The 113977-nt window shown below is 65.3% G+C and carries 103 protein-coding genes and 2 pseudogenes (2 of these 105 only partly in view); 50 read left to right on the top strand and 55 right to left on the bottom strand.

The features are described 5' to 3' along the window. The 13 genes from EA796_RS23035 to EA796_RS05970 form a co-directional block, all read right to left on the bottom strand. Positions 1-654, bottom strand: the 5' portion of a protein-coding gene (locus tag EA796_RS23035) for a DUF308 domain-containing protein (protein WP_147459030.1). Its footprint begins 498 nt before the window's first position; only the first 654 of its 1152 coding nucleotides appear in the window; its start codon is at positions 652-654; its stop codon lies beyond the left edge, outside the window. 168 nt (positions 655-822) lie between these two features. Beyond that, positions 823-1134: a hypothetical protein gene (locus tag EA796_RS23040; protein ID WP_147459031.1), complete on the bottom strand. Its 312-nt coding sequence runs from the start codon at positions 1132-1134 to the stop codon at positions 823-825. A 69-nt stretch (positions 1135-1203) separates the two neighbouring features. Then, complete coding sequence (locus EA796_RS23645; protein WP_122107909.1) at positions 1204-2025, bottom strand: abortive infection family protein; 822 nt, start codon at positions 2023-2025, stop codon at positions 1204-1206. A 218-nt stretch (positions 2026-2243) separates the two neighbouring features. Then, positions 2244-2519: a DUF971 domain-containing protein gene (locus tag EA796_RS05925; RefSeq protein WP_122107910.1), complete on the bottom strand. Its 276-nt coding sequence runs from the start codon at positions 2517-2519 to the stop codon at positions 2244-2246. Then, entirely contained in the window at positions 2516-3499 is a 984-nt protein-coding gene (locus EA796_RS05930) for a HEAT repeat domain-containing protein (RefSeq protein WP_122107911.1), read from the bottom strand. The genes EA796_RS05925 and EA796_RS05930 overlap by 4 nt, the downstream gene beginning before the upstream one ends. Beyond that, a complete protein-coding gene (locus EA796_RS05935) occupies positions 3496-4353 on the bottom strand; it encodes an ABC transporter ATP-binding protein (RefSeq protein ID WP_122107912.1) in 858 nt (285 codons plus the stop codon). Before EA796_RS05935 ends, EA796_RS05930 begins: the two co-directional genes overlap by 4 nt. Next, positions 4350-5132, bottom strand: coding sequence for an ABC transporter permease (locus tag EA796_RS05940; RefSeq protein ID WP_122107913.1), 783 nt, complete (start codon positions 5130-5132; stop codon positions 4350-4352). The genes EA796_RS05935 and EA796_RS05940 overlap by 4 nt, the downstream gene beginning before the upstream one ends. A 132-nt stretch (positions 5133-5264) precedes the next feature. Then, complete coding sequence (locus EA796_RS05945; RefSeq protein WP_122107914.1) at positions 5265-6671, bottom strand: ABC transporter substrate-binding protein; 1407 nt, start codon at positions 6669-6671, stop codon at positions 5265-5267. 180 nt (positions 6672-6851) lie between these two features. Beyond that, positions 6852-7097: a ferredoxin family protein gene (locus EA796_RS05950; protein WP_122107915.1), complete on the bottom strand. Its 246-nt coding sequence runs from the start codon at positions 7095-7097 to the stop codon at positions 6852-6854. Positions 7098-7228: 131 nt separating this feature from the next. Next, positions 7229-8947, bottom strand: a complete 1719-nt coding sequence (locus EA796_RS05955) for a fumarate reductase/succinate dehydrogenase flavoprotein subunit (protein ID WP_122107916.1) — start codon at positions 8945-8947, stop codon at positions 7229-7231. Next, positions 8944-9693: a GntR family transcriptional regulator gene (locus EA796_RS05960; protein WP_122107917.1), complete on the bottom strand. Its 750-nt coding sequence runs from the start codon at positions 9691-9693 to the stop codon at positions 8944-8946. The genes EA796_RS05955 and EA796_RS05960 overlap by 4 nt, the downstream gene beginning before the upstream one ends. Before the next feature lie 138 nt (positions 9694-9831). Next, entirely contained in the window at positions 9832-11022 is a 1191-nt protein-coding gene (locus EA796_RS05965) for a PLP-dependent aspartate aminotransferase family protein (protein ID WP_122107918.1), read from the bottom strand. 262 nt (positions 11023-11284) lie between these two features. Continuing rightward, the gene (locus tag EA796_RS05970; protein ID WP_122107919.1) at positions 11285-12067 is read right to left on the bottom strand and encodes a MetQ/NlpA family ABC transporter substrate-binding protein; all 783 of its coding nucleotides are present in this window, start codon (positions 12065-12067) and stop codon (positions 11285-11287) included. Between the two features lie 224 nt (positions 12068-12291). On the opposite strand from EA796_RS05970, the gene EA796_RS05975 reads away from it, so the two are divergent. From EA796_RS05975 to EA796_RS06000, 6 genes and pseudogenes are all read left to right on the top strand, one after another. Continuing rightward, positions 12292-13284 (top strand): D-cysteine desulfhydrase, encoded by a 993-nt coding sequence (locus EA796_RS05975; RefSeq protein ID WP_122107920.1) that lies wholly within the window; start codon positions 12292-12294, stop codon positions 13282-13284. Between the two features lie 83 nt (positions 13285-13367). Then, positions 13368-14165: a cystine ABC transporter substrate-binding protein gene (tcyJ, locus tag EA796_RS05980; RefSeq protein ID WP_122108012.1), complete on the top strand. Its 798-nt coding sequence runs from the start codon at positions 13368-13370 to the stop codon at positions 14163-14165. Further along, positions 14162-14830, top strand: a complete 669-nt coding sequence (tcyL, locus tag EA796_RS05985; RefSeq protein WP_021446268.1) for a cystine ABC transporter permease — start codon at positions 14162-14164, stop codon at positions 14828-14830. The genes tcyJ and tcyL overlap by 4 nt, the downstream gene beginning before the upstream one ends. Continuing rightward, on the top strand, positions 14830-15585 hold the full coding sequence (gene tcyN / locus EA796_RS05990) for an L-cystine ABC transporter ATP-binding protein TcyN (protein ID WP_122107921.1): 756 nt from the start codon (positions 14830-14832) through the stop codon (positions 15583-15585). Before tcyL ends, tcyN begins: the two co-directional genes overlap by 1 nt. Before the next feature lie 136 nt (positions 15586-15721). Further along, positions 15722-16555, top strand: a pseudogene (gene tauD / locus EA796_RS05995) (taurine dioxygenase). Between the two features lie 20 nt (positions 16556-16575). Next, complete coding sequence (locus tag EA796_RS06000) at positions 16576-16794, top strand: rhodanese-like domain-containing protein (protein WP_122107922.1); 219 nt, start codon at positions 16576-16578, stop codon at positions 16792-16794. Between the two features lie 20 nt (positions 16795-16814). On the opposite strand, the gene EA796_RS06005 is transcribed toward EA796_RS06000, so the two are convergent. Further along, the gene (locus tag EA796_RS06005) at positions 16815-17075 is read right to left on the bottom strand and encodes a DUF2790 domain-containing protein (RefSeq protein ID WP_021446271.1); all 261 of its coding nucleotides are present in this window, start codon (positions 17073-17075) and stop codon (positions 16815-16817) included. Positions 17076-17107: 32 nt separating this feature from the next. After that, positions 17108-17938 carry an oxidoreductase gene (locus EA796_RS06010; RefSeq protein ID WP_031304182.1) on the bottom strand — a complete coding sequence of 277 codons (831 nt, stop codon included), beginning with the start codon at positions 17936-17938 and terminating at the stop codon, positions 17108-17110. Between the two features lie 129 nt (positions 17939-18067). Here EA796_RS06010 and EA796_RS06015 point away from each other — a divergent pair, with 129 nt between their 5' ends. Continuing rightward, on the top strand, positions 18068-18967 hold the full coding sequence (locus tag EA796_RS06015) for a LysR family transcriptional regulator (RefSeq protein WP_122107923.1): 900 nt from the start codon (positions 18068-18070) through the stop codon (positions 18965-18967). Between the two features lie 156 nt (positions 18968-19123). After that, entirely contained in the window at positions 19124-20056 is a 933-nt protein-coding gene (locus EA796_RS06020; protein WP_122107924.1) for a LysR family transcriptional regulator, read from the top strand. Between the two features lie 11 nt (positions 20057-20067). Here EA796_RS06020 and EA796_RS06025 read toward each other — a convergent pair whose 3' ends face one another. Both EA796_RS06025 and EA796_RS06030 read right to left on the bottom strand, forming a co-directional pair. Next, complete coding sequence (locus EA796_RS06025) at positions 20068-21762, bottom strand: ABC transporter ATP-binding protein (protein ID WP_122107925.1); 1695 nt, start codon at positions 21760-21762, stop codon at positions 20068-20070. 259 nt (positions 21763-22021) lie between these two features. Further along, positions 22022-23368, bottom strand: a complete 1347-nt coding sequence (locus tag EA796_RS06030; RefSeq protein ID WP_122107926.1) for an MFS transporter — start codon at positions 23366-23368, stop codon at positions 22022-22024. A gap of 318 nt (positions 23369-23686) precedes the next feature. Here EA796_RS06030 and EA796_RS06035 point away from each other — a divergent pair, with 318 nt between their 5' ends. Further along, the gene (locus EA796_RS06035) at positions 23687-25120 is read left to right on the top strand and encodes an aldehyde dehydrogenase (protein WP_122107927.1); all 1434 of its coding nucleotides are present in this window, start codon (positions 23687-23689) and stop codon (positions 25118-25120) included. A gap of 179 nt (positions 25121-25299) precedes the next feature. Further along, on the top strand, positions 25300-25821 hold the full coding sequence (locus EA796_RS06040) for a DinB family protein (RefSeq protein WP_122107928.1): 522 nt from the start codon (positions 25300-25302) through the stop codon (positions 25819-25821). Here the strand turns inward: EA796_RS06040 and EA796_RS06045 are convergent. Beyond that, on the bottom strand, positions 25818-26729 hold the full coding sequence (locus tag EA796_RS06045; protein ID WP_122107929.1) for a LysR family transcriptional regulator: 912 nt from the start codon (positions 26727-26729) through the stop codon (positions 25818-25820). The genes EA796_RS06040 and EA796_RS06045 overlap by 4 nt on opposite strands. Before the next feature lie 322 nt (positions 26730-27051). Here EA796_RS06045 and gcvA point away from each other — a divergent pair, with 322 nt between their 5' ends. After that, entirely contained in the window at positions 27052-27960 is a 909-nt protein-coding gene (gene gcvA, locus EA796_RS06050; RefSeq protein ID WP_122107930.1) for a transcriptional regulator GcvA, read from the top strand. A 60-nt stretch (positions 27961-28020) separates the two neighbouring features. Here gcvA and EA796_RS06055 read toward each other — a convergent pair whose 3' ends face one another. Genes EA796_RS06055 through EA796_RS06080 form a run of 6 tightly spaced genes read right to left on the bottom strand, consistent with a single transcriptional unit; the run spans position 28021 to position 32711 of the window. Beyond that, positions 28021-29235, bottom strand: a complete 1215-nt coding sequence (locus tag EA796_RS06055) for a CaiB/BaiF CoA-transferase family protein (RefSeq protein WP_122107931.1) — start codon at positions 29233-29235, stop codon at positions 28021-28023. Continuing rightward, complete coding sequence (locus EA796_RS06060) at positions 29225-29620, bottom strand: PaaI family thioesterase (RefSeq protein ID WP_122107932.1); 396 nt, start codon at positions 29618-29620, stop codon at positions 29225-29227. Before EA796_RS06060 ends, EA796_RS06055 begins: the two co-directional genes overlap by 11 nt. Before the next feature lie 15 nt (positions 29621-29635). Further along, positions 29636-30442 (bottom strand): enoyl-CoA hydratase/isomerase family protein, encoded by an 807-nt coding sequence (locus tag EA796_RS06065; protein ID WP_122107933.1) that lies wholly within the window; start codon positions 30440-30442, stop codon positions 29636-29638. Between the two features lie 10 nt (positions 30443-30452). Continuing rightward, positions 30453-31217 (bottom strand): SDR family NAD(P)-dependent oxidoreductase, encoded by a 765-nt coding sequence (locus EA796_RS06070; protein ID WP_122107934.1) that lies wholly within the window; start codon positions 31215-31217, stop codon positions 30453-30455. A 1-nt stretch (position 31218) separates the two neighbouring features. Beyond that, complete coding sequence (locus EA796_RS06075; protein ID WP_122107935.1) at positions 31219-32364, bottom strand: thiolase family protein; 1146 nt, start codon at positions 32362-32364, stop codon at positions 31219-31221. After that, positions 32361-32711, bottom strand: a complete 351-nt coding sequence (locus EA796_RS06080; protein WP_122107936.1) for a Zn-ribbon domain-containing OB-fold protein — start codon at positions 32709-32711, stop codon at positions 32361-32363. Before EA796_RS06080 ends, EA796_RS06075 begins: the two co-directional genes overlap by 4 nt. Positions 32712-32952: 241 nt before the next feature. On the opposite strand from EA796_RS06080, the gene EA796_RS06085 reads away from it, so the two are divergent. Next, positions 32953-34101 (top strand): XdhC family protein, encoded by a 1149-nt coding sequence (locus EA796_RS06085; RefSeq protein ID WP_122107937.1) that lies wholly within the window; start codon positions 32953-32955, stop codon positions 34099-34101. 51 nt (positions 34102-34152) lie between these two features. Here the strand turns inward: EA796_RS06085 and EA796_RS06090 are convergent, their stop codons facing one another. The 4 genes from EA796_RS06090 to EA796_RS06105 all read right to left on the bottom strand — a co-directional run bounded on the left by EA796_RS06090 (position 34153) and on the right by EA796_RS06105 (position 38278). Continuing rightward, the gene (locus EA796_RS06090; protein WP_122107938.1) at positions 34153-36345 is read right to left on the bottom strand and encodes a molybdopterin cofactor-binding domain-containing protein; all 2193 of its coding nucleotides are present in this window, start codon (positions 36343-36345) and stop codon (positions 34153-34155) included. A 2-nt stretch (positions 36346-36347) separates the two neighbouring features. Next, entirely contained in the window at positions 36348-36824 is a 477-nt protein-coding gene (locus tag EA796_RS06095; protein ID WP_021446217.1) for a (2Fe-2S)-binding protein, read from the bottom strand. Positions 36825-36919: 95 nt separating this feature from the next. Continuing rightward, a complete protein-coding gene (locus EA796_RS06100) occupies positions 36920-37237 on the bottom strand; it encodes a c-type cytochrome (protein WP_122107939.1) in 318 nt (105 codons plus the stop codon). 96 nt (positions 37238-37333) lie between these two features. After that, positions 37334-38278, bottom strand: a complete 945-nt coding sequence (locus tag EA796_RS06105) for a LysR family transcriptional regulator (protein ID WP_122107940.1) — start codon at positions 38276-38278, stop codon at positions 37334-37336. Between the two features lie 653 nt (positions 38279-38931). Here EA796_RS06105 and EA796_RS06110 point away from each other — a divergent pair. Then, the gene (locus tag EA796_RS06110) at positions 38932-40185 is read left to right on the top strand and encodes an OprD family porin (protein WP_122107941.1); all 1254 of its coding nucleotides are present in this window, start codon (positions 38932-38934) and stop codon (positions 40183-40185) included. 62 nt (positions 40186-40247) lie between these two features. On the opposite strand, the gene EA796_RS06115 is transcribed toward EA796_RS06110, so the two are convergent. Both EA796_RS06115 and EA796_RS06120 read right to left on the bottom strand, forming a co-directional pair. Next, a complete protein-coding gene (locus EA796_RS06115) occupies positions 40248-41141 on the bottom strand; it encodes a chemotaxis protein CheV (protein ID WP_122107942.1) in 894 nt (297 codons plus the stop codon). A 56-nt stretch (positions 41142-41197) separates the two neighbouring features. Further along, entirely contained in the window at positions 41198-42220 is a 1023-nt protein-coding gene (locus EA796_RS06120; RefSeq protein WP_122107943.1) for a zinc-dependent alcohol dehydrogenase family protein, read from the bottom strand. Between the two features lie 229 nt (positions 42221-42449). Between EA796_RS06120 and EA796_RS06125 the strand changes: the two genes are divergently transcribed. The 4 genes from EA796_RS06125 (at position 42450) to EA796_RS06140 (ending at position 49439) form a co-directional block, all read left to right on the top strand. Then, entirely contained in the window at positions 42450-43364 is a 915-nt protein-coding gene (locus EA796_RS06125) for a LysR substrate-binding domain-containing protein (protein ID WP_021446223.1), read from the top strand. A gap of 186 nt (positions 43365-43550) precedes the next feature. Next, positions 43551-44789: a multidrug efflux RND transporter periplasmic adaptor subunit MexE gene (gene mexE, locus EA796_RS06130; RefSeq protein WP_122107944.1), complete on the top strand. Its 1239-nt coding sequence runs from the start codon at positions 43551-43553 to the stop codon at positions 44787-44789. A gap of 70 nt (positions 44790-44859) precedes the next feature. Further along, the gene (locus tag EA796_RS06135) at positions 44860-48042 is read left to right on the top strand and encodes an efflux RND transporter permease subunit (protein ID WP_122107945.1); all 3183 of its coding nucleotides are present in this window, start codon (positions 44860-44862) and stop codon (positions 48040-48042) included. Then, on the top strand, positions 48039-49439 hold the full coding sequence (locus tag EA796_RS06140; protein ID WP_122107946.1) for an efflux transporter outer membrane subunit: 1401 nt from the start codon (positions 48039-48041) through the stop codon (positions 49437-49439). Before EA796_RS06135 ends, EA796_RS06140 begins: the two co-directional genes overlap by 4 nt. 130 nt (positions 49440-49569) lie before the next feature. Here the strand turns inward: EA796_RS06140 and EA796_RS06145 are convergent, their stop codons facing one another. Beyond that, positions 49570-50076, bottom strand: coding sequence for a DUF1993 family protein (locus EA796_RS06145; protein ID WP_122107947.1), 507 nt, complete (start codon positions 50074-50076; stop codon positions 49570-49572). 67 nt (positions 50077-50143) lie between these two features. Here EA796_RS06145 and EA796_RS06150 point away from each other — a divergent pair, with 67 nt between their 5' ends. Next, a complete protein-coding gene (locus EA796_RS06150) occupies positions 50144-50503 on the top strand; it encodes an MmcQ/YjbR family DNA-binding protein (RefSeq protein ID WP_122107948.1) in 360 nt (119 codons plus the stop codon). On the opposite strand, the gene EA796_RS06155 is transcribed toward EA796_RS06150, so the two are convergent. Then, the gene (locus EA796_RS06155; RefSeq protein WP_122107949.1) at positions 50483-51181 is read right to left on the bottom strand and encodes a cold shock and DUF1294 domain-containing protein; all 699 of its coding nucleotides are present in this window, start codon (positions 51179-51181) and stop codon (positions 50483-50485) included. The two genes, EA796_RS06150 and EA796_RS06155, sit on opposite strands and share 21 nt — an antisense overlap. Then, the gene (locus EA796_RS06160) at positions 51178-52008 is read right to left on the bottom strand and encodes an undecaprenyl-diphosphate phosphatase (RefSeq protein ID WP_021443617.1); all 831 of its coding nucleotides are present in this window, start codon (positions 52006-52008) and stop codon (positions 51178-51180) included. Before EA796_RS06160 ends, EA796_RS06155 begins: the two co-directional genes overlap by 4 nt. A gap of 351 nt (positions 52009-52359) precedes the next feature. Here EA796_RS06160 and EA796_RS23650 point away from each other — a divergent pair. From EA796_RS23650 to EA796_RS06180, 5 genes and pseudogenes are all read left to right on the top strand, one after another. After that, positions 52360-53046, top strand: a pseudogene (locus EA796_RS23650) (cache domain-containing protein); the annotation flags it as partial. Between the two features lie 123 nt (positions 53047-53169). Next, the gene (locus EA796_RS23655; RefSeq protein WP_371921460.1) at positions 53170-53904 is read left to right on the top strand and encodes a methyl-accepting chemotaxis protein; all 735 of its coding nucleotides are present in this window, start codon (positions 53170-53172) and stop codon (positions 53902-53904) included. A 7-nt stretch (positions 53905-53911) separates the two neighbouring features. Continuing rightward, positions 53912-54526 carry a hypothetical protein gene (locus tag EA796_RS06170; RefSeq protein ID WP_021443619.1) on the top strand — a complete coding sequence of 205 codons (615 nt, stop codon included), beginning with the start codon at positions 53912-53914 and terminating at the stop codon, positions 54524-54526. A gap of 52 nt (positions 54527-54578) precedes the next feature. Then, entirely contained in the window at positions 54579-55148 is a 570-nt protein-coding gene (gene pnuC, locus EA796_RS06175) for a nicotinamide riboside transporter PnuC (protein WP_021443620.1), read from the top strand. Beyond that, positions 55145-55696: an AAA family ATPase gene (locus tag EA796_RS06180; protein ID WP_122108013.1), complete on the top strand. Its 552-nt coding sequence runs from the start codon at positions 55145-55147 to the stop codon at positions 55694-55696. The genes pnuC and EA796_RS06180 overlap by 4 nt, the downstream gene beginning before the upstream one ends. On the opposite strand, the gene EA796_RS06185 is transcribed toward EA796_RS06180, so the two are convergent. Further along, entirely contained in the window at positions 55664-56131 is a 468-nt protein-coding gene (locus tag EA796_RS06185; RefSeq protein WP_021443622.1) for a DUF3429 domain-containing protein, read from the bottom strand. The two genes, EA796_RS06180 and EA796_RS06185, sit on opposite strands and share 33 nt — an antisense overlap. 71 nt (positions 56132-56202) lie before the next feature. Continuing rightward, positions 56203-57453: a sigma-54 dependent transcriptional regulator gene (locus EA796_RS06190; protein WP_122107951.1), complete on the bottom strand. Its 1251-nt coding sequence runs from the start codon at positions 57451-57453 to the stop codon at positions 56203-56205. 227 nt (positions 57454-57680) lie between these two features. Between EA796_RS06190 and EA796_RS06195 the strand changes: the two genes are divergently transcribed. The 6 genes from EA796_RS06195 (at position 57681) to EA796_RS06220 (ending at position 63839) form a co-directional block, all read left to right on the top strand. Beyond that, positions 57681-59561, top strand: a complete 1881-nt coding sequence (locus EA796_RS06195; protein ID WP_122107952.1) for a di-heme-cytochrome C peroxidase — start codon at positions 57681-57683, stop codon at positions 59559-59561. A gap of 23 nt (positions 59562-59584) precedes the next feature. After that, a complete protein-coding gene (locus EA796_RS06200; protein ID WP_122107953.1) occupies positions 59585-60721 on the top strand; it encodes a catalase family protein in 1137 nt (378 codons plus the stop codon). Positions 60722-60971: 250 nt separating this feature from the next. Then, positions 60972-61241, top strand: coding sequence for a hypothetical protein (locus EA796_RS06205; RefSeq protein WP_021443626.1), 270 nt, complete (start codon positions 60972-60974; stop codon positions 61239-61241). Between the two features lie 126 nt (positions 61242-61367). Beyond that, complete coding sequence (locus EA796_RS06210; RefSeq protein WP_122107954.1) at positions 61368-62387, top strand: GlxA family transcriptional regulator; 1020 nt, start codon at positions 61368-61370, stop codon at positions 62385-62387. Beyond that, the gene (locus EA796_RS06215) at positions 62380-62619 is read left to right on the top strand and encodes a DUF1272 domain-containing protein (protein ID WP_122107955.1); all 240 of its coding nucleotides are present in this window, start codon (positions 62380-62382) and stop codon (positions 62617-62619) included. Before EA796_RS06210 ends, EA796_RS06215 begins: the two co-directional genes overlap by 8 nt. Positions 62620-62666: 47 nt before the next feature. After that, positions 62667-63839: an MFS transporter gene (locus tag EA796_RS06220; RefSeq protein WP_256679180.1), complete on the top strand. Its 1173-nt coding sequence runs from the start codon at positions 62667-62669 to the stop codon at positions 63837-63839. Between the two features lie 73 nt (positions 63840-63912). Here EA796_RS06220 and nfuA read toward each other — a convergent pair whose 3' ends face one another. After that, the gene (gene nfuA, locus EA796_RS06225; protein WP_021443630.1) at positions 63913-64497 is read right to left on the bottom strand and encodes a Fe-S biogenesis protein NfuA; all 585 of its coding nucleotides are present in this window, start codon (positions 64495-64497) and stop codon (positions 63913-63915) included. A 147-nt stretch (positions 64498-64644) separates the two neighbouring features. Continuing rightward, entirely contained in the window at positions 64645-66921 is a 2277-nt protein-coding gene (locus EA796_RS06230) for a fatty acid cis/trans isomerase (RefSeq protein WP_122107957.1), read from the bottom strand. 152 nt (positions 66922-67073) lie between these two features. On the opposite strand from EA796_RS06230, the gene metH reads away from it, so the two are divergent. Continuing rightward, entirely contained in the window at positions 67074-70784 is a 3711-nt protein-coding gene (metH, locus tag EA796_RS06235; protein WP_122107958.1) for a methionine synthase, read from the top strand. A 102-nt stretch (positions 70785-70886) separates the two neighbouring features. Here the strand turns inward: metH and EA796_RS06240 are convergent, their stop codons facing one another. Continuing rightward, complete coding sequence (locus EA796_RS06240; protein WP_122107959.1) at positions 70887-71177, bottom strand: DUF1883 domain-containing protein; 291 nt, start codon at positions 71175-71177, stop codon at positions 70887-70889. 178 nt (positions 71178-71355) lie between these two features. On the opposite strand from EA796_RS06240, the gene EA796_RS06245 reads away from it, so the two are divergent. The 3 genes from EA796_RS06245 to EA796_RS06255 all read left to right on the top strand — a co-directional run bounded on the left by EA796_RS06245 (position 71356) and on the right by EA796_RS06255 (position 74143). After that, positions 71356-71958 carry a hypothetical protein gene (locus EA796_RS06245; protein ID WP_122107960.1) on the top strand — a complete coding sequence of 201 codons (603 nt, stop codon included), beginning with the start codon at positions 71356-71358 and terminating at the stop codon, positions 71956-71958. 115 nt (positions 71959-72073) lie between these two features. After that, positions 72074-73099 carry a DUF5924 family protein gene (locus EA796_RS06250; protein WP_122107961.1) on the top strand — a complete coding sequence of 342 codons (1026 nt, stop codon included), beginning with the start codon at positions 72074-72076 and terminating at the stop codon, positions 73097-73099. A gap of 15 nt (positions 73100-73114) precedes the next feature. Continuing rightward, entirely contained in the window at positions 73115-74143 is a 1029-nt protein-coding gene (locus EA796_RS06255) for an RNA methyltransferase (RefSeq protein ID WP_122107962.1), read from the top strand. A gap of 61 nt (positions 74144-74204) precedes the next feature. Here EA796_RS06255 and EA796_RS06260 read toward each other — a convergent pair whose 3' ends face one another. The 3 genes from EA796_RS06260 to EA796_RS06270 all read right to left on the bottom strand — a co-directional run bounded on the left by EA796_RS06260 (position 74205) and on the right by EA796_RS06270 (position 79809). Beyond that, entirely contained in the window at positions 74205-75611 is a 1407-nt protein-coding gene (locus tag EA796_RS06260; protein WP_122107963.1) for an FAD-binding oxidoreductase, read from the bottom strand. Positions 75612-75708: 97 nt separating this feature from the next. Then, the gene (locus EA796_RS06265) at positions 75709-76560 is read right to left on the bottom strand and encodes a nuclear transport factor 2 family protein (RefSeq protein WP_122107964.1); all 852 of its coding nucleotides are present in this window, start codon (positions 76558-76560) and stop codon (positions 75709-75711) included. Positions 76561-76647: 87 nt separating this feature from the next. Then, positions 76648-79809, bottom strand: a complete 3162-nt coding sequence (locus EA796_RS06270; protein WP_256679174.1) for a DUF1631 family protein — start codon at positions 79807-79809, stop codon at positions 76648-76650. 266 nt (positions 79810-80075) lie between these two features. Here EA796_RS06270 and EA796_RS06275 point away from each other — a divergent pair, with 266 nt between their 5' ends. Then, on the top strand, positions 80076-80303 hold the full coding sequence (locus EA796_RS06275) for a DUF2970 domain-containing protein (protein ID WP_021443925.1): 228 nt from the start codon (positions 80076-80078) through the stop codon (positions 80301-80303). Here the strand turns inward: EA796_RS06275 and EA796_RS06280 are convergent, their stop codons facing one another. Further along, positions 80304-81338: an ABC transporter substrate-binding protein gene (locus tag EA796_RS06280; RefSeq protein ID WP_178082538.1), complete on the bottom strand. Its 1035-nt coding sequence runs from the start codon at positions 81336-81338 to the stop codon at positions 80304-80306. It abuts the gene before it with no gap. A 471-nt stretch (positions 81339-81809) separates the two neighbouring features. Here EA796_RS06280 and EA796_RS06285 point away from each other — a divergent pair, with 471 nt between their 5' ends. Both EA796_RS06285 and EA796_RS06290 read left to right on the top strand, forming a co-directional pair. Continuing rightward, positions 81810-83468: a nitrite/sulfite reductase gene (locus EA796_RS06285; RefSeq protein ID WP_021443928.1), complete on the top strand. Its 1659-nt coding sequence runs from the start codon at positions 81810-81812 to the stop codon at positions 83466-83468. Next, positions 83452-83949: a DUF934 domain-containing protein gene (locus EA796_RS06290; RefSeq protein ID WP_021443929.1), complete on the top strand. Its 498-nt coding sequence runs from the start codon at positions 83452-83454 to the stop codon at positions 83947-83949. Before EA796_RS06285 ends, EA796_RS06290 begins: the two co-directional genes overlap by 17 nt. A 135-nt stretch (positions 83950-84084) precedes the next feature. Here EA796_RS06290 and EA796_RS06295 read toward each other — a convergent pair whose 3' ends face one another. Further along, positions 84085-84669, bottom strand: a complete 585-nt coding sequence (locus EA796_RS06295) for a TetR/AcrR family transcriptional regulator (RefSeq protein ID WP_122107966.1) — start codon at positions 84667-84669, stop codon at positions 84085-84087. Between the two features lie 104 nt (positions 84670-84773). Here EA796_RS06295 and EA796_RS06300 point away from each other — a divergent pair, with 104 nt between their 5' ends. Next, complete coding sequence (locus EA796_RS06300) at positions 84774-85211, top strand: hotdog fold domain-containing protein (protein WP_021443931.1); 438 nt, start codon at positions 84774-84776, stop codon at positions 85209-85211. 33 nt (positions 85212-85244) lie between these two features. Here the strand turns inward: EA796_RS06300 and EA796_RS06305 are convergent, their stop codons facing one another. Both EA796_RS06305 and sohB read right to left on the bottom strand, forming a co-directional pair. Further along, positions 85245-86234 (bottom strand): YhdH/YhfP family quinone oxidoreductase, encoded by a 990-nt coding sequence (locus tag EA796_RS06305; protein ID WP_122107967.1) that lies wholly within the window; start codon positions 86232-86234, stop codon positions 85245-85247. A 36-nt stretch (positions 86235-86270) separates the two neighbouring features. Then, on the bottom strand, positions 86271-87290 hold the full coding sequence (gene sohB, locus EA796_RS06310; RefSeq protein WP_122107968.1) for a protease SohB: 1020 nt from the start codon (positions 87288-87290) through the stop codon (positions 86271-86273). Between the two features lie 199 nt (positions 87291-87489). Between sohB and EA796_RS06315 the strand changes: the two genes are divergently transcribed. From EA796_RS06315 to EA796_RS06330, 4 genes are all read left to right on the top strand, one after another. Then, complete coding sequence (locus EA796_RS06315; RefSeq protein ID WP_122107969.1) at positions 87490-88188, top strand: histidine phosphatase family protein; 699 nt, start codon at positions 87490-87492, stop codon at positions 88186-88188. A 57-nt stretch (positions 88189-88245) separates the two neighbouring features. Beyond that, a complete protein-coding gene (locus tag EA796_RS06320; RefSeq protein ID WP_003239871.1) occupies positions 88246-88557 on the top strand; it encodes an SCP2 sterol-binding domain-containing protein in 312 nt (103 codons plus the stop codon). A 207-nt stretch (positions 88558-88764) separates the two neighbouring features. Then, positions 88765-89832, top strand: a complete 1068-nt coding sequence (locus EA796_RS06325) for a phosphotransferase family protein (RefSeq protein WP_122107970.1) — start codon at positions 88765-88767, stop codon at positions 89830-89832. Positions 89833-89848: 16 nt separating this feature from the next. Beyond that, a complete protein-coding gene (locus EA796_RS06330) occupies positions 89849-90616 on the top strand; it encodes an SDR family oxidoreductase (protein ID WP_122107971.1) in 768 nt (255 codons plus the stop codon). A gap of 120 nt (positions 90617-90736) precedes the next feature. Here the strand turns inward: EA796_RS06330 and EA796_RS06335 are convergent, their stop codons facing one another. After that, positions 90737-91384: a hypothetical protein gene (locus EA796_RS06335; RefSeq protein WP_021443937.1), complete on the bottom strand. Its 648-nt coding sequence runs from the start codon at positions 91382-91384 to the stop codon at positions 90737-90739. Between the two features lie 101 nt (positions 91385-91485). On the opposite strand from EA796_RS06335, the gene EA796_RS06340 reads away from it, so the two are divergent. After that, positions 91486-92265 carry a TSUP family transporter gene (locus EA796_RS06340; protein WP_122107972.1) on the top strand — a complete coding sequence of 260 codons (780 nt, stop codon included), beginning with the start codon at positions 91486-91488 and terminating at the stop codon, positions 92263-92265. 91 nt (positions 92266-92356) lie between these two features. On the opposite strand, the gene nudC is transcribed toward EA796_RS06340, so the two are convergent. The 7 genes from nudC to EA796_RS06375 all read right to left on the bottom strand — a co-directional run bounded on the left by nudC (position 92357) and on the right by EA796_RS06375 (position 100368). Next, positions 92357-93181 (bottom strand): NAD(+) diphosphatase, encoded by an 825-nt coding sequence (gene nudC / locus EA796_RS06345; RefSeq protein ID WP_122107973.1) that lies wholly within the window; start codon positions 93179-93181, stop codon positions 92357-92359. Then, positions 93181-94860, bottom strand: coding sequence for a ferrous iron transporter B (locus EA796_RS06350; protein WP_122107974.1), 1680 nt, complete (start codon positions 94858-94860; stop codon positions 93181-93183). The genes nudC and EA796_RS06350 overlap by 1 nt, the downstream gene beginning before the upstream one ends. 46 nt (positions 94861-94906) lie before the next feature. Continuing rightward, entirely contained in the window at positions 94907-95719 is an 813-nt protein-coding gene (locus EA796_RS06355) for a crotonase/enoyl-CoA hydratase family protein (RefSeq protein WP_122108015.1), read from the bottom strand. Between the two features lie 200 nt (positions 95720-95919). Then, positions 95920-98163, bottom strand: coding sequence for an Orn/Lys/Arg decarboxylase N-terminal domain-containing protein (locus tag EA796_RS06360; RefSeq protein WP_122107975.1), 2244 nt, complete (start codon positions 98161-98163; stop codon positions 95920-95922). Positions 98164-98284: 121 nt separating this feature from the next. Beyond that, a complete protein-coding gene (dnaQ, locus tag EA796_RS06365; protein WP_122108016.1) occupies positions 98285-99022 on the bottom strand; it encodes a DNA polymerase III subunit epsilon in 738 nt (245 codons plus the stop codon). Between the two features lie 83 nt (positions 99023-99105). Continuing rightward, the gene (rnhA, locus tag EA796_RS06370) at positions 99106-99558 is read right to left on the bottom strand and encodes a ribonuclease HI (RefSeq protein WP_021443944.1); all 453 of its coding nucleotides are present in this window, start codon (positions 99556-99558) and stop codon (positions 99106-99108) included. A 51-nt stretch (positions 99559-99609) separates the two neighbouring features. Next, positions 99610-100368: a methyltransferase domain-containing protein gene (locus EA796_RS06375; RefSeq protein ID WP_122107976.1), complete on the bottom strand. Its 759-nt coding sequence runs from the start codon at positions 100366-100368 to the stop codon at positions 99610-99612. Positions 100369-100440: 72 nt separating this feature from the next. Between EA796_RS06375 and gloB the strand changes: the two genes are divergently transcribed. Further along, a complete protein-coding gene (gene gloB / locus EA796_RS06380; protein ID WP_122107977.1) occupies positions 100441-101214 on the top strand; it encodes a hydroxyacylglutathione hydrolase in 774 nt (257 codons plus the stop codon). 175 nt (positions 101215-101389) lie between these two features. Next, positions 101390-102955, top strand: coding sequence for a lytic transglycosylase domain-containing protein (locus EA796_RS06385; protein ID WP_122107978.1), 1566 nt, complete (start codon positions 101390-101392; stop codon positions 102953-102955). On the opposite strand, the gene EA796_RS06390 is transcribed toward EA796_RS06385, so the two are convergent. Beyond that, positions 102956-104377 carry an HDOD domain-containing protein gene (locus EA796_RS06390; RefSeq protein ID WP_371921458.1) on the bottom strand — a complete coding sequence of 474 codons (1422 nt, stop codon included), beginning with the start codon at positions 104375-104377 and terminating at the stop codon, positions 102956-102958. A gap of 168 nt (positions 104378-104545) precedes the next feature. Between EA796_RS06390 and EA796_RS06395 the strand changes: the two genes are divergently transcribed. From EA796_RS06395 to fabI, 6 genes are read left to right on the top strand one after another with little or no spacing between them, the layout of a single operon-like run. Then, the gene (locus tag EA796_RS06395; protein WP_122107980.1) at positions 104546-106375 is read left to right on the top strand and encodes an extracellular solute-binding protein; all 1830 of its coding nucleotides are present in this window, start codon (positions 104546-104548) and stop codon (positions 106373-106375) included. After that, entirely contained in the window at positions 106372-108219 is a 1848-nt protein-coding gene (locus tag EA796_RS06400; RefSeq protein ID WP_122107981.1) for an extracellular solute-binding protein, read from the top strand. Before EA796_RS06395 ends, EA796_RS06400 begins: the two co-directional genes overlap by 4 nt. Further along, a complete protein-coding gene (locus tag EA796_RS06405; protein ID WP_122107982.1) occupies positions 108219-109304 on the top strand; it encodes a microcin C ABC transporter permease YejB in 1086 nt (361 codons plus the stop codon). Before EA796_RS06400 ends, EA796_RS06405 begins: the two co-directional genes overlap by 1 nt. 2 nt (positions 109305-109306) lie before the next feature. Continuing rightward, entirely contained in the window at positions 109307-110326 is a 1020-nt protein-coding gene (locus tag EA796_RS06410) for an ABC transporter permease (RefSeq protein ID WP_021443952.1), read from the top strand. 1 nt (position 110327) lies between these two features. Continuing rightward, entirely contained in the window at positions 110328-111941 is a 1614-nt protein-coding gene (locus EA796_RS06415; protein WP_021443953.1) for an ABC transporter ATP-binding protein, read from the top strand. A 28-nt stretch (positions 111942-111969) separates the two neighbouring features. Further along, positions 111970-112764 (top strand): enoyl-ACP reductase FabI, encoded by a 795-nt coding sequence (gene fabI / locus EA796_RS06420; protein ID WP_021443954.1) that lies wholly within the window; start codon positions 111970-111972, stop codon positions 112762-112764. A gap of 130 nt (positions 112765-112894) precedes the next feature. Here fabI and EA796_RS06425 read toward each other — a convergent pair whose 3' ends face one another. Then, positions 112895-113977, bottom strand: partial view of a SurA N-terminal domain-containing protein gene (locus tag EA796_RS06425; RefSeq protein ID WP_122107983.1) — the 3' portion only. 765 nt of this gene lie beyond the right edge of the window; 1083 of the gene's 1848 nt are visible here — the last part of the coding sequence; the start codon falls outside the window, past its right edge; its stop codon occupies positions 112895-112897.

The following is a 113977-nucleotide window of genomic DNA, read 5'->3' on the forward strand; positions in this document are numbered from 1 at the left end:
TGCTGGAACACCGTAGCTCTGCATGATCACCAAGGTTGTTCGATCATGCGCATTGTTTTCAATTTGCAGTCGGGCCGGATGAGGCAGCCATTCTATTTTTTTCCACCACCGCCGTAGCTCATCCTCAACTAGTGCTTGCAACCATCGTCTATGGTGCTGCCCCAAATAACGGGGAGTTCCCTTTAGCGTCTGCTTCAAGAGTAGAGGGCAACTCAAGGAAAACCACACCCCAGCAATAAGATAAAGTAATCCAGCGATCAGTAGCCAGTTAAATACCTCCCCGTTCACTCCTTCACCTCTTAGCCCAGGTGCTGCTTGAAAAAAAGCACTGACTAAGCCACCAATAGCAGCAAATCGAATTCCTGTTGAGGTTGTAAGATGAGATAAGAACGTCCAGCTGGTTCTTTGCCGCAGCCAGTGATATCGCATCTCTTGCCTTGTGTTTCGGCGATTCTCGGGGGATGATTTATACATATCCTGAGGGGGAAACTCGTTAAAGAACCACGCCAAAGGGTTCTGCTCAAAAAATCTCTCAATGCGCATCTTTCTGCGATGACGCGCCACCATTTGGTAGTACTCTTTAGCTGTCTGAAGTGGTATTTCATCAGCGTGCTTATTTTTCCCACTCTTTAGTTCTTGATCTTGCTCAGGCATCTAACTGCCACTCCTTAAATACATCGAATATGAATAATCACTGGGATGCCATTGCCAGTCAGTCCCTGGCTTTCAAAGGTGGCGTTAGCCCCTTGCGCGGAAATTCTAGCCTGGACGGGCCAAAGCTGAGTAAACCTATGCTAGGAGTATGACGTCACCCTAGGGTCGCTAGAATCGACCCGCCATGTAAATATCCACTATTGACTGCAGTTCCAGATTGCGCCCTCGATAGGTTTGCTCTATTTGCTTATAGATTTCTACATTTGCGCCTGATAAAGAATAACCTACATCAAAGACCTCTTGCTTCAGAGCATTCCAGTCGTCAATTAGCTGCATATCAGGAAAAGGCTTTTGGCTCTCGGCATGTATTAAGTATCCGAGGGTGGAGGTCAGGAAATTTAATGTATCCTCCGTGCTTTCCAGTAGCTCCAGGCATTGGCGATGGTCCATTCCATGGGCTTCAGCTCCAGGCAGTAGCATAATACCCTCCGTCTTAATGATTAAGATGTGGTGTGCGCAGTTCTATCGGCACTAGTAATGTTACGGCGATTAGTTACTCAGCTCGAATTCCTCCAATAAATACAGGGCCGCCGCTCCGGCCAGGTTTACACAGAAACCTGCCTCGGCCTTTGTTGGTGGAGTGCTAATCGAAGTTGCACTGTGTGCATCGCCGTATTTATTTCTCATATCGCCAACGCTCCAAATAATTGAGCTCAAACTCTCAATTACTCTCTCGACATGCTTTCCCTTAGTCTCTAGCCCAAGAGCATCAATCGCTCTAAGGAGAAACATGAGGAAATTCCGCCACCGCAGAGCTTCAGTCCGAAATGGATTTCTTGATGACGTCGGCGAGAAAACCTCGTAGAGATCCTCTACGACCGCTGCGGGCAGAGCTCGAATAGCGACCGGGGGTTTTGGCCTCGCCGGTGAGACTTGGGAATAAAGGCGATCAAGCCTTAAGAGCCTGCTGTGAACTTTGCTGTATTCATTGGCTGACGAGGCGCTCAGGTGACTAACAGTATCCGCGACAAATGATCTCGCTGATCCCCATGCTTGATTGTTATTGACGCCGCGTAGGCTGCCATCATTCCTGAGGCTAGCTAGAAAGCTGCTTAGAGCTGATTCGAGCGCAGGCATATCTAGCTCGGAAAGCATTCGATCCAAAGCGCCGGATCCGAGCTGTCGATCAGTCACCTGGTAGAACCGTTCTACTGCGTATAGGTGATGCCCTCGGGTTGTGAGTCCCATATTGGCCTTAAGAACATCCGCCCAGACAGTTGCCCAGAACCGAGGGAGGCCTAGGTCATCCACCAGGAGCCAGCCCTTGATTGATTTTGGAGTAGATGGATTTCGAAGCTTGATGCATGCCATGGGGCGACGATGCTAGAGACGAAGAACCATCACTGGCAAGCCTGAAGTCGAGAAGCATGGGCCGCCATGCGGCTTAATAGGAGCGTAAATGCAACACTCTTGAAACGGCACTCACTTAACATAATATACATTATGCGAAGTATAGGGTTAAAACCCCTGAGCAGATCTGCTCACGATTTTAAGCAGATCCTAAGTGCTCTCTCTCGCCATCACCAGCCTCAGGATGTCAGCCCACGCAGGTAGTCCCAGGGATAGATGCCACGGTCGTGGCCATCGCTGAAGATCAGTTGTACGCCATAGCCCCGGGCGTTGATGGCCTGCACGCGGATGTCGCTCGGCGCTAGGTCGATGCGTCCGTGCAGGCGCGCAGCGCGGCACTGCGAGCATGGGCAGGCAGCGCGCAGACGCATGTGGGCAAGCTCGCTACGGCTGCCGTCCGGCCAGTCCAGCAGGAGCTGGCCAGCGGCGCTGCGCAGAGACGTTGGTGCGGTCACTGGCCTGCACCCTGCAACTGTGCGAGGGCGATGCGCACGGCCTTGCGTACCTCCGGGTCGCCGTCGTTTTCCGCAGCCTGCAGCGCCGGCACGGCGTTCGGATCGGCCAGCTCGCCGAGGGCCAGGGCCGCCTCCTTGCGCAGGTTGCTGATGCTGTGGCCGAGCAACTCCACCAGCGCCGGCAAGGCAGCAGCATGGCGCAACTTGCCCAGCGCTCGGGCGGCGCGCAGGCGCACCTGCCAGTAGCCATCGCCAAGCGCTTCGATCAGCGCCGCGCCGGCTTCGTTCAGACCGACCTTGCCGAGGGTGGTGGCGGCCTCCTCGCGCACCTGCCATTCGCGATCGTGCAAGGCTGCGCGCAAGGCCGGCAGCACGCTGGCATCGCGCGCCAGCCCCAGGGCGCCGGTGGCGGCGCGGCGCACTTCGGTATCGGCGTCGTCACTGGCCAGTCGCGCCAGGGCCGGCAACGCCTCATGCTGCTTGAGCCAGCCGAGAATGCCGACCGCCTCGCGACGGACGAAGGCGTCGCTGTCGTCCAGCGCCTTGAGCGCCTGCGGTGCAGCGTCGGCCAGGCGCAGCTCGCGCAATGCACGCAGGGCGCTGGCGCGGACGAAGGCATCGGCGTGTCTGGCCCAGGGCAGGATCACCCGTCCGGCTTCGACAGTTTTCAATTCGCTCAGGCTTTGTGCGGCGGCGCTGCGTACGCGCTCATCGGCATCGGCCAGCGCGGCGCACAGGGCAGAGACCACCTCGGGCTCCTCCCAGGCTTCGAGCAGGCGCGCCGCTTCGGCGCGCACGGCGGCGTCGGCATCCTCGCGCAGGGCGCGGGCGAGCCAGGGCAAGGCGTCCGGATCCTCCAGATCGGCCAGGTCGATCAGCGCGATGCGGCGAATGCCGGCGTCATCGGCGGCCAGACGCGGCAGCAGGTCGAGGATGTCGGGGTTGTCGGTGGCCAGGTCGGCAAGGTTCAGGTCGGTCATAGGGCTATTCGCAAGGGCGGATGGTCGGTGGTCGGCAGGCCCAGCGGCGTCAGGCGCGGCAGTTCGCGGCCGTCCTCGTGGCGCAGCAGTTCCAGGCAGTGGCGCTTGAGGTGGGTGAAGCCGGGGCTGGTGAGCAGGCTGGCATTGCGCGGGCGCGGGAATTCCAGGCGCAGGTCTTCGATGAAGCGCCCCGGGCGCGGGCTCATCACCAGAATGCGGTCGGCGAGGAACAATGCCTCGTCGATATCATGGGTAACAAACACCACAGTGGTGCGGATGCGTGTCCAGATATCCAGCAGCAGCTCCTGCATGCGTGCACGAGTCTGCGCATCCAAGGCGCCGAAGGGTTCGTCCATCAGCAGCAGGCGCGGCCGGTTGATCAGCACGCGGGCAATCTCGGCGCGTTGTTGCATGCCGCCGGACAGTTGATTGGGCCAACGCTGGGCGAAGTCCTGCAGGCCGACCAGGCGTAACATCTCCAGCGCCTGCTCGCGCCGTTGCGTCCTGCCGATGCCCTGCATCTTCAGGCCGAAGGCGACGTTGTCCAGCACGCTGCGCCAGGGCAGCAAGGTGTGGTGCTGGAACACCATGCCGCGCTGCGGCGATGGCCCGGCGACGGCATTGCCATCGACCAGCAGGCTGCCGCCGCTGAGCTGCAGGTGCCCGGCCAGGGCGCCGAGCAACGTCGACTTGCCGCAGCCGGAAGGCCCGAGAATGCAGACGAACTCGCCGGGTTCGATGGCAAAGTCCAGGCGTTGCACAGCCTCGAAGGCTTCACGGCCCTGGCCGAGACGGATGGACAGTTGCCGGCCGTCGATACGCCCCGGCGTTGGAGCCTGTTGGTAGACACTCATGCGCGCTTGCCTCCGCTCTGGTACCAGGGGGTGGCGAAGGCGCCGAGGCGCCGCACCAGGGTGCTGCTGGCCATGCCAAGCACGCCGATCAGCAGCATGCCGACGACGATGTCCGGGTAGTTCTGCAAGGTGTAGGACTCCCAGGTGTAGTAGCCGATGCCGAACTGGCCGGAGATCATCTCGGCGGTGACCAGGCAGAACCAGGAGGTGCCCATGCCGATGGCCAGGCCGGTGACGATGCTGGGCGCGGCGCCGGGCAGGATCACCTCACGCAGGATGGCCAGGCGCCCTGCCCCGAGGCTGCGCGCGGAGGCCACCAGGCGCGGGTCGACGCCTTCGACACCGTGGATGGTGTTGAGCAGAATGGGGAACAGCGCGCCGGTGAAGGTGATGAAAATCATCGACGCCTCCGACGAGGGAAACATCAGGATGGCCAGGGGAATCCAGGCCACGGCGGGAATCGGCCGCAGCACCTCCAGCGGTGGCAGCAGGCTGTCTTCGGCCCACTTCGAACGGCCGATGGCCAGCCCCAGCAGCACGCCAAAGGCGGCAGCGGCCAGGTAACCGGTAAACACCCGGCCCAGGCTGCTGCCGAGGTGGTCGGCGAGCTTGCTCGATTGCAGCAGGTGCCAGGCGGCATCCAGCACCGAGGCCGGCGTGGGCACGTAGGTGAAGGCGATCAGCCCCAGATCCAGGCGCTGGTTGGCAGCGACCTGCCAGAACAGCAGGCAGGCGGCCAGCGAGGCCAGGCGCAGGGGCCAGCGGTATAGCGGGTTCATGGCAATCTCCGTAGCCCGGATGAAATCCGGGAAGAACCGTGCTGCGTTGCCCCGGATTTCATCCGGGCTACGTCAGGCCCTCTGCCATCGCCCTCTCGCCGGATCGGAAGGCAGTGGACAGAGGGCCAGGTCTTAGCGGCTGGCCAGCAGTTTCTGGTTGACGCTGACGAAGTCCAGCGCTTCGCCGCCATTGGCCTGGGCGTAGGACTCGGCCTGCTGCTTGAGCAGGAAGGCCTTCAGCTGGCCCTTGCCGTCACGCACGAACCAGGCCTGGTTGGCCAGCAGCTTGATCCCGCTATCGGCGGCCTGGGCGTAGATGGCGCGGATGTCCTTGCCCTCCTCTTCCAGCACGGCCAGAGCCTGCAGGGCAGCCTCGGGCGATGCGTAGTGGCGCACCTTGTCCTCGCCGCGCACCCAGATCTGCGCCAGACGCTTGAAGTCGGTGATCGGCTTGCCGGTCAGGGCATCCCTGGCCTGTAGCGGCAATGGTGCGTAATTGCCCAGTTTCTTGTCGTAGTCCAGCCCGGATGCCTTGAAGGCCGCGCGAATGTACTGGTCGTCGATGAACTTGGCGGTATCCAGGCCCCGATCGGTGCGCTTGAGCAGCTTGAGGGTGTCGATGGAGGTGGCCACCGCCTGACGGTACTCGGGCTTCCAGCTCAGATCGCGGGTCTGCAGGCCCAGCGGGCCATGGAACAGGTAGTTCACCTCGGCCTCGATGCCGGTGACCTTCTCGATCAGTTCGCTGTATTTCTCCGGCTCGGCTGCCAGCAGTTGGTCGGCTTCGATTCCGGCGCGCAGGTAGGCGATGACGATCTCCGGGTACTTCTTCGCGTAATCGGCATCCACCAGGGCACCGTGGAAGGTCGGCGCCTCGGCCTGGGAGCCGTCGAAGATCTTGCGGGCGAAACCGCGGTTGGGGAACAACTCGGCGAAGGGCACGAAGTCGGCGTGCGCCTCGATGCGGTTGCTGCGCAGCGCCGAGCCGGCGATCTCCGGGGCCTGGGCGATGATGCGCACGTCCTTTTCCGGGTCCCAGCCCTGCGCCGCCACCGCGCGCAGCAGCATGCCATGGGCGGTGGAGGCAAACGGTACCGAAATGGTCTTGCCCTTGAGCTCGCTCAGCGACTGCACGCTGGACGAGGCCGGCACCACGATACCGTTGCCACTGCCCTTGATGCTGCCGGACAGCACGCTGATGAACAGGCTCTGCTTGCCGGCATCCAGATGAGCGACGCCGTTGAAGGAGCCGGGGAAGTCGGCCATGGCGCCGAAATCCAGCTTGCCGGCGACCATTTCGTTGGTCAGCGGCGCGCCGCTGGTGAAATTCTTCCACTCGATGACGTACTGGGCGTCCTTGTACTTGCCGTCTTTCGGCAGGTACTTGTCGAGCAGACCCAGCTCGCGAATGAGCAGGCCGCCAGCGGCGCAGTTGATGGTGGTGTCCTGGGTGCCGATGGCAATCCGGATGGCTTCGGCCGACGCCTGGGTGGCGGCGATTGCCAGCGCGAGGCCGGCCAGGGTGCTACGCAAGAGCATGGGTATTCTCCCCTCGAATCATTGAGTGTTGGAATCGTCTCCGCCAGCAGGTGGGCCGGTGGGAAACGAGGGGTATTGCATCAGGCGTCCGGTGGTTGGCCGGATGGCGGGTTTTGCTTGTTTGTATCCCGGATGGGATCCGGTAACGACGAGCTACGCAGGCTGCGCCGTATGCATGAGTCAACGCAGCAGGTAAGGAATCTCCACCTGCACCGCACCGGTCGGGCAGTCCTTCTCGCAGGGCATGCAGTACCAGCATTCGTCGAAGGCCATGTAGGCCTTCTGCGTGGCCGGGTTGATCGCCAGCAGGTCCATCGGGCAAACCTCGACGCATACGGTGCAGCCCTTGTCGGCGATGCACTTGTCTTCGTCGACGGTCACCGGCGCGCTGCTGCGAAAGAAAATTTCCTGGGGTTGATAGGCCATTTCACAGTTCCTCGGAGCCTCGTGGCTCTCGTTATGCGTTGCACGCAGTGGGCTCTCGTAGGGTGGGCTTCAGCCCACCGGGGGCCACGCCATTTGGTGGGCTGAAGCCCACCCTACGGTTCAATGCCTGGTCAGGCGGCCTCGGTCTTCACCCGCAACCGGTCGTAGGCGCTCTGTTCATCCGCATCCAGCGCGATCAGGTAGGGCTCGACCGGTTTCTTGAAACTGGTCATCTCGCCCTGCTCGTTCTTCTTCAGATGGGCATGGCAGAACCACTCGGCGTCATTGCGCTGCGGGTGGTCGACGCGGTGGTGGTACAGCCCCCAGCGGCTCTCGGTACGGAACAGCGAGGCACGTGCGGCCATCTCGGCGCAGTCGCGAATCACGCTGACCTCCAGTGCACGCATCAACTCGTGCGGGTTGTTGGCCTTGAGCTGATCCAGATCGCGCTCGATCTCGGCGAAGCGGGTCAGGCCGATCTCCATCTTCTTGGTCACCTTCGGCGGCTGCAGGTAGTCGTTAACCATGCGCCGCAGCTTGTATTCGACCTGCGCCGGTGGCAGACCATGTTCGCGCTCGAGCGGCGCGAACACCCTCGCCTGCTCACGCTCGACCTGCGCAGCATCGACCGGGGTGAAGTCGCGCCCTGCGATGTACTCAGCGGCGTTGACTCCGGCGAACCAGCCGTAGGTGAAGGCGCCGAGCATGTAGTTGTGCGGCACCGCAGCCATGTCGCCAGCGGCGTACAGGCCCTTGACCGAGGTCTCGGCCCTCTCGTTGACCCATACGCCCGAGGCGCTGTGGCCGGAGCAGAAGCCGATCTCGGAAATATGCATCTCGACCATCTGCGAGCGGTAGTCGGTGCCGCGGCCCGCGTGAAACTGGCCGCGACTCGGCCGCTCGTTGCTGTGCAGGATTTCCTCGATGGTCTGGATGGTTTCCTCGGCCAGGTGGTCGAGCTTGAGGAACACCGGGCCGTTGCCGCCTTCGAGTTCCTGGTGGAACTCCCACATCATCTGCCCGCTCCAGTAGTCGCACTCGATAAAGCGCTCGCCCTTGTTGTTGGCGGTGTAGCCGCCGAGCGGGCCGGTGACGTAGGCGCAGGCCGGGCCGTTGTAGTCCTTGATCAACGGGTTGATCTGAAAGCATTCGAGGTTCGCCAGCTCGGCCCCAGCGTGATAGGCCATGGCGTAACCGTCGCCGGCATTGGTCGGGTTCTCGTAGGTGCCCATCAGGTAGCCCGAAGCCGGCAGGCCCAGGCGCCCAGCGGCGCCGCAGGCGAGGATCACCGCCTTGGCACGGATCACGTGGAAGTCGGCGGTACGGCAGTCGAAACCCATTACACCGTTGACCGCGCCGTCGGTCAGCAGGCGGGTGGCGATGACACGGTTGGTAATCTCCACCCGCGCACGCTTGAGCTGGCGGTACAGAACCTTCTTGATGTCGTGCCCTTCCGGCATCGGCAACACATAGGCGCCCATGTGGTGCACCTTCTTCACCGCGTAGTCGCCGGTCTCGTCCTTCTCGAACTTCACGCCCCAGCGATCAAGCTGCTCGATGGTCTCGAAGCTCTTGCTGGCATAGGCGTAGACCGCAGCCTGGTTGACGATGCCGTCGTTGGCGACGGTGATTTCCTTGGTGTACTGCTCCGGCGTGGCGTGGCCGGGGATCACCGCATTGTTGAGGCCATCCATGCCCATGCTGATGGCGCCGCTGCGCTTGACGTTGGCCTTGTCCAGCAGCAGCACGCGCAGTTCACGATTGGCCTCCTTGGCCTTGATCGCGGCCATCGGGCCGGCGGTGCCACCGCCGATAACCACCAGGTCGTATTCGCGTTCGAGGGTGTTCATGCCGGGCGCTCCTTGTTGCGGTCGATGCGCAGGCGGTACTGGAAGGCGTCGCCGCGGTAATAGAGGTATTCGAAGTCCAGCGGCGTGCCGTCGACGGCGTGGGTCAGGCGCTCGATGCGCATGATCGGTGCGCCCTCCTCCACATCCAGCGCAAGGGTCAGATCGTCATCTGCGAGCACCGCATCGATGGCCAGATCAGCATGACCGAGGGCGATGCCGCAGTCGTTCTCGATGATCAAGAAGATGTCGCGCGCGACCAGATCGGCCCTCTCCAGCTTCTCGCCGATGGACCGAGGTACGTAGGTGACTTCCAGCGACACCGGCTCGCGGTTGACCAGCCGTACACGCTTGATCTCGGTCACCGGCGCGCCCTCTTCCAGCTGCAGGCGCTCGGCCACGCGGGCGCTGGCCGGCAGGTGTTTGAGGCTGGTCAGGCGGTTGATCACCTCGTAGCCCATCTGCGACATGGACTCGGCCAGGCCTTGCAGGGTGCTGACGTTCTGGAAGGCCTTGGGCTTGGCGACGAAGGTGCCCTTGCCGTGGATCTTGAAGATCAGCCCTTCCTTCTGCAGGTCGCCGAGGGCCTGGCGCACGGTGATGCGGCTGACGTCGAAAGCCTTGCCCAGCTCGCTCTCGGAGGGCATGCGGCTGTGCGGCGGATAGGTGCCGTCGAGGATGCGCGTGCGCAGCAGTTCCTTGAGCTGGCTGTACAGCGGTACGGGTGAAAGCGGTAGCAGTTGGGCCATGTTCCGTCTCGTTATCTCTACTTGTCATAACAAGTTGTAGCGAGAAGATAACGAGCATAACCACGAGCGGTGAAATACTTTTATTGCATAAGGTTATGCGAGGCTGCGCGCCCCCGTCATACCGGGGACGCGCACTGCTCAGAGGCGATCCAGCGCCTGGATGAAGTCGCCGATGATATCCTCGGCATCCTCGATGCCGACCGACACACGGATGGTGCCGTCGTGGATGTCGAGGCTGCTCAGCACCTCGGCCGACAACGCGCGGTGAGAGGTCTTGCCGGGGTGGGTGATGCTGCTGGCCACGCCTGCCAACGATGGAGCGAAGGCGGTGTACTGTAGCTCGTGGATCAGCCGGTCCACCTCCTCCAGGCCGCCCTTGAGGGTAAAGCTGAGCATCCCGGAATGGCCCTTGCGAAAGAGTTTCTGCGCCAGCGCATGATCCGGGTGCGACGCCAGGCCGGGGTAATACACCTTTGCCACCCGCGGGTGGCCCTGCAGCGCTTCGGCCAGGGCCAGAGCATTGCTGGAATGGGCGCGCATGCGCAGAGCCAGGGTCTTGGCACCGCGGAAAGTCAGCCAGGCCTCGAAGGGGCTGGCGCTGCCGCCGGCATTGATCTGGAAGCGCCGCGCCTGCGCCACCCACTCGCCGTCGCCGACCAGGATGCCGCCGGTGGCGTCACTATGGCCGTTGAGGTACTTGGTGGTGCTGTGCAGCACCAGGTCGGCGCCATCGGCCAGCGGTCGGTACAGCGCCGGTGACAGGAAGGTGTTGTCGACCAGCAGCTTGAGCCCATGGGCCTTGGTCAGACGAGCGAGCGCCGGGATGTCGCTAACGCGTACCAACGGGTTGGACGCGGTTTCGGTGTAGATCAGCTTGGTGCTGGGCGTGATCTCCGCCTCCACCGCGGCCAGGTCGTTGATGTCCACCAGCGTGGCGCTGATGCCGAAACGGCTGAGTTCGCGCTCGATCAGGCTCTGGGTAGTGCCATACAGTTCGCGACTGGCGATCAGGTGATCACCGGCACTGAGTCGGCCCAGTAGCGCGGCGCTGATCGAGGCCATGCCGGAGGCCGAGAACAGCGCCGCCTCGCCGCCTTCCAAGTCGCGAATCAGCTCTTCCAGCGCCCTGGTGTTGGGGTTGCCAAGGCGCGTGTACATGTAGTTGTCGGGGTTTCCGGCCAGAAAGTCGTCGACCTGCTCCAGCGAGTCATAGACGAACACCGATGTCTCGTAGATCGGCAGGGTCTTGGCACGGGTGACCATACGCTGATCGACCGCAACGCCACTGTGTACCGCGCGGGTGGACACCCCAGGCAGTCGTTCGCTCATATCAATCTCCATCAGGTGCTTTGCCGATATTGGCCGGCAGTGTGGTCACTATGGACAGTGGGCCACAAAAAAGGACGCCGAGTCGGCAAGGCCGGCTCGGCGTAAACGCGAACCCGTTTGCACAGGTTCACTACCGTGTTCAACGGTGGGCAGCTGGGACACAAAAAACTTCCGGGAGAAGTTTTTGACGTCGTGCAGCGAGAGCCCGCAGGGTGGCTGCCAGGGACGGCGAGCCACAAAAAGAGCCGCCGTGCGGGTTCGGTCAGAAGGCCGGCAGTACCGCGCCTTCATAACGCTTCTCGATAAAGGCCTTAACTTCGGGGCTGGTCAGGGCGGCGGACAGTTTCTTGATCGCTTCGCTGTCCTGGTTGTCCGGGCGAGTGACCAGATAATTGACGTAAGGCGAGTCGCTGCCCTCGATCACTAGCGCGTCGCGCTTGGGATTGAGCTTGGCCTCCAGCGCGTAGTTGGTGTTGATCAGCGCCAGGTCGACCTGATTCAGCACACGCGGCACGGTAGCGGCTTCCAGTTCGCGGAACTTGAAGTTGCGCGGGTTATCGGCGATATCGCGCGGCAACGCCTTAGCGCTGTTGGGATCCTTGAGGGTCAACAGGCCAGCCTTCTGCAGCAGGAGCAACGCACGACCGCTAGTGCTGACTTCGTTGGGAATGGCGATGGTGGCACCGTTCGGCAGTTCGTCGAGGGACTTGTACTTGGTCGAATAGGCGCCGAAGGGCTCGACGTGCACGCCCTGCACGATCACCAACTCGGTACCGCGCTGCGCATTGAAGGTGTCCAGGTAGGGTTTGGTCTGGAAGTAGTTGGCATCCAGGTTCTTCTGACTGACTTGCAGGTTGGGTTGAACGTAGTCGGTGAAGACCTTGATATCGAGATCCACGCCTTGCTTGGCCAGCTCGGGCTTAATCAGTTCGAGGATTTCGGCGTGCGGCACCGGGGTGGCAGCCACGCTCAGCTTTTCGCCAGCGTGAGCCAGAGAGGCGGTAAGGGCAGCAGCCAGAGCAGTCAACAGCAGGGTCTTCTTCATAGTTCCTTGTTCTCGGTCTGTGGCACCGGCTGGATCGGCAGTCCGGCGCGATTGGCATGCGCCCGGCGGATGTGACGGGCTGAGCGCGACAGTACGAAGAAATTTTTATTCCATAAAATAATTGTTAATTATTTTCTTATACCAAAAACAACCACTCACTTTTGCTTGTGAGCATCGCCATCACCCACCTAGAGTAGACAGCCTTCAATCTGCTGGAGGCTCCCATGCTCACTGCCGCCCTCGCCCGTTTTCCCCGTCTGGAACTCGTTCCCCAGGCCACCCCCCTGCAACGCCTGCCACGCCTGTCGCAACACCTGGGTCGAGATATCTGGATCAAGCGCGATGACCTTACCCCGCTGGCGCTCGGCGGCAACAAGGCGCGCAAGCTGGAGTATCTCGCCGCCGATGCGCAGGCCAAGGGTGCCGATGTGCTCGTAACTGCCGGTGCCATCCAGTCCAACCATGTACGGCAAACCGCCGCCGTCTCTGCACAATTAGGCCTGGGCTGCCTAGCCCTGCTGGAAAACCCCATCGACAGCCAGAGCGATGACTACCTGGGCAACGGCAATCGCCTGCTACTGGATCTCTTCGGCGCCGAGGTGGAGAACGTCGCCAGCCTGGACAACGCCGACCAGCTGCTGGAGGGCGCCTGCCAGCGCCTCAGCGCAGCCGGGCGCCTTCCATACCTGGTACCCATCGGCGGCTCCAATGCCCTGGGCGCGCTCGGTTACGTGCGCGGCGGGTTGGAACTGGCCGAGCAGATCGCCGCCAGTGGCCAGGATTTTGCTGCTGTGGTGCTGGCGTCCGGCAGTGCCGGCACCCATGCCGGGCTGGCCCTGGCGCTGGAAAGTGCGCGCCCGGGCACGCGCGTGATCGGCGTCACCGTCTCGCGCAGCGAAGCAGCCCAACGCCCCAAGGTGGAAAACCTGCTGCAACGTACGGCTGAGCTGCTGGCCGTAGATGTGCCAGAAGGGCTGAAACTGGAGCTGTGGGACAACTACTTCGCCCCGCGCTACGGCGAAGCGAATGCCGGCGGCCTGGCGGCGATCCGCTTGCTGGCGGGCCTGGAAGCGATATTGCTCGACCCTGTCTACACTGGCAAAGCCTTCGCTGGTTTGCTCGACGGGCTCAAGCGAGGCGCTTTGCCTGGCGTTGGGCCGTTGCTGTTCCTGCACACAGGCGGCTCGCCAGCTCTCTTCGCATACAAACAAAAATGAATACATAAATAATTTTTAATTATTTATGTGCATAAGGATTTCCCCCTAGAGTGGCGCCACCTTTCCATATGCATGAGGTCACCATGAAACTTTCCACCCTGCGTCGCCATTTCCTCTTCGGCAGCCTGGCCCTCGTGTTGGGTGCCAGCATCAGCGCCCCGAGTTTCGCCGCCGACCTACTCGATGAAATCAAGGCCCGTGGCGCCATCAAGGTCGGCTTGGAGGGCACCTACCCGCCCTTCAACTACCAGGACGAGAACGGCAAGCTGACTGGCTTCGAAGTGGAGCTGGCCGAAGCGCTGGCCAAGGAGCTGGGCGTCAAGGCCGAGTTCCAGCCGACCAAATGGGACGGCATCCTCGCCGCACTGGAATCCAAGCGCCTGGACGTGGTGATCAACCAGGTGACCATCTCCGACGAGCGCAAGAAGAAGTACGATTTCTCCACGCCCTACACCGTCTCAGGTATCCAGGCGCTGACCCGCAAAGCCGATGGCGACAGCATCAAAAACGCCCAGGATCTGGCCGGCAAGAAAGTCGGCGTAGGCCTCGGCACCAACTATGAACAGTGGCTCAAGGACAACGTGCCGCAGGCCGACATCCGCACCTACGATGACGATCCGACCAAGTTCCAGGATCTCAACGTCGGGCGCATCGACGTAATCCTGGTCGATCGCCTTGCCGCCTTCGAGATGGTGGAGAAAACCGGTGGCCGTCTGGCCGTGGCCGGCGACGCCTTCTCCCGCCAGGAGGCCGGTATCGCCCTGCGCAAGGGCAACCCCGCCCTGCTCGCTGCCATCGACCAGGCGCTGGCCAAGCTGAGTGCCGACGGCACCCTCAAGCAACTTTCCGAGAAATGGTTCAAGGCTGACGTGACCCGATGATCGAGTCCGCCCTGCAGCTGGCTCTGGAGTCCGCGCCCTTTCTGCTCAAGGGCGCCTACTACACCGTCGTACTCAGCCTGGGCGGCATGTTCTTCGGCCTGCTGCTGGGCTTCGTCCTGGCCCTGCTGCGCCTGTATGCCGTAGCCCCCTTGCGCTGGTTCTCGCGGCTGTACGTGTCCTTCTTCCGCGGCACGCCCCTGCTGGTGCAACTGTTTTTGATCTACTACGGCCTGCCGCAGTTGGGCATCCAGCTCGATCCCCTGCCGGCTGCGCTGATCGGCTTCTCGCTGAACATGGCTGCCTACACCTCGGAAATTCTCCGCGCCGCCATCGCCTCCATTGATCGGGGGCAGTGGGAAGCGGCCGCCAGCATCGGCATGAGCAAGGCGCAGACGCTGTACCGGGCGATTCTGCCGCAGGCGGCGCGCACGGCTTTGCCGCCTTTAGGCAATAGCTTCATTTCGCTGGTCAAGGACACCGCCCTGGCCGCCACCATCCAGGTGCCGGAGCTGTTCCGCCAGGCGCAGCTGATCACCGCACGCACCTTCGAGATTTTCACCATGTACTTGGCAGCCGCGCTCATCTATTGGGTGCTGGCGAGCATCCTCGCGCACTTCCAGGCGCGTCTGGAGGCCAGGGTCAACCGGCACGAGCAGGACAGCTGATGATTTCCGTGCGCAATCTGCGAAAAGCCTTCGGTAGCAACGAAGTACTCAAGGGCATCGACTTGGATGTGGCAGCTGGCGAGGTGGTCGCCATCATCGGCCCCAGCGGCTCGGGCAAGACCACCCTGCTGCGCTGCCTCAACCTCTTGGAGCAGCCCAGCGGCGGCCAGATCACCATTGGCGACATCCATATCGATGCGGATAAGCCGCTAAAGAGCCAACAGAAGCTGATCCGCCAGTTGCGCCAGCAGGCCGGCTTCGTGTTCCAGAGCTTCAACCTGTTCCCCCACCGCACCGCGCTGGAAAACGTCATCGAAGGCCCGGTGCAGGTGAAGAAGGAGTCGCGCGAAGAGGCACTGTCCCATGCTCGGGCTCTGCTCGCCAAGGTGGGTCTGAGCGGCAAGGAAGACGCCTACCCCAAGCGCCTCTCTGGCGGCCAGCAACAGCGCGTGGCCATCGCTCGCGCCCTGGCCATGCGCCCGCAGGTGATTCTATTCGACGAGCCCACCTCGGCCCTCGACCCGGAACTGGTGGGCGAAGTACTGACCACCATCCGCGACCTCGCCGAGGAAAAACGCACCATGGTCATCGTCACCCACGAAATGGCCTTCGCCCGTGACGTGGCGGACCGGGCGATCTTCATCGACCAGGGCCGGATCGTCGAACAGGGCCCGGCCAAGACCCTGTTCACCGCGCCCCAGCACGAACGTACGCGCCAGTTCCTCAGCAAGTTCCTGCTAGATCGTTCGCTGTAGTCACCACCGGTACCTCACCCATCATCGCTTTGCGATCTGCCGGTACGCACGGCGCCCTCTCCTGCTCGACCGCGCACACCTGTGAGAAGGCGCTTGAGCGGCGAGCTTTCTCAGGCACATTGAGCGAGAACCCGACATGACCCTGCACATCACCTCACTCAGCCCGGCACTCGGCGCCCAGGTCAGCGGCATCGACCTGCGTCAGCCCCTCACCACCAGCCTGCGCCAGTAAGTCGAAGACGCCCTGCTGCAATACCAGGTGCTGTTCTTCCGCGAGCAGCCCATCGAGCCGCAACAGCAGGCCGCCCTCGCCGCCCAGTTCGGCGACCTGCACATCCACCCGCTCTACCCCAACGTGCCCGAGCAGCCCGAAATCCTCGTGCTCGACACCGCCGTGACCGACGTGCGTGACAACGCCATCTGGCACACCGACGTCAGCTTTCTGCAAACCCCGGCCCTCGGCGCGATACTCGCCGCCAAGCACCTGCCGGCCTATGGCGACGACACCCTGTGGGCGAGCAGCAGCGCGGCCTATGACGCCCTGTCAGAGCCGCTAAAGCAGTTGCTCGACGGCCTCACCGCCACCCACGACTTCACCCGCTCCTTCCCCCTGGAGCGCTTCGGCAACACCCCCGAGGCCCTGGCGCATTACCACGAGGTGCAGCGCACCCACCCGCCCGTGGTGCACCCGGTGGTGCGCACCCACCCGGTTACCGGACGCAAGGGCCTGTTCGTCAACGACGGCTTCACCAACCGCATCAACGAACTGGAAGCCGCCGAAAGCGATGCCCTGCTGCGCTTTCTCTTCGCCCACGCCACCCGTCCGGAATTCACTATCCGCTGGCGCTGGCAGGAAAACGACGTGGCCTTCTGGGACAACCGCATCACCCAGCACTACGCCGTCGACGACTACCGCCCACAACGCAGGGTGATGCATCGCGCGACCATCCTGGGCGACAAACCCTATTGAGAGGTCCCCCATGGCCGAACATGGCGAAGACTTCCTGCGCCGCGCGGCGCAGGCTACGCCGTCGACGACTGCAGATCAGCCCGCGGCAAGCGCGAGCACAGATTGTCGAAGGCGTAACCCTGCTGGACGTTCGTAGCGACTCCGAGTTTCGCGAAGGGCATATCGACGGCGTGTTCAACCTGAGCGCGGATCAATTCCATGAGCGAAAAAACAGAAACCGGGGCAAGCCCGGTTTCTGAGACTGTTGCAGGAGGGAGGCTTAGCCGCCCAGGCAGCCGTTGCCCATTACTTGATAGCGAATCCTGTGCTGCTGACCATTGGAATCCTCGTAGGTCATTTCCACAGGCACCGCATGACACACATTCGGGATTTCGCTATGCGACACCACCCGAGCGATATCCAGGTGCATGCCGTAGTGGTAATCGATGACTGCGTCGGACGACTGCGCGGTCGGCTGATCGGTGGCCATGGCCTGAGTGGTCATCAGCACGCCGAGTACAGAGAACAGGATGGCTTTCATGAGTCTTTCCTCTACAAGGTTGGACGATTGCTTCAGGCCTGGAAGTCGGTGGACAGGGCCAGGTCTCTCCACTCGGCCAGCTCGCTGGCGACGAAGTGGTTCTTTTCCTCAATGCGCGCCACGGTGTCGCTGCCCAAGGGCAGGCGCTGCGGTGGTTTCGGCGCATTGACCAGAGCCAGAATGGCCTCGGCGAACTTCACCGGATTGCCCGGCTGCGCATGATTGGCATCTTTGGCGAAGCGGCGCATGGCGCCCACGGTTTCGTCGTAATCCGGCAGTTCCAGCGCGGTCTTCACCAGCGACTGCTCGTCGAGGAAGTCGGTACGGAAGAAGCCGGGTTCGACCACAGTGGCGTGGATGCCCAGCGGCGCGACTTCCTGATGCAGTGCCTCGGTGATGCCTTCCACCGCGAACTTGGTGGAGCCGTAGACCCCCCACCCCATGTAGGCCTGGTACCCGCCGATGGAGGAAATGTTGATGATGTGGCCGGAGCGCTGGCGACGCATGTGCGGCAGCACCGCGCGGATCACGTTGAGCACACCGAACACGTTGGTGGCGAACAGGCGCTCGGTTTCGTTGGCGCTGGTTTCCTCTACCGCACCAAGTACGCCGAAGCCGGCGTTGTTGACGAGCACATCGATACGACCGAAGTGCTTGACGCCTTCGGCGACGGCCTGATGGGCCTCGGCCTCGCTGGTCACGTCCAGACGCACGGCCAGCAGGTTGGGATGGCTGCCGAGGCGGGCCACGACATCTTCAGGCTTGCGAGCGGTGGCAATCACGGCATCACCGGCACGCAGAGCATGTTCTGCGATCAGCGTGCCAAAACCACGGGAAGCTCCAGTAATGAACCAAGTACGCATATCAACTCCTCCTGTCAGTGACCCTGCACCATTGCCGGGCCTTCTCGATGAGTTGACGCCACTCTAAAATCCAACTACTGATGTGATAATCCCAAGAAATTCACATAACTTTGTGAGCAGGATTCACATATGAAGCCGGTATCCGCCGCAGATCTGTCGATCTTCCTGAGCATCGCCCAGCACCTCAGCTTCAGCCGCGCGGCGGTAGAGCTCGGGCTCTCTGCGTCGGCACTGAGTCATGCGTTGCGGGCCCTGGAAACCCGTCTGGGGGTCCGCCTGTTCAATCGCACCACCCGCAGCGTGGCACTGACCGAAGCTGGCGAGCGCCTCTATAACCGGGTCAAACCAGCTTTTCGCGATATCGACGACGCCCTCGAAGACCTCAACAGCTTTCGCGACAAACCGTCGGGTAACCTCCGCATCACCGCCGGCCGCCCCGCCGCACAACTGGTTCTGCTGCCACTGGCCAGCCGCTTTCTCGAGGCCTACCCGGACGTGCGCCTGGACATCGTGACCGACGATGCCCTGGTGGACGTCGTGTCTGCCGGCTTCGACGCGGGCGTGCGCTTTGGCGAACGCCTGGAGGCGGACATGGTGTCCCTGTCCATCGGGCCCTACATGCGCTCGGTGGTGGTGGCGTCGCCGGAGTTCTTCCAGCGTCATCAGGCGCCACAACAGCCGCAGGATCTGCACGGCCTGCCCTGCATCCGCCATCGCTTTCCGAGCGGCGCCTTCTATCGCTGGGAGTTCGCCCGAGGCGGTATCGAACTGGAAATCGATGTAGAAGGCCCTCTCATACTGGGCGACGTCGCCCTGATGGTCGGGCCTGCATTGCAGGGCGTTGGCCTGGCCTACGTGTTCGAGGACATGGTCAGCGAGCACTTGGCCAATGGCAGCTTGGTTCAGGTACTGGAAGACTGGTGCCCCTATTACCCAGGGTTGCACCTGTACTATCCAAGCCGCCGCCACGTCCCCGCGGCGCTCAAGGCCTTCATTGAGTTCGCCCGAAACGCCCGCCCTGAGCGTTGAGCATTGCCGCCTGGCAAATACCTTTATCCGTTACATCTACTAGTATGGTAGGTGTAATTCAACCGGGGCCCCGCTGCATGCCCCTTGAAGCCCATCTGCATAATCGGCGCGCTGGCAATGTCGTACATTCGGCCCCCACCGATGCCGGAGCGGTCTATGCGTCAAGACCATTTAGACGGACTGCTGACTTTCATTGCCGTTGCCGAGGAGAAGGGCTTCTCCGCCGCCGCGGTGAGGCTGGGGGTGTCGCCTTCGGCGGTTAGCCAGAGCATCCGTAACCTCGAGCAACGCCTAGGCCTGGTGCTATTCAACCGCACCACCCGCAGTGTCAGCCTCACCGAGATCGGGGAACGCTACCTGGAGCGGGTGCAGCCAGCCCTTGAGCTACTGACCTCGGCGTCCCGCGAACTGGGGCGCGAAGCCGATCATCCTTCAGGCCTGTTGCGAATCAACGTCCCGCGAGCCGCGCATCTGATCGTTCTGCAGCCAGTGCTATGTCGCTTCATGGCTGCCTATCCGGAGATCAACCTGGAGATACGCGTGGAAAACCTGCTGGTTGATATCGTCAGTCAGGGTTTCGATGCCGGTATCCGCTTTGGCGAGGCAGTCGAGAAGGATATGGTGGCAATCGCGGTCGGGCCGCCGCTGCAGGCTCAGATCATCGCGTCGCCGAGCTATCTGGCACAGCACGGGGTGCCGACTCATCCACAGCAATTGCTGGCGCACAACTGCATCGGCTATCGCCATACCACCAGCGGGCAAATCGAGCGCTGGAGCTTTTCCCGTGGCGATGAAAAGTATGGCCTACCGCCCAAGGGCCGGTTGATCCTCAATGACTCGGAGATTCTGGTACGAGCGGCATTGGACGGACTCGGCATCGCCTACATGATCAATGGCTATATCGAACCCTTCATTGAGCAGGGGCAACTGGTGCGCCTGCTGGAGGATTGGAGCCCGACCTGCCCTGCCCTGCACCTTTACTATCCGGATCGACGCCGAGTCCCCGCCAAACTGCGCGCCTTGATCGATTTTCTGCGCAACGAGCGCGAAAGCCTGGCACAGGTCGCCGAAGTCCCTCTGGTTCTCTGAGGTGGCGCCGCTCAGATGGCGGTGCTCTCGCTGACCTTGCCCGCCGCCATCCGCACCACCCGATCCGCCGCCAGTATCACCGCAGGACGATGGGCGATGACGATACGGGTCTGCTGCGGGCGCAAGGTGGCGAGATTCGCCAGCACCTGGGCCTCGGTCTGCGGATCGAGCGCCGAGGTCGCCTCGTCCAGCACCAGCAGCGGCGCATCCACCAGCAGCGCGCGCGCCAGGGCCAGGCGCTGGCGCTGGCCACCGGACAGGCGCGCACCATAGGCACCGACCTGGGTGTCGTAGCCATGCGGCAACTGCATGATGAAATCGTGCGCACAGGCTGCCTTGGCGGCGGCGATCATCTCTTCCTGGCTGGCGCCCGGCCGCGAGTACAGGATGTTTTCGCGGATCGAGCGATTCAGCAGCATCGGCTCCTGAGTCACCACTGCAACATGCTGGCGCAGCGCAGCCAGGGGCAATGTTGCGATATCCCGTCCGTCCAGCAGAATGCGCCCCCTATCCGGGCTGTAGAACCGCTGCAACAGCCGGGATAGGGTGGACTTGCCGGAGCCACTGGGACCTGCGATGGCGAGCGTTTCCCCAGGCCTGACGCGCAGGTCCAGACCATCGAGAACAGGCACGGTGGTGGACGGGTAGGCGAAGCTCACCCCTTCGAATACCACCTCGCCACGCCAGGGCCTGTCCTCGACCACCTGCTCAACTGTTTCCTCGCGCGGCAACGCCGTCAGCATCAGCGCATCGGCCGCATCCTCCAGGCCCTTCTGCGCCACCCGCAGGTTTTCGCCGAAGCCACGCAGATAACCCGCCATGAGGAGGAAGGAGGTCACGGCGAAGGCTACGTCGCCGGCGCCGGTGTTCCCACGCATCCAGGTGTACAGCGCCACGCCGCTCAAACCGGTGAGCAGCAGCAGTAGCAACAGGTTCTGGACCAGTCCGAGGTCGACGAAGCGGCGCCAGGCCATGGCTGAGGAAGCCCCCCAGACATGGGCGACTTGTGCCATATGACCCTGCTCACGCCCTTCGGCGGTAAAACCCTTGATCGTCACCGATGCCGCCAGCACGTCGGCCACGATGCCGCTGAGCTGACTATCGCTGGCATTGGCCTGCAGGCTGGCCGGGCGAATCCAGTGCATACCCACCAGCAGGTTGCTGGCGATGAAGGCAAGCGCCACCAGCAACGCGAGCACCCCAGCCAACGGCTCGCGCCAGCCGATCATCAGGATCAACCCGAGTAGCACAACCAGTGCCGGGCCAAGGTGGATGGTGGCGGCGTCGGTGACTGCGTCATACCCCTCCATCGCCCGGCGCAGGCGCCGCACGGTTTCGCCGGTAGCCTGGTTCGCGTGCCAGTCGGCAGGCGCGGCGAGCACGTGTTCAAAGCCCTGCAACAGAACCGCCTGCATGTTGCGCGCGGCCAGCGGAATCCACAGGCGATGGGCCAGGTTGCGACTGATGGCGAAACCGGCGAACGCCGCCAGCAGCAACGCCCAGCTCTGCCACACGACCGCCTGATCGGCGCTCTCGGCGACGCTTTCGATCAGTCGTGCCGACGCCCAGGGCAGCAGCAGGTCGAATCCGGTCGCCGCCAGCGTCAGGGTCAACCCGAGGAAGAAGTATCCACGACGACGCAGCCACAAGCCGGCCACGAAACCGAGCACCTGGCGGTAGGCTATGGGGCTGGCGTAGGCATCCATCACGGGTTACCTCCTGAGGCGAGTTTTGGCGGTTGGGGTTACTCGTTGCTTCCCGCGGCTAGCGCCTCGGGGTCGGCGCATGGTCGATGGCAGCCGAGGATTGGACAAGACGTGCAAGGCTGCAGAGGTTTTGAAGCGCTACTTACGAATTGGCTCATTGATCAGTTGGGCTACAAGGTGTGCTCCCTGACGCTGCTCGCTGGCCCTGGCGAGATTTCGCCAGGGCCGCCCCGAGAGGCGGCCTTGGCGCTCCGAAGCTTCAACGCAGTGGCTGACCTTTCATCTCCGGCATGCGGACGTATACCAGCAAGCTGACCAGGCTCACGGCCACCAGGTAGATCCAGAACAGGTGGCCGTACCCCCAGCCTGCCATGGCGGTCATGATGTACGGCGAGGTGCCGCCGAACAGGGTCACCGAAAGCGCATAAGGCAGCGCGATGCCGGTAACACGCACCTCGGCCGGAAACTGCTCGGCCATGGTCACCGCCGAGGCTGCACCGAAACCGGTGAGGATAATCATCGACACGGTCTGCAGCAGCGCCACCTCCACCAGGCTGATGCCCTCATGCAGCAGCGCGAAGCTCGGCCAGGCCCACAGCGCGGCGCAGGCGGCGAAGGCGATCAGCACCGGGCGCCGGCCGACACGGTCGGCCAGCATGCCGGCCAGGGGCATCAACAGCAACGACACGCCCACCGCGATGGCCCCGGCCAGCAGCGTCTCGCGAATCGACATGCCAGTCACCAGATGCACCTGCGACGGATAACTGACCATCCACACATAGTTGAGCAGGTTGCCGGCCATGGCCACGCCGATTACCCGCGCCACATCCTTGCGATGCTTGGTGAAAATTTCACGAATCGGCCGCTTATCCTCAGCCTTCTGCGCCACGCGCGAGTTGAACACCTCGGTTTCACGCACCGACAAGCGAATCCACAGGGTCAGCATGCCCATCGCCGCGGCGATGATGAAGGCCACCCGCCAGCCCCAGTCCTCCAGGGCGGTGTCGCTACCCACCGAGGCGAGCACGAAACCGAGCAGAAAGGACACCAGGGTGCCGGCGTTGATCGCGAACCATTGCCAGGAACCGGCGAAGGCACGGCGATTGGACGGCGCCGATTCGATCAGAAAGGCCGAGGCCGAGCCGAACTCACCACCGGCCGAAAAGCCCTGAGTCAGGCGAGCCAGCACCAGGATGATCGGTGCGGCAATGCCGATGCTCTCGTAGTTGGGACAGATGCCAATTACCAGCGAGGCCACCGACATCAGCAGGATCGATAGCGTCAGGCCCTTCTTGCGCCCGTAGCGGTCGGCAAACACGCCGAGCACCGCACCGCCGATTGGGCGCATGAGAAAACCTACGGCGAATACGGCAAGCACCGACAACAGCGCCGTGAGGCTATTGCCCGCGGGGAAAAACTGCTTGGCCAGGATCGAGGAGAAGGTCGCGTAGATCACCCAGTCGGTGTACTCGACGATAGTGCCGAGCGTCGCCGCGACTATCGCCTTGCGCTCGGTCTTGTTGAGCTTGCGCCCCTGGGTGTCGGCGCTTGCAGGCGAACTGGCGTCAGGCATGAGGTGGTATACCGCACTATTGTCATTGTTCATGGCATGGCTCCTGTGAGCATGTCTTTTTGTTGTCGTTGCCACGAACGATGGCACCAGGGCTGGGGCCGGTGAAGCGAGATTTCCGCGTCTTTCGGTTGACTGCAAGTCAACCCAATCGCCCCCGCAGCGCGAATGACGCGGGAGGCGGGCCCGGGCATCGCCGCGCCTTTCCGAGCGATATTTTCTCAACTGACGACAGCCGAAATCTCCGTTGAACGGGCCTGCTGCAGCCACCAACCTGCCGAGCATGCGCAGTGCATCGATCAACAAGAGGCCCACCCGATCAAGGGGCCCGGAAATGAACGAGGAGACTCGAAGATGTTGAAAGTGGACAGTTACATCGGTGGCCGCTCGGTGCAGCCGGGCAGCGGACTCTACGTCGACAAGCTCGACCCGCGCACCGCCGAGAAGATGGGCGAAGTGGCCAACAGTGGCCCGCAGGACGTGGACTTCGCCATCGACAACGCCCATCAGGCACTGCCTGCCTGGCGCGACATGCGCCCCTCCGAGCGCGGCCGCGTGCTGCTGGAACTGGCCCGCATCGTCCGCCGCAGTGAAGGCCGCCTCGGTGCTCTGGAAAGTGCCGAAACCGGCAAACCCGGCGGCGAGATGGCTGCCCTGATGGATCTCACCGCGCAGTATTTCGAGTTCTATGCCGGCCTGGTCAACGTGATGGATGGCGAGGTGATCAACCAGGGGCCGAATTATCATGTCTACACCCGCCGCGACCCCTTCGGCGTGATTGGCGTCATCCTGCCCTGGAACGCCCCGCTGCATCAGGCGGCACGAGCCATCGCACCGGCCCTGGCGACCGGCAACACGGTGGTGGCCAAACCTTCCGAGCACACCTCTGCCTCGCTGGTGGAACTGGCCCGTATCGCCGTCGAGGAAGCCGGCCTGCCTGCCGGCGTGTTCAATGTGATCGTCGGCAAGGGCAGCGTGCTCGGTCCGCAGATGGCCCGTCACCCGCTGATGCGCAAGATCTCCTTCACCGGAGGCATCAGCGCCGGCCAGGAACTGGGCCGTATCGCCGCCGAGCGCATCCTGCCGCTGACCCTGGAACTGGGCGGTAAATCGGCCAACATAGTGTTCGACGACGCAGATCTGGACGCTGCCGCCAAGGGGGCCACCCGCGCCTTTACCTGGAACAGTGGGCAATGGTGCTGCGCCGGTACGCGCCTGCTGGTGCAGGAGAATATCCACGAACGTTTTCTCGACAAGCTCGTCGCCGAGGTCGCCGCGCTGCGGGTCGGCCCGCAGTTCGATGCCACCTCCGGCCCCATCACCACCCGCGCCCAGTTCGAAAAGGTGCAGAGCTACTTCGAGGTCGCCGAGCGTGAAGGCCTGAAACCCGTCATCGGCGGCAAGGTGGCCAGTGGCGAGCATCTTGGCGGCGGCTGGTACATCGAACCCACCGTCTACGCCGGGGTGCACAACCACATGACCCTGGCCAAGGAGGAGATCTTCGGCCCCATTCTCTGCGTGATCCCGTTCAAGGACGAAGCCGATGCCCTGCGCATCGCCAACGACAGCGAGTTCGGCCTGGGCGCGGGCATCTGGAGCCGCGACATCGGCCGCGTACACCGCGTCGCCGCCGGCCTGGAGGCCGGGCGCATCGTGGTCAACGAGTACAGCGGCGGCTTCGTGCAGACGCCCTGCGGCGGCTTCAAGCAGAGCGGCTACGGCCGCGAACAGGGCATCGACGCCCTCTCCCACTACACCCAGCTGAAGTCGGTGATCATCCGCCTCTAGGCGGAGCTAGGCCCCTAACGCCCCGCGACGGACTCCTCCGCGCGGGGCGTTTGCGTTCCCGGGGGGAGCAGGCGTCGATCTTGAGCGGCATTTGGTCTATACCCAGTAGTCACTTGCCAAACCTGCCTGGAGCTCCCAACCGAAGGACACCTACCGTTGCGCCCCTGGGAGGGCAACCAATGATCAACGTCGCCACAGCCAGCATGCTCAGCCAATACAAGCGCTGGGCCGACCAACTCTTTTTCGACAGCCTGGGCGAACTGCCCGCGGAGGAGCTTTCCCGGGAGCGCGCCGGCCCTATCAAGAGCATGATCGGCGTGCTCAACCATATGTACGTGGTCGACCGCATCTGGCAGGCCCACCTGCAGCATCGCGATCACGGCTTCACTTCACGCCAGGCCATGCCCTACCCAGCCCTTGCCGAGCTGTGCCAGGCGCAGCGAGAGGTCGACGACTGGTACGTCGATTGGAGCGCGCAGTTGAGCGAAAGCTCGTTGGACGAGGTCATCGATTTCGCCTTTGTCTCAGGCAATCGAGGCAGCATGACGGCCGGCGCCATGCTGCTGCATGTAGTGAATCACGCCACCTACCACCGCGGCTGGCTGGTGCAGATGTACTTCGAGATTCCCGCCATGCCACCGCTGACCGATCTGTGCGTGTACCTGACGGAGGGCCAGGCACGCCCGGCCGGCAACTGCTAGAGGTCGGGCGCGGCCATGTGCTCGACGATCTTGCTTCGCAACCAGCGCTCTGCGGGGTCGTTGTCGGTCACCCCGCTCCAGACCATGGCGAGATCGGAGGTGACGATCGGGAACGGCGGATCGTCGGCGCGCAGGCTGGTGCCTTCGATCAGCGCCGCCGCCGCATAATCCGGCACCGAGGCGAGCAACTCGGTACCAGCGAGGATCGAGCGCAATCCGCTGAACTGCGGCACCGCCAGCACCACCCGACGCGTGCGGCCCAGCTTGGCCAGGTCGTTATCCAGATTGCCGCTCAGATCGCCGGAAAACGATACCAGCGCATGCGGGCGCGAGCAGTATTCGTCCAGGGTCAGCGGCCCGGGGCGATCATCGCCGCGCAGGACCTTGACCTTGAGTTCGCGCAGCTTGCGACGCTTGGCGTTGGCCGGTAGGTCGGTGGTGTAGCTGACGCCGACGGAAATTTCACCCGAGGCCAGCATCGGCGACATCAGCAGGAAATTGACTCGCCGCACCACTATCACCACTTCCGGCGCTTCCTCGCGGATCTGGTTGAGCAATGCCGGAAACAGGCCGAACTCGGCGTCGTCCGACAGGCCGATGCGAAAGGTGTCGCGGTTGTTCGCCGGGTTGAACTCTCGGGCACGACTGACGGCGCAGGAAATGGTGTCCATCGCCGGCTGCAGCTCCCTGAGGATCGCCAAGGCTCGTGCCGTGGGTTCGAAGGTGCGGCCATTGCGCACCAGCAACGGGTCGTCGAACAGGTCGCGCAGCCGCGCCAGGGCCGCACTGACGGCCGGCTGGCCGAGAAACAGTTTCTCCGCTGCACGGGTCAGGTTCTTCTCGAACATCAGGGTTTCGAAGATCACCAGCAGGTTCAGGTCGACGCGGCGCAGATCGTTGCGGTTCATCCAGGGGGCCTCTTGGAGTGCAGCCTAACTAAGCAGTAAAGCAGCAAGCTCCGTGCCTGCCCGACCAGTGGGCAGGCATCCCGGCGTCCTGGAACACAGGCACAGGGGATGGCGTGAAATGCGGCGAAGATCGCGCCAGGCGATCAGGTGGATATGAGTCATGGGGCGGCACTCTCTTGTGGTTGTGATGGCGTCCGGGAGCGGATGCCAGGAACGCCGTGCCATAAGCGGCAAACGATAAAACAGCCCCTCTTGCTTGAGTTTTTGTCAATCAGATATAGAGTAAGATTCGCGCCGTCCGCCGACCGACAAGAAGATTTCAATGAAGGACAGACTGCCCCCTCTCAATGCCATCAGGGCCTTCGAAGCCGTCGCCCGCCACCTGAGCATCACCCTCGCCGCCGACGAGTTGAACGTCACCCCGGGCGCCGTATCGCGACAGATCCGCAGCCTGGAAGAGTTCATGGAGCAGCCACTGTTCGTCCGTGGCCACCGGCAGATCAGCCTCACCCCCGCCGGCGAGCAGTATTTCAACGCCGTGGCGCGCATCATCGAGGAGCTGCGCAGCGCTACGCGCAAACTCAAGCGCCCGCCCAAGCGCCGGCAGATCAAGGTACGCGCCTACACCACCTTTGCCATGCAGTGGCTGATCCCACGCCTGGCCAGCTTCCACCAGGAGCACCCGAAGATCGAGGTGCTGTTGACGGCCTCGCTCGATCCGGTCGATTTCCACAAGGACGATCTCGACGCCGCCATCCGCCTGGGCGCCGGCGACTGGCCCAACTGCAACTGCTACGTGCTCAGCGACAACGTGCTGGCGCCGGTGTGCAGCCCTACCCTGCTCGATACCGGGCCCGGCCTGCACGGCCCGGCGGACGTGGCCGAATACAGCATGCTGCATTCGCTGGCCCGCCCGGACGACTGGGCGCACTGGCTGGAAGCGACCGGCGTGATCGGCCAGGTCGATGCACGTGCCGGCATGAGCTACCAGAGCTCGTCGATGGCCTATGCCGCCGCCGTCGGCGGCCAAGGCATCGCCATGGCGCAACTGTTTCTGGTGGAGAAGGAGTTGCGCGAGGGCACCCTGGTGCGGCCCTTCGAGCAGAGCGTCGATATGGGCGCATACACCTACTACCTGCTGACGCCCAAGCACCGACCGGAAAGCGAAGATATGGCTACCTTCCGCCTGTGGCTGCTGGAACAGGCGCGCCAGACGCGCAACGCGGCCTGAGGCCTGACCAGCAAGAGGCCGCCTCGGGAAACCGGGGCGGCCTACTACCCTGCTCCCTGCTCAGGAACTCGCAGCGATCTGCCTGTCGCGCACCGCGCCGCTATTGGTCAACGCCTCTATCTCGTCCTCGCTAAAGGCATAGCTGCGCAGCACGCCGCGTGAATGCTCACCGAGATCGGGCGCCGGCCGGTACGGCGTAGTCGCCGCTTCGGCGCTGTTCACCGGGAACCCCAGGGTGCGCAGGCTACCGTGCCGTGGATGCATGACACAGGTCAGCAGACCGTTCTCGGCGAGCTGGGGATGCTCCAGCAAGTCGTCGTAACTGGCCACCTTGGCGCAGAGGATGTCGGCGTCACGCAGCACCTGCAGCCAATGCGCGGTTGGCTGGGTGACGAACGCCGCATTGAGCGCCATCTGCATCTCGCGGCGATGCTTGACCCGCTGCGCCGAGCTGGCGAAACGAGGGTCCTCCACCCATTCGGCATGACCGAGAACTCCGCACAATCGCTGCCAGCGGTTGCCGTTGTAGGCGGCCACCATGATCCAGCCATCGGCGGTCTGGAACGCCTCGTTGGGCGCTGCATAGGGCGCGGCACTGCCGATCGGTGTCGGTCGCTGCCCGTCGCGCAGGTAGCTGGTGATCGAGGACTGCTGCAGGGCCAACGCCGAATTCATCAGGCTGACATCCAGGTGGCCCCCTTGCCCGTCGCGCTGACGCGCATGCAGCTTGGCCAGGATGGACATGCAGGCCATATAACCGGTCACCACGTCCACCACGGGTGCCTGTACCTTGCACGGTGGCGAGCCGGGCAGGCCGATCAGGCTCATCAACCCGGAGTCGGCCTGGAGGATGCCGTCGACCCCGGCGCGGTCGGCATAGGGCCCCTGCTGGCCATAGGCGGAGATGGAGCAGTAGACCAGCGCCGGGTTGATCTCGGCCAAGGCCTGGTAGCCCAGGCCAAGACGCCCCATCACCCCGGGGCGCATGCTTTCGATCAGCACGTCGGCCTCGGCCAGCATACGCCGCACTATGGCCTGGCTGTCCGGGTGCTTGAGGTCCAGGCAAACGCCCAGCTTGCCGCGGTTGAAACCGTGGTACAGCGCACTGTCGTCGCCGACCCAGGCTGGGCCGAGGGTGCGTCCCAGCTCGCCTTCCGGCGGCTCGATCTTGATCACCCGGGCGCCCATGTCGGCCAGCAGCATGGTGCAGGTGGGGCCGGCGGCGATCTGGGTGAAGTCCAGCACCGTCAGGCCCTGCAGGGCATCACGCAACATGGCGGCGCCCTCCCCGTTTGAAGCTGCCCTGGGCGGTGGCCAGCAACTCGCCGTCCGCCGAACTCAGCGTGGCCTCGGCGAAGTACAGGCTGCGGCCCTGACGATTGACCCGCCCCCTGGCGATCACCGTGCCGCTGCGTGCGGCGTTGAGGTAGGCGATGTTCAGCATCACGGTCACGCCGTGCAGCTCCTCCTCGCCCTCCCCCGTGTGCAGTCCGGCGTAGCCGCAGGCCGCATCCAGCAGGGTGGCGATCAGCCCGCCGTGCAGCATGCCCTGGCGATTGAGGTGGCGCGCCTCGATGGGCATGTGAAACTCGGCTTCGCCGGGCGCCCAGTGAATCAGCTCGACGCCCTGGCTCTGCAGAAAGGGATTGTGCAATTGCATGGCGGCCTCCCGGGGCTAGCGCCCTCGATAGTTCGGCGTACGTTTTTCGGCGAAGGCGGCACGCCCTTCCAGGCGATCCTCGCTGTCGCGCAAGGCGCCCCAGTACAGCTCGGTCAGACGCTGGGCGTCGCGAGCCGACAGGTGTGCGGTTTCCACCGAGAGCGACTGCAGCGCCTGCACGGCCAGCGGTGCGGCGGCGGCGATGCGCTCGGCCAGGGCAAAGGCGCGCTCTTGCAGGCCCAGCTGGCTGTCCGTGATCTCGGAAACCAGGCCGATGACCGCTGCCTGCCGCGCGTCGATACGCTGGCCGGTGAGCGCCATCTGCATGGCATGCGCCGCGGGCACCGCCTTGAGTAGCCGGTGCAGGCCGGACAGCGCGGGAATCGAGCCGACCAGCGCCTCCGGCAGGCCGAAGTTGGCATTGTCCGAGGCGATGCGCAGGCTGCACTGCAGCGCCAGTTCCAGCCCGCCGCCCAGGCAATGGCCGTTTACCGCCGCGATCAGCGGCTTGCGCAGATCGAGGTCGGTGAGATCCATCAGGCGGATGTACAGGCCGGCGTCGGCCGCCGGCTGGTTGGCGAGAAACAACGCCTCGGCGTAGGAGGCCGGCGACTGGCGCGTACTCTTGAGGTCCGCGCCGACGCAGAACGCCTTTTCGCCGGCCCCGGTGATGATCGCCGTGCGAATCTCGCGGCGATCGCGCACCTCGGCCAGGTGCGCGCGCAACTCGTGCAGCGCTTCGAGGTTCAGTGCGTTGAGCACCTCGGGGCGATGGAGCACGATGCGGGCAACCGCGCCGTGGATTTCCAGTTGGACGGACATGGCGACCTCCTCACACGCTGGCCGACGACAGGCTGCGCCCGCCGCAGACGTAGAGGGTTTGTCCGGTGACGTAGGAACTGGCCGGCGCGAGGAAGAACTCCACCGCGTTGGCGATATCGTCCGGGTTGCCGATGCGCTTGACCGGTACCGTGTCCTTCAACCGCGCCCGTACTTCAGGCTCGAAGTTCTGGAACAACGGCGTGTCCACGATGCCCGGTGCGACGGCGTTGACCGTGATGCCCTTGGCGGCGAACTCGATGGCCAAACTGCGGGTCAGGCTGACCACCCCGCCCTTGGCGGCGGAATAGTTGGCCTGGCCGAAGCCCCCCAGCCAGGCGCGCGAGGACAGGTTGACGATGCGCCCGAAGCCGCGCTCCAGCATCAGCGGCAGCGCCGCCTTGCAGCAGAGAAACTGTGCGCGCAGGTTGCTGTCGACCACCAGGTCCCAGTCTTCCTCGGTCATCTTCAGAAAGCGCTTGTCGCGCACCACACCGGCGTTGTTGACCAGGAAATCCAGCGCACCCTGGCGTTCGCCGATCTGCGCGAAGGCCTTCGCCACCGCCTCGCCGTCGGTGAGGTCGAGGGCCAGGCCATGCACCTCCATGCTCAGGTCACGCAGGCGGGCGACGGCAGACGCCAGCGCCGTCTCGTCGCGGTCCAGCAGGTAGACGGTTACGCCTTGCGCGGCCAGGCGGCTGGCGATGCCCAGGCCGATGCCGCGGGCGGCACCGGTGACAGCGGCGACCTGGCCACTGTGGAAGGTCTTCTCGCTCATCTCACACCCCCAGCACGTGCACGGACGAGGCCGCGTGATCGACACCGGCGATACCGCCACCGGTGCACTGGGCCACGCCGATGCGCGGCGCATGGGCCTGGCGTGCGCCGGCACGACCCTGCAGCTGCCACATCAGCTCGACCATCTGCGCCACGCCGGTGGCGCCCAGCGGGTGCCCCTTGGCCAGCAGGCCGCCGCTGGGATTGACCGGCACCCGCCCACCGACGCGGGTGGCGCCGGAGTGCAGCAGGGCCACCGCCTCGCCCGGTGCAGCCAGGCCGAGGGCCTCGTAATAAAGCAGTTCGGCGATGGTGAAGGCGTCGTGCAGTTCGACCACGCCGACGTCATCGGGCTCGACCCCGGCCTGCTCGTAGGCCAGACGCGCTGCACGGGCAGTGATCTCGGCGTCGAGAATGTCGTCGCGCGGACCTTCGGCCAGGCCGGAGACCACGATGGAGCCGAGTACGCGCACGTCCTTGGCATGCGGCCCGGGGCGCTTGCTCAGCACCAGGGCGGCGGCGCCATCGACCTGCGAGGGACAGCACTGCAGCAGGGTCAGCGGGTCGGCGATCATCCGCGAGGCCAGCACTTCTTCCAGGGTCACCTCGGTGCGCTGCTGGGCGTACGCGTTGAGCGAACCATGGAAGCGGTTCTTCACCGCCACGGCAGCCAGATCGGCCGGTTTGGCGCCGCGTTCATGCAGGAAACGCGTGCCACGCATGGCGTAGACGGCTGGCAGCACCATGCCGGCTTCGGCGTAGAGATCGGTCTTCTCGTCGTTGCGCTGCAACGGGATGGTGCCGCCACCCAGGGCGGTGAGCTGCTCGATGCCGAACACCAGCACGGTGTCGTACTGCTCGGCCAGCAGCGCATGCCTGGCCAGGTGCACGGCGGTGGCGCCGCTGGCACAGGCGTTCTCGACGTTGTAGACCGGGATGCCGGCCAGACCGAGGTCGCGCAGTATCACCTGGCCGAGGATCATCCCGCCGAGCACATTGGCGCAGTAGATCGCCTGGATATCCTTGAGCGCGATGCCGGCATCGGCCACGGCGGCGAGAATCGCCTGCTGGGCCAGTTCCGGGGCCTTCACGCCCACATGCTTGCCGAAGCGGGTCATGGCCCCGCCCATCACGTGCATCTGAGTCATTGCGCAGCCTCCACCAGTTCGAATGCGTAGCCGTAGGTGTCATCGGGCACGATGCGACAGGTGTCGCCGATCGCCGGGCGCCGCGCGCCATTGATGCGACCGAACAGGCGCGCCGGTCCGGCCAGGTCCAGGTAGCCCAGGGCGAAGGGCTGCAGGCCGCTTTTCGCGCTCGGCTGAATGACGGAGAAGCTGTACAGGGTGCCTTCGTCCTCCAACAGCAGGCCTTGGTATTGATCGGCCAGCGGCGAATGGGCGGGAACCGGCGGGAAGACGATCTCGCCAGTGGATCGGTGGCAGGAAGCAAGCAGCCTCGCGGGAGCATCGGTGCTCCACAGGGACGTTCTCATTGTTCGACCTCCAGTTGCAGGAGCCGCGACCACGGCGCCATGAGGCTATGTTCGGCAGCCTGCCGGGGGTGCGACAAACGATATAAAAACCCCACTTGATTGAGAAAAACTGAAGCGAAACGGCCCTGGCGACCTGCCACTGTTAAGCCATGCTTCAAGAGCCATCCAGGCTCGCCAGGCAATACCGCGCGAGCCCTGGTGAATAATCGGCACCACAGGCAAGCGAGCGGGAAAGGCTGTCATGAGAGAGACGGTGCAATTGTTGCGAGCGCTGGACGAACTGGACGCCACACAGCAGCAAGCAGTGCTGGCGACCGTGGTCAAGGTAGAGGGATCGGCCTATCGACGCCCTGGCGCGCGAATGCTTATCCCGCCAATCGGCGGCGCCGTCGGCACGGTGAGCGGCGGCTGCCTGGAAGGCGATCTGATCAAGAAAGCCTGGTGGCTGACCGAGCTCGGCGAACCGGTGCTCCGTACCTACAGTACCGGCGTGGGGGTCGACGCGGCCGATGAGGAAGAGGAACTCGCTTTCGGCCTGGGCTGTAACGGCACCGTGCATATCCTGCTGGAGCGAGTGCGGGGAGGACAAACACCACTGCCGCTGTCCCTGCTGCGCCACGTGCAAGCGTCGGGCGCACCCGCCGTGCTGGCCACGGTGATCGCCAGTAGCGACGACAGCGTACGCCTGGCCGAGCGCGCCGCGCTCGACCCCACCGGCAAGTTGCACCTAACCCTGCGGCAGGCTGCTTTGACCCGGGCGCTGGAAGCCGACTTGCAGTCGGTCCGGCAGCGGCAAAGCCCGGCATTGCAGCGTTATCGTCTGGCAGGTGGCGAAGTCGAAGTACTCTTCGAGTACCTGACGCCCCCGCGCCGGCTAGTGGTTTTCGGCGCTGGCCACGACGCCCAGCCGCTGGTGAGCCTGGCTCGGCAACAGGCCTGGCAGGTCGCGGTGATCGACGCCCGCCGCCACTTTGCGCGCCGCGAGCGCTTCCCCGAGGCCAACCAGGTGCTGCACTTGGGCATCGACCAGGATCACGACCTCGCCGCCCTGCTCGAGTCCGCCGCGGTGGTGGTCATGTCGCATAGCTACAGTCAGGATCGCCACTGGCTGGAACGGGCGCTGCGCCTGCGGCCGAGCTATATCGGCCAGCTGGGGCCGCGCAGTCGTACCGAGCGCCTGCTCGACGAAATCGGGCCGATCAGCCGCCACCTGCCCGCCTATGCGCGCTTGCACTACCCCATGGGCCTGGATATCGGCGGCGACGCGCCGGAGAGCGTGGCGCTGTCGGTGCTGGCGGAAATCACCGCGCACTTCAACGGGCGTGCCGGCGGCATGCTCATGGCACGCGAGGCGCCGATCCACGATAGCGTGCCGGCGCTGCACGGCTGAGCCCCGCACCAGGGCGGCGCCGCGAGCCTGCGTGCCCGCGGCCGTGCGCGGTCAGGCCGTGCGCAGTGCCTGCGGGTCGATCGGCAGACTGCGCAAGCGCTTGCCAGTGGCGGCGAAGATGGCATTGACCACCGCCGGAGCGATGGTCACCGTCGATACCTCACCCAGACCGCCCGGCGACTCTCTGCTCTCCACCACATGGGTGATGATCTCGGGGACCTCGTTGATCCGCAGCATGCGATAGGTATCGAAGTTCCCCTGCTCCACCCGGCCATCCTTGAAGGTGATATTGCCAAATAGCGCGGCAGTAAGGCCGAAGATGGTGCCGCCCTGGATCTGCGCCACCACGCTGTCAGGGTTGATTGGAATGCCGCAGTCGACCACGGAGGTGACCTTGAGCACCCGCACATCGCCATTGGGACTTACGCTGACCTCGGCGACCTGGGCTGCATAAGTGCTGAAGCAGTAAGTCAGTGCCAGACCGCGGCCATGCCCCTGGGGCAATGGGCTGTCCCAGTTGGACTCATCGCGCAACTGCTGCAACACCTTGATCGCTCGTGGGTGCTCCTTCAGCAGGGGATAACGGTACTCGAAGGGATCGGCCTGGGCGATGTGAGCCAGCTCGTCGAGGAAGCCCTCGACCATAAAAGCGTTCTGCGTATGGCCTACACCGCGCCAGAAAGCCGGGGTGATACCCGTCGGTGGCTCATGGCGAACATACTGCACATTGATGTTGGGGAAGGCATACGGCCCGCTGGCATCGCGGATGGCGTCACGATCGAGGCCATTGACGAAAGCCGCCGGCGCCCAGCGCGCCAGGATCGAACCGCCAGTGACCTTATGGGTCCAGGCCACAGGGCTATTCTTCTCGTCCAGTCCGGCACTCAAGTGGCTGTAGTGATAGGGACGCAAGGTGCTGTGACGCGTGTCTTCCTCGCGCGACCAGATCACCTTCACGGGGTAGTCCACCTGCTTGGCGATCTTCACCGCATGGATCACGAAGTCGACCTCCAAGCGTCGCCCGAAACCGCCGCCGATCAGATGATTGTGTACCGTCACGGCCTCCTCGGGCAGACCGGTCAGCTCTGCGGCTGCCGTCTTGGCGCGGGTCGGAACCTGAATACCCAACCACAGATCGCAGGCGTCCTTGCGCACATGTACCGTGCAGTTCACCGGCTCGAGGCAAGCATGTGCGAGAAACGGCACCTGATAGACCGCGTCGACTTTCTTCGCGGCCTTCTGCAAGGCCTCCTCGACATTACCCTCGTTGCGAGCCTCGACGCCTTTTTGCTCTGAAGCCTTGCGGATATCCTCCAGCATCTGCGCGCTCGACACCTGACCGTTAGCACCGGGGTTCCACTTGATCTGCAAGGCCGCCAAGCCCTTCCGCGCAGCCCCCATGTGATCGGCAACAACAGCGACCGCATTATCCGTACGGATCACCTCACGCACGCCACGCACCGCCATTGCCGGGGCCGCGTCGACCTCGTCGAGTGTGCCGCCGACTATCGGGCAGATGGTGATTGCGGCAACCTTCATGCCCTCCGGATGTACGTCAATGCCAAACACTGCAGTGCCGTTGACCTTGCTCGGCGAGTCGGTGCGCCTGGCCGGTGTACCGATCAATTTGAAGTCCTTGGGATCCTTCAGCGGTATGGACTCCGGCAAGGCCAACTTGGCAGCGGCATCCACCAACTCGCCGTAACCGAGCTTGCGTCCGCTGGACGGGTGTAGCACCTCCCCCTTCTCCGCTTTGCAACTGTCGGTCGCCACGCCCCACTGCTGGGCAGCGGCAGCGACCAGTAGCACGCGCGCTGCCGCTCCGGCCTCGCGCAGTGGCAGCCAGTTGGCCGGTACCGAGGTAGAGCCGCCGGTGACCTGAAAACCGAGCATCGGATTGGCGTAGCGGGTGTCGTCGGCCGGGGCGTGCTCGATGGTCACCTGATCGAGTCCCACCTCCAACTCCTCGGCAATCAGCGCCGGCATCGAGGTGTAGGTCCCCTGGCCCATCTCCACCGGCTGGATGGTGAGATAGATACGCCCATCGCGATCGATGCGCACATAAGCATTGGGTTCAAAACTGGCCCCTTCGGCCGCCTGCGCACCACGCATCAAAACCGGTAGGGAGAAGCTGATCAGCAGCCCTCCACCGAGCGCTGCGTTGGCCTTGAGAAAATGACGTCGGCTCAGGCCGATACGCTCGTCCGGAGCAGCCGCCATCGACAGATCCTGCAAGCTGTTCATGCTCAACCCTCCACCTGTGCGACCGGCTGCTCGGCAGCTAACTTGATGGCTTCGCGTATCCGCACGTAGGTGCTACAGCGGCAAATGTTACCGGCCATGGCTGCGTCGATATCGCTGTCGCTTGGACTGGCGTTACGCGCCAGCAACGCACTGGCGGACATGATCTGCCCGGACTGACAGTAGCCGCACTGCACCACTTCATGAGCCAACCAGGCTTCCTGTATGCGTTTGCCAGCCGGTGTTTCCCCGACCGCTTCGATGGTGGTGATTTCGGCACCGACCATGGCACTGACCGGCATGATGCAGGAGCGCACCGCATTGCCATTCATATGCACCGTACAAGCACCGCACAGCGCCATGCCGCAGCCAAACTTGGTGCCGGTCATTCCGAGTACATCGCGTAGCACCCAGAGCAAGGGGGTGTCGTCATCGACATCCACCTGATGCTCTCTGCCATTGATCTTCAGTGTGTGAGCCATGAAAGTGTCCTCGCCAATCCGGTAAGCGCCCGCCTTGTCCCGGCAGCACAACCAGCGTTGGCGGGACGATTCTCGGTGTGCGGAGCATGTGTCGGTTACTGGTGACCTGTGGTCAGAATCCACTCGGCGATGCTGCTCGCATCGGCGTCGCTGAGCTGGGTTTGAGGAGGCATAGGCACGGCCCCCCAGGACCCCGAACCACCACTCTTGATACTGGCGGCAAGCTGCTCGGCACTCTTGCTGCCATCCCCGTAGCGCTGGGCCACCTCCTGCCAGGAGGGGCCGACGACGCGAGCGGCGGGTTGGTGGCAGGCGGTACAGGCGTTGCTCTGCAACAATTGAGTGACATCGGCATGGGCCAAGGGTAATGACAACAGGCCACATGCGACCGCAAGAGTGGGGATCTTGTGCATGCTCATCTCCTTTCGTTACCCCCGAAAAGACTAGATAGCCATCACCCCCTGGAAAACCGCACATTCGTGCAAGAGCCTTGAAGGCAAACTTAATACTCAGGCTTTGGCATCGATCCCGGACAGCTCCGACAACCTTCCTTGGCATCCAGGATTCTGGCCTCTCAGGTGGTCGATCAGCAGGCGCAGACGACTGGAGATGCTTCGCCGGTCCGGGAAGTAGAGCATGTAGGGGGCGATCGTCCTTCCCCAACCGTCCAGCACTGCGCGCAAACCTCCCTGCGCCTGAAGCGCATCGGTGTATCCGTGAGGCAGATAGGCAATTCCCAAACCGTCAACGGCGGACTGCAACAGCGCCACCGGATCACTGTGGACCAAACGACTCTTGATACCGACCTGCACACGTTCTTGGCCATTTTCGAACACCCAGCGTTCCACGGCCCCGGTAGCCGGATGGCGATAACCGATGCAATCGTGGCTGCTCAATTCATTCGGGTGCCCTGGCAGCCCACGGTCTGCCAGATAGTGCGGCGCAGCCAAGGCAAGCATGCGCTGCTCCGATCCCAGGGCAACGGCTACCAGGTCGCGCTCGACCTGCCAGTCCTGGCCAAGGCCGGCGTCGAATCCCTCGGCCACCAGATCCACTCGCGACTCACGCAGCACAATATCGATGTCGATGGCGGGATAGCGCTGCAGAAAGCAACGCAGATGAGGGCGCAGCACCGTCAGATAGGCTGGCGTGGATGCCACCAGACGCAACTGCCCGGCGGGTGCACAAGCCTGATCGGCGATCTCGTCGGCAGCATGAGCCAGCTCGACCACCAGGGGTTTGACCCGCTTCAGAAAGCGCTCACCCGGCTCGGTCAACTTGACGCTACGGGTCGTCCGCTTGAGCAGCACCACCCCCAGCCTCCCCTCGAGGCTGCGCACCACCTGGCTTACCGCCGAGGTGGATACGCCCAGTCGTTGGGCTGCGTGCGTGAAGCTGCGGTGTTCGGCCACCTGCACAAAGGTGACCAGACCATCGAGATGATCCTGGCGCATGTACAGCCTCTGAGCTGGGGGTTTTAGCGGACGCCGAAAGTAGATCCGGTTTTCGACGACCACTCTCTACGACACAGGGCTCCTGCCGGGCCGTAAAACAACGGAAGATGCCAGAGCGTCCCGCACAGCCCGAGCTACCGACAATCGATATAAATGCATTACTGGGTTGATTTTCTATCAAACGAAATGCAGCAAGTCGCGCCAGGTTCAGTGCGAGAAGTCGTCGCGCGAAGGGCGGGCAAGGCAATAATCGGTGGGGAAGCGGAGTGTACCTGCCCGCGTAGCCGTCAAGACGTAGCGCCCATTCTCTCAAGGCTACGCCAGCGCAGAAGGCGTAGCGTTTGATCACCCCCAAAGTGCCGCCGCATGAGCTAAAAAAGCCGCACTGGAAACCCAGGCGGCTGCTAAGTCTTAACCAAAGGAGATGAAGCGCAGTCAGCGAGCCGCGCCGAACGCGCAGCTCATGGAATCTTCATCGCGTGCAGGCTAGCGCCGTTCGTCCCACTCGGCTTATCAAAGCAATCGATAGTGATCATCGATCAGCGTCAATGGCCCGCTCGCCAGCCCGGTGATAACTCTTAGCGGCCCCTCTGGGCCGGGCCTGACCTCGCTGTCAGGCCTGCTCGCATAAAACACCGACACCGGGAGCACCCATGTACAACAAGCACTGTCTCGCGCTGGCTTGCAGCCTCGCGCTCGGCGCGCCGTTGGCTCATGCCAGCAGCCAGGCACAATCGAACGGCTTCGTCGAAGATGCCAGCCTCGATCTGCTGCTGCGCAACGCCTACTTCAACCGCGACTACAAGGACCGTACCAACGACGCCAAGTCCTGGGGCCAGGGTTTCATCGCCACCTTCGAGTCGGGATTCACCCAGGGCACCGTCGGCGTCGGCGTCGATGCCTTCGGCCTGCTGGGGGTGAAACTCGACAGCGGCCGCGGGCGCAACTACCGCGCCTTCTTCGACACCGACAGCGAGGGCCGCCCGGTCGACGAGCTGTCTCAGGCCGGCGCCGCGGTCAAGCTGCGCCTGTCCGATACCGTGATCAAGTACGGCAACCAGTTCCCGTCCCTGCCCGTGCTGGCCCATGACGACAGCCGCCTGCTGCCGCAGTCCTTCACCGGCACCCTGGTCACCAGCAACGAGATCGAGGGCCTGGAACTCAATGCCGGCCGCTTCACCGCCGACAGCCCGATGGGCGATCCGGCGCGCGATCCCAATCGCCTCAAGAGCATCGACGTGCTCGGCGGCAGCTACGCGGTCAGCGACGATCTGAGCCTGGCGCTGTACCACTCCGACATCGAGGACCTGTACAAGCGCTATTACGCCAACCTCAACTACAACCTGGCGCTGACCGCCGAGCAGGCGCTGAATTTCGACTTCAACCTCTACCGCACCAAGTATGACGACGGCTCTACCGCCGCGCTGGATTTCGGCGGCGACGGCCAGGGCGATCGCAACAGCATCTGGAGCCTGGCGGCCAAGTACAGCGTCGGCGCCCACGCCTTCATCCTCGCCCATCAGCGCAACAGCGGCGATGCCGGTTTCGCCTACGACTACGGCGACGGTGGCGCGAGCATCTACCTGGCCAACTCCTACTACTCGGACTTCAACCGCAAGGACGAGCGCTCCTGGCAGGCCAGCTACGAGCTGGACTTCAGCGACTATGGCGTTCCGGGACTGCGCTACAAGCTCGCCTACGTGCGCGGCGACAATATCGACACCGGCGCCGACAACGAGGGCACCGAGCGCGAGCTGTTCAACCAGGTCAGCTACACCGTGCAGAGCGGTGCGGCCAAGGACCTGTCGCTGCGCCTGCGCAATTCCATCTACCGCTCCAGCACCGATGTCGGCCCGGATCTCAACGAGATTCGCGCCTTCGTCGAGTACCCGCTGAACATTCTCTGAGCAGCGCCCTGCCCCGGCCTTGGTGGGCCGGGGTGGGGAATGCGAAGAGCGGAAGACGCGGCCTAGCGCTGGCCGCTGATCTGGCGAAAGGCGTTGAGCAGGGCCTGGCTCAGGTCGACCGAGGAAAACTTGGTGAGCACCGCGTTGGCGCCCACCGACCTGGCTTTCTCGGTGTTCATGGTGCTGTCCAGCGAGGTGTGCAGCAGCACGTAGGTGTCGGCGATGTCGGCACTGCGGCGGATTTCCCGCACCAGGTTGTAGCCGTCCATCTCCGGCATCTCGATGTCCGACACCAGCAGCTCGAACGGCATGCCGGCCTGGCGATACTCCTGCAGCTTTTGCAGCGCGGCCTGGGCGCTGCGCACCGCGGTGCAGTCCAGGCCCAGCTGACGCAGGACATTGACCGTCTGCTGCAGGGCCACCTGGGAATCGTCGACTATCAGTACGCGGCGGCCCTGCAACAGCTGGCCGTCATCGCCTTCGAGCAATTGCCCCACCGGCGCATCGTCCAGCGCCGGGGCGATGTCGTGCAACACCTTCTCGATATCGAGGATCTGCACGATGGCGCCATCGATCTGGGTCACCCCGGTGATGAAGGCGCGACTGCCGGAGGCGGCAGGTGGCGGCCGCACGTCGCGGGTCGAGCATTGCACGATGCGCTCGTCGCTCTTGACGTGCAGGCCCTGGCGCGAGCGACTCAACTCGGTGACGATCAGACAGCCCTCGTCCTCGCTGGAACCGCCGCGTTCGCCGATGGCGCGGGCCAGGTCGATCACCGTCAACGCCGAGCCGCGCAAGGTGGCGATGCCGCGCACGTTGGGGTGGCGGTTGGGCAGCTTGGTCAGCGGCGGACAGGGGATGATCTCGTTGACCTTGAGCAGGTTGATGCCCAGCAGCCTGCCGCTGTGCAGGCGGAACAACAGCAGCGACAGGGCATCGCCGGTGACGAGGGTCATGAAGGGATCCTTGGACTGAAAACCTGCAGGTTATAGCGGCCGAACGGCCGCGGACTTTAATCCGCGGCCAGTTCCAAGGCCACCCGCCCACGATTCGGACAGGTTTCCATATAGCGGTGCGCGGCGACGAAATCCTCGAAGGCGAACACCTTGTCGATCACCGGCGTGAGCAAACGGTCGGCGGTCATCTGGTTGATGTGCTGCAGCGCGCGCTGCACCGCCTCGGCGTTGGGCTCGATGCCCAGCTCCGGGTGACCAGTGAAATCCAGCACGCAGTGCCGGTAGAACTGCAGGTGCTTCTTGAACGCGGCGCAGGCCGGAAACGCGGTGTCGTTGCCACCGTTGACCCCGTAGAGGATCAGCTTGCCGCGCGGCGCGGCGATGTCGCCGAGCAGCTTCATCTGCGGTCCGGCGCACTGGTCGAGGATGACCTCGACGCCCTTGCCTTCGGTGTAGCGCTCGATTTCCAGCACCAGGTCCTGTTCCTCGGTGACCACCACCTTGTCGGCGCCCAGGCCGCGCAGGAACTCGCGGTCGTCAGCCGAGCCGGTGGCGGCGATGACCTTGGCGCCGAGCGCCTTGGCCAGCTGTACGGTCTGCGGCGCCATGCAGTGACTGGCCTCGGTGATCAGCACGTGCTGGCCGGGTTTGAGCTGGGCCAGGTCGACCAGGGCGAAATAGCCGAACAGCAGTGCGGTGTAATGCACGCTGGCAGCCACCGGGCTGAGCACCTCGGGATAACGGGTCAGTGCGTAGCGCGGCATCAGCACCAGATCGCCCCAGGTCGGGTAGCGATTCGGCGTGCTGGCGGGGAAACCGGCCACGGCGGTGCCGAGCGGAAAGTCGTCGACGCCCTCGCCCACTGCAGCCACCGTACCGGCCAGTTCGAAGCCCATGCCTGCCGGCAACTGCGCCTGCTCGGCAGCCAGATTCTGCCGCCACAGCACGTCCTTCCAGCCCAGGCCCACGGCCTGCACGCGCACCAGCACCTCGCCGGGGCCCGGCACAGGAGTGGGTACTTCCTCGTACTGGAGTACCTCGGCATCGCCGAATTTATGGAAACGGATCATGCGGGACATCGCTATACCTCGAGCTCCGATCACGGATTAACACTTCAATGCCTGTGGACTCTATCCGCAGATCGCCGCTGGCACCACCCGCCGGCATCGATAGTGCACATGCCTGGCAGTGATTCAACAGCGTGCCGGGCACCTTTCAATCTCGCCCGTACTGCCCGTACTATTGCGCGGCAAGGCTCTCATTTGCCACGCCGTGCTGACAAGGCCCGGTCTCTCGGATGGTAACCGGATGAACCGCAACGACCTGCGCCGCCTCGACCTCAACCTGCTGATCGTCTTCGAGACGCTGATGCACGAGCGCAGCGTGACCCGCGCCGCGGAAAAGCTGTTCCTCGGCCAGCCGGCGATCAGCGCCGCCCTCGCCCGCCTGCGCAGCCTGTTCGACGACCCCCTGTTCGTGCGTACCGGGCGCAGCATGGAGCCGACCCCGCGCGCCCAGGAAATCTTCGCCCTGCTCGCCCCGGCACTGGACTCGATCTCCACCGCGGTCAGCCGCGCCGCCGACTTCGACCCGGCCACCAGCAAGGCGGTGTTTCGCGTCGGCCTGTCCGACGACGTCGAGTTCGCCCTGCTGCCGGCCCTGCTCCGCCGCCTGCGCGCCGAGGCGCCGGGCGTGGTGCTGGTGGTGCGGCGCACCAACTACCTGCTGATGCCGGGCCTGCTGGCCTCCGGCGAAATCTCCGTAGGCGTCGCCTACACCGAGGAGCTGCCGGCCAATGCCAAGCGCAAGGTGCTGCGCCGCAGCAAGGCGCGCCTGCTGCGCGCCGACGCCGTGCCCGGTGCGCTGAGCCTGGACGACTACTGCGCCAGGCCGCATGCGCTGGTGTCGTTCGCCGGCGACCTCACCGGCTTCATCGACGAGGAACTGGAGAGGATCGGCCGCAAGCGCCATGTGGTGCTGGCCGTGCCGCAGTTCAACGGCCTGGGCACGCTGCTCGCCGGCACCGACATAGTCGCCAGCGTGCCGGACTACACCGCTGCCGTGCTCACCGCCGCCGGCGGCCTGCGCGCCGAGGAGCTGCCGCTGCAGACCCAGTCCTTCGAGCTGCACATGGCCTGGCGCGGTGCCCAGGACAACGACCCGGCCGAGCGCTGGCTGCGCTCGCGCATCCAGATGTTCTGCGGCGATCCGGACAGCCTGTAGCCGCCAGGCGAAAAGGCACCGATAACGGGCACCGCAACGCCTTCGCGCACCATCATCGAGCCTCGACGATAGAGCGCTGCCAATCATCATTACCGCTGATATTCAACTTCGCGGCATTCGATTCGTCGTCGGCCAGCCCTCGCAGCAGACTCCGCCCATTCACAAATCCGACTGGCGGAGTCACTCATGGAACAGCCCCATAAGAACATCTGGATTTTCCCCCTGGCGCTCGCCGCCACCCTGGTGCTCAGCGCCTGCGGTCAGGCGCCGGACGCCATGCAGCAGCTGCCGGCGCCCAAGGTCAGTGTGGCCGAGGTGATCGAGCAGCCGATCAACGAGTGGGACGAGTTCACCGGCCGCCTCGAGGCGCCGCAGTCGGTCGAGGTGCGCCCGCGGGTGTCCGGCTATATCGACAAGGTGGCCTTCGCCGAAGGTGGCCTGGTGAAGAAAGGCGACCTGCTGTTCCAGATCGACCCGCGTCCCTTCCAGGCCGAGGTCAAGCGCCTCGAAGCCCAGCTGCAGCAAGCCCGCGCCAACCTGACCCGAGCCAACAGCGAAGCCCGTCGCGGCGAACGTCTGCGCCAGAGCAACGCCATCTCCGCCGAACTGGCCGACGCCCGCGCCAGCGCCGCCGCCGAGGCCCAGGCCGCCGTGGCGGCGATCCAGGCGGAGCTGGACAACGCCCGCCTCAACCTCGATTTCACCCGCATCACCGCGCCCATCGACGGCCGCGTCAGCCGCGCCGAGATCACCGAAGGCAACCTGGTCGGTGCCGGCGATAGCCTGCTGACCTCGGTGGTCTCCACCGACAAGGTCTACGCCTACTTCGACGCCGACGAGCGAGTGTTCCTCAAGTACCTCGAGCTGGCCCGCCAGGCCGGCGGCGACGCCCGCGGCGCCAGCCCGGTGTACCTCGGTCTGTCCAGCGAAGACGGTCATCCGCATCTGGGGCAGCTGGACTTTCTCGACAACCAGGTCAACCCGCGCACCGGCACCATCCGCGGTCGTGCGGTGTTCGACAACGCCGATGGCCGCTTCACCCCGGGCCTCTACGCCCGGCTGAAACTGGTCGGCAGTGCGGCCTACCCCGCCGCGCTGATCAAGGACGAGGCGGTCGGCACCGACCTGGGCAAGAAGTTCGTCCTGGTGCTCGGCGAGGACAACGCCGTGGCCTACCGCGCCATCGAGCTGGGGCCGAAGCTGGAGGGCCTGCGCATCGTCCGCAGCGGCCTGGCCAAGGGCGAGAAGATAGTGGTCAACGGCCTGCAGCGGGCCATGCCTGGCGCCACCGTCGATCCGCAGGCGGTGCCCATGGCCGATCCCGCGACCCTGGCCCAGCTGGCGCAGATGCGCCAGGCCGTGGATGGCACTCAGGCCCCGCGCCTGGCCAGCAAGAGCAACGCCGCCGGTACGCCGCGCAGCTGATAACGCCTTGGTGCGCGCAGCGCTCCCTGCATAGGGGGCGCATGGCGCACCCGTGCCCGAGGACAGTCCCATGAATTTCTCGCAATTCTTCGTGCTGCGGCCGATCTTCGCCGCGGTGCTGTCGCTGATCATCCTGATCGGCGGCGCCATCTCGCTGTTCCAGCTGCCGATCAGCGAATACCCGGAAGTGGTGCCGCCGACCGTGGTGGTGCGCGCCAACTTCCCCGGCGCCAACCCCAAGGTGATCGGCGAGACCGTCGCCTCGCCGCTGGAGCAGGCGATCACCGGCGTGGAAGGCATGCTCTACATGTCGTCGCAGTCCACCGCCGACGGCAAGCTGACCCTGACCATCACCTTCGCCCTCGGCACCGACCTGGACAATGCCCAGGTGCAGGTGCAGAACCGCGTGACCCGCACCATGCCGACCCTGCCCACCGAGGTGCAGCGCCTCGGCGTGACCGTCGACAAGGCCTCGCCCGACCTGACCATGGTGGTGCACCTGACCTCGCCAGACGACCGCTACGACATGCTCTACCTGTCCAACTACGCCGCGCTCAACGTCAAGGACGAGCTGGCGCGGCTGGACGGCGTCGGCGACGTGCAGCTGTTCGGCCTGGGCAACTATTCGCTGAGGGTGTGGCTCGACCCGAACAAGGTGGCCTCGCGGGGCCTCACCGCCACCGACGTGGTGAGCGCCATTCGCGAGCAGAACCGCCAGGTGGCGGCCGGCTCGCTCGGCGCGCCGCCTTCGGATGCCGGCAACAGCTTCCAGTTGTCGATCAATACCCAGGGCCGCCTGGTCGACGAGGAGGAGTTCGAGAACATCATCATCCGCGCCGGCGAAGACGGCGAAATCACCCGCCTCAAGGACATCGCCCGCATCGAGCTGGGTTCCAGCCAGTACGCCCTGCGCTCGCTGCTCAACAACAAGCCGGCGGTAGCCATCCCGGTGTTCCAGCGCCCCGGTTCCAACGCCATCGAGATCTCCGATGCGGTGCGGGCACGCATGGCCGAGCTCAAGCAGAGTTTCCCCCAGGGCGTGGACTACGAGATCGTCTACGACCCGACCATCTTCGTGCGTGGCTCCATCGAGGCGGTGGTGCACACCCTGCTCGAGGCCATCGTGCTGGTGGTGCTGGTGGTGGTCCTGTTCCTGCAAACCTGGCGCGCCTCGATCATCCCGCTGGCCGCCGTGCCGGTGTCCTTGATCGGTACCTTCGCCGTGATGCACATGTTCGGCTTCTCGCTCAACGCCCTGTCGCTGTTCGGCCTGGTGCTGGCCATCGGCATCGTGGTGGACGACGCCATCGTCGTGGTGGAGAACGTCGAGCGCAACATCGGCCTGGGCAAGACGCCGGTAGAGGCGACCAAACAAGCCATGAAGGAAGTCACCGGGCCCATCGTCGCCACCGCCCTGGTGCTGTGCGCGGTGTTCGTGCCGACCGCCTTCATCTCCGGGCTGTCCGGGCAGTTCTACCAGCAGTTCGCGCTGACCATCGCCATCTCCACGGTGATCTCGGCGTTCAACTCGCTGACCCTGTCGCCGGCGCTGGCCGCAGCCCTGCTGAGGAGCCATGACGCGCCCAAGGACGGCTTCTCGCGCCTGCTCGACAAGCTGTTCGGCGCCTGGCTGTTCACCCCCTTCAACCGCTTCTTCGACCGCGCCAGCCACGGCTACGTCGGCACCGTGCAGCGCGTACTGCGCACCAGCGGCGTGGCCATGTTCCTCTACGCCGGCCTGCTGGGGCTGGGCTACCTGGGCTTTTCGACGACGCCCACGGGCTTCGTGCCGCAGCAGGACAAGCAGTACCTGGTGGCCTTCGCCCAGCTGCCGGACGCCGCCACCCTGGACCGCACCGAAGCGGTGATCAAGCGCATGTCGGAGATCGCCGGCAAGCACCCGGGCGTGGAGAACACCGTGGCCTTCCCCGGTCTGTCGATCAACGGCTTCACCAACAGCCCCAACAGCGGCATCGTCTTCACCCCGCTCAAGCCCTTCGACGAGCGCAGTGATCCGTCGATGTCGGCCAACGCCATCGCCGCCGAGCTGAATGCCCAGTTCGCCGAGATCCAGGACGCCTACATCGCCATCTTCCCGCCGCCGCCCGTGCAGGGCCTCGGCACCATCGGTGGCTTCCGCCTGCAGATCCAGGACCGTGGCAGCCTGGGCTACGAGGAGCTGTACGCGCAGACCCAGAACATCCTGGGCAAGGCGCGCCAGTTGCCGGAGCTCAACCCCATGTCGGTGTTCACCAGCTACCAGGTCAACGTGCCGCAGATCGATGCCAACATCGACCGCGAGAAGGCCAAGACCCACGGCGTGGCCATCAGCGACATCTTCGACACCATGCAGGTGTACCTGGGCTCGCTGTACGCCAACGACTTCAACCGCTTCGGCCGCACCTACCAGGTCAACGTCCAGGCCGACCAGCAGTTCCGCCTGGAGCCGGAGCAGATCGGCCAGCTCAAGGTGCGCAACAACCGCGGGGAAATGGTGCCGCTGTCCACCTTCGTCAAGGTGGAGAACAGCGCCGGCCCCGACCGGGTGATGCACTACAACGGCTTCCTCACCGCCGAGATCAACGGCGCGGCGGCGCCCGGCTACAGCTCCGGCCAGGCCGAGGCGGCGATCGCCAAGCTGCTGAAAGAAGAACTGCCCAACGGCATGACCTTCGAGTGGACCGAGCTGACCTATCAGCAGATCCTCGCCGGCAACAGCGCGATCTTCATCTTCCCGCTCTGCGTGCTGCTGGCCTTCCTGGTGCTGGCCGCCCAGTACGAAAGCTGGAGCCTGCCGCTGGCGGTGATCCTGATCGTGCCGACGGTGCTGTTCTCCGCCATCACCGGGGTGATCCTGGCCGGTGGCGACAACAACATCTTCACCCAGATCGGCCTGATCGTGCTGGTGGGCCTGGCGTGCAAGAACGCCATCCTCATCGTCGAGTTCGCCAAGGAGAAACAGGAGGAAGGCCTGGATCGCATCAGTGCGGTGCTGGAAGCCTGCCGCCTGCGTCTGCGGCCGATCCTGATGACCTCGATCGCCTTCATCATGGGCGTGGTACCGCTGGTGCTGTCCTCTGGTGCCGGCGCCGAGATGCGCCATGCCATGGGCGTGGCGGTATTCAGCGGGATGATCGGCGTGACCTTCTTCGGTCTGCTGCTGACCCCGGTGTTCTACGTGCTGATCCGCGCCTTCGTCGAGAAACGCCAGGCGCGCAAAGCCCAAGCCGCTGCCCACGAGGTGCACCCATGAAGCGCGTTGCCAATGCCCTGAAGATCAGCCTGCTGGCCCTGGCGGTCAGCGCCTGCGCGGTCGGCCCGGATTACCGCGCGCCGCAGACCGAACCGGCGCGCCTCGACGCGCTGGAGGCCGGCGACTACGACCGCACCCGTTTCGAGGCCGCCTGGTGGCAGCAGTTCGACGACCCGACGCTGAACCGCCTGGTGCAGCGCTCGCTGGCGGACAACCGCGAGCTGCGCGTGGCCTTCAGCCGCCTGCGCGCGGCGCGGGCGATCCGCGACGATGTCGCCAACGACCGCCTGCCCACCGTCACCAGCCGCGCCAGCGGTGAGTTCGGCAAGGCCCAGCAGCCGCCCACCAGCGAGCAGCGCATCCGTCAGGAACGCTACGACCTGGGCCTGGACATGGCCTGGGAACTCGACCTGTTCGGCCGCATCCAGCGCCAGCTGGAGGCCAGCGAAGCGCAGATCGAGGTGGCCGAGGCCGACTACTACCAGCTGCAGGTCAGCCTGATCGCCGAGCTGGTGGATGCCTATGGCACCCTGCGCGGCGCCCAGCTGCGCGAGCACATCGCCCGCGAGAACCTGAAGAACCAGCAGGACTCGCGGGCCATCACCGAGCAGCTGCGCGACGCCGGCGTCGGCAGCGAGCTGGACGTGCTGCGCGCCGACGCCCGCCTGGCCGCCACCGAGGCCAGCCTGCCGCAGCTGCAGGCCGAACAGGTGCGCGCACAGAACCGCATCGCCACCCTGCTCGGCCAGCGTCCGGAGCAGCTGGAGGTGGACCTGTCGGCCCGGCCGCTGCCGGCCATAGCCAAGGCCCTGCCGATCGGCGATCCGGGTGAGCTGCTGCGCCGCCGCCCCGACGTGCAGGCCGCCGAACGCCAGCTGGCCGCGGCCACGGCGCAGATCGGCGTGGCCACCGCGGATCTGTTCCCGCGGGTCAGCCTGTCCGGTTTCCTCGGTTTTACCGCCGGGCGCGGCTCGCAGCTGGGCTCCTCGGCCGCACGCGCCTGGGGCGTGGCGCCGAGCATCAGCTGGGCGGCGTTCGACCTGGGCAGCGTGCGCGCCCGCCTGCGCGGTGCCGAGGCCGAAGCCGACGGCGCCCTGGCGCAGTACGAGCAGCAGGTGTTGCTGGCCCTGGAGGAATCGGAAAACGCCTTCAGCGACTACGCCAAGCGTCAGCAGCGCCTGCTCTCGCTGCTGCGCCAGGCCGAGGCCAGCCGCGCCGCCGCGGAACAGGCGGCGATCCGCTACCGCGAAGGCACGGTGGATTTCCTCGTGCTGCTGGACGCCGAACGCGAACGCCTGGCCGCCGAAGACGCCCAGGCGCTGGCCGAGGTCGAGCTGTACAGCGGCATAGTCGCCATCTACAAGGCGCTCGGCGGCGGCTGGCAACCACAGGCCTGACGCTTTCCTCTCTCCCGACCGGCAACCGCCAGTCGCTCCGGCCCCAGGGTGTTGGCTCCTTACCCTGGGGCTTTTTTTGCCGATGAAGGCATGGCCGTGGGGAGCGCCGCCACTGCAGATACAGGATGCCTCAGGGGTGACCGAGATAATCCATCTTGCCCAGCGGCACGCCGTTATGGCGCAGGATGGCGTAGGTGATGCTGAGGTGGAAATAGAAGTTGGGCAGGACGAAATTGAGCAGATAATCCTGACCGCTGAAGCGCAGTTCCAGGCCGGGAAAACTCAGGCTGACGGCGCGGCTTTCGCTGCCATCGAGCTGCTGCGGGCTGACGCTGCGCAGAAAGTCGCAGGTCTTGCCGATGCGCGCCTGCAGCTCGGCGAAGCTACTCTCGGTGTCGGCGAAGCTGGGCACCTCGATCCCCGCCAGGCGCGCCGCACAGCCCTTGACCGCGTCGCTGGCGATCTGCACTTGGCGGGTCAGCGGGTACATGTCCGGCGCCAGGCGGGCGCTCAGCAGCACCTCGGCGGCGATCTTGTGGTCGTGGGCATGCTGCTCGGCCTTGTCGAGAATCGCCGCAAGATTGCCGAGCATGCGCAGGAAAACCGGAATCGAAGCGTGGTACATGGACAGCGACATGGTGCACTCCCAGGTGGGTGGATAGACTTGCCAGCTTAGTCCTCCGCCAACCGCCCTGGAGCCGGAAATGACCTCCGATCAGATCGCCGCCTTCTGTCTGGCCCTGCCCGGCGTCCGCGAAGACCTCAAGTGGGGCCGCAACCGGGTATTTTCGGTGGCCGGCAACAAGATGTTCGCCATCCTCGATTTTCTCGGCGAAGACCTGGCGTTCAAGGTGGACGGCGACCTGTTCCTCGGCTTCGTCGACCGCCCCGGCATCCGCCCGGCCCCGTACCTGGCGCGGGCACACTGGATCAGCATGAGCGGGCGGCAGCCGCCGCTGGGCGAAGCTGAACTGCGGCGATTGCTCACCCGCTCGCACCAGTTGGTGGTGCGCAAGCTGGCCAAGCGCCTGCAGCCGGGGCTGCTACTGGACGAACAGCGGTAAATGGCGGGCGATATAGGCGCCATCGAGCAGCAGCCAATCGAGCCAGAACGCCTGATGAGCGGCGACGATCAGCCAGAACACCGTCTGGTAGGAAGCCTTGCGCGTCTTGTGGCGCAGGAACTGTTGCGCGAGCAGCGCACCGGGCCAGCCGCCAGCCAGCTCCACCAGGTGCAGGGTGTTTTCCGGGGTACGCCGGCCGCCGCCCTGGGCGCTGCGTTTATCCAGCCAGTACAGCAGCAAGCCGAGCAGACTGGCCGCCAGATACAGCGGCAGCACCCACGGCAGCCCGGCGCCGAGCAGCTGCAGGGCCCCCAGTAGCGGTAACGCGCAGAGCGCGGCGAACAGCACGAGCTTCAGCCCCGGATTGCGAACGCCTAGAGCCGCGCCGCGCGCCTCCCGCGCCCCTGCAGGCTGGCGCGGCACCCTGGGTTGGCGGCGGATCGCCGGCCGGTCCAGACTCGGTGAGCCCGCCAGGCGCATATGCTCGGCCCGCGGCCGGCCGCGGGTATCGCGCCCCTCGACATAGAGCAGGCTGTCGCCGACTTGCGGGCGCCGCTCGCCGCGCATCGCCGAAATATGCGCGAACACCTCGGCACCGCCGCCCTGCGGCTGGATAAAGCCGAAGCCCTTGTCGTCGTTCCAGCTGGTGAGGCGCCCCGCGCGCTCCTTGGCCATCATCCCTGCGCGGTGCTCCAGTCGATCAGTTGCAGTTGCCAGGTGGCGAGGATCAGCAGACCGAAGCCGATGCGGTACCAGGCGAACAGGGCATAGCTGTGGTTGGCGATGAATTTGAGCAATGCCCGCACGGTGAACATCGCCACGATAAAGGTGGTGACGAAGCCGATGGCAAAGGTGGGCAGGTCGCTCAGTTGCAGGATGTCGCGATACTTGAACAGGGAGTAGACGGTCGCGGCGACCATGGTCGGCATGGCCAGGAAGAAGGAAAACTCGGTGGCCGCCTTGCGTGACAGGCCGAACACCAGTCCACCGATGATGGTGGCGCCGGAGCGGGAAGTGCCGGGAATCAGCGCCAGGCATTGGGCGAAGCCGACCTTGAGGGCCAGGCTCCAGGTCATGTCGTCGACCGTTTCGGCCTTGATCTCGTGCTCGCGCTTCTCTGCCCAGATCATCACGATGCCGCCTACTATCAAGGCAGTGGCCACGGTGATGGGGTTGAACAGCCAGTGCTCGATGAGATCGGCGAAGGCCAGACCGAGGATCACCGCCGGAATGAAGGCCAGCAGCAGGTTGAAGGTGAAGCGTTGCGCCTGCGGCTCGCTCGGCAGCCCGCACACCACGTCGAAGATCCTCTGGCGAAACTCCCACATCACCGCGAGGATGGCGCCCAACTGGATGATGATCTTGAACGCGGTGGCGGTCTCGCCGTTGAAGTCCAGCAGGTCGCCGACCACGATCAGGTGTCCGGTACTGGAAATCGGCAGGAACTCGGTCAGCCCTTCCACTATGCCCAGAATCAAGGCCTTCATGGCCGTCCAGATGTCCATTCTCTTCCCCCAAAACATCGCGGCGAACGCCGCACAAAGTCGATAAATCGGTACAGTCGAAGCACTGTGTCGTGCCTGGGACGCGGAGGCGCCCTAGAGGTTCCCCGTCTCCTCTAGCCCGATGCAAACTCAGGTTCTGCGCCGAGCGGCCGAAATGCTATCAGACAACTAGAGTAAAGAATGCCTCGCCGTGACCGGCAGTTCGCACCGCCCGGCCAGGCCGCTTCGGGCCCGACAACAACAAGAATCAGGAACTCGTCCATGAACAGCTTACGTAGTCTTCCCATCAGCCGGCGCCTGTGGCTGATCCTGGCGCTGGCCATCCTGACCCTGATCCTGCTCGGCGCCTATATGCTGCGCCAGATCAATCTCGACCTGTATGCCGGCAAGGCGGAAAAGACCGAGCACGTGGTGCAGAGCGCCGCCGGCATCCTCAAGCACTACCACGGCCTGGAAAGCGCCGGCAGCCTGAGCCGCGAAGACGCGCAGAAACAGGCCATGGAGCTGATCCGCGGGCTGCGCTACGCCGGCCAGGAGTACTTCTGGATCAACGACCAGACTCCGATGATGATCATGCACCCGACCAACCCCAAGCTGGAGGGGCAGAACCTCTCCGGCTTCAAGGATCCGGACGGCAAGGCGCTGTTCAACGAGATGGTGGCCGTCACCCGCAGCCAGGGCGCCGGCCAGGTCGACTACCGCTGGCCCAAGCCGGGTGCCAGCGAGCCGGTGCCGAAGATTTCCTACGTCGAACTGTTCCAGCCCTGGGGCTGGATCATCGGCTCCGGCGTCTATGTCGACGACGTCCAGGCGGTGTTCAAGGAACAGGCCCTGCGCGCCCTGGGCATCGGCCTGCTGATCACCCTGCTGCTCGCCGCCCTGGTGCTGCTGATCGCCCGCAGCATCGCCCAGCCGCTGCAGGCCGCGGTGGACGCCATGGCCAATATCGCCAGCGGCGAAGGCGACCTGACGCGCAACCTCGATACCCACGGGCGCGACGAGCTGACCGCCCTGGCCAGCCATTTCAACGCCTTCACCGACAAGCTGCGCGGCGTCATCCGCCAGCTGCTCGACTCGGCCGGCTCGCTGGATCAGGCCGCGCGCTCGCTCGGCGACATTTCCAGCGAGGCGCAACAGCACAGCCAGCAGCAGGCGCAGCAGATGGAGCTGGTGGCCACCGCGGTCAACCAGGTGACCTACGGCGTACAGGACGTGGCGAAGAACGCCGAGCACGCCTCCAGCGAGGTGCACGCCGCCGAGGAACAGGCCATTCAGGGCCAGCAGAACATCGAGGCCAGCCTGCGCCAGATCGACCAGCTATCGGCCACCATCGACAAGGCGGTGGCGGTGATCCAGTCGCTGGCCAGCGAAAGCACGCAGATCGGCAGCGTGCTCGAGGTGATCCGCTCGATCGCCGAGCAGACCAACCTGCTCGCGCTCAACGCCGCCATCGAGGCGGCGCGGGCCGGCGAACAGGGCCGCGGCTTCGCCGTGGTAGCCGACGAGGTGCGCCTGCTGGCGCAGCGCACCCAGCAGTCGACGGCGGAAATCCAGGGCATGATCGAACGCCTGCAGGGCAACTCCGAGGCGGCGGTCAAGGTCATCCACGAAAGCAGCCGCGCCTCACAACTGACCGTGGAACAGGCCAGCCAGGCTGGTCAAAGCCTGGCGCAGATCGCACAATCGCTACGCAACCTGACCGGGCTCAACGCCTCGATCGCCAGCGCCACCCTGGAGCAGTCGCATGTGGTGGAAGACATCAACCAGAACGTCACCCAGACCGCCGGCCTGGCGCACAACACCGCCGCGGCCGCCGAGCAGTCCAGCGCCGCCAGCCAGCACCTCAAGCAGCTGGCCGACCAGTTGGGCCGCCTACTGGGGCAGTTCCGCGTATGAGGCAAGCATGAGCAACATGGAGCATCAGGAGGTCGACTTCAGTCGGCCGCAGAACCAGGACCTGATCTGGGACCTGGACAGCATGGGCCGCCGCGAGCTGGCCGAGCGCTTCATCAAGCTGTTCGAGAACCGCCTGTGCGTCTACTCCGAGTCGGTGGGCCAGCTGTACACCAACTACAGCCTGCATTTCCCCAGCGACCTCGGGCGCAAGATGGTGGTGCTGCCCAACCCCTACGCCTTCCACGACACCCTGCACGGCATCGACAGCCAGGCCATACGCAAGACCGGCCTGTGCGTGCTGCCGGGCCAGGTGCTGGGCAAACCCGGCCTGCTGCTCGGCACCCAGCTCAAGGACGGCGGCCCGGCGCCCAAGACCATGGCCTTCAAGCCGGCGCTGGCGCAGATCATCAGCAACCAGAAGAAGGTCGGCGATGTGTTCCTGCCGGTGCTGATCAAGGGCGATCTGCGCGAATTCGATCAGCAGATGCCCTATATCCACCTGCACCGCCTGCAACTGGCGCGCCTGCCGCGGCTGTCCAGCTTCGAACGCGAGGACATCCAGCAGACCATCACCCGCAAGCTGCTGATGCTCTATCGCCTGGCCGATACCCTGGCGTGCTGAATGCCAGGCGGATCGCTACAATCGCTCCCCCTTTCCCTCCCGAGTAGCTTGGATGTCCTGGCTCGAACTCATCGCCGCCGGTCTCGGCATCGTCGCGGTCTGGCTGACGGTACGACAAAACCCCTGGTGCTGGCCCATCGGCCTGGTCATGGTACTGCTCTATGCATGGCTGTTCTTCGACTGGCGGCTGTATTCCAATCTGCTGCTGCAGCTGCTGTTCGCCGGCCTGCAGCTGTACGGCTGGTGGCAATGGACCCGCGGCGGCGAGCATCACGACGGGCGTCAGGTCAGCAGTCTCAGTGTTGCCGGCCTGGCCGCTGGACTGAGCGCCGGCGCCGGCGGCGCTCTGCTGCTCGGCTACCTGATGGCCACCCACACCGACGCCAGTTCGCCTTGGTTGGACGCCACGCTCACCGCCTTCAGCCTGATCGCCCAGCTGTGGATGGCGCAGAAGCGTCTGCAGTGCTGGGCGCTGTGGATAGTCGTGGACCTGTGCTACGTCGCCTTCTTCCTGCACAGCGCGCTGTATCTGACCGCCGGCCTGTACGCCGCCTTCACCGCGCTGGCTGTCAGCGGCTGGCTGAGCTGGCGCCGCGCCCCGGCGCTGTGGGCCAGCACTTGAAGGTGCTGGTGTTGACCGGCCCCGAATCCAGCGGCAAGAGCTGGTTGGCGACCGAGATCCAGGCACGCTTCGGCGGCCTGCTGGTGGGCGAGTACGTGCGCCATTTCATCGAGCGGGAGCGGCGCGACACCTGCTACGCCGATATCCCGGCCATCGCCCGCGGCCAACTGGCCTGGGAGGATGCCGCGCGGGCCGAGCGCCCGATGCTGCTGATCCTCGACACCCACCTGCTGAGCAACCTGCTGTGGAGCCGCTGCCTGTTCGGCGACTGCCCGCCGTGGCTGGAACACGAACTGCGCGCGCGCCGCTACGACCTGCACCTGCTGCTCGACCCGCAGGGCGTGCTCTGGGTCGACGACGGCCAACGCTGCCAGCCGCAGCTGGCCGAACGCCTGGCCTTCCAGCGCGCCTGCCGACAGTGGCTGGTGGACAACCGCCAGCCGTTCTGCGAGCTGTCCGGCGATTGGTCGCAACGCCGCCAGGCCGCGTTGGAACGGGTCGAGGCGCTGCTGGAGTCAGCGGATCAGCACGCTGGCCCAGGCCAGTAGCAGGCTGGCGCAGACCACCAGGGTCAGCGGCGTGCGCAGCGCCGGGTACCACTGCGGCGCCAGCCCCACCTTGACCGCGTGCAGGTCGGCCAGATAGAGGCCGATAAAGGCCAAGAGGAAGATCGGCAGCGCCAGGGCCATGGGCAGCCCGCTGGCCAGCGCGGCCCAGCCGAGCAAAGGCGGAATCACCGACAGGCCCAGTTGCAGCTGGGCATTCTCGTCGGTCTCCTCCGCGCGCATCGCCAGGCCCCAGTGGATCGCGCCCATGAAGGCGAGGATCACCGCGGCAAAATCCAGCAGTGCCGCCAGCACGAAGGGCCGCCAGCCCAGCGGGATCACCCAGATCCCCAAAGCCCCGCTGACGAAGGGCACCAGCCCGGCATAGCCCAGCAGCATGGCCAGTTGCGGCGGTTTCTCGGCGTCGAACGGGTGCATGGCGATCTCCTTGGCAAGATGGTGCGCCGTGCACCTTAGCAGTGTTTCGCCAGCGATACAGCCGTGGCGGCTCAGCGCAGGCGGTGCTTGTGCAACAGCCGATAGAAAGTCGGGCGGGAAATGCCCAGGCTGCGCGCCGCCTGGCTCATATTGTTGGTGTAGCGCGCCAGCACGTCGTTGAGCGCCTGGCGCTCGGCGCGCAGGATGTAGTCGGCCAGGGTGGCGACCGCCGTACTCTGCCCCTGCCCCGGCTCCAGGCCAAGATCGCGGGCAAGGATCTGCCGCCCCTGTGCCAGCACCAGGGCGCGCACGACCCGGTTGCGCAGCTCGCGCACGTTGCCCGGCCACAGGTGCTCGGCCATGGCGTCGATCGCCTCGTCGCTGAACCGCCGATGGCGCCGACCGATGACCGCGCCATAGACCTTGGCGAAATACTCGGCCAGCAGCAGCAGGTCGCCGCGTTGCTCGCGCAGCGGCGTGGTCTGCAGCTGCTGGCTGGCCAGCAGGCGGTACAGGTCGTCGCGCAAGCGGCCCTGGCGCACCGCCGCCTCCAGTTCGCCGCGGCTGATGGTCAGCAGGTGCAGGCCCGGATGCGCCTGCAGGTGCTGCAGCAAGCGACGTTGCCCGGCACCGTCGAGCGCGGCGACATCCTCCAGCACCAGGGTGCCGGCCGCCGCCACGGCCAGGGCACCCCCTGTGCCGAACAATCGGGCCTCGAGCTGTGCGGCGGAGGGCGCGGCACAGTCGAAACGCAGATAGCGCTTGCTGGCGCGCGCCGAGCGCTCGTGCAGCAGGCGCGCCAGCAGGGCCTTGCCGCTGCCGCGTTCGCCAGTGAGCAACAGCGGCACCTCCAGCCCGGCGCAGCGCGCTATCTGCTTACGAAGCGCGCGGGTCTGGCTGCTGTTGCCGAGAAACTGACGGGGATGGCGGTCGCCCTGCAGGCTGCGCAGGCGCGTGGTGGCCTGCGCCTGCGCCAGCGACTCGAGCAGCGCCTCGGCCTCGCACGGCAGCGCATGGGCGGCGAAGAACCATTCGCCGATCAGTTCGGCGACCTCGGCCCGGGCCGGGCCCGGCCCATCGAGCAAGGCGACGCAACTGGCGGCGCTACGCCGCAACAGCGCCTGCAGTGCCTGCGGCTGTTGCAGCAGCGCCTCGCCCAGGCGGATCAGCAGGACATCGCCGTGCAGGCTGCCGCACTCGTCCAGGCGGCAGCGGCGCAGCGCCCAGCCGGCGGCCTGCACATGCTGCAGCAGACGTTCGCACTCGTCACAAGGGTCGATCACCAGCAACTGGCGGGATGCGACGGATACAGCCTCCAACATATCCCATCCTTGGCGCCATTAATTTGTAATCCCAATAAAAACAATGATTTGGCGCGCATAGTTGTAACGCTAGCAAGAACTTTGACGGCACTTGGAACATTTCTCTATATCACTTGTTCTGGCTGGTTATGGCGAACTTCTCTTAGCCGTCAAGATGGCAACTTGCCAAGCGCCTGCGGTATTGGCATAACAAGCCCATTAATAAGAACGCCACAAGGAAGTCTCTGATGCGTCTGCTCCGTCGTACCCTGAAACTCATCCTGTTGCTGGCGCTGATCGGCCTGGCGGTGGTGCTTTACTACATCGCCAACCCCAACCTGCCGACCTTCGAACAACCCAGCCAGCTGCATTACCTCGAACAATGGAGCGACGAGGAACGTCAGACCTACTACTACACCCCCCAGGGCACCACGGTAAAAGGCCTGCGCTACGACTGGTTCAACGCCCTGGAAATGCCCTTCGGCAGCGCCAAGTTCGCCCGCCCCGAATACCTCGCCCGCTTCGGTTTTCTCACCGACCCGAACCAGCGCGCCACGCCCCTCAACCCCGGCAACCTGCCGGTGGGTTTCGCCCGCCACCAGGACGACGAAAGCGGCGAGCACTTCCTCGACATCAGCTGCGCCGCCTGCCACACCGGAGAGCTGCGTTACCAGGGCCAGGCGGTGCGCATCGACGGCGGCGCCGCCCTGCACTCGCTGGCCTCCACCGTGCCGACCCTGCGCGGCGGCGGCTTCGGCCAGGCCCTGGGCATGAGCATGGCCTTCACCTACTACAACCCGCTGAAGTTCCGCCGCTTCGCCCGCGAAGTGCTCGGCGAGCAGTACCCGCAGGGGCGTGACGAACTGCGCAAGGACTTCAAGCAGGTACTCGACCGCCTGCTGGCCACGGCGAAGAACGACTGGCACCGCGGCCTGTATCCCACCGAGGAAGGCTTCGGCCGCACCGATGCCTTCGGCCGCATCGCCAATACCGTGTTCGGTGACGCCCTCGACGAGGCCAACTACCGCATCGCCAATGCCCCGGTGAGCTACCCACAGCTGTGGGACATCTGGAAGTTCGACTGGGTGCAGTGGAACGGCTCGGCGATGCAACCGATGGCGCGCAACGTCGGTGAGGCGCTGGGCGTCGGCGCCAGCCTGCATCTGCTCGACGAGCAAGGCCACGGCGTCGCCGAGGCCGAGCGCTATGCCTCCAGTGTGCGCCTGCACGACCTGCATACCCTAGAAGAAACCCTGAAGAAACTGCAGCCGCCGAAGTGGCCGCAGGCCGTCTTCGGCCAGCTCGATCTGCCGCTGGCCAGTCGCGGCAAGGCGCTGTACACGGAAAACTGCGCCTACTGCCACGCCCCCGATCCGAAGCCGCGCGACCAGCGCCTGGCGCCGGCGCGCGACCCGGAATGGAAGATGCGCATCGTGCCGACTGCCATCGTCGGCACCGACCCGACCACCGCCGACAACATCGCCGACCACCGCTTCGACATCAGCCGCCTGGGCTGGACCAAGGCCGAGCTGTCGCGGCTGGACGTCCAGCTGTTCGGCGCCAGCCTCGACGAGGTCGACTTCAAACGCATCTCCAGCGCCAAGGGCCTGGCCTATATCACCGCCTACGTGGAAAACCGCGCCTATCAGGACGCCGGCATCTCCCCGCGCCAGCGCTGGCGCATGGACGGCTATGGGCTGTCCATCGGCGTGCAGGAGAAGCGCGGCTACAAGGCCCGTCCGCTGGACGGCATCTGGGCCACCCCGCCCTTCCTGCACAACGGCTCGGTGGCCAACCTGTTCGAGCTGCTTTCGCCGGTGTACGAACGGCAGACGCAGTTCTGGGTCGGCAACTTCGAGTTCGACCCGGTGCGCGTCGGCTACCGCAGCGAACCTTTCCCCGGCGGTTTCCTGTTCGACACCCGCATCACCGGCAACGGCAACGGCGGCCATGAGTTCCGCGACGGCTGCCGCCAGCAGGGGGTGATCGGTCGCGCCCTGGCGCCGGAGGAACGCCTGGCGCTGATCGAGTACCTCAAGGTGCTCGGCAACGCCGAACTGGAAAGCCAGCTCAGCAACGTGCCGGCCAAGGCCTGGACACCGGGGCCCGAGTGCGCGGGCCTGAACTGAACCCGACTGAAGGAAGACATCCGATGCTCGAAACGCTCTGGCTGTGGTTCTGCCGTCTGTTCGGCCGGCTGCTGGCCCTGCTGCTCATCCTCGCCGGCCTCGCCTGGGCGCTGGGTGAACTCTATTACGCCTGGAAGTTCTCCGGCCCGGTCTCCAGCGAAGAACAGATTCCGCCGGACGAAGCGACGCTGACCCGACTGATCATCGAAGACGCCGTGCGCATCGTCGAACAGCACCGCGACAACACCCGTGTGCTGCGCGATGCCCACGCCAAGGCACATGGCTGCGTCAAGGCCGAAGTGCAGGTGCTGGACGATCTGGACGAGAGCTTGCGTCATGGCGTATTCAGCGAGCCGGGGCACACTTGGCAAGCCTGGATGCGCCTGTCCAACGGCAACGCCTACCCGCAGTTCGACCGCGCCCGCGATGCCCGCGGCATGGCCATCAAGCTGCTTGAGGTACCAGGCGAGAAGCTGATGAAAAGCCCTGCGCATGCCGGCGAACAGGACTTCGTGATGTTCAACCATCCGGTGTTCTTCGTGCGCGATGTGGCCGAATACCGCAGCAACTTCGCCGCCCAGGCCGACGGCAAGAAGGTGCTGGCCTTCCTGCCCAGCTGGGATCCGCGCAGCTGGGAAATCCGCCATCTGATCATCGCCCTGAGAACCCTGGCGCCGGCGCCGGAAAGCCCGGTGGCGACCACCTACAACTCCATCGCGCCGTTCAAGCTCGGCCCGCACAACATCAAGTACCGGGTGGTGCCGGCGCCACAGCACTGTCCACCCTACCAACTGCCGGAGCAGAACAGCGCCCTGCCCAACTTCCTGCGCAACGCGCTGTACCAGCAACTGTCGCTGGATCGCGCGCCGGCCTGCTTCGAACTGCAGGTGCAAAGGCAGAATCCGCAGTACTACATGCCCATCGAAGACACCAGCGTCGAGTGGGACGAAAAGATCGCGCCGTTCGAAAGCGTGGCACGTGTCAGCGTGCCGGCCCAGGACTTCGATAGTCGCGAACAGAATCTGTTCTGCGACAATTTGTCCTTCAATCCCTGGCATGCCCTGCCGGAACATCGGCCGATTGGCGGTATCAACCGTTTGCGCCAGGCGGTATATGAGGCGGTGAGCGCTTATCGCCATCAACGCAATGCTGCGCCCTGAGCCACAGGGCGCGCGGTTCCAGGCCTGCAGCCGGTAGAGCGAAACAGGAAAAAGGAACTTTCGCGGCAGAAAGTTGTAAAGGGCGCGACGTTGAAACTTCTTTACCGGACACTTTTGCCAACTGCGTTAAAACTTTTTTCGGTACCGTGTGACTTATAGGTCGACTGCGTTCATCAACAGCTTTGACAGGCCAACTCAATAAACCGCTGGCCGCCATTATTGCTGGGATCAACTCGGAGAAACCGACCCCATGAACACCCCGCTGCGTTTTAACGAAGCCCTGCTGATTGCCGATCGCGCCTTCCGCCCGTTCCAGTGCGTGGCCTGGGCCCAGCAGGACGGCACCGGCGTCGTCAGCATCAGCGTCATCGACCGCACCAGCACCCGCCTGCTCGGTCGCACCCAGCTGTCCAGCGCCACCTACAGCGACCCGCAACAACTGGCCGATGCCCTGCAGCGCTCCCGCGAGGAACTGCGTCGCCAAGGCTTCGACCTGGCGCCCTGGAGCATGCCGGAGTAAGCCCGTTCGGGGCGCCGCCCGGCGCCCCCTGAGTTTTGCTACCCCTTGGCAATATCTGTGGGCTTATTGTCCTTGTTGCCATGATCCTGCCGGCGCAGACTGCCTCCAATTCCCAAGGAGGCCCTCATGGACGCGCTCAGAACCATCGCCTGCCTGATCTACCCCGACGTCATGAGCCTGGACGTCAGCGGGCCGTTGCAGGTATTCGCCTCGGCCAACGTCGAACGCCAGCGCCAGGGCCTGCCACCCTGCTACCGCATTCGCCTGCTGGCCGACGAGGCCGGCCCGGTGAACACCTCCGCCGGTTTCCAGCTGGTGGCCGACGGCAGCTGGCGCCAGCTCGGCGGCGCAACCCTGGATACCCTGCTGGTTCCCGGCGGTCTGGGCGAAAGCCGGCAATGCGCCAATGCGCCGCTGCTGGCCTGGCTGCGCGAGAACGAGCCGCGCGTGCGCCGGCTCGGTTCGGTTTGCTCCGGCGCACTGATCCTCGCCGCCGCCGGACTGCTCGACGGGCGCCGCGCCACCACCCACTGGGCCGACGTGGAGACCCTGCGTCAGGGATATCCAGAGGTGGAGGTGCTGGGCGACTGCCTGCACACCTATGACCCGCACGACCTGGGCGGTGCCGCGCACCTCTTCACCTCCGCCGGGGTCACCGCCGGTATCGACCTGGCCCTGGCGCTGGTGGAGGCCGATCTGGGGCGGGCCATGGCCCTGGCGGTCGCTCGCCGCCTGGTGATGTTCCTGCGCCGGCCCGGAGGACAAGCACAGTTCAGCGCCCTGCTCAGCCCGGAGCCAAGCCGCGTGCCGCGCCTGGCGACCCTGCTCGAATGGATCCCCGCCCACCTCGGCGACGACCTGTCGCTCGAGGCGCTCGCCGCCCAGGCACGCATGACCCCGCGCACCCTGTCGCGGGTGTTCAGCCAGGAACTGGGCATGGGGCCGGGCCGCTACGTCGAGCGCGTCCGCCTGGAGGCCGCACGCAACCTGCTGCAGGACGCTCAGGCCTCGATCGCCACGGTGGCGCGCCTGACCGGCTTCGGTCACGCCGAGAACCTGCGGCGCAGCTTTCACAAACACCTGGCCGTCAGCCCGCAGGACTACCTGCAGCGCTTCGGCCAGCGCCAGGAGAACGTCCATGCTTGAACTGCGCCCCAACTGCGAATGCTGTGACCGCGACCTGCCGGCCGACAGCCTGGACGCACTGATCTGCTCCTTCGAGTGCACCTTCTGCAGTGCCTGCAATGAGCGGGTTCTGCACGGCAGCTGCCCGAACTGTGGCGGCGAACTGGTCAGGCGACCGATCCGTCCAGCCGAAAATCTGGAGCGTTTCCCGGCCTCCTGTCAGCGGGTGCTCAAGTCCGCCGACTGCGACTAGAAGCAAGATACCTCGAGACCCTAGTCGTTATCTGGAGCCAGCTGATGCTGCTGATACGTAACCCTTCGATCCGCATACTGTTTGCCGGCCAGGCACTGTATTGGTCCTGCTCGATGATCGGGATCACCCTGACCGCGCTGGTGGGGCTGCAACTGGCCCCCTTGAATGCCCTGGCGACCCTGCCACTGGGCTTGTGGATGCTGGGCAACTTGTTCGCCGTACAACCCTTGTCGCTGTTTATGCAGCGCCATGGTCGTCGCCCCGGCTTGCTGCTCGGCGCCGGTGCCGGCGTGGTGGGCGGTTTGCTCAGTGCACTGGGCGTCTGGCTGGCCGATTTCGCCCTGTTCTGCCTGGGTGCACTGCCCATTGGCGTCTATCAAGCGTCGGCGATGTACTACCGCTTTGCCGCGTTGGAAGCCGCCGAAGAGGCGCACAAGGGCCGCGCCAGTGCCTATGTGATTGGCGGCGGCGTACTGGCGGCCGTGCTGGTACCGAGTATGACGCTGTGGGCGCGCTCCGCCCTGAGCACGCCTTTTGTCGGCGCCTACCTGCTGATCGCGATACTGGCAGCGCTCGCTGCGTTACTGATGATGAAGCTACCGGAGGGCACTGCACCGCGCCGGGCCAAGGCTGGCCTCGGTGAGCTGAGACTGCTGCTGCGCCGCCCGGTGGTACGCGCGGCGATCGCCACCACGGCGATTGGCAATGGGCTGATGGTCTTGGTGATGAATGCCACGCCCTTGGCCATGAACCTTTGCGGATTTGGCCTGGCCAGCAGCGCCCAGGTGATTCAATGGCACATGCTCGGCATGTTCCTCCCGGCCTTTCTGGCGGGCCCCTTAGTGGATCGCCTCGGCAGCCGGCGGGTAGCCGTGCTGGGCGGGGTGATACTGCTGGCAAGTGCCGCCATAGCCTTGGCCGGCCTGCAGCAGTTACACTTTCTGCTCAGCTCGCTGCTGCTCGGGCTGGGCTGGAACCTGATGCTGGTCGCCGGCACCACCCTGCTGGCCGAAGGCCACAGCGACACGGAACGTGGCCAGGCCCAAGGCTTGATGGAATTGCTCAACGGCCTGATGGCGGCCTGTGCCGCGTTCACCGCCGGCGCGCTGATCAGCGGCCTTGGCTGGGACGCGATCAACCTGATTATCCTGCCCCTGGTAGGCCTGGCCATGCTGATGTTGCTGCCGGCCAGGCGTGGCCTGCTGGAGGCCGCCGGCTAAGCCGATGCACCCAGCCAGGCAGCAAAAAGGCGACCCATGGGTCGCCTTTTCATTTGGCTCGCAACTGGGTGCCTCAGTAGTAGGCGTTTTCCCGGTTGCTGTGGTCGGTCACGTCGCGCACGCCCTTGAGTTCGGGAATGCGCTCGAGCAGGGTCTTCTCGATGCCTTCCTTGAGGGTGTAGTCGGCCTGACCGCAGCCCTGGCAGCCGCCGCCGAACTGCAGCACGGCGATGCCTTCGTCGACCACGTCGACCAGAGTCACCTGGCCGCCATGGCTGGCCAGGCCGGGGTTGATCTCGGTCTGCAGGTAATAGTTGATACGCTCGTTGAGCGGACTGTCCTCGTTGACCATCGGCACCTTGGCGTTCGGCGCCTTGATGGTCAGCTGGCCGCCCATGCGGTCGGTGGCGTAGTCGACCACGGCGTCTTCGAGGAAGGGCTCGCTGACCGCGTCGATCCAGGCGGTGAAGCTGGCCAGGCCGACGGCGGTGTCTTCAGGCTTCTGCTCACCCGGCTTGCAGTAGGCAATGCAGGTTTCCGCATAGGACGTGCCCGGCTGGGTGATGAACACGCGGATGCCGATGCCCGGCGTGTCCTGCTTGCTCAGCAACTCGGCCAGGTAGTCTTCGGCGGCTTGGGTAATGGTGATGGCGCTCATGGCAACTCCTCGCAAACATGGGCGCAGTGTACGCCAGTGCGTTGCGCGGTTAAAGCCCAAGCAAATTAGTAGGAATTAATTGCAGCTATGGCGACCGCCGGGATTGGTTGGTCGCCATAGGTGGGTGCCGAGCTGACGAAGCCCAAGCTACAGGTTCTGGTAGCGGTTCATGTCCAGCACGCCGGCCTCCAGCGGCTGGGTCTCGCGGATATGCTCGGCCAGGTCGTGGAAATAGCGCCAGAACTCGGGGTGGCTGCGGCGAATGCCCCAGCGTTCGACGATGCGCTCGAAGGCCTTGGCATCGGCGGCGCGCTCCATCTGCGCGACGAACGCGTCCATCTCCTCGGCCTTGAGGCTGAACAGGAAGTTCGGGTAGCTGCTCAGCACTTCCGGGTAGATGGTCAGGCTGTCCAGGCGCGGCTGGTAGCGCAGCTCTTCGCCGAGCATGAAGGCCACGTTGCTGTGCGCACGGTTGCGCAGCAGGCTGTAGACCTCGCGCGAGCCGTCGCTCAGCTCGACCCGCAACAGGGTCGCCTCCGGCAGTTGCTCGATCACCCGCAGGCCGCCGGCCGGGCGACTGGCCAGGCGCGCCAGCGCCTGCTCGGCGTGCTGCAGCTCCGCCGCCAGCCCCTCACGGTAGCAGCGTGCGCCGGTGCAGCGGTTGATCGGGTCGGGCCGGGCATTGAGCTTGGCCAGGCGCTGCAGCAGTTGCTCGGCGAACTGGCGCTTGGGATCGCCGCCGTCCAGCGCCAGCGCGCTGGGCGTGCGGTGGTCGACCGCGGTGTAATCCAGCCACATCTTCAGCTTGCCGCTGTTCTGGTACCAGTCGTCCAGGTAACCCTTGCGCGCCTGGGCCGGCAGCAGGCGGAGGAAGTTGACCTCGGCGCCGTTGCGGATCAGATCGAAGTACAGGCGGGTCTGCGCCTGGTGCGAGACGTTGCCGAACACGTCGAAATTGACCACCAACTGGTAGTAGGTGCGCTCCAGCAGCGGGTAGTCCATCCACCAGAGGGTCTGCGGGATCTCGCCGAGTAGCCCCTTGCGCACCGAGGCGCTGTCGTGCTGACGGAAGATCGACAGCAGCGCGTTGTCGTTACCGCTCCAGATATGCGCCCAGTCGGCCGGCGGCGCGTCGGCGTAGGCGTCCTTGCGCAGGTTTTCGTAGTGGTTGCGCTTGTCCCGATAATTGCGCCACAGCCCGGGCAGGTCGCCGATCTCGTCGAACTGCCCGGGCATCGCCAGCAGCGGCGTGGCCTGGGCACGATAGTCGGCATCGGTGATATAGAGGTCGTGCTGCGGGTCCTGGAACAGTGTCCAGAAATTGTCGCGGATCACGTCGGTGGCGATCTGTCCGCGGCACACCGGGCCGCGAATAAAGGTACGCACGAAGTACTCGGCGTTATCCAGCATGAACTGGTAGCGCGCCCGCGGCGGGATCGCGGCGAAGGTCTCGAAGGGGTTGGCGCGGCGCTGCGCGCCGTAGCCGGGCACCGCGTCCAGCGGCCAGTCCTCGGCGAAGAACAGTTCCTTGACCCGCGCCAGCTTGGCGCTGCTCAGCGGATAGGTGATGTGGGTCTTGTGCACGATGACGCCCTGGATCGGCCACAGGCGATAGTGGAACGCGGTGCCCGGGTCGTCGTTGGGGCGGCGCGTGGCAATCGGATCGATGGCCTGGCCGCTGGGCGTGCGCGAGCGCACCAGCTGGAAGAAATGCCCCGGCTCGCCGCCGTCGACATGCAGATGGGCGAGAAACAGGTGCTCGTAGAGCCAGCGCGACACCAGGTTCTGCCGCGCGCCGGGGGCGTTGAGGAAGGCCTCCCACTCGGCGATCTGCCGACGCTCGGTGGCGTTGGGGTACAGGGCCTGCTCGGTCACCGGCGCGCCCTGCTCCAGCCATTGCTGCAGGGTGGCGTACTCGGCGTCGCTCAGGCCGGCGACGGCGAAGGGCATGCCGCCGTGAGCATTTTTCTTGGCATAGGCGGCGAACTCGCCGGGCAGCGGGCAGCTGTTGCTGCGGTTGATGGAGATGTCCAGGGCCTCCGGCAGCTTGGCGCCCGCTTCCAGCGGTTGGCTGCGCCCCAGTTCCAGCATGCGTTTGAGCAATGCGGCCTGGCCGTTCCCGTCGCCGAGCACCGAGTGGAAATCGCGCTGGCGCCAGGCGGCCTCGCCCTGGGTATCCAGGTACAGGCGCGAAGTGGCTTGCGCCTTGGCCCGCGTGCCGTCGTACACCGGCTGCTTGCTGGCGCCGCGCATCAGCCCTTCGCCGCTGCCCAGGTTGAGTTGGCAGGGCGCGTCGTAACAGGCGTGGCAGGCCACGCACTTGTGGGTGAGGATGGGCTGGACGTCGTTCGCGTAGGAAATCGGCTCGGCCCGCGCCAGACCGGCTGCGAAGGAAAGAACAAACAGGGCAGCGGGCTTGAGCATGGCAACTTCCTTGATGACGATAACGGCGATTCTAGCCAGATGTCGCCGCCTACAACATGAGCGCAATTCATGCAAAAGGCGCAGGCACTCCAGAACCCTGCAGCTTTGCTATCATCGCGCACCTTTGTTCCCGCTTTGCTCAGGTAGTTCCCATGTCCGATCGCAGCGCCCGCCTCCACGCCCTCCAGCAAGCCCTGAAGGAGCGCATCCTGATCCTCGACGGCGGCATGGGCACCATGATCCAGAGCTACAAGCTGGACGAGGCCGACTATCGCGGCGAGCGCTTCGCCGACTGGCCGAGCGACGTCAAGGGCAACAATGACCTGCTGCTGCTGTCGCGCCCGGACGTGATCCAGGCCATCGAGAAGGCCTACCTGGATGCCGGCGCCGACATCCTGGAAACCAATACCTTCAACGCCACCCAGGTGTCCCAGGCCGACTACGGCATGGAGGCGCTGGTCTACGAGCTGAACGTCGAAGGCGCGCGCCTGGCCCGCGAAGTGGCCGATGCCAAGACCCTGGAAACCCCGGACAGGCCGCGCTTCGTCGCCGGCGTCCTCGGCCCGACCAGCCGCACCTGCTCGATCTCCCCCGACGTCAACGATCCCGGCTACCGCAACGTCAGTTTCGACGAGCTGGTGGAGAACTACACCGAGGCCACCCGCGGCCTGATCGAGGGCGGCGCCGACCTGATCCTGATCGAGACCATCTTCGACACCCTCAACGCCAAGGCGGCCATCTTCGCCGTGCAGGGCGTGTTCGAGGAACTCGGCATCGAGCTGCCGATCATGATTTCCGGCACCATTACCGACGCTTCCGGCCGCACCCTGTCCGGCCAGACCACCGAGGCCTTCTGGAACTCGGTGGCGCACGCCAAGCCGATTTCCGTGGGCCTGAACTGCGCCCTCGGCGCCGCCGACCTGCGTCCCTACCTGGAAGAGCTGTCGAACAAGGCCGGCACCCATGTCTCGGCTCACCCCAACGCCGGCCTGCCAAACGCCTTCGGCGAGTACGACGAGACCCCGGCGGAAATGGCCGCGGTGGTCGAGGAGTTCGCCGCCAGCGGCTTCCTCAACATCATCGGCGGCTGCTGCGGCACCACTCCGGCGCATATCCAGGCCATCGCCGAGGCCGTGGCCAAGTACCCGCCGCGGGCGATCCCGGAGATTCCGCGCGCCTGCCGCCTGTCGGGCCTGGAGCCCTTCACCATCGACCGCAATTCGCTGTTCGTGAACGTCGGCGAGCGCACCAATATCACCGGCTCGGCCAAGTTCGCCCGGCTGATCCGCGAGGAAAACTACACCGAAGCGCTGGAAGTGGCGCTGCAGCAGGTGGAAGCCGGCGCCCAGGTGATCGACATCAACATGGACGAGGGCATGCTCGACTCCAAGGCGGCGATGGTGAAGTTCCTCAACCTGATCGCCGGCGAGCCGGACATCTCGCGCGTGCCGATCATGATCGACTCCTCCAAGTGGGAGGTGATCGAGGCCGGCCTGAAGTGCATCCAGGGCAAGGGCATCGTCAACTCCATCTCGATGAAGGAAGGCGTCGAGCAGTTCAAGCACCACGCCAAGCTGTGCAAGCGCTACGGCGCCGCCGTGGTGGTGATGGCCTTCGACGAGGTCGGCCAGGCCGACACCGCCGCGCGCAAGAAGGAAATCTGCAAGCGGTCCTACGACATCCTGGTCAACGAAGTGGACTTCCCGCCGGAAGACATCATCTTCGACCCGAACATCTTCGCCGTGGCCACCGGTATCGAGGAGCACAACAACTACGCGGTCGACTTTATCGAGGCCTGCGCCTATATCCGCGATGAGCTGCCCTATGCGCTGAGTTCCGGCGGCGTGTCCAACGTGTCGTTCTCCTTCCGTGGCAACAACCCGGTGCGCGAGGCGATCCACTCGGTGTTCCTCTACTACGCGATCCAGAACGGCCTGACCATGGGCATCGTCAACGCCGGCCAGCTGGAAATCTACGACGAGATCCCCAAGGAGCTGCGCGACGCGGTCGAGGACGTGGTGCTCAACCGCCACGACGGCGCCACCGAGGCGCTGCTGGCCATCGCCGACAAGTACAAGGGCGACGGCGCCGCCAAGGAAGTGGAAAACGAGGAATGGCGCTCGCTGCCGGTGAACAAGCGCCTGGAACACGCGCTGGTCAAGGGCATCACCGCCTTTATCGTCGAGGACACCGAAGAGTGCCGCCAGCAGTGCGCGCGCCCCATCGAGGTGATCGAGGGGCCGCTGATGAGCGGCATGAACCTGGTCGGCGACCTGTTCGGCTCGGGCAAGATGTTCCTGCCCCAGGTGGTCAAGTCCGCGCGGGTGATGAAGCAGGCGGTGGCGCACCTGATCCCCTTTATCGAAGCCGAGAAAGGCGACAAACCCGAGGCCAAGGGCAAGATCCTCATGGCCACGGTCAAGGGCGACGTGCACGACATCGGCAAGAACATCGTCGGCGTCGTTCTGGGCTGTAATGGCTACGATATCGTCGATCTGGGCGTGATGGTGCCGGCGGAGAAGATCCTGCAGGTGGCCAAGGACGAGAAGTGCGACATCATCGGCCTGTCCGGCCTGATCACCCCGTCGCTCGACGAGATGGTCCACGTGGCCAAGGAGATGCAGCGCCAGGGCTTCACCCTGCCGCTGATGATCGGCGGCGCCACCACCTCCAAGGCGCACACCGCGGTGAAGATCGACCCGCAGTACAGCAACGACGCGGTGGTCTACGTCACCGACGCCTCGCGCGCCGTCGGCGTGGCCACCCAGCTGCTGTCCAAGGAGCTCAAGGCCGACTTCGTGCAGAAAACCCGCGAGGAATACGTGGTGGTGCGCGAGCGCACCTCGGCGCGCGCCTCGCGCACCGAGCGCCTGAGCTATGCCGACGCCATCGCCAACAAACCGCAGTTCGACTGGGCCGGCTACAACGCGCCCAAGCCGAGCTTCATCGGCGCGCAGGTGCTGGAGGATATCGACCTGGCCACCCTGGCCGAGTACATCGACTGGACGCCCTTCTTCATCTCCTGGGACCTGGCCGGCAAGTACCCGCGCATCCTCACCGACGAAGTGGTCGGCGAAGCCGCCAGCGCGCTGTTCGCCGACGCCCAGGCTATGCTGAAGAAGCTGATCGACGAGAAGCTGATCAAGGCCCGCGCGGTGTTCGGCTTCTGGCCGGCCAACCAGGTGGCGCACGACGATATCGAACTGCGCGACGCCCAGGGCAAGCCCATCGCCCTGCTCCACCACCTGCGCCAGCAGAGCATCAAGGCGGACGGCAAGCCGAACCTGTCACTGGCCGACTTCGTCGCGCCGAAGGAGAGCGGCAAGACCGACTATGTCGGCGGCTTTATCACCACCGCCGGCATCGGCGCCGAGGAAGTGGCCAAGGCCTACGAGGCCAAGGGCGACGACTACAACTCGATCATGGTCAAGGCCCTGGCCGACCGCCTGGCCGAGGCCTGCGCCGAGTGGCTGCACGAACGTGTGCGCAAGGAGTACTGGGGCTATGCCGCCGACGAGCAGCTGGCCAACGAAGACCTGATCAAGGAGCAGTACAAGGGCATCCGCCCCGCTCCCGGCTACCCGGCCTGCCCGGACCATACCGAGAAGGCCACGCTGTTCAAGCTGCTCGACCCCGAGGCCGGCTACAACCAGGCCGGGCGCAGCGGCGTGTTCCTCACCGAGCACTACGCCATGTTCCCGGCTGCCGCGGTGTCCGGCTGGTACTTCGCCCACCCCGAGGCGCAGTACTTCGCCGTCGGCAAGGTGGACCAGGACCAGGTCGAGAGCTACAGCAAGCGCAAAGGCCAGGACATCGCCGTCAGCGAGCGCTGGCTGATGCCGAATCTGGGCTACGACGGCTGACGCGGGCTCGCGTTGCGTAGGGTGGGCAACGCTCTGTTTGCCCACCGCTGCCTGGCCAATCGAAAACGCCTTGCGCGCTTTCCGGACTATGCCCGAGCGCCGTCAGACCCTGCTGCGTACGATCTTGATCGAGTACTCCATCTGCGGCTTGCGCGTCACGCTGACGGCACGGCGGCTCACGGTATCCAGGGTGATGTTCCAGAAACCGCTGCTCGGCACGCGGATCTTCGCCGGGAACTTGATAAAGGCGCCGCCGTGGTAGCTGTGCCGGCCACGGTTCTTGAAGGCGCGGAAGTTGGCGTCGTTCATCAGTCGGATATTGCAGGGCTGCGAACACTCGATGACCACCAGGTCGCCCTCGTTCAGCTGTTCGCGTTGATGGATGAATTTCATGCGTGCTTCCGGTTGGATCGGGGGCGCGACGATAGCACGAGCGCGCGCCGCGGGCAGCGCCGAGACGACGGGGCGCGCCTGCCCAAGCGCTGCTAGGCTGATTTCAGCCGCCGCGCCGGAGCCGCGCGGCAAGCACCTTCGGCAAACGCAGCACGTCGCCTCTCGCAGGAGCCCGCCCATGAAGATATCCAGCTTCCTTGCCCCCGTTCTCGTCGCCAGCCTGCTACACGGCGGTTATAGCCAGGCCGAGGAGCAGCTCGGCGGCGAGCATGACCGCAGCGAATCCTTCGAACCGGGCAAGCCCGGCGGCGCGGTGCTCGAAACCGAGGAGGTACACGCCAAGGTCAGTGCCATCGATACCGCCACGCGCAGCTTTACCCTCACCGACGAGCAGGGGCACAGCCGCACCCTGCAGGCACCGCCGGAGATGCGCAACTTCGAGCAGCTCAGGGTCGGCGACCAGGTGCGCGCGATGATCGGCCTGGAACGCATCGTCCAGCTGCGCGAGCCGGGCGATACCAGCGAAGACGGCGCCGCCGGCATCCTGGCTACCGCACCGGAGGGGGGCAAGCCGGGCCTGCTGATGGCCGAGACGCTGGAAATCACCGCGGTGATCAAGGCCATGGACAGCACCCAGCGTACCGCCACGTTGCAGTTCGCCGACGGCAGCCAGCGTACCGTCAAGGTGCGCCCCGACGTCGAGATGAAACCCGAGTACCTGGGCCGCGAGCTGGTGCTGCGCATGACCTCGGCGGTGGCCGTCAGCGTCGAGGCGCAGTGATAGCCGACGGCTGAATCGGCAGGCAAGGCCGTAGCGCGGCGCAGTCACGGCCCGGGCTGGACACCCTGGGGAGCGGGCCCTAGCATGCGCGGCCACGCCGTCGTACAGCGCCGCCATGAAAATCCTGCTAGACCGCATCCCCACCCTGCTCGCCTGGGTCCGCCGCTACCCCGGCCTGGTTGCCGCCTTCGGCTTCTGCTCGGGGTTGGCCAGCTTCCTGCTGGTCGAGCGCCAGGCCAATCTGGCCAAGGTGCTCGGCGTGGTGCTGCTGGCCAGCTGGTTGTGGCTGATGCTGGAAAACCTGCTGCGCGAGCACATCGCCCGGCGTTTCGGCTTCGAGCTGCCGATCCCGCTGCTGCGCTATGCGACGCAGATGATCCACCAGGAAAGCCTGTTCTTCGTCCTGCCGTTCTTCTTCATCACCACCACCTGGAACAGCGGCCAGTTGCTGTTCAGCGGCCTGCTCGCCGTCGCCGCGCTGATATCCATTACCGACCCGCTCTACTACCGCTGGCTGGCGGGCCGGCGCTGGCTGTTGCTGATGTTCCACAGCCTGGCCCTGTTCGCGGTGATGCTGACCGCGCTGCCGATCATCTTCCACCTCAGCACCCCGCAGAGCTACCGCGTCGCCCTGGTCCTGACCACGCTACTGACGCTGCCGAGCCTGCCCGGGCTGATCGGCTTCGTCGGCTGGCGCCGCGTCGTGGCCCTGGCCGCACTGCCGCTGATCCTCGGCGCAGGCGGCTGGCTGGCACGCACCTGGGTGCCGCCGGCCACGCTCTGGCTGAACGAGGTGGCGGTGACCGCCGAGTTCGACGGCGCGCAGCGCTCGCCGGGGCGCTCGATCGAACGCATCAGCCCGGCCCAGCTGAGCGCCGGCGGGCTCTACGCCTACACCGCGATCAACGCCCCGCGCGGGCTGAACGAACGCATCTACCACGTCTGGCGCCACGACGGCCGCGAGATCGACCGCATCGCCCTGGATATCCGGGGCGGGCGCAAGGAGGGCTACCGCGCCTGGAGCCACAAGCAGAACTTCCCCGCCGAGGCCCAGGGCCGCTGGCAGGTGCAGGTGCTTACCGAGGCCGGCCAGCTGATCGGCGTGCTGCGCTTCGACGTGGCCGACGCCCCCGGCACCTGATAGCATCCGCGCCCCATGCAGCTCGCCGACCTGACTCAACGCCTCGCCGCCCTTGGCGCCAAACCCCAGCACATCGGGCGGATCACCCGTGCCTGGCTGCAGGGCAAGGCGCTGGACACCGGCACCAAGCACCAGAAGACCGAGAACTTCCTGCCGCTGTCCGTACGCCAGGGCCTGCCGGCGCTTGCCGCCGACCTCGATAAGCTGGCCCGGCTACGCTCCGAGCACCCCGGCGCCGACGGCTCGGCACGCCTGCTGGTGGAGCTGGCCGACCAGCAGATGGTGGAAAGCGTGCTGCTGCCGCGCGATGGCCTGTGTATCTCCAGCCAAGTCGGCTGCGCGGTCGGCTGCGTGTTCTGCATGACCGGCAAGAGCGGCCTGCTGCGCCAGCTCAGCAGCGCCGAGATGGTCGCCCAGGTTGTCCTCGGCCGGCGCTTTCGCCCGGTGAAGAAGGTGGTGTTCATGGGCATGGGCGAGCCGGCGCACAACCTCGACAACGTGCTCGAGGCCATCGACCTGCTCGGCACCGAGGGCGGCATCGGCCACAAGAACCTAGTGTTCTCCACGGTGGGCGACCCGCGGGTGTTCGAGCGTCTGCCGCAGCAACGCGTGCGCCCTGCCCTGGCGCTGTCGCTGCACACCACCGACGCCGAGCTGCGCCAGCGCCTGCTGCCCAAGGCGCCGCGCATCGATCCCGAGCAGTTGATGGAACTGGGCGAGGCCTACGCCCGCTGCATCGACTACCCGATCCAGTACCAGTGGACCCTGCTCAAGGGCATCAACGACAGCCAGGAGGAAATGGACAACATCCTGCGCCTGTTCAAGGGCAAGTTCGCCGTGCTCAACCTGATTCCCTACAACAGCCTGGAAGCCGACGACTACCAGCGCCCGGACGGCGAGCGCATCGTGCAGATGGTGCGCTACTTGCACAGCCGCGGCGTGCTGACCAAGGTGCGCAACTCGGCCGGCCAGGATATCGACGGCGGCTGCGGCCAGCTGCGCGCCCGCGCCAGCGAGCTGATCCCGCTGCGCCGGGTTCGCTGACCCCGCCCGCAGGGTGTCGCCGGGCCGCCTAGGCCGCGTGCACCAGCAATCGAAGCCCTCCTCAACTCATCAGACGTTCCATGCGCTCAGCTACGGCCTGCGCCAGACGCCGGCGCCAGGCCGGGCTGTGCGGATTGGCCAGCACCCGATCCTCGTGGACGAAGCTGCGGATGATGGCGTTATAGCCGAGCCAGCGGCACGGCTCAGGCTCCCAACGGCGCAGGCGGGAAATCGGGCTGTCGGGTAGCACCCAGGGCTGGCGCAGCAGTTCGCTGTCGCGACCGAGGATGAGGTCGGCCAGGGTGCGCCCGCCCAGGTTGCTGGCGCCGACGCCCTCGCCGCCGTAGCCGCCGGCCAGGGCGATGCGCTGCTTCAGGTCGCGCAGCATATGCGGCTGGAAGCGCCGCGCCATGCCCAGGTTGCCGCCCCAGGCGTGGCTCAGCCGCACGCCGCGCAACTGCGGGAACAGCTCGCCCATCAAATAGCGGCGTAGGCCCAGTTCGTCATCGCTGAGGTTGAAGTCGCGGCGCAGGCGGCCGCTGAAGCGATACCCGCCGCGCGCGCCGAACACCAGGCGGTCGTCGCGACTGCGCTGGCCATAGGTGACCTGGCGACTGAACTCGCTGAAGGCCTGGCCACGCTGCAAGCCAATGTCGGCCCAGACCTCCGCCGGCAGCGGCTCGGTGGCAATGATCAGGCTCTGCACCGGCAACTGATGCCGGCCCAGCGGCGGCAAGCCGGCGGCGTATCCCTCGATGGCCGGCACCACCCAGTCGGCACGCACGCTGCCTTGCGCGGTGCGCACCAGACCGGGCTGCCAGTCGATCACCGCACTGCGTTCGTAGAGCTGGACGCCGAGCGCCTCGACGCAGCGTGCCAGGCCGCGCACCAGCTTGGCCGGATCGATGGTGGCGCAGTGCGGGCTGTACAGCGCGCCGTAGGCGTTGGCCAGGCGCAGTTGCTCGGCCAGCTCGCTCGGCGCCAGCCAGCGGTAGTCGTCCTCGCCCAGGCCGAGCGCGCGCAGGCCGTCGAGGTACTCGCGCAGGCGTACTTCCTGCTCGGGATAGCGCGCCGCGCAGTAGAGCACCCCGCCCTGGCGCAGGTCGCAGTCGATACCCTCGCGGGCCACCACCTGCGCCACCTCGTCGGGAATGCCATGCAGCAGATCGAAGGAAGCTTTGCGCTCGGCGGCAGGCAGGCCCGCCAGCAGGCGATCCTCGCCGAGCAGGTTACCCATCAACCAGCCGCCGTTGCGCCCGGAGGCGCCGAAGCCGGCGGTCTCGGCCTCCACTATCGCCACGCGCAGCTGCGGCGCCTGGCGCTTGAGGTAATAGGCGGTCCACAGCCCGGTATAGCCGGCGCCGATGATCGCCACGTCCGCCTGCAGATCGGCCTGCAGGCGGGGTCGCGCCTGCAGCGGATCGTCGATTCGATCCATCCACAGACTGATATTGCGCCAGGGATTCATGCACGCCTCCGTCATCGATCGATGCCCCAAGGCTAGCGGCACGGCTCAGTAGCTGTCTTGCGTGCGGACCCGCGCGGAAATCTGCTAGAGAGCACGCCTAGAATCTGCTGCGCGTCGGCCCTGCTGCGTTAAAAACGGGCTCTAGCTCGCCAGATCCTGGATGGGTTCTAAGATAGGCCTTCGGCGACAGCCCGGTATGCCGCTTGAAGCAGCTGTAGAAGGCCGACAGCGAGTTGAAACCGGCGGCGAAGGCCAGCTCGTCGATGCGCTTGAGGTCGCTGCCCGCCTCCAGACCGGCGAGCAGGTGCTGCAGCCGGGCGCGACTGACGTAGCGGTAGAAGCTCTCGCCGAGCACCTGGTTGAGCAGATGGGAGATCTGGTTGCGGCTGTAGCCGGTGGCCGCCGCCACCTGCTGCAGGTTCAGCTCGGGATCGAGAAAGGCTTTGCTGCGCTGGAAATAGTCCTGCAGATCCTGCGCCAGCTGGCCGAGCTGACGGGGCGACAGACCCAGCCGGCTGATCGCTGGGCGCGCACCGACCGGCTGGTCGGCAGGGTTCGCCTCGCGCACCAGGGTGGCGTACTCGTTGATGCGCCAGATCAGCCCGTCGCGCACGGTGATCGCCTCGCCGGTGCGGAACGACACCAATCCCGCACCGCCCTGCAGGCTGGTGCGGTACTGGATGAAGGCGGTGTGGCCATCGATGCGGATGCGGTCGAGATGCTCCAGCACCTCGCCGGGGTGGCGCGGCAGGTTGCTTTCAACATAGCCGCGCAGCTCGGCCAGGCGCATGCAGCGCTGCTGGTAGAAGTCGTTGTACTCCACGTCCGGGTGGTACAGCGCCAGCACCGCCTCCAGGTCGCGCTGCTTCCAGCTCAGGTGATAGCGCAGGACAGTCTCGCGGGTGCGCGCGGTCTGCGCGGCGTCGTCGGGGAAATTATCGTCGAACATGGCGGGCATCGTTTCAGGGGCGCCGTGCAGCTTGCCCGATTCGCCCCTGCCAGCCTAGAGGGCGATTCCAGGGGCCCCTCGCGCGGGTCACGGCGCCTTCATCTCGAGCCAGTCTTCCAGGCGCACCGGCTTGTGCACGGCGAAGCCCTGCACGTAATCCACGCCCATTTCCAACAGGCGTGCGCGAATGGTGGGGGTTTCGACATACTCGGCGATGGTCTGACGCCCCAGGGCATGAGCGATTTCGTTGATCGAGCGAACCATGGCCAAGTCGCTGGGCGAGCGCTCGATCTCCTTGACGAAGCTGCCGTCGATCTTTACGTAGTCCACCGGCAGGCGCTTGAGGTACTCGTAGGAGGAGAAACCAACGCCGAAATCGTCGATGGAGAAGCTGCAACCTGCGCTCTGCAAATGGCGCACCAGATCGGCGGTCTTGGCCAGATTGGCCACCGCCGTGGTCTCCGTTAACTCGAAACAGATGCGCCGCGGATCCACTGCATAGCGTTCGAACAGGCTCTCGATGAACCCCAGCAGCTTGTCGTCGCTCAGACTGCTGCCGGACAGGTTGATGGACATGCCGCTGCAGCGCTCCCACAACTGCGGATGACGTTCCAGTTCGCTGAAGATGCGCCGCAGCACCCAGCGATCCACCTTGCTCATGCGGTGGTAGCGTTCGGCGGCGGCGATGAAATCTTGCAGCAGCAATTCGTTCTGCATCACCAACAGCAACTCGAAATGCGGTAACTCGTTGGCGTCTTCGGCGGTCGGTGCGATCTGCTGGACGCGCAGCGCCAGCTCCTCGCGCTCGACTATGTCGTCGACCCGCGCGGCAATGGCCTGCAGCCCGGTGCGCACCTCGTCGTCAGCCACGCTGAAGCGGTGCACGCGATTGCGTCCGGCCTCCTTGGCGCTGTTGCAGGCGGTCTGCAGGTCGCAGAACAGGTTGGCCACATCATGGCGCTCGGCTGCCTCGACCACGCCGATGCTGAGGGTGATACCGTGACGGTGATCGGCCCAGACGAATCCGCTGCTCTCCGCCTCCAAGCGAACCTGTTCGGCCAGCGCCATGGCCTCGGCCTCGCCGCAATCGGGCAGCACCGCGGCGAAATCCACCCCACCGATACGCGCCACGCAACTGGCAGCGGCGAGCCGATGGCGCAGCTGACCGGCCACCTGGCGCAGGCAGGCATCGCCGGCCACCGGCCCGGCGAGGTTGTTGAGCAGGCTGAACTGGTCGATATGCACCATGATGAAGGAAGGCCGCGCCCCTTCGGCCAGACTCTGCGCCACCAGGCCCTCGAAAATCCTTCGGTTGTACAATCCGGTCAGCTCGTCGTGGCTGCGAGCATGGGCCACCTCCCGATACAGCCGCCCGACCATGTCCTGCATGCTCTGCTGGACCAGGCTCTGCGGTTCGCTGGCAACGTCGCCGATCAGTAGCGAACCCTCGGCCAGCCGGCCCGCCAGTTCGGCGGCGTGAAAACTGCCGATCTCGCGCCCCTGGGCATTGGCCAGCACATAGTGATCCAGGTCACGGTTGTCCCAAACCAGTTGCAGCGGCTGGCCGTCGCGGTCGTGCAACCAGTCGCCCTCCTGCAAGGCTTCGAGCCGCTCGTACCATCGCTGCAGCGCCTCGGGAATCGGCGGCGGCGGCAACGGCAGCGGCGGCGTTGCGACGAAGTGCACCGGCTCCTCGCCGAGCAATTCGGCGCGCAAGCGCGCGAGCACCGCTCCCTGCTGGTAGAAGCCGGGACTGAACTCCTCCATGCGCCGGCGCAGTATCTGTAGCTGATGGTCCACGTCATAGACCCGCGCCACCTGGTCACCGTGGCTGCCGCTCTGCCCCTGCAGCTGCAACTGCCTGCAAAGCATGCTGGTCAGCGACAGGTCCAGCCGCCAGTGGTAGTTGTCCCTACCCAGGCGGATCAGGCCGTGGACCAGCAACTCGCGCCAGCCAACCGCGAGCCAGTCGAGAAAGGACTGCGCCACCCGCTCACCGTTCATCCGTGCCAACGCGGCAGCCACCTCGCGCTGGGCCAGCTCCAGGGTGTCGCGCCCCTTGTGCAGCTGTTTGAGTCGCTCGACGTTTTGCCGACAGGCGCGCTGCTGCAGTTTGAGCAGCTCGTCCAGTTCACTATCGCAGGCGGCGAAGGCGTCGTTGTCGCCCTGGTAGTCGTTGAGGATGCGGTCGATCAGCTCCTGCAGGCGCTGTTCCAGTGCCTTGTTCGGCAGCTCGCTGTTATGGGCCAGGTGCAGCAGGCGATCCAGGGTCGCGCGTACCGGATGGGCGCTGTCGGAGATGGCTGCCGGCTCCCTGAGGGTGGCCTGCAACACCGGCAGCAGCAACTGCTCCACCGCAGGCCGGATGGTCGGAACCAGCTGTTCGCCCTGGACTATGTACTGAAACAGTTCGCTGACCAGATGGGTGTCTTCGCGCTGTCGCGCACTCAAGTGGCAAGTCTGCTGTTCGAACTGCTCGAGCAGGACCTGGGCACTCCAGCCACCGGGCGGCGCCTCGAGCCGACGCAGGTAGCCCAGCACTTCCTCGGGCACCAGTGAACTGCCCTGTTCCCGGGCCTGGGGCTCGCCCGGCGACTCCGGCGCGCACTGGCGCAGTTGGCCTATGGCCTGATAGGTTGCGCTATCCGAGGGGGCGGGTGCCGGCCCCTGGCGCCCACGCACCAGCACCTCGGGCTCCGGCAGAGGCTCGACCTGATGGCTCTGGAAGGCGTCAAGCAAGGCCTGCAGATAGGGTTTGAGCAGCACGGGCAGGACTCGCCCGGCCTCGCCGAGATACAGCGCCCGTACTGCCGCCGGCTGATGACGCAACTGCAGGTTGGTCTGCAACTCGCGCAGCAGAAATTCGAAGGCCAGCGGATGATCGGCATCGGCCACGTGGTGGCCGAGCAGGCGGTTGTAGCAACCGCAGGCGCGCCACTCCAGCGCACCCAGGGTGTCGCGTAGTACCCGCACCAAACGCCGGGCCAGGAGCATGTCCTCGACCTCGGCATCGTCGACCAGACGCCATTCACCACGATCGTCGAACACCGCCGGTTGAGCGCCGGCCATCCGCTGGATGCCTTGACCGATGGTCTGGCAGGTGGAACGCAGCACGCGCTCGCCCTGGCCGTGGCAGAAGCGCAGGAATTCGTCGCAGGCCTGCGCCTCGCGATTGGAGAAGGCGCGCATACGCTGCTCGATCAGGGCATGCTCCAGGCCCTTGAGCAATTCACGCAGGATAACCGGCAAACGGCCCCGCACCTGGGCGATAAGTGCATCGCGAAGTGGTACGGGTAGCAAACTGGACATCCGTGTTGCGCTCCTACCAAACAGCATTCTGGCATGACTATAGCCGGTCTTGCCGCCGCGAGAACTCCCGCCATCAGAATCATGCCACCAAATAGCCATCCTTATGCATAGGGTGCACGCCGCCGGCAATGAGCAGAAACGCACGTCCTGACCAGGACCTCGGTCTGCAGCTCGACTAGGCTAATTGATATAAGAGGGGATTGAACATGAACGAACCGGACAAACCACCGCCGCCACCGCCACTGACGTTCTGGGAAATGCTGCAGAGCGTGCTGGCCGCCGCCTTCGGGGTGCAGAGCGGGAAGAATCGCAGCCGCGACTTCAGCCGCGGTAAACCCAGCCACTTCATCCTCCTCGGGCTGCTGTTCACCGGGCTGTTCGTGCTGGTGCTGCTGGCCCTGGTGAAACTGGTGCTGCACCTGGCGGTCGGCTGATCAGTGCAGCAGGCTGTCGATGGAGCAGGCGTAACGGCTCATCTGCGGCTGGTGAGTGGCACTGAACTGGCGGAAGTCCAGGTCGAGGTCGCCCTGTTCGAGGCGCCGCATCAGGCGCCCGGCAGCTTCGTCATCGACCAGGCGCAGCAGGCTGGCCACCTGATCCTTGCCGCCGCGCGCGGCGAAATCCAGCCCCTTGGCGTGGTCGTGGAGCATCACCAGGGCACAGGCGCCGAGCAGGAAATGTCCGCTGGCCAACACCTCGATGCGCCCGTCGACGCGCGCCTGCAGCACCCGCGCGGAATTGTTCAACGCCGCGTAGCGCAGCTGCCTCCCCTGCTCGGCGGCCGCCTGCATCACGCCGAAGGCCATCTCGTCGTTGGCCGACCACACCAGGCTCAGCTGCGGGTAGCGCGGCAACAGGGCCAGCGACTGCTCGTAGGCGCGCTGCTGGCGCCACTCGCCGTACAGCACCTGCTGCAGGCGGACATGCGGCGCCTCGGCCAGGGCTCGCTGCAGGCCGACGATGCGCAGGGTCGCCGAGGGCGTCTGCTTGATGCCGGTGAACGCCAGCATCTGCGCCGGCTCACCGCCGGCCAGGGCGATCAGCGCCCGCCCCATCAGATAACCGGCTTCCTCGTCGTTGGGCACCAGACTGCCCAGCCAGTGGCGATAGCGCTCGCGGCTGCCGCCGACCAGCGCCTGCTGCTCTGGCGTCAGGGTGCTGTGCAGGGCGAACAGACGCACCTGGGTGCCGTCGAACAGGCGCAGGATCTCCGGGCCGGTGAACTGCTCGTTGACGAAGATCAGGTAGTCGGGCAACTCGCCCCGCTCTAGGACCTCATGAGCGTTGCGCAGAATGCGTGCGGTATCGCGCTCGCCGTAGATCACCCGCAGGTCGATGCCCAGATCGCCAGCGGCGTCCTGCATATAGTGCGAATAATCGGCCCAGAACGGCTCGGCGGCATGGCCGGGGTTGAGAAACACCACGGAAAGCGGTCGCCCCTGCGCCTCGGCAACGCACCAGCCCAACATGGCCAACAGCCCCAGCACCCACCTGATCACGACGCCCCTCCCAATAACCGGGCGCAGTATAAGGGCATAAGCGCAAAAAGGCCGACCGCGGTGGCGGGTCGGCCTGTATGCCGGCGCGGGTGCTACTGACCGCTGACCCAGAACACCGCCGTGGCCACGGCAATCAGGATCAGGCTGAAGATGGCCCAGGCGTCGACGCGGCTGTCGGTTTTTTCCATTTCGCTATGGTCGTGCATGACTCCCCCTTGTTCTTGTGCTTATGGGTGACACGCCCTGCAGTTAAGACCAGCCCGAGCCAGGGCTCAAGCCCTCAGGTTATGTTCCGTCGCGCTCTTATTGCTCAAAGTTCTGTTTATATACTCAAACATCACTTTTACGCATAAAGCTGAGCTGGTATCGTGCCCCGGCTCCGTGGGGAGTGCGCGGCCGTGCGCGCTGATTGGCAGTAGTAGCCTGACAACAGGACCCTTCATGTACGTATATGACCAGTACGATCAGAAGATCGTCGAGGATCGCGTCAAGCAGTTCCGCGATCAAACCCGCCGCTACCTCTCCGGAGAGCTGAGCGGCGAGGAATTCCGCCCGCTGCGCCTGCAGAACGGTCTGTATATCCAGCGTTTCGCGCCCATGCTGCGCATCGCCGTGCCCTACGGCCTGATGTCCTCGGCACAGGTGCGCATGATGGCCAAGATCGCTCGCGACTACGACAAGGGTTACGCGCACATCAGCACCCGGCAGAACGTGCAGTTCAACTGGCCGGACCTGGAAGACGTGCCGGAGATTCTCGCCGAGCTGGCAACCGTGCAGATGCACGCGATCCAGACCAGCGGCAACTGCATCCGCAACACCACCACCGATCAGTTCGCCGGCGTGGCCAAGGACGAGATCGTCGATCCGCGCCCCTGGTGCGAGATCATCCGCCAGTGGTCGACCTTCCACCCCGAGTTCAGCCACCTGCCGCGCAAGTTCAAGATCGCCGTCAACGGCGCCGTCAGCGACCGCGCCGCCATCGAGGTGCATGACATCGGCCTGGAAGCGGTGAAGAACGCAGCCGGCGAGCTGGGCTTCCGCGTTTCCGTCGGCGGCGGCCTGGGCCGTACCCCGATCGTCGGCAGCTTCATCAACGAATTCCTGCCCTGGCAGCACCTGATCAGCTATCTCGACGCCATCCTGCGCGTGTACAACCGCTACGGCCGTCGCGACAACAAGTACAAGGCGCGCATCAAGATCCTGGTCAAGGCGCTGACCCCCGAGGTATTCGCCGAGCGGGTGAACGCCGAATGGGCGCACCTCAAGGATGGCCCGAGCACCCTGACCGACGCCGAAGTGGCGCGCGTTGCCGGCCACTTCGTCGACCCGGCCTATCAGGCCCTGAACGACGAAGACGCCCTGCTCGCCCAGCAGGACGCCGAGCACCCGGGCTTCGCCCGCTGGCGCCAGCGCAACACCTTCGCCCACAAGAAGCCCGGCTACGTCGCCGTGACCCTGTCGCTCAAGCCCACCGGCACCGCGCCGGGTGATGTCACCGACAAGCAGCTCGATGCCATCGCCGACCTGGCCGATCGCTACGCCTTCGGTGAAGTGCGCAACAGCCACAACCAGAACATCATCCTCGCCGACGTCGAACAGCGTCAGCTGCTGACCCTGTGGGGCGAGCTGCGCGAGCAAGGCTTCGCCACGCCGAACGTGGGCCTGCTGACCGACATCATCTGCTGCCCGGGTGGCGATTTCTGCTCGCTGGCCAACGCCAAGTCGATCCCGGTGGCCGAAGCCATTCAGCGTCGTTTCGACGACCTGGACTACCTGTTCGACATCGGCGACATCGACCTGAACATCTCCGGCTGCATGAATGCCTGCGGTCACCACCACGTCGGCCATATCGGCATCCTCGGCGTGGACAAGAAAGGCCAGGAGTTCTACCAGGTCTCGCTGGGTGGCAGCGCCGGTCGCGAAGCCAGCCTGGCGCAGATTCTCGGCCCGTCCTTCGCTCAGGACGACATGCCGGACGTGATCGACAAGATCATCAAGGTCTACGTCGAGCAACGCACCGAAGAAGAAAGCTTCCTCGATACCTACCGCCGCATCGGTATCGACCCGTTCAAGGAGCGCGTCTATGCAGCGAATCATTAAGAACGGCCAGGTGATCGACGAAACCTGGCACCTGCTGGCCAAGGACGTGACCCTCGACGCCATCCCCAACTGTGACGACATCATCGTTCCGCTGGCGCTGTGGCGCGAGCACGCCCATGCGCTGAAGGCCCGCGATGGCGGCCTGGGCGTGTGGCTGGAAGCCGGCGACGAAGTTGAGGAAATCGCCGACGATCTCGCGCATTTCCAGGTGATCGCCCTGGACTTCCCGGCCTTCACCGACGGTCGCCATTCCTCCAGCGCCTACCTGCTACGCACCCGCTACGGCTACACAGGCGAAGTGCGCGCGATCGGCGACGTGCTGCGCGACCAGCTGTTCGCCCTGCGCCGAGTCGGCTTCGATGCCTTCGCCCTGCGCGCGGACAAAGACCCGTACGACGCGCTCAAGGCCTTCGAAGACTACAGCGAGGTCTACCAGGCCTCGGCCGACCAGCCACAACCGCTGTTCCGCCGCCGCGCCTGATCGCCGCCGCTTGTACGCAAAAGCCCCGCTATTGGCGGGGCTTTTGCGTTGATGTGGCGCAGCTGCACTCGGCAATGCGCGACGGTGCACCCCGAATTACGGCCGGCCTACCAGCAAGATCCTGCTTCCCTACACCTAGGAACTCGCCCGCACCGACTCCCAGGCGATCTGCGCCAGGAGTTCGCGACAGGCCCCCAGCTCGCTCTGGCTGCGGCCGGCCAACCAGTTGCGAGCCAGATCCTGGCTCGGGCCGATCACCACCGCGGCGAAGCAGTCGTCGGCCATGGCCCTGAACACCCCCTGCTGGCGGTACTCGGCCAGTGCCGCGAGAATCCGCGCGAAGTGCAGGCGATTGGCCTCGCGCAGCGCCTCGCCCATTTCCCCTGCCTCGACCCGACCGCGACTGTGCAGGATGAAGCGCGCCCAGTCCGGATTGGCCACCACCCAATCGATATAGCTGGTCACCAGCAGCTTGACGCAGGCCTCGGCACTGCCTGCCTTGGCGAAGCCGTGCTCGAGCCGTTCGGCGTACTGCGCGGTGCCGGCCAGGTACAAGGCACCGATGATGCGCTCCTTGTTGCCGAAGTGGTGATACAGGCTGCCGATGCTGGCGCCGGAACGGTCGCGGATCATCTCGATGGTGGTGGCATCGACGCCCTGCTCGGTGAAACAGGCCAGCGCGGCCTGGAGAATCTCGTCTTTACGCGATGGACGGGCCATGCCACTCCCTGATGACTAGAATATTCTTCTAGAATTATTTTCTAACGCTCGTATACTGCCCCGGCGCGCGCTCATCTTCAATCGCAAACCCGCAGGAGACAGTCATGAGTCAGATGTTGCAGATGTTCCAGCAAGCCGGCCCGGCGCAGTTCAGCGCACTGATCGGCCAGGTCGCCCCCTACTTCGCCAGCATCGCCCCGCAGATGGTCGAGCTGCGCCCCGGCTATGCCGAGCTGACCTTCCCCAAGCGTCGCGAGGTGCTCAACCATATCGGCACGGTGCACGCCATCGCCCTGTGCAACGCCGCCGAGCTGGCCGCCGGCAGCATGACCGACGCCTCGATCCCGGCCGGCTGTCGCTGGATTCCCAAGGGCATGACGGTGGAGTACCTGGCCAAGGCCGACGGCGATATCCGCGCCGTGGCCGACGGCAGCGCGCTGGACTGGAGCCAGCTCGGCGACATCAAGGTGCCGGTGCTGGCCTATGTCGGCGACAAGCCGGTGTTTCGCGCGGAAATCACCATGTACGTCAGCCGGGCGTGAAACGCAGAGGCCCGTCGAAGGCGGGCCTCTCGCTCAATCCAGCCGCACCAGCACGCGGCCGACCATGCCGCCAGCGAGTATCCGCTCGATGGCCGCCGGCAACTCTTGCAGGGCGACTTCCTGGCACAACGCCGAGAGATCGAGCTTCCACTGCAGCGACAGCTTGTCCCACATCGACGCCTTGACCACCAGCGGCAGCTCCACCGAATCCACGCCAAGCAGGTTGACCCCGCGCAGGATGAACGGCAGCACGCTGGCCTGGAAGCCGACGCCGGCGGTCAGCCCGCAGCACGCCACGCTGCCGCTATGACGCAGGGACTTGACCACATTGAACAGGATATCGCCGCCCACGGTGTCCACCGCCGCCGCCCAGCGCTCCTTGAGCAACGGCCGCTCAATCCCCTGCAGCAGCTCTTCGCGGCTGACGATCTCGTCGGCGCCGAGACCACGCAGGAATTCGCCCTGCTCGGCCTTGCCGGTGGCGGCCGCGACCCGGTAGCCCAGCGCCTTCAACAGCACCACGGCGATACTGCCGACCCCGCCGGTGGCGCCGGTAACCAGCGCAGTGCCGGCCTCGGGGGTGACGCCGGCCTGCTCCAGCTTGTCCACGCACAGGGCGGCGGTGAGGCCGGCGGTGCCGAGGATCATCGCCTCGCGCAGGGACAGGCCCTGCGGACGCTTGATCGCCCAGGCCGCCGGTACGCGAATGTACTGGCCGAAACCGCCGGCGGTGTTCATGCCCAGGTCGTAACCGGTGACTATCACCTCGTCGCCGGGGGCGAACTCGGCGACGGCGGACACTTCCACCACGCCGGCAGCGTCGATGCCCGGCGTGTGCGGATAGGCTTTGGTGACGCCACGGTTGCCGCTGGCCGACAGCGCGTCCTTGTAATTGAGCGAGGAATAGCGCACGCGGATCAGCAGCTCGCCAGCGGGCAGCTCCTCAATCCGCCGCGCCACCACCTGGCGTTGAAAACCGCCATCGGCGCCTTCGCTGACCAGCAAGGCCTTGAATTCAGTCATCACCTTCTCCTCTTGTCGTTGTTCGGTGGCGTGCTCTTACCAGAAGCGCTGCTGATTGAGTCTGCTCAGCCAGGTCAGCACGAAGCGGTCCAGGGCCATGCTGGCAGCCAGCCCCACACGCTCCTGAAGGCTCTTCTTGTGGGCGAAATGCAGGTGGAACAGCTCGGCCTCGGCGGCGCGCTCGGCCAGGTACTGGTCGCTGGTCTTCAGTTCGTCCACCAGCAGGCGCTCCTGGGCGGACAGGCCCAGCCAGACCTCGCCGGTGGCGATGGCGTCGATATCCAGTTGCGGGCGGTAACGGGCGACGAAGCCCTTGAACAGCTCATGGGTGGTTTCCAGGTCTTCCTGGAACTTCTCCCGGCCTTTTTCGGTGTTCTCGCCGAACACGGTCAGGGTGCGCTTGTACTCGCCGGCGGTGAGCACCTCGAAATCGATGTCGTGCTTCTTCAGCAGGCGATGCACGTTGGGCAGCTGTGCCACCACGCCGATGGAACCGAGGATGGCGAACGGCGCGGCGAGAATCCTCTGGCCGATGCAGGCCATCATGTAGCCGCCGCTGGCCGCCACCTTGTCGACGCAGACGGTGAGCGGGATCCCGGCCTCGCGAATGCGCACCAACTGCGAGGAAGCCAGGCCATAGCTGTGCACCATGCCGCCGCCGCTTTCCAGGCGCAGCACCACCTCGTCCGAGGCCTTGGCCAGCGACAGCAGCGCGGTCACCTCATGGCGCAGGTGATCGGTGGCCGAGGCCTTGATATCGCCGTCGAAGTCCAGCACGAACACCCGCGGCTTGCTCGGCGGATGTTTCTTCTCCTGCTTGGCCGCCTTGGCCTCGGCCTTGCGCGCGGCCTTGAGCTGGTCCTTGTGCAGCACGCTGTGCTCCAGGCGCTCGCGCAGATCCTTGTAGAAGTCGTTGAGCTTGTGCACCTGCAACTGGCCGCTGCTGCGCCGGCCCTTGCCGCGCGTAGCGGTGACCGCCGCCAGCGCCAGGACGATGGCGACCACCAGGGTCAGGATTTTCGCCAGAAAGCCGACGTACTCGCTAAGAAACTCCACAGATCCCCCTTGGACAATGCGGCGGCGCCGAGGCGCGCAAAGGCTCAAGCATACCGGCGCCATCGGCCGACGGCCAAGCGCGACGAAGGTCGACGGGCACCGCACAGCGGATTCAAACAAGCGTATGTTTTTTCGTTGACAGCCCCCGAGCTTCCTCATACCCTCGCGGAACTTTCAACGCGCCGGGACCGAAACGGACGTGGGCAGCATTTACCTGATTCGACATGGCCAGGCCTCATTCGGCGCGGACGACTACGATGTCCTGTCTGCCACCGGCGTGCGCCAGGCCGAAGTATTGGGCGAGCACCTGAATCAGCTCGGCATTGTCTTCGATCGCTGCGTCAGCGGCAGCCTGCGCCGCCAGCAGCATACCGCCAATGCCGCGTTGCAGCGCATGAGCGACGCCCCGCCGCTGGACATCGACGCGGCCTTCAACGAGTTCGACGCCGATGCGGTCATCCGCGCCCTGCTCCCCGGCATCCTGCCCGAAGAACCCGAGGCCCTGCATATCCTGCGTAACGGCGCGCAGAACCGTGCCGAGTTCCAGCGCCTGTTCTCCAAGTTGATCGCCCGCTGGGTTTGCGGCGAGTACGAGCAGCCCGGTCTGCAGAGCTGGCAGGCCTACGTCGAGCAGGTCGAAGGCGGCCTGACCCGCATCCTCGAGCAGGCCCGGAGCAAACAGAACATCGCCGTGTTCACCTCCGGCGGCACCATCACCGCCCTACTCCGGTTGATCACCGGCGTACCGGCGGACAAGGCCTTCGAACTGAATTGGCAAATCGTCAACACCTCGCTCAGCCAGCTGAAGTTCCGCGGCAGTGAGGTGAGTCTGGCTTCCTTCAACAGCCATGTGCATCTGCAGCTGCTGAAGGCGCCGGAGCTCATCACCTACCGATGAGTTTTGGCCCACTGCGGCCGCAAGGCTGCGCGAAAAACCTGAAAAAAGGATAAGACCATGAGCGTTGCTGACATCGTCCAAACCATGCAATCCAAGTTCAACGCCAGCGCCGCCGCCGGCCTGGATCTGGTGTTCCAGTTCAATATCGAAGACGGCGAGAACTACGCGCTGATCGTCAAGGACGGCACCTGCGCCGTCGAGCAAGGCGACAACCCGAACGCCAACGTGACCCTGATCATGGACAGCGAAACCCTCAAGGGCATCACCAGCGGCGAAACCGACGGCATGCAGGCCTTCATGGCCGGCAAGCTGCGCGCCGAAGGCGACATGATGCTGGCGATGAAGCTGGGCGAACTGTTCCCGGTCTAAGCGTCTAGGCTGACCGTGGCACAGACGAAACCGGAGTCCTTGGGCTCCGGTTTTTTTATGCGCAACCGCCGCCTGCGGGCGAATCAGGCAGCTTGATTGTGGTGCAACACGCCCGCCTATAACGGCGCGTATTGCTTGTGACGGTTCGGGCGCAGCATTAGATTAGCCAATTATCTAGGGCACCCATCATAAGTAGAAGGGATAAGCATGGCGCTCACCGACCAATCCACCCGCATCCGCGCAGGCGAAGAACTCGACGCCGCCGTCATCGACGCCTATCTCAAGGCCCATATTCCCGGCCTGAGCGGCGCAGCGAAGATCAGCCAGTTCCCTGGCGGCGCCTCGAACCTGACCTACCTGATCGAGTATCCGCAGCAGGAGTTCGTCCTGCGCCGCCCGCCATTCGGCCACAAGGCCAAGTCGGCGCACGACATGGGCCGCGAGTACCGCATCCTCAACCAACTCAATGCCGGTTTCCCCTACTGCCCCAAGGCCTACGTGCACTGCACCGACGAGTCGGTGATCGGCGCCGAGTTCTACGTGATGGAACGGGTCAAGGGCATCATCCTGCGCTCGGAGATGCCGGCCGAGCTGAACTTCTCGCCCGAGCAGACCCGCGCGCTGTGCAAGAGCTTTATCGACAAGCTGGTCGAGCTGCACAACGTCGACTACAACGCCTGCGGTCTCGGCGACCTGGGCAAGCCGGAAGGCTATGTGGAGCGCCAGATCGGCGGCTGGATCAGCCGTTACGAGAAGGCCCTGACCCCCGATGCGCCCACCTGGGAGCCGGTCAAGGCCTGGCTGCGCGACAAGATGCCGGCCGACCACCACAAGCCGGGCATCGTGCACAACGACTACCGCTTCGACAACGTGATTCTCGACCCGAACAACCCGATGCAGATCATCGGCGTGCTCGACTGGGAAATGACCACTATCGGCGACCCGCTGATGGACCTGGGCAACACCCTGGCCTACTGGATCGAGGCCGACGACCCGGCGCCGGTGCAACTGATGCGCCGCCAGCCGAGCAACGCCCCCGGCATGCTCACCCGCCAGCAGTTCGTCGACTATTACGCCGAGCAGGCCGGCATCGAGATCAAGAGCTTCGACTTCTATTACACCTACGGCCTGTTCCGCCTGGCCGGCATCGTCCAGCAGATCTACTACCGCTTCTACCATGGCCAGACCCAGGACAAGCGTTTCGCCCAGTTCATTCAGATGAACAAGCTGCTGGAGCAGATGAGCCTGCAGGTCATCGGCAAATCCACTCTCTAACCCCGGGGTAATCACAATGTCCAAGACCCAACTGTTCGACCTCGACGGCAAGATCGCCTTCGTTTCCGGCGCCAGCCGCGGCATCGGCGAGGCCATCGCCAAGCTGCTGGCCCAGCAAGGCGCGCACGTGATCGTCTCCAGCCGCAAGCTCGAGGGCTGCCAGGCCGTGGCCGACGCCATCGTGGCCGATGGCGGCAAGGCCACCGCCATCGCCTGCCACATCGGCGAGATGGAGCAGATCGCCAGCGTCTTCGCGCAGATCAAGGAGCAGTTCGGCCGCCTCGACATCCTGGTCAACAACGCCGCCACCAACCCGCAGTTCTGCAACGTGCTGGATACCGACCTCGGCGCCTTCCAGAAGACCGTGGACGTGAATATCCGCGGCTACTACTTCATGTCCATCGAGGGCGGCAAGCTGATGAAGGCGGGCGGCGGCGGCTCGATCATCAATGTCGCCTCGATCAACGGTGTCTCGCCCGGCGAGTTCCAGGGCATCTACTCGGTGACCAAGGCCGCGGTGATCAGCATGACCAAGGTGTTCGCCAAGGAGTGCGCGCAGTTCGGCATCCGCTGCAACGCTCTGCTGCCGGGCCTGACCGACACCAAGTTCGCCTCGGCACTGACCAAGAACGACGCCATTCTCAACATGGCGCTGCAGCGTATTCCGCTCAAGCGCGTGGCCGACCCCAGCGAAATGGCCGGCGCGGTGCTGTACCTGGCCAGCGCAGCGTCCAGCTACACCACCGGCGTGGCGCTCAACGTCGACGGCGGCTTCCTCTCCTGAGGTCAAGCGGCATAAACGACGAAGGCACCCTAGGGTGCCTTTTTGCTTTGTAGGATATTTCGCTCTCCTCTCCCGCCCTTCGGACACCCTCCGGGTCGCCAAATGGCCGCAAAGCGGCCGCTACCAATCCTTCAACGCTGCTTCGGCCGCCGGATTCATCGGCTCGGCCAGCAGCCCGGTCGGCGTCAGGCTGACGCTGTACACCGCATCGGCGGCGATCGGCAGGTAGGTCACGCGCAACGCCTGCGGGTCGAACAGCAGCAGGTCGCGCTGGCTCAGGCGCAGCCAGCGCCACAGGTCGACGCCGTAGGGACTCTCGGCCAGCTGCACGCGACCGTGCTGAGCCAGGGCCTGCTGTTCGATGGCAAGAAAGCGTCCGGACAAGCGCTCGAAACGGTAGCCGGGCTCCAGGCCGATCAGCTCGGCCAGGCCCTTCCAGCGGATCAGCCGGCCATCGAGCTGCCACAGATCACCCTCCAGGATCAGCGTGCGCTCGCGGCCGCCTTCCAGCAGGCTGACGCGGTAACGCTGCGGGCCGTCGGCCTTGAAACTGAGCGTCGCCAGCGGCTTGCCCTGCGGCAGCGGCGCGTAGCTGTAGAGGTCGTAGGCGACCAGGCCGACAAGGCCGGCCAGGGCGAGGAACGCCAGGCCGCAGGTGCCGCGCAGCCAGCCGAGAAACCAGCCGCTATTGAGCAGTATGCGCAGCGCCACCAGCAGTGCCAGCACCGCCAGCAGCGCCACTGCCCAGGCCAACCCGTCGTATTGCATCTATTGCGTTCCTTCCGCCGGAAAATCCCGGCATTATGCGCAGCTCGCCGGACGCCGAACAGTCGGCAGGCTGCGCACTCGCCCACAAGTCGACACTTTATATGCCCTTCGCTCTCGAACTCGCCATCGATCCCAGCACCCTGGCCATCCTGGCGCTGGTCGCCTTCATCGCCGGTTTCATCGACGCCATCGCCGGCGGCGGCGGCCTGCTGACCATTCCCGCGCTGCTCACCGCCGGGCTGCCGCCGCACCTGGTGCTGGGCACCAACAAGCTGTGCGCCACCTTCGGCTCGGGCACCGCGGCGCTGACCTTCTACCGGCGCAAGCTGTTCGATCCCGGACAATGGCGCGGGGCGCTGCTGGCCACGCTGATCGGCGCCCTGCTCGGCGCGCTGATCGCCCACTGGCTGCCGGCCGAATGGCTCAACCAGATGCTGCCGGCGGTGGTGTTCGCCTGCGGCCTGTACCTGCTGTTCGGTCGCACGCCCGAAGCGCCGAGCGAGCAGAACCTGCCCATCGCCCGCGGCCGCCAGTGGCCGCAAGGCCTTGGCCTGGGCTTCTACGACGGCGTCGCCGGCCCCGGCACTGGCGCCTTCTGGACCGTCAGCAGCCTGCTGCTCTACCCGCTCGACCTGGTTCGCGCCAGCGGCGTGGCACGTACCATGAACTTCGTCAGCAACGCCGCGGCGCTGGCGGTGTTCATCGCCTTCGGGCAGGTGGCCTGGGTGCTGGGACTGAGCATGGGCGCGGCGTTGATGGTCGGAGCCTTCCTCGGTGCGCACACGGCGATCAAGGGCGGCTCGAAGTTCATCCGCCCGGTGTTCATCCTGGTGGCGCTGGCGCTGACCGCGCGCCTGGCCTGGCAGCACTGGTTTGGCTAGTTCCGGCGGGCCATCCGGGATCTTGTAGGAGCGGCTTGAGCCGCGAAAAGGTAAACGAGGTTCGCGGCCGAAGCCGCTCCTACAAGGGGTCTTACGCTGGCAGCACAGGCTCGGGCAAACCCAATCGGCGCGCCACGTAGAGATCGATCAGGTGGCGGGCGATGGAGCGCGAGGCCGGCAGCGGCGGCAGGTCGTCGACGCGGAACCAGCGGGCATCCTCGATCTCGTCCGCCTGCATGACGATCTCGCCGCCGGCGTACTCGGCGTGAAAGCCGAGCATCAGCGAATGCGGGAAGGGCCAGCCCTGACTGCCGATGTACTGCAGGTTGCGCACCTCGACGCCGACTTCCTCGCGCACCTCGCGCGCCACGCAATGTTCCACCGACTCGCCCGGCTCGACGAAGCCGGCCAGGGTGCTGTAGACCCCGGCAACGAAACGCGGCGAACGGGCCAGAAGGATTTCGTCGCCGCGACTGACCAGCACGATCATGCTCGGCGAGATGCGCGGATAGTGCTGCGACTCGCAGGCGTCGCAGCGCATCGCCCGCTCGCCGGGTAGCTGGCGGGTCGGCGCGCCGCAACTGCCGCAAAAACGATGCTCGGCATACCAGGTGCCGATCTGCGCGGCGTAGGCGAGCATGCGGAAGGTCTCGGCCTCGCCCTGCAGCATGAACTGGCGCAGGCTCTGCCAGCTGGCGCCGTCCAGCTGGGTGGAGGGCGTAACCTGCAGCAGGTAGACGGCATCCTCGCCGAAATGACCGATGCCCTGCTCGGCGAGAATGTCCAGCTCCTGGCGCTTGATCCAGTCGCGGGGAAACAGCACGCCGTTGGCGTCAGCGAGAAACTGCTGCCGGCAGTACAGCAGCGCCCAACCGCCGGGCTGGGCGGGGTCGAGAAAGGCGTTGCGCCAGACCATCAGGCCGCCACCGGCATTCCCAGGGCCTTGACGCTCTCCTCGGCCAGGTCGAGTACGCTGGGCTGGGTTTCCGGACGCAGCACGGCGCCGGCTTCCAGGTAGTACTCCAGGCTGCTCAGGGCGTCGGCCAGGGTTTCCAGCATCTGCTCGGAGGGCATCTGCCCGGACTCGAGCATGCGCGTCTGGATATAGTCGGCGCAGGCGCCGACCAGGGTCGCCGCACGGCGCTGCTCGAGGAACCACAGGCCGCCACGCACCGCCTGCAGGCTGAACGGCACGTTGGCCAGGTGCATCCTGTCGCCGCCGGCTTCCAGGTAGGCGGTGATCGCCCGCTTGGCCAGGGCCAGGCCGGCCTGAGCCTCATCGACCACGACGATGCGCGCCTCGTTGAGCTGGTGGCTGGCGAAGGAATCGGCCTCGCTGCCCGGCTCGGCCGGGGTCGGTCGCGTGTCGCGGCTTTCGCCGCGCTCCAGACTGGCGACCATGCCTTCGACGTAGAGCACCGCATCGGCCAGCTTGTGCAACTGTGCAGGCGCCGGCGGCGTGGCATCGCTCCAGGCGGCGACCAGTGGCAACTGGGCGCCGAGGGCGTTGCCGGCGGAGGTCAGGCCGACCATGCCCAGGGTCTTGGCCAGCTTGCCGAGCAGGGCGTGCAGCGTGCCCAGGGTCTCGCTCTGCAGGGTGCCGCGCTCCATCAGGTCGAGCATGTCCTTGACGCTGGCCAGCTCCTCGCGAATGGCGGTGGACAGCGAACGCATCACCGCCTTGCCGGGGCCGGCCAGGCGCTGGTACTCGGCTTCCAGCAGGTGGTCGGTGAACGGCAGCGGGGTCAGGCCGAACACCTGGCGCATGGCGCTGGCATGCGGGCCGTGACTGTCGGCCAGGGCCACCAGGTACAGCAATTCCTTGAGCAGGCTGCGCGGCGCCTCGTACTGCGGGTTGCCCAGCATCAGCTTGAGTTCGCGATCCAGGCGCGAGAACAGCTGCTTGCGCGACTTGCGCGGCAGCAACTGGCCGTCGCTCTGCGCCTCAATGGCGGCGGCGCCGATCCAGCACATGCGCCCGCGCGGCTCATTGGCGAACAGGCTGTCCAGGCGGCCCATGGCGCGCACCATCAGCCTGAGGCTGGCCTGTGGGTTCTGCTCGCGGATAAAGCCGAGCAAGCCCACCTGGTACATATGACGCAGGCGCTTGCCTTCGGCCAGCTTGGCCGCGCCGTCGAGTGCCAGGCTGGCGCTGTGCGGTCGGGCCTGGTCGAGGCGCACGCTGAAGAAGAAGCTTTCCGGCAGCGGCTGCTGGGCGCCGGCCTGGCGCAGGTCGTTGATCGCCGGCAGCAGCAGCTCGGGCATTTCCTGGCGATGGGCGTCGACGTTTTCCAGGTAGCGGCGCAGCACGTGCAGCGCGTTGCTCAGCGCCGCCAGCTGCACGTCGCGCTCCTCGCCGGCGCCGGCGGGGATGTCGGTGGCCTGGTCCAGCACTTCCTGAGCCAGCAGCTCGGCGCCGGCCAGCTCGATCAAATTGAGCGTGCCGCGCACCTGCTGCAGGCTCTCCACCGCCTGCTGCAACAGGCTGCCGTTGTGCCGTTCGGCGATGAAGTGCTCGAGGCTCTGCTCGGCCTCCTCCATGGTGACGAACAGTTCGTCGCGCACCAGGCTCAGGGATGTGGCTCCACTCACCATGCTCTAGGCACCTCGCGGCTCGCTGCGGACAACAGTGGATACGGCATCAGTCGGCGAACTCCGGTTTCTGCTTGCTCATGTGCGCTGTCATGGCCAGGCGCAGGTCTTCGGACTGCAGCATGGCCGCGTTCCAGGTGGCGATGTACTCGAGGCCATCGTCGACCCGGTGGTCGCGCATGTAGCGAATCATTTCCTTGGTGCCGCGCACCGCCACCGGCGACTTAGCCGCGATCTCGCCGGCGATCTGCAGCACCCCGGCGAGCAGCGCCTCCTGGCTCTCGTAGGTGCGGTTGACCAGACCAATGCGCTGGGCCTCGACGCCGTCGATGCTGCGCCCGGTGAATGCCAGCTCGCGCATCATGCCGTCGCCGATGATCCGCGGCAGGCGCTGCAGGGTGCCAACGTCGGCGGCCATGCCCATGTCGATTTCCTTGATCGAGAACTGCGCGTCCAGCGTCGAATAACGCATGTCGCAAGCACTGATCAGGTCGATGGCGCCGCCCAGGCAGTAGCCCTGGATGGCTGCCAGCACCGGCTTGCGGCACTGGTCGACGGCGTTGAAGGAAGCCTGCAGCTCGAGGATCTTGCGCCGCAGGGCATCGGCATTGCGGCCGACGTCCTTGCCCAGCTGAGCGCCGACCGAGGCCAGCAGCATCAGGTCGATGCCGGAGGAGAAATGCTTGCCGGCGCCGGACAGCACCACCACGCGCACCGCATCGGTGGCGTCGACCCAGCGGAAGATCTCGACGATCTCGCGCCAGAAGTCGGCGTTCATGGCATTGACCTTGTCCGGACGGTTGATCTGCACATGGGCGATCTTGTCCGCCAGTTCGACGCGAAAGGCTTGGTAGTCGGACACGGCAGTCATCCTCAGCCGCTGCTCGGCAGCGCACGCAATTATTTTGTGATTAAAACCGAGCAACTATAACAAGCACGACATAAAAGTCGATGCTTGCCGCTGTGACGCAGGGCACGCCCCGGAGGTTAAGAACTGCTTTGACTATCGTGAATAAGGGATTGATCTGCCGAGGGTCTCGTCCCCTCGGCAGAGCACCAAGCTCACTCCACCAGGCAGTCGACGCAGTACTGGCCGGCCTCGGTCTGCAAGCCGTGCACGTCGATATCGAAGCCCGGGAAGGCCTGGTCGAAGGTGCGGGCGAAGGCCAGGTAGTCGAGGATCGAACGGCTCGCCGCGGTGAAGCGTTCGCCCGGCATGATCAGCGGAATACCCGGCGGATAGGGCACCAGCATCACCGCGGCGATGCGCCCCTCCAGCCGCTCGATTGGCACCGCCTCCACCGCGCCGCGCACCAGGCGATCGTAGGCGTCGGCCGGTTTGATCGCCACTTCCGGCAGCGCCGTGTACATGCTTTTCAGCGCCTTGGCCGTGGCGTTGTCGCGGTAGCAGCCGTGCAACGCGTCGCACAGGTCGCGCAGGCCCATGCCCTGGTAGCGCCCCGCGCCGGCCTGGGCGATGGACGGCAGCACCTGGGGCAGCGGCAGGTTGGCGTCGTAGCTGCGCTTGAACTCCAGCAGCTCGGTCAGCAGGGTGCTCCACTTGCCCTTGGTGATGCCCATGGAGAACAGCACCAGGAAGGAATACAGACCGGTCTTCTCCACCACCAGGCCACGCTCCCAGAGGAACTTGCTGACCACCGCCGCGGGGATGCCCTGCTCCTCCAGCTTGCCGGCGGCATTGAGCCCGGGCATCACCAGGGTCACCTTGATCGGATCGAGCAGCACGTAGTCCTGGGCCACTTCACCGAAGCCATGCCAGTCGGCATCCGGCTGCAACACCCAGTCGGCGGTGGCCAGGCTATCGGCACCGTCGGCCGCCGCCGGCTGCCAGATGCTGAACCACCAGTCATCGGCGTCGAGATTGCGCCGCACGTTGGCCAGGGCGCGGCGGAAGCTCAGCGCCTCGTCGAAAGTCTCCTGAATCAGCGAGCGGCCAGCCGGGCCCTCCATCATCGCCGAGGCCACGTCCAGCGAGGCGATGATGCCGTACTGCGGCGAGGTGGAGATGTGCATCATGAAGGCTTCGTTGAAGCGGTCGCGATCCAGCTGGCGCAGCCCGCCGTCCTGCACGTGAATCATCGAGGCCTGGCTGAAGGCCGCCAGCAGCTTGTGCGTGGAATGGGTGCTGAACACCAGCGGCGAATGTTCGTCGCACTGGGTGCCCATGCCGTAGCGGCCGGCGTAGAACTCGTGGAAGGCGGCGTAGGCGTACCAGGCTTCGTCGAAGTGCAGCACCTCGACCGAATCGCCCAGGGCCTGCTTGACCATCTCGGCGTTGTAGCACAGACCGTCGTAGGTGGAGTTGGTCACCACCGCCAGCTTGACCTTGGGCGCGCGCCCCTTGGCCAGCGGGCTGGCGTCGATCTTGGCCTGGATCGACTCCCTGCTGAACTCACTCAGGGGAATCGGTCCGATGATGCCCAGCTCGTTGCGCTCCGGGCACAGGTACAGCGGAATGGCGCCGGTCATGATGATCGAATGCAGGATCGACTTGTGGCAGTTGCGATCCACCAGTACCAGGTCGTCGCGGCCGACCATCGAGTGCCAGACGATCTTGTTCGCCGTCGAGGTGCCGTTGATCACGAAGAAGGTGTGGTCGGCGCCGAAGTTGCGCGCGGCGCGGGCCTCAGCCTCGGCCAAGGGGCCTGTGTGATCGAGCAGCGAGCCCAGCTCCGGCACCGACACGGACAAGTCCGAGCGCAGCGTGTTCTCGCCGAAGAACTGGTGGAAGGCCTGCCCCACCGGGCTCTTGCGGTAGGCCACGCCGCCGCCGTGGCCGGGCGTGTGCCAGGAATAGTTCGATTGCGCGGTGTGCTGCACCAGCGCCTTGAAGAACGGCGGCAGCAGGCCGTCGAGGTAATTGTGTGCGGCGCGCGCCACCTGGCGGGCGAGGAAGGACACCGTGTCCTCGTATAGATAGAGGATGCCGCGCAGGTGGTTGAGATCGGCCATGGCCTCGGCCGGGGCGTTCTCGATGGTGACCTGCTCGCCCAGGGCGAAGATCGGCAGCTGCGGGGCGCGCACCCGGGCGATGCGGATCAGCTCGACCATGTCCTGCAACAGGCGCTGGTTCTCCCCCGCGCCCTCGGCGGCCACCAGGATGCAGGCCAGGCCGTGGTGGGTGGAGGCGACGATGCGCCCTTCGGCGGCGCTGGCGGTGGGCAGGATGCTGAAACCGTCCTGCGTCAGCTCCTGGGCGATAGCACGCACGCGATCACCGGCGACGGTATCGGCCTTGATATCGCGGTGGACGATGAGGACGGGGAATTTGAGGTCTTTGTACATTGTGACGTCCTGAAGGCTGGCAGGTCCGACCTGCCCATCGCCTCAGGGTAGAGATTCGCCCGAACGGGCGGAACCCCCCATGCGTCACGCTATACGAAAAGGTCGCAATTGCGCTGTTGGCTTATTCCGGCGCCTGTTCCAGCTGCGCCCACAAGGCCGGCCCACCGGCGGTTTTCTCGATGGCCGCCAGCCGCGTCAGGTGCGCGGCCAGCTCGTCCTGGCTGGCGCGAATCACCCGGGTGCGCGGCCGCGCGGCGTCCAGGCGGCGGATCGGAGTGGCCTGCTGACGACCGCTGCCATCGCCGTCGCCGCCTTCGCCGGCCAGCGACAGGTTGGTCTGCCCGCCGGTCATCGCCAGGTAGACGTCGGCGAGGATCTCCGAGTCGAGCAAGGCGCCGTGCAGTTCGCGGTTGGAGTTGTCCACGCCGTAGCGCTTGCACAGCGCATCCAGGCTGTTGCGCTGCCCCGGATGCCGCTCGCGCGCCATCATCAGGGTGTCGAGCACGGTGCAGTAGTCGCTGACGTCGGCGCGCTCGCTCTGCCCCAGCAGGGCGAACTCGTTGTTGATGAAGCCGACGTCGAACGCCGCGTTGTGGATGATCAGCTGGGCGCCCTTGATGAATTCGTAGAACTCATCGGCCACGTCCTTGAACCGCGGTTTGTCGGCGACGTATTCGTTGGTGATGCCGTGAACCGCGATGGCGCCTTCGTCGATCTCGCGATCCGGGTTGAGGTAGACGTGAAAATGCCGCCCGGTCAGGCGCCGGCCCATCAGCTCGACGCAGCCGATCTCGATGATGCGGTGCCCCTCGGCGACCGGCATACCCGTGGTTTCGGTGTCCAGCACCACGTAGCGGATGACACTGTTATCGCTTGTCACGTCTCGTCTCTCTCATCAATCGCTTGCCGCACGCGGCCAACGCGGCATCTTAACCCAGCGGCTCAGCGCGCCGCGCGCACCTCGTCGACGCCGCGGTTGGCCAGCTGGTCGGCACGCTCGTTGCCAGGATGGCCGGTGTGGCCGCGCACCCATTGCCAACTGACCTGGTGACGGTTGACCTCCTCGTCCAGTTTCTGCCAGAGGTCGGCATTCTTCACCGGCTCCTTGGCAGCGGTTTTCCAGCCGCGCTTCTTCCAGTTCGGCAGCCATTCTTGGATGCCCTTCATCACGTACTGCGAGTCGGTCACCAGCTTGACCGAGCAGGGCCGGGTCAGGGCGACCAGCCCGGCAATCGCCGCCATCAGCTCCATGCGATTGTTGGTGGTACTGGGATCGCCGCCCCAGAGTTCCTTTTCCGCCCCCCGGTAGACCAGTAGAGCGCCCCAGCCGCCGGGGCCGGGATTGCCCTTGCAGGCACCATCGGTATAGATCACGACTTGATCGGTTTCAGACATTGTTTCCAGGCCTACGAAAATCGCCGCGCGCAGGCGCTTCTCGTAGAGCGCCTAACGTTCGGCATTGCGCCGGCTGACCTTGGCCACCGGCATCGGCAGCAGCTTGCCCATGGGCTCGCGGCGTGCCGGACGCAGCGGGCGCAAGCCGACCACCAGCTTGCGCGCCACCAATAGATAGAAGCCGGCGCCCGGCAACTGCCAGGCCTCGCCCCATTGCTCCAGTCGGCTCAGGCGCGCTTGCCAGGCCGCTGCAGCGAGCGGCGGACGATAGCACCCGAAGCGGCGTTTCTCCAGCGCGAAGCCGAGCAGGGTCAACCAGTCACCGACCCGATTGGGCGAGATGCAGCGTGCGCGCTTGAGTCCGTCGCCGGCGAACAGGCTGCAGGCGCCCCAGCTGCTCCAGGGGTTGATGCCGAGAATCAGCAGATGGCCGCCCGGCCGCACGCTGCGCGCCGCCTCGCGCAGCAGGCCGTGCGGCGACAGGCTGAAATCCAGGCCGTGCTGCAGCACCACCACGTCGGCGGCGTGCTCGCTGAGCGGCCAGGCCTGCTCCTCGCAGACGATCTGCACCCCCGGCAGCGGCGCCCCGAGGCGCACGTTGCACTGGATCTGCCCGGCATCCGGCGGTGGCTCGGCACCGGGGCCATAGCTGACCAGGTAACCGCCGAAGAATTTCGCCAGCTCCTGCTCCAGCAGGCGCCGCTCCTCGCCCAGCAGCAACTGGCCGAGCGGCCCGGCCAGCCAGTCACGGGCCTCGCCGATCAGCTTGAGCCAGTCGGGGTCGGCCTGGGCGAATGCCTGATCGCTCATCGGATTCCTCTCATGACAGTCGTCGTGCATGGGGACTAAGATGCACCTTTATTAGTAGCTTAGCGACCCGCAATGATCCGCATCGACGCCCTGCCCGCCTTCACCGACAACTACCTCTGGTTGCTGCAGGATGCCGCCAGCCAGCGCTGCGCCGTGGTCGACCCAGGCGATGCGGCGCCGGTGCTGGCCTGGCTGGCGGCCCATCCGGGCTGGCAACTCAGCGACATCCTGGTCACCCATCATCATTTCGACCATGTCGGCGGCATCGAAGGGCTCAAGGCCGCCACCGGCGCCCGCGTGCTCGGTCCGGCAGACGAAAACATCCCGGGACGGGACCTGGGCCTGAGCGACAACGACAGCATCGAGGTGCTCGGCCTGAAGTTTCGGGTCATCGCCGTGCCCGGTCATACCCTCGGTCATATCGCCTATTACCAGGCCGAGCAGCACCTGCTGTTCTGCGGCGACACCCTGTTCGCCGGCGGCTGCGGGCGCCTGTTCGAGGGTACGCCGCAGCAGATGCACGAATCGCTCGGGCGCCTGGCGGCGCTGCCCGGCGCCACCCAGGTGTATTGCACCCATGAGTACACCCTGAGCAACCTGCGCTTCGCCCAGGCGGTGGAGCCGGACAATCCGCAGATCGCCGCCCGTCTGGCCGAGGTCAGCCGCTGGCGCGAGGCCGGGCGCATCAGCCTGCCCTCGAACATCGCCCTGGAGCTGGCCAGCAACCCCTTCCTGCGCACTGCCGAGGCTGCGGTGATCGGCGCCGCCGAACGGCGCGACGGCCGGACCCTTGCCGAGCCAAGCGCCGTGTTCGCCAGCCTGCGCGCCTGGAAAGACCAGTTCTAAAAGCACGACGGGCGCGCAAAAAAAACGCCTGGAGCGTTTATTGACGTCGCTCTGCGACGGCCCGGCAGGCTGACCGACAGGGATGCCGGTCACAAAAGACTGGTGAAAACTTGACCAGTCCAGGCTCGATTCCTAGAATCGCCCGACCTTTTCGCCGGGAATACCACCTCGACCAATGCCTTTATCACCACGCAAGCCCTTGAATTTAAAGGCATTGGCACAAAGCACTCAGGTGCTCGTGGTGATGTGCTGCATGACCCTGGCCGGCTGTCAGAGCCTGGCCCCGTCCGCTCCGGCCGACGCCGACACCTCGCGCGCCGTCGGCCTGGAGCGTGAACCGGAGTGGCTCAGCAGCCAGGTCAAGCCTCGCGAATACGCCGACATCTGGGAGCGCATGCGCGACGGTTTCAAGCTGCAGGACGAGATCGGCATCAACCCGCGCATCGAACGCCTGCGCCTGTGGTACGCCAGCAACCCCAAGCACGTCGATACCGTCAGCGAACGCAGCGCCCCCTATATCCACTACATCGTCGAACGCCTGGCCGAGCGCGACATGCCCATGGAGCTGGCGCTGCTGCCGGTGATCGAGAGCGCCTACGACCCGCAGGCCTACTCCTCCGCCCACGCCGTCGGCCTGTGGCAGTTCATCCCCTCCACCGGCCGTCACTACAACCTGCGCCAGACCAGTTGGTACGACGGCCGCCGCGACGTCACCGCCTCGACCCAGGCTGCGCTCAACTACCTGAGCCGCCTGCACGAGATGTTCAACGGCGACTGGCTGCTCGCCCTGGCCGCCTACAACGCCGGCGAAGGCCGCATCAGCAGGGCCATCGAGCGCAACGAGAAACTCGGCCTGCCCAGCGACTACTGGAACCTGGCGCTGCCCAAGGAAACCGAAGACTACGTGCCCAAGCTGCTGGCCCTGTCGCAGGTGATCCTCACCCCGGAGGCTTACGGCGTGAGCCTGTCGCCGGTGGCCAACGAGCCCTATTTCGAACAGGTGGCGATCAAGCAGCACATGGACCTGTCGCGTGTCGCCCGCCTGGCCGACCTCGACGAGGAGGAGCTGCTGCAGCTCAACCCCGCCTACAAGCGCGGCGTCACCCTCGACGGCCCGCAGCACCTGCTGGTGCCGACGGACAAGGCGGAGATGCTCAGCGCCAACCTGGCCCTGATGAAACCGCAGGAGCTGGTCGCCTGGCAGAGCTACACCGTGCGCGCCGGCGACAGCCTGCATGGCATTGCCAACCGCCATCACCTGACGGTGAACACGCTCAAGGACGTCAACCGCCTCAGTGGCAACAACCTGCGTATCGGCCAGGTGCTGACCATTCCCGGCAAGCCCGGCGCGCAGCCGAGCGAACCGCTGTACCAGCGCAGCACGGCACAGGCGCCGGCAGCGCGCAGCTATCAGGTGAAAGACGGCGACAACCTGTGGCAGATCGCCCGCGCCCACCAGGTCTCGGTGCACGACCTGCAGCGCTGGAACAAGCTGCGGGGCAACCAGTTGAAGGTCGGCCAGCGCCTCAGCCTGGCGCCTGCCGACACGGGCAGCCAGGTCGCCAGCAACACGCGCAGCAGCACCTCGCGCGACAAGGCCACCTACTACCGGGTGCAGAAAGGCGACTCGCTGTACGTCATCGCCAAGCGTTTCAAGATCGACCTCAAGCGCCTGCAGGCCTGGAACCCGCGCAGCAGCAGCCTGCGCCCGGGACAGATGCTGACCCTCTACCTGCCCTGATCAGCGCCGGCTCAAGGCCTCCAGGCAACGCCCGGTCAGCTGGGTGAAACGCTGGAAGGCGACGAACTGCTCGTGGCGCAGCGCACGCCCGGACAGCCGGCTGTCGGCGTAGAGCACGCCGATCTCCCGCGTCCCCGCAATGATCGGCGCGATGAAGAACATCCCCGCCCCTAGGCTGCGGCGGATCGGCTGGGTGACCAGCTCGGCCAGGTTGTAGCTGGCCGGCACGCCCATCCAGATCGCCTCGCGATGACGCAGGGCATAGCTGAAGACATGCGGCTGCTCGACCTGCTCGGCCGGCAGGACGAAATCCTTCAACCACTGCTCGGTCTTGTCGCCGATCACCCGCTTCGCGCGGAAACAGCTCTGCTCGTCGGCCAGCACCGCCAGCATCACCCGCTCCAAGCCGGCGCCGCGATGCAGGCCCTTGAGCAGGGTGTCGAGGATCAGGCCGACGTCGCCGCGCTTGCTCACCATCAGGCCGAGATCCTGCAAGGCCTGCTGCAGCACCAGCAGATCCGGCTGCAGCAGGCGCGCCTTGCGCTCCTCCTGCTGCAGGCGGATCTGTTCGGGGTCGGTGTTGGGAATCAGCCGGCACAGCTTGCTGGCGCCGAAGGTGGAGGCCACCTTGACCGCCTCCTCGGCGCTGGCCAGCACCTGCTGCAGGGCATCCTCCGGGCTGAGGTCGACGAAGGCGGCCATCTTCGCCAGCACCGCCTCCATTTCCGGCGAATCCCAGCCCTGCAACGCCGCCTCGCTGATGCGCACGCCCAGCTGCACCGCATAGGCCGCCGGGTCGTGCTGGTTGGCGCCGGCATGCGCCAGGCTGACGGTTTCGCCCAGGTTCCAGCTTTTCACCAGGCCCTGGGTCAACTGCCGGAAACTGGTGCCGAGCACCTCGCGCACCGCCTCCTCCACCTCCACCCCGGGCTGGGCCAGGGCGGCGGCCAGCTCGTCGGCTTGTTCGCCACCGCAGCCCCAGAACGCCAGTTCGCCCAGGTGATGGAGCAAGGCGGCGATGAACACTTCCTCGGCATGCTTGGAGAGCACGTACCCGGCGATGTTGCGCGCCTGCACCGCGGCGTGGAAGGAGCGCGCGAGCAGCTCCTGCAGCTGCTCGCGCGGAGCGCGGGTGAGCAGACCGTCGATCAGGCTGACCGACAGGCCGATCAGCCGCACGTTGTCGAAACCGATCAGCACGATGGCCCGCGAGATGGTCTTGATGGCCTCCTGCGAGGGGTTGTAATAGACGCTGTTGCCGACCCGCAGCACCTTGGAGGTCAGCGCCGCGTCGCGCAGCAGCACGTCGGCCAATTGCTGCACCGAGGCCGAATCCTGCTGCGCCAGGCGCTGCAAATCCTGCACCACGGCGGCCAGCGCGGGCAGTTCGGCTTGGTTCAAGCGATCGATCCATGACTGCAAACCATGGCTACGTTCTGGCAAATCGGTACCCTCGCTGAGCTTTCCCCAAGTGTATGCCAAAGTGCTGTCATTGCTTGCCTGGCACGGCGGTCTTTTTCCTGCCGATACAAGCTGTTACTGTACCGACCCAGAAGCCCAAAAGCCGCCATGGATCGGATCTAACCCCCGATGCGTTCCCCCCTCCCGCTGTTCCTCAGCCTGGCCTTGAGCTTTCCCGTCTCTGCGACCATCAGCGAGAGCCACGGCTACGCCCAGTTCGGGACGCTCAAATACCCCGCCAGCTTCAGCCATTTCGACTGGGTCAACCCCGAGGCGCCCAAGGGCGGCACCCTGCGGATCATGGCCTCGGGCACCTTCGACACGCTCAATCCCTACACTTTCAAGGGCAGCAGCCCGATCTCCACTGCGCATTTCCTGCAGTACGGGGTCAACGAGCTCAACGAGCCGCTGATGGTCGGCACCGGCGCCTACGACCCCTCCGGCGACGAGCCGGCCTCCAGCTACGGGCTGATCGCCGCCAGCGTGGAGTACAGCGAGGACCGCAGCTGGGTGGTGTTCAACCTGCGTCCCGAGGCGCGCTTTCACGACGACAAGCCGATCACCGCCTACGACGTGGCCTTCTCCTACCGCCTGCTGCGCAGCGACGGCCATCCGCAGTACCGCACCCACCTGCAGGAGGTGAAGCGGGTCGACATCCTCAATCGCCAGCGCATCCGTTTCGTCTTCAAGCGCGCCGGCAACCCGCTGCTGATCCTGCGCCTGGGCGAGCTGCCGGTGCTGCCGCAGCACTACTGGAAGGACCGCGACTTCAAGGCCACCACCTTCGAGCCGCCGCTGGGCAGCGGCCCCTACCGCATCGCTCAGGTGGTGCCGGGGCGAAGCCTGGTGTTCCAACGGGTCAAGGACTGGTGGGGCAAGGATCTGCCGGTCAATCGCGGCAAGTACAACTTCGACCGCGTCGAGGTGGAGTTCTACCGCGACAACCACGTGGCCTTCGAGGCCTTCAAGGCCGGCGAATTCGACTTCTACATCGAGAACCAGGCGAAGAACTGGGCCAACGGCTACCGCTTTCCCGCCGTCACCCGCGGCGAGGTGATCCGCGCCGAGATCGCCCACCAGATCCCTACCCAGACCCAAGCACTGTTCATAAACACCCGCCGCGGCCTGTTCGGCCAGCGCAAGGTGCGCGAGGCGCTGGGACTGATGTTCGACTTCGAGTGGACCAACCGCGCCCTGTTCAACAACTCCTACGTGCGCGCCAGCAGCTACTACCCCAACAGCGAGTTCTCCGCCACCGGCAAGCCGGAAGGCGCCGAGTGGCTGCTGCTGTCGCCGCACCGCGACAAGCTGCCGGCGCGGCTGTTCAGCCAGCCCATAGTGCAACCGGTGACCGACGGCCGCGGCATCCCGCGGGAAACCTTGCGCCGCGCCCTGGGTCTATTGGCCGACGCCGGCTGGAAGCCTGCCGGCCAGGACCTGCGCAACGCCCGCGGCGAGCGTTTCGAATTCGAGATCATGCTGGTCAACCCCAGCCTCGAGCGCATCCTCCAGCCCTACGTCGCCAACCTGGCCAGCATCGGCATCCGCGCCAACCTGCGCACCGTCGACCGCGCCCAGTACAAACAGCGCCTCGACCAGTTCGACTACGACATGATCCTGCTGACCCTGCCGCAAACCTTGAGCCCCGGCCTGGAACAGTCGCTGTATTTCCACTCCAGCCAGGTGAACGTCAAGGGCAGCAAGAACTACGCTGGCGTCGCCCATCCGGTGGTCGACGCGATGATCGACAAGCTGCTCTCGGCGCAGACCCGCGACGAACAGATCGCCGCCACCCGCGCCCTGGACCGGGTCTTGCTTTGGCAGCACTACAGCATCCCCAACTGGTACATCAACTATCACCGCCTGGCGTACCGCAACCGGTTCGCCTTCGTCACCACGCCGCCCTACACCCTGGGCCTGCGCACCTGGTGGCTGAAGCCCACGGAGAACGCTCGATGACCCACCCGCTGCGCAGTTTCCTGCTTCACGGTAGCAGCCTCATCCTGCTCGGCCTGGCCGGCCTCGCCCTCGCCGCCCCCAAACACGCGGTCACCCTCTACGACGAGGCGCCCAAGTATCCGGCCGGCTTCCAGCACTTCGAATACGCCAACCCCGATGCACCGAAAGGCGGCACCTTCCGCCAGGCCGGCTTCGGCGGCTTCGACAGCCTCAACCCCTTCATCAACAAGGGCGTCGCCGCCGACGATATCGGCCTGATCTACGACACCCTCACCGTGCAGAGCCAGGACGAGCCGTTCAGCGCCTACGGCCTGGTGGCGGAGAAGATCGAGAAGGCCACCGACAATGCCTGGGTACGCTTCCACCTGCGCCAGGAGGCACGCTTTCACGACGGCACGCCGATCACCGCCGAGGACGTCAAGTTCACCTTCGATACCCTGATGGAGAAAGGCGCGCCCATGTACCGCGGCTACTACGCCGACGTCGAGCGGGTCGAGGTGGAATCGCCGCAGCGCGTGCGCTTCGTCTTCAAGCACGCCGGCAATCGCGAGTTGCCACTGATCGTCGGCCAGTTGCCGGTGCTGCCCAAGCACTGGTGGGCCGAGCGCGACTTCAGCAAGAGCAACCTGGAGGTGCCGCTCGGCAGCGGCCCGTACCAGGTCGCCCGGGTACAGGCCGGGCGCAGCATCCGCTACGAGCGGGTGACGGACTGGTGGGCCAAGGACCTGCCGGTGAGCCGCGGTTTCTACAACTTCGACGCCATCCAGATCGACTACTACCGCGACAACACCGTGGCCCTGGAGGCGCTCAAGGCCGGCCAGTTCGACTACTGGCTGGAGACCAGCGCGAAGAACTGGGCCACCGCCTACAGCGTGCCGGCCGTGGCCAACGGCCAGTTGGTCAAGGAAGAGATCCAGAACCGCAACCCTACCGGCATGCAGGGCTTCGTCTTCAACACCCGCCGCGCGCAGTTCCAGGATCGTCGCGTGCGCGAGGCCCTCGGCCTGCTGTTCGACTTCGAGTGGGCCAACAAGCGCCTGTTCAACGGCGCCTACACCCGCACCCGCAGCTACTTCGACAACTCCGAGCTGGGCTCCAGCGGCCTGCCGGGCGAGGACGAGCTGGCCATTCTCGAACCGCTGCGCGGCCAGATCCCGGCCGAGGTATTCAACGAGGAGTACCGCGTGCCGACCACCGACGGCAGCGGCATCATCCGCGAGCAGCAGCGCCGCGCCTACCAGTTGCTGCAACAGGCCGGCTGGCGCATCGACGGCGACCGCATGCTGGATGCCAGCGGCCAGCCGGTGAGCTTCGAGTTCCTCCTGGCGCAGACCGAATTCGAGCGCATCCTGCTGCCGTTCAAGCGCAACCTGGCCGATCTCGGCATGGAGCTGGTGATCCGCCGGGTCGACGTCTCGCAGTACATCAATCGCCTGCGCTCGCGCGACTTCGACATGATCGTCGGCGGCTTCGGTCAGTCCAACTCGCCGGGCAACGAGCAGCGCGAGTACTGGCACTCCTCCAGCGCCGACAATCCCGGCAGCCGCAATTTCATCGGCCTCAAGGACCCGGCCATCGACCAGATCGTCGAGGGGCTGATCAACGCCGACTCGCGCCAGAGCCTGATCGCCCATACCCGCGCCCTCGACCGCGTGCTGCTGTGGGGCCACTACGTGATCCCCAACTGGCACATCAAGACCTGGCGCGTGGCCTACTGGAACCGCTTCGAACACCCCAAGGTGACGCCGCTCTATGACATCGGCCTGCACACCTGGTGGGTACGCCCTGGCCTCGAAGAGCCAAGCGAGGCCCAGCAACAGGCGACCGAAGAGGCGAAGCAATAATGCTGGCCTATATCCTTCGCCGCCTATTGCTGATCATCCCGACCCTGTTCGGCATTCTGGTGATCAACTTCGTCATCATTCAGGCCGCGCCCGGCGGCCCGGTCGAGCAGATGATCGCCAAGTTGGAGGGGTTCGATGCGGCCGCCGGCGGCGCCACCGGGCGCATCGGCGGCGGCGGCGCCGAAGTCTCGGTGGCCGGCTCCAATTACCGCGGCGCCCAGGGCCTCGACCCGCAGCTGATCGCCGAGATCGAGAAGATGTACGGCTTCGACAAGTCGGCGCCGGAGCGTTTCTGGATCATGCTGAAAAACTACGCGCAGCTGGACTTCGGCGAGAGCTTCTTCCGCGACGCCAAGGTCATCGACCTGATCGTCGAGAAAATGCCGGTGTCGATTTCCCTGGGGCTGTGGAGCACCTTGATCATGTACCTGGTCTCCATCCCCCTGGGGATCGCCAAGGCCACCCGCCACGGCAGCGCCTTCGACGTCTGGACCAGCTCGGCGATCATCGTCGGTTACGCCATCCCGGCCTTCCTCTTCGCCATCCTGCTGATCGTGCTGTTCGCCGGCGGCAGCTACTTCGACTGGTTCCCGCTGCGCGGCCTGACCTCGAACAACTTCGATGAGCTCAGCCTCGGCGGCAAGATTCTCGACTATCTCTGGCACCTGGTGCTGCCGGTTACCGCGCTGGTGATCGGCAACTTCGCCACCCTGACCCTGCTGACCAAGAACAGCTTCCTCGACGAGATCAACAAGCAGTACGTGGTCACCGCCCGCGCCAAGGGCCTGACCAACCACCGCGTGCTCTACGGTCACGTGTTCCGCAACGCCATGCTGCTGATCATCGCCGGCTTCCCCGCCGCCTTCATCGGCATCTTCTTCACCGGCTCCTTGCTGATCGAAGTGATCTTCTCCCTCGACGGCCTCGGCCTGATGAGCTTCGAGGCGGCGATCAACCGCGACTACCCGGTGGTGTTCGGCACCCTGTTCATCTTCACCTTGCTGGGGCTGATCGTGAAATTGATCGGTGACATCACCTACACCCTGGTCGATCCACGTATCGACTTCGAAAGCCGGGAGGGCTGAATATGAAGCTTTCCCCGCTCAATCAACGGCGTTTCGAGCGTTTCAAGGCGCACAAGCGCGGCTGGTGGTCGCTGTGGCTGTTCCTCGTGCTGTTCGGCCTGAGCCTGGGCGCCGAGCTGATCGCCAACGACAAGCCGCTGGCGGTGCGCTACGACGGCCAGTGGTACTTCCCGGTACTCAAGCGCTACCCGGAGACGGTGTTCGGCGGCGAGTTCCCGCTGCAGGCCAACTACAAGAGCCCCTATATCCAGGAGCTGATCGCGGCAAAGGACGGCTGGATGCTCTGGCCGCCGATTCCCTTCAGCTACTCGAGCATCAACTACGACCTGGAAGTGCCCGCCCCCGCCCCGCCCTCGGCGCAGAACTGGCTGGGCACCGACGATCAGGGCCGTGACGTGCTGGCACGGGTGATCTACGGCTTTCGCATCTCGGTGCTGTTCGCCCTGATCCTGACCCTGGCCAGCTCGGTGATCGGCGTGATCGCCGGCGCCCTGCAGGGCTTCTACGGCGGCTGGGTCGATCTGCTCGGCCAGCGCTTCCTGGAAATCTGGTCGGGCCTGCCGGTGCTCTACCTGCTGATCATCCTCGCCAGCTTCGTCCAGCCGAACTTCTGGTGGCTGCTGGGCATCATGCTGCTGTTCTCCTGGATGAGCCTGGTCGACGTGGTGCGCGCCGAATTTCTGCGCGGGCGTAACCTGGAATACGTGCGTGCCGCGCGGGCGCTGGGCATGGAGAACGGCGCCATCATGTTCCGCCATATCCTGCCCAACGCCATGGTTTCGACCATGACCTTCATGCCCTTCATCCTCACCGGCGCCATCGGCACCCTCACCGCCTTGGACTTCCTCGGCTTCGGCCTGCCACCCGGCGCCCCCTCGCTCGGTGAACTGGTCGCCCAGGGCAAGAGCAACCTGCAGGCGCCCTGGCTGGGCATCAGCGCCTTCGCCGTGCTGGCGATCATGCTGAGCCTGCTGGTGTTCATCGGCGAAGCCGCCCGCGATGCCTTCGACCCGAGGAAATGACATGAGCCAGCACGAAACCCTGCTGCAAGTACGCGACCTGGCCGTCGAGTTCGTCATGGGCGAGCAATGCCAGCGCGTGGTCGAAGGCGTCAGCTTCGACATCCGCAAGGGCGAGACCCTGGCCCTGGTCGGCGAAAGCGGCTCGGGCAAGTCGGTCACCGCCCACTCCATCCTGCGCCTGCTGCCCTACCCGCTGGCGCGCCATCCGGCCGGCAGCATCGAGTATGCCGGCGAGGACCTGCTCAAGCTCGGCGAGGGCCGTCTGCGCGGCATCCGCGGCAACCGCATCGCCATGGTGTTCCAGGAGCCGATGACCTCGCTCAACCCGCTGCACAGCATCGAAAAGCAGATCAACGAGGTGCTCGCCCTGCACAAGGGCCTGCGCGGCAAGGCCGCCAGCGCCCGCACCCTGGAACTGCTGGAGCTGGTCGGCATCCCCGAGCCAGCCAAGCGCCTCAAGGCCTACCCGCACGAGCTGTCCGGCGGCCAGCGCCAGCGGGTGATGATCGCCATGGCCCTGGCCAACGAGCCCGAGCTGCTGATCGCCGACGAACCGACCACCGCACTGGACGTCACCGTGCAGCTGAAAATCCTCGAACTGCTCAAGGATCTGCAGGCGCGCCTGGGCATGTCGCTGCTGCTGATCAGCCACGATCTCAATCTGGTGCGCAGAATTGCCCATCGCGTATGTGTCATGCAGCAAGGTCGCATCGTCGAACAGGCGTCGTGTGAAAACTTGTTCCAGGCGCCACAGCATCCCTATACCAAGGAACTGCTCGGCGCCGAACCCAGCGGCGAGCCCGCGGCCAACCCCGTGGGCCAGCCGCTGCTGGAAGTGGACGACCTGCGCGTATGGTTCCCGATCAAGAAGGGCCTGCTGCGCCGGACGGTAGATCATGTCAAGGCGGTGGACGGCATCAACTTCAGCCTGCCCCAGGGTCAGACCCTGGGCATAGTCGGCGAAAGCGGTTCCGGCAAATCCACCCTGGGCATGGCCATCCTGCGGCTGCTCGCCAGTCGCGGCGACATCCGCTTCCAGGGCCAGCAGTTGCAGGGTCTGAGCCAGCATGAGGTACGGCCGCTGCGGCGGCAGATGCAGGTGGTGTTCCAGGACCCCTTCGGCAGCCTGAGCCCGCGCATGTCGGTGGGCCAGATCGTTGGCGAGGGCCTGCGCATTCATGGCATGGGCAACGAGGCGGAGCAGGAACAGGCGATCATCGACGCGCTTTTGGAGGTAGGGCTGGACCCGCAGACGCGGCACCGCTACCCCCACGAGTTTTCCGGCGGGCAACGGCAGCGGATTGCCATTGCTCGGGCACTGGTGTTGAAACCGGCGCTGATCCTGCTGGACGAGCCCACCTCGGCGCTCGACCGCACGGTACAGCGTCAGGTGGTGGAGTTGTTGCGCGGCTTGCAGGCCAAGTACAACCTGACCTATCTGTTTATCAGCCATGACCTGGCGGTAGTCAGAGCGCTGAGCCACCAACTGATGGTGGTCAAGCAGGGCCAGGTGGTCGAACAGGGGTCTGCCGAGTCGATCTTCGGCGCACCGCAACACCCTTATACACAGCAGTTGCTGGAAGCCGCTTTCATGGCCCCGGCAACCGCTCACTGATCCTTGAAACAGGAAGAGGAATAGCACAATGGGTTTTCTAACCGGTAAGCGCGTACTCATCGTTGGCGTTGCCAGCAAACTGTCCATCGCCTCGGGTATCGCCGCCGCCATGCACCGCGAAGGTGCCGAGCTGGCTTTCACCTACCAGAACGAAAAGCTCAAGGGCCGCGTCGAGGAGTTCGCCGCCGGCTGGGGCTCCAGCGCCGACCTGTGCTTCCCCTGCGACGTGGCCAGCGATGAGGAGATCGACGCGGTATTCGAAGCGCTGAGCAAGAAGTGGGACGGCCTGGACTGCATCGTCCACTCCGTCGGTTTCGCCCCGGGCGACCAGCTCAACGGCGACTTCACCGCGGTGACCACCCGCGAAGGCTTCAAGATCGCCCACGACATCAGCGCCTACAGCTTCGTTGCCCTGGCCAAGGCCGGCCGCGAGATGATGAAGGGCCGCAACGGCAGCCTGCTGACCCTCTCCTACCTGGGCGCCGAGCGCACCATGCCCAACTACAACGTCATGGGCATGGCCAAGGCCAGCCTGGAAGCCGGCGTCCGCTACCTGGCCGGCAGCCTCGGCCCGGAAGGCACCCGCGTCAACGCCATCTCTGCCGGCCCGATCCGCACCCTGGCCGCCAGCGGTATCGCCAGCTTCCGCAAGATGCTGGCTGCCAACGAGAAGCAGACCCCGCTGCGCCGCAACGTCACCATCGAGGAAGTCGGCAATGCCGGCGCCTTCCTCTGCTCCGACCTGGCCTCGGGCATCAGCGGCGAGATCATGTACGTCGACGGCGGCTTCAACACCACCGCCATGGGCGCGATGGAAGACTGAGGGGCTCGTTCCCGGCAATAGCAGATTGCCGGGAACGACTTGAGACGCCCCATCAGGCAATAAAAAACCCGCACGGCGTGCGGGTTTTTTATTGCCTGAAGAGCGCCTCGAACGAGGCGCCCGGAAAGGCTTAGAAACGCTCGATATCGGCCTTGGCTTCGAGCTGCTTGCGGTAGGCGGCGAAGTCCTGCTGACCGGCGCGCGAGGCCAGGAAGTTGCGATACATGCCCAGCTCCTCCGCGCTCAGCGCCTGCTCCGGCACATTCAACCCGTCCAGACGCAGCAGCACGTAGTCGCCGTTGTTCAACGTCACCCCGGCATAGGTCGGCGTGCCGGCGGCAGCCGGCTTGGGCATGCGGAACAGCGCCTGCAGCACCTTGGGTTCGACACCCTCCTGGCTGCGCGTCGCCGCTTCCTGCACCTGCCAGCTCTCGCTGCTGCCCTCGCCGGCCTGCACCGCCGCCAGCAGCTTCTCGCCTTCGGCCTTGGCCGCGGCCGCGGCGCGCTCCTGCAACAGGTGGCTGCGAATGCTCTCGGCGACCTGCTCCAGCGGCAGCTGTTCGGGCTTCTTGTGCTCCTTCACCCGGACCACCACGACAGTGCTCGGATCCAGTTCGATGGTGGAGCTGTTGTTGCCGTCTTCCAGCACTTCCGGGCTGAACGCCGCCTGCAGCACCTGGCGGTTGGCGGTGACGCCAGTGGCGCCGCCTTCGCGACCGACCGCCTCGCTGACCTTGACCTCCAGACCGAGCTCCTGCGCCGGCTGCGCCAGATCGGACGCCTCGAACGCCGCGTCTTCCAGCTGCTTGGTGGCCTCGACGAAGCGCTGCTCGACCTGCTGCGCCTTGTAGTCGCGCGCCAGCTTGTCCTTCAGGCTGTCGAAACTCGGCACCTCGGGCGCCTGCACGCCGAGTAGTTTGATCAGGTGCCAGCCGAATTCGCTCTTCACCGGTGCGGACACCTGGCCCTGCTGCAGGGCGTAGAGCGCCTCTTCGAAAGACGGGTCGTAGACGCCGGGGCCGGCGTAACCCAAATCGCCGCCATCGGCAGCGGAGCCCGGATCCTGGGAGAACTCCTTGGCCAGCGCGGCGAAGTCCTCGCCGGCGTCGATACGCGCCTTGAGCTCCTCGAGCTGGCTACGCGCCGCCTCGTCGTCGCCCTCGATCAGGATATGCGCCGCCTGGCGCTGCTCGGCCAGGTTGGCGATTTCGCT

This window comes from Pseudomonas sp. AOB-7, from assembly GCF_003696305.1.
In the GTDB taxonomy this organism is placed as follows: domain Bacteria; phylum Pseudomonadota; class Gammaproteobacteria; order Pseudomonadales; family Pseudomonadaceae; genus Aquipseudomonas.

Coding starts and splice junctions, on each gene's coding strand:
- EA796_RS23040 (WP_147459031.1), bottom strand. CDS start 1,134: ATGCTACTGCCTGGAGCTGAAGCCCATGGAATGGACCATCGCCAATGC.
- EA796_RS23645 (WP_122107909.1), bottom strand. CDS start 2,025: ATGGCATGCATCAAGCTTCGAAATCCATCTACTCCAAAATCAATCAAG.
- EA796_RS05930 (WP_122107911.1), bottom strand. CDS start 3,499: ATGACCGACCTGAACCTTGCCGACCTGGCCACCGACAACCCCGACATC.
- EA796_RS05935 (WP_122107912.1), bottom strand. CDS start 4,353: ATGAGTGTCTACCAACAGGCTCCAACGCCGGGGCGTATCGACGGCCGG.
- EA796_RS05940 (WP_122107913.1), bottom strand. CDS start 5,132: ATGAACCCGCTATACCGCTGGCCCCTGCGCCTGGCCTCGCTGGCCGCC.
- EA796_RS05945 (WP_122107914.1), bottom strand. CDS start 6,671: ATGCTCTTGCGTAGCACCCTGGCCGGCCTCGCGCTGGCAATCGCCGCC.
- EA796_RS05950 (WP_122107915.1), bottom strand. CDS start 7,097: ATGGCCTATCAACCCCAGGAAATTTTCTTTCGCAGCAGCGCGCCGGTG.
- EA796_RS05955 (WP_122107916.1), bottom strand. CDS start 8,947: ATGAACACCCTCGAACGCGAATACGACCTGGTGGTTATCGGCGGTGGC.
- EA796_RS05960 (WP_122107917.1), bottom strand. CDS start 9,693: ATGGCCCAACTGCTACCGCTTTCACCCGTACCGCTGTACAGCCAGCTC.
- EA796_RS05965 (WP_122107918.1), bottom strand. CDS start 11,022: ATGAGCGAACGACTGCCTGGGGTGTCCACCCGCGCGGTACACAGTGGC.
- EA796_RS05970 (WP_122107919.1), bottom strand. CDS start 12,067: ATGAAGAAGACCCTGCTGTTGACTGCTCTGGCTGCTGCCCTTACCGCC.
- EA796_RS05975 (WP_122107920.1), top strand. CDS start 12,292: ATGCTCACTGCCGCCCTCGCCCGTTTTCCCCGTCTGGAACTCGTTCCC.
- tcyJ (WP_122108012.1), top strand. CDS start 13,368: ATGAAACTTTCCACCCTGCGTCGCCATTTCCTCTTCGGCAGCCTGGCC.
- tcyL (WP_021446268.1), top strand. CDS start 14,162: ATGATCGAGTCCGCCCTGCAGCTGGCTCTGGAGTCCGCGCCCTTTCTG.
- tcyN (WP_122107921.1), top strand. CDS start 14,830: ATGATTTCCGTGCGCAATCTGCGAAAAGCCTTCGGTAGCAACGAAGTA.
- EA796_RS06000 (WP_122107922.1), top strand. CDS start 16,576: ATGGCGAAGACTTCCTGCGCCGCGCGGCGCAGGCTACGCCGTCGACGA.
- EA796_RS06005 (WP_021446271.1), bottom strand. CDS start 17,075: ATGAAAGCCATCCTGTTCTCTGTACTCGGCGTGCTGATGACCACTCAG.
- EA796_RS06010 (WP_031304182.1), bottom strand. CDS start 17,938: ATGCGTACTTGGTTCATTACTGGAGCTTCCCGTGGTTTTGGCACGCTG.
- EA796_RS06015 (WP_122107923.1), top strand. CDS start 18,068: ATGAAGCCGGTATCCGCCGCAGATCTGTCGATCTTCCTGAGCATCGCC.
- EA796_RS06020 (WP_122107924.1), top strand. CDS start 19,124: ATGCGTCAAGACCATTTAGACGGACTGCTGACTTTCATTGCCGTTGCC.
- EA796_RS06025 (WP_122107925.1), bottom strand. CDS start 21,762: ATGGATGCCTACGCCAGCCCCATAGCCTACCGCCAGGTGCTCGGTTTC.
- EA796_RS06030 (WP_122107926.1), bottom strand. CDS start 23,368: ATGAACAATGACAATAGTGCGGTATACCACCTCATGCCTGACGCCAGT.
- EA796_RS06035 (WP_122107927.1), top strand. CDS start 23,687: ATGTTGAAAGTGGACAGTTACATCGGTGGCCGCTCGGTGCAGCCGGGC.
- EA796_RS06040 (WP_122107928.1), top strand. CDS start 25,300: ATGATCAACGTCGCCACAGCCAGCATGCTCAGCCAATACAAGCGCTGG.
- EA796_RS06045 (WP_122107929.1), bottom strand. CDS start 26,729: ATGAACCGCAACGATCTGCGCCGCGTCGACCTGAACCTGCTGGTGATC.
- gcvA (WP_122107930.1), top strand. CDS start 27,052: ATGAAGGACAGACTGCCCCCTCTCAATGCCATCAGGGCCTTCGAAGCC.
- EA796_RS06055 (WP_122107931.1), bottom strand. CDS start 29,235: ATGTTGCGTGATGCCCTGCAGGGCCTGACGGTGCTGGACTTCACCCAG.
- EA796_RS06060 (WP_122107932.1), bottom strand. CDS start 29,620: ATGCAATTGCACAATCCCTTTCTGCAGAGCCAGGGCGTCGAGCTGATT.
- EA796_RS06065 (WP_122107933.1), bottom strand. CDS start 30,442: ATGTCCGTCCAACTGGAAATCCACGGCGCGGTTGCCCGCATCGTGCTC.
- EA796_RS06070 (WP_122107934.1), bottom strand. CDS start 31,217: ATGAGCGAGAAGACCTTCCACAGTGGCCAGGTCGCCGCTGTCACCGGT.
- EA796_RS06075 (WP_122107935.1), bottom strand. CDS start 32,364: ATGACTCAGATGCACGTGATGGGCGGGGCCATGACCCGCTTCGGCAAG.
- EA796_RS06080 (WP_122107936.1), bottom strand. CDS start 32,711: ATGAGAACGTCCCTGTGGAGCACCGATGCTCCCGCGAGGCTGCTTGCT.
- EA796_RS06085 (WP_122107937.1), top strand. CDS start 32,953: ATGAGAGAGACGGTGCAATTGTTGCGAGCGCTGGACGAACTGGACGCC.
- EA796_RS06090 (WP_122107938.1), bottom strand. CDS start 36,345: ATGAACAGCTTGCAGGATCTGTCGATGGCGGCTGCTCCGGACGAGCGT.
- EA796_RS06095 (WP_021446217.1), bottom strand. CDS start 36,824: ATGGCTCACACACTGAAGATCAATGGCAGAGAGCATCAGGTGGATGTC.
- EA796_RS06100 (WP_122107939.1), bottom strand. CDS start 37,237: ATGCACAAGATCCCCACTCTTGCGGTCGCATGTGGCCTGTTGTCATTA.
- EA796_RS06105 (WP_122107940.1), bottom strand. CDS start 38,278: ATGCGCCAGGATCATCTCGATGGTCTGGTCACCTTTGTGCAGGTGGCC.
- EA796_RS06110 (WP_122107941.1), top strand. CDS start 38,932: ATGTACAACAAGCACTGTCTCGCGCTGGCTTGCAGCCTCGCGCTCGGC.
- EA796_RS06115 (WP_122107942.1), bottom strand. CDS start 41,141: ATGACCCTCGTCACCGGCGATGCCCTGTCGCTGCTGTTGTTCCGCCTG.
- EA796_RS06120 (WP_122107943.1), bottom strand. CDS start 42,220: ATGTCCCGCATGATCCGTTTCCATAAATTCGGCGATGCCGAGGTACTC.
- EA796_RS06125 (WP_021446223.1), top strand. CDS start 42,450: ATGAACCGCAACGACCTGCGCCGCCTCGACCTCAACCTGCTGATCGTC.
- mexE (WP_122107944.1), top strand. CDS start 43,551: ATGGAACAGCCCCATAAGAACATCTGGATTTTCCCCCTGGCGCTCGCC.
- EA796_RS06135 (WP_122107945.1), top strand. CDS start 44,860: ATGAATTTCTCGCAATTCTTCGTGCTGCGGCCGATCTTCGCCGCGGTG.
- EA796_RS06140 (WP_122107946.1), top strand. CDS start 48,039: ATGAAGCGCGTTGCCAATGCCCTGAAGATCAGCCTGCTGGCCCTGGCG.
- EA796_RS06145 (WP_122107947.1), bottom strand. CDS start 50,076: ATGTCGCTGTCCATGTACCACGCTTCGATTCCGGTTTTCCTGCGCATG.
- EA796_RS06150 (WP_122107948.1), top strand. CDS start 50,144: ATGACCTCCGATCAGATCGCCGCCTTCTGTCTGGCCCTGCCCGGCGTC.
- EA796_RS06155 (WP_122107949.1), bottom strand. CDS start 51,181: ATGATGGCCAAGGAGCGCGCGGGGCGCCTCACCAGCTGGAACGACGAC.
- EA796_RS06160 (WP_021443617.1), bottom strand. CDS start 52,008: ATGGACATCTGGACGGCCATGAAGGCCTTGATTCTGGGCATAGTGGAA.
- EA796_RS23655 (WP_371921460.1), top strand. CDS start 53,170: ATGGAGCTGGTGGCCACCGCGGTCAACCAGGTGACCTACGGCGTACAG.
- EA796_RS06170 (WP_021443619.1), top strand. CDS start 53,912: ATGAGCAACATGGAGCATCAGGAGGTCGACTTCAGTCGGCCGCAGAAC.
- pnuC (WP_021443620.1), top strand. CDS start 54,579: ATGTCCTGGCTCGAACTCATCGCCGCCGGTCTCGGCATCGTCGCGGTC.
- EA796_RS06185 (WP_021443622.1), bottom strand. CDS start 56,131: ATGCACCCGTTCGACGCCGAGAAACCGCCGCAACTGGCCATGCTGCTG.
- EA796_RS06190 (WP_122107951.1), bottom strand. CDS start 57,453: ATGTTGGAGGCTGTATCCGTCGCATCCCGCCAGTTGCTGGTGATCGAC.
- EA796_RS06195 (WP_122107952.1), top strand. CDS start 57,681: ATGCGTCTGCTCCGTCGTACCCTGAAACTCATCCTGTTGCTGGCGCTG.
- EA796_RS06200 (WP_122107953.1), top strand. CDS start 59,585: ATGCTCGAAACGCTCTGGCTGTGGTTCTGCCGTCTGTTCGGCCGGCTG.
- EA796_RS06205 (WP_021443626.1), top strand. CDS start 60,972: ATGAACACCCCGCTGCGTTTTAACGAAGCCCTGCTGATTGCCGATCGC.
- EA796_RS06210 (WP_122107954.1), top strand. CDS start 61,368: ATGGACGCGCTCAGAACCATCGCCTGCCTGATCTACCCCGACGTCATG.
- EA796_RS06215 (WP_122107955.1), top strand. CDS start 62,380: ATGCTTGAACTGCGCCCCAACTGCGAATGCTGTGACCGCGACCTGCCG.
- nfuA (WP_021443630.1), bottom strand. CDS start 64,497: ATGAGCGCCATCACCATTACCCAAGCCGCCGAAGACTACCTGGCCGAG.
- EA796_RS06230 (WP_122107957.1), bottom strand. CDS start 66,921: ATGCTCAAGCCCGCTGCCCTGTTTGTTCTTTCCTTCGCAGCCGGTCTG.
- metH (WP_122107958.1), top strand. CDS start 67,074: ATGTCCGATCGCAGCGCCCGCCTCCACGCCCTCCAGCAAGCCCTGAAG.
- EA796_RS06240 (WP_122107959.1), bottom strand. CDS start 71,177: ATGAAATTCATCCATCAACGCGAACAGCTGAACGAGGGCGACCTGGTG.
- EA796_RS06245 (WP_122107960.1), top strand. CDS start 71,356: ATGAAGATATCCAGCTTCCTTGCCCCCGTTCTCGTCGCCAGCCTGCTA.
- EA796_RS06250 (WP_122107961.1), top strand. CDS start 72,074: ATGAAAATCCTGCTAGACCGCATCCCCACCCTGCTCGCCTGGGTCCGC.
- EA796_RS06255 (WP_122107962.1), top strand. CDS start 73,115: ATGCAGCTCGCCGACCTGACTCAACGCCTCGCCGCCCTTGGCGCCAAA.
- EA796_RS06260 (WP_122107963.1), bottom strand. CDS start 75,611: ATGAATCCCTGGCGCAATATCAGTCTGTGGATGGATCGAATCGACGAT.
- EA796_RS06265 (WP_122107964.1), bottom strand. CDS start 76,560: ATGTTCGACGATAATTTCCCCGACGACGCCGCGCAGACCGCGCGCACC.
- EA796_RS06275 (WP_021443925.1), top strand. CDS start 80,076: ATGAACGAACCGGACAAACCACCGCCGCCACCGCCACTGACGTTCTGG.
- EA796_RS06280 (WP_178082538.1), bottom strand. CDS start 81,338: ATGTTGGGCTGGTGCGTTGCCGAGGCGCAGGGGCGACCGCTTTCCGTG.
- EA796_RS06285 (WP_021443928.1), top strand. CDS start 81,810: ATGTACGTATATGACCAGTACGATCAGAAGATCGTCGAGGATCGCGTC.
- EA796_RS06290 (WP_021443929.1), top strand. CDS start 83,452: ATGCAGCGAATCATTAAGAACGGCCAGGTGATCGACGAAACCTGGCAC.
- EA796_RS06295 (WP_122107966.1), bottom strand. CDS start 84,669: ATGGCCCGTCCATCGCGTAAAGACGAGATTCTCCAGGCCGCGCTGGCC.
- EA796_RS06300 (WP_021443931.1), top strand. CDS start 84,774: ATGAGTCAGATGTTGCAGATGTTCCAGCAAGCCGGCCCGGCGCAGTTC.
- EA796_RS06305 (WP_122107967.1), bottom strand. CDS start 86,234: ATGACTGAATTCAAGGCCTTGCTGGTCAGCGAAGGCGCCGATGGCGGT.
- EA796_RS06320 (WP_003239871.1), top strand. CDS start 88,246: ATGAGCGTTGCTGACATCGTCCAAACCATGCAATCCAAGTTCAACGCC.
- EA796_RS06325 (WP_122107970.1), top strand. CDS start 88,765: ATGGCGCTCACCGACCAATCCACCCGCATCCGCGCAGGCGAAGAACTC.
- EA796_RS06330 (WP_122107971.1), top strand. CDS start 89,849: ATGTCCAAGACCCAACTGTTCGACCTCGACGGCAAGATCGCCTTCGTT.
- EA796_RS06335 (WP_021443937.1), bottom strand. CDS start 91,384: ATGCAATACGACGGGTTGGCCTGGGCAGTGGCGCTGCTGGCGGTGCTG.
- EA796_RS06340 (WP_122107972.1), top strand. CDS start 91,486: ATGCCCTTCGCTCTCGAACTCGCCATCGATCCCAGCACCCTGGCCATC.
- nudC (WP_122107973.1), bottom strand. CDS start 93,181: ATGGTCTGGCGCAACGCCTTTCTCGACCCCGCCCAGCCCGGCGGTTGG.
- EA796_RS06350 (WP_122107974.1), bottom strand. CDS start 94,860: ATGGTGAGTGGAGCCACATCCCTGAGCCTGGTGCGCGACGAACTGTTC.
- EA796_RS06360 (WP_122107975.1), bottom strand. CDS start 98,163: ATGTACAAAGACCTCAAATTCCCCGTCCTCATCGTCCACCGCGATATC.
- rnhA (WP_021443944.1), bottom strand. CDS start 99,558: ATGTCTGAAACCGATCAAGTCGTGATCTATACCGATGGTGCCTGCAAG.
- EA796_RS06375 (WP_122107976.1), bottom strand. CDS start 100,368: ATGAGCGATCAGGCATTCGCCCAGGCCGACCCCGACTGGCTCAAGCTG.
- gloB (WP_122107977.1), top strand. CDS start 100,441: ATGATCCGCATCGACGCCCTGCCCGCCTTCACCGACAACTACCTCTGG.
- EA796_RS06385 (WP_122107978.1), top strand. CDS start 101,390: ATGCCTTTATCACCACGCAAGCCCTTGAATTTAAAGGCATTGGCACAA.
- EA796_RS06395 (WP_122107980.1), top strand. CDS start 104,546: ATGCGTTCCCCCCTCCCGCTGTTCCTCAGCCTGGCCTTGAGCTTTCCC.
- EA796_RS06400 (WP_122107981.1), top strand. CDS start 106,372: ATGACCCACCCGCTGCGCAGTTTCCTGCTTCACGGTAGCAGCCTCATC.
- EA796_RS06405 (WP_122107982.1), top strand. CDS start 108,219: ATGCTGGCCTATATCCTTCGCCGCCTATTGCTGATCATCCCGACCCTG.
- EA796_RS06410 (WP_021443952.1), top strand. CDS start 109,307: ATGAAGCTTTCCCCGCTCAATCAACGGCGTTTCGAGCGTTTCAAGGCG.
- EA796_RS06415 (WP_021443953.1), top strand. CDS start 110,328: ATGAGCCAGCACGAAACCCTGCTGCAAGTACGCGACCTGGCCGTCGAG.
- fabI (WP_021443954.1), top strand. CDS start 111,970: ATGGGTTTTCTAACCGGTAAGCGCGTACTCATCGTTGGCGTTGCCAGC.